Annotated in this window: 86 protein-coding genes, 1 tRNA gene and 1 other annotated feature (1 of these 88 only partly in view); of the genes, 34 read left to right on the top strand and 53 right to left on the bottom strand. The window is 60.0% G+C overall.

The window, feature by feature from the left end:
- Nucleotides 1–311 precede the first annotated feature (311 nt).
- The 3 genes from ABLV76_RS05830 to ABLV76_RS05820 form a co-directional block, all read right to left on the bottom strand.
- Complete coding sequence (locus ABLV76_RS05830; RefSeq protein WP_004205097.1) at nucleotides 312–1,034, bottom strand: SIS domain-containing protein; 723 nt, start codon at nucleotides 1,032–1,034, stop codon at nucleotides 312–314.
- Between the two features lie 158 nt (nucleotides 1,035–1,192).
- Nucleotides 1,193–3,511: an alpha-xylosidase gene (gene yicI / locus ABLV76_RS05825; RefSeq protein ID WP_348878222.1), complete on the bottom strand. Its 2,319-nt coding sequence runs from the start codon at nucleotides 3,509–3,511 to the stop codon at nucleotides 1,193–1,195.
- A 12-nt stretch (nucleotides 3,512–3,523) separates the two neighbouring features.
- On the bottom strand, nucleotides 3,524–4,918 hold the full coding sequence (locus ABLV76_RS05820; RefSeq protein WP_053809854.1) for a glycoside-pentoside-hexuronide family transporter: 1,395 nt from the start codon (nucleotides 4,916–4,918) through the stop codon (nucleotides 3,524–3,526).
- Nucleotides 4,919–5,210: 292 nt separating this feature from the next.
- On the opposite strand from ABLV76_RS05820, the gene ABLV76_RS05815 reads away from it, so the two are divergent.
- The 5 genes from ABLV76_RS05815 (at nucleotide 5,211) to ABLV76_RS05795 (ending at nucleotide 8,554) form a co-directional block, all read left to right on the top strand.
- Nucleotides 5,211–5,305: transfer RNA gene (locus tag ABLV76_RS05815), tRNA-Sec, on the top strand.
- 165 nt (nucleotides 5,306–5,470) lie between these two features.
- Nucleotides 5,471–5,938: a DUF3237 domain-containing protein gene (locus ABLV76_RS05810; RefSeq protein ID WP_004205101.1), complete on the top strand. Its 468-nt coding sequence runs from the start codon at nucleotides 5,471–5,473 to the stop codon at nucleotides 5,936–5,938.
- A gap of 112 nt (nucleotides 5,939–6,050) precedes the next feature.
- Nucleotides 6,051–7,058: a zinc-binding alcohol dehydrogenase family protein gene (locus tag ABLV76_RS05805; RefSeq protein ID WP_004205102.1), complete on the top strand. Its 1,008-nt coding sequence runs from the start codon at nucleotides 6,051–6,053 to the stop codon at nucleotides 7,056–7,058.
- 1 nt (nucleotide 7,059) lies between these two features.
- A complete protein-coding gene (locus ABLV76_RS05800) occupies nucleotides 7,060–7,350 on the top strand; it encodes a putative quinol monooxygenase (RefSeq protein WP_004205103.1) in 291 nt (96 codons plus the stop codon).
- A 154-nt stretch (nucleotides 7,351–7,504) separates the two neighbouring features.
- The gene (locus ABLV76_RS05795; protein WP_348878221.1) at nucleotides 7,505–8,554 is read left to right on the top strand and encodes an NAD(P)-dependent alcohol dehydrogenase; all 1,050 of its coding nucleotides are present in this window, start codon (nucleotides 7,505–7,507) and stop codon (nucleotides 8,552–8,554) included.
- On the opposite strand, the gene ABLV76_RS05790 is transcribed toward ABLV76_RS05795, so the two are convergent.
- On the bottom strand, nucleotides 8,551–9,504 hold the full coding sequence (locus ABLV76_RS05790; RefSeq protein WP_348878220.1) for a helix-turn-helix domain-containing protein: 954 nt from the start codon (nucleotides 9,502–9,504) through the stop codon (nucleotides 8,551–8,553). The two genes, ABLV76_RS05795 and ABLV76_RS05790, sit on opposite strands and share 4 nt — an antisense overlap.
- A gap of 21 nt (nucleotides 9,505–9,525) precedes the next feature.
- Nucleotides 9,526–10,305, bottom strand: coding sequence for an MBL fold metallo-hydrolase (locus ABLV76_RS05785; protein WP_004205106.1), 780 nt, complete (start codon nucleotides 10,303–10,305; stop codon nucleotides 9,526–9,528).
- A gap of 166 nt (nucleotides 10,306–10,471) precedes the next feature.
- On the opposite strand from ABLV76_RS05785, the gene ABLV76_RS05780 reads away from it, so the two are divergent.
- Nucleotides 10,472–11,032: an NUDIX hydrolase gene (locus ABLV76_RS05780; protein WP_048326072.1), complete on the top strand. Its 561-nt coding sequence runs from the start codon at nucleotides 10,472–10,474 to the stop codon at nucleotides 11,030–11,032.
- On the opposite strand, the gene ABLV76_RS05775 is transcribed toward ABLV76_RS05780, so the two are convergent.
- From ABLV76_RS05775 to ABLV76_RS05765, 3 genes are all read right to left on the bottom strand, one after another.
- Nucleotides 11,022–11,876, bottom strand: a complete 855-nt coding sequence (locus ABLV76_RS05775; RefSeq protein WP_004205109.1) for a DMT family transporter — start codon at nucleotides 11,874–11,876, stop codon at nucleotides 11,022–11,024. The genes ABLV76_RS05780 and ABLV76_RS05775 overlap by 11 nt on opposite strands.
- Nucleotides 11,877–11,900: 24 nt before the next feature.
- The gene (gene nlpA / locus ABLV76_RS05770; protein WP_048293920.1) at nucleotides 11,901–12,710 is read right to left on the bottom strand and encodes a lipoprotein NlpA; all 810 of its coding nucleotides are present in this window, start codon (nucleotides 12,708–12,710) and stop codon (nucleotides 11,901–11,903) included.
- Between the two features lie 126 nt (nucleotides 12,711–12,836).
- Complete coding sequence (locus ABLV76_RS05765; RefSeq protein WP_017900756.1) at nucleotides 12,837–13,742, bottom strand: AraC family transcriptional regulator; 906 nt, start codon at nucleotides 13,740–13,742, stop codon at nucleotides 12,837–12,839.
- A gap of 118 nt (nucleotides 13,743–13,860) precedes the next feature.
- On the opposite strand from ABLV76_RS05765, the gene ABLV76_RS05760 reads away from it, so the two are divergent.
- Entirely contained in the window at nucleotides 13,861–14,397 is a 537-nt protein-coding gene (locus tag ABLV76_RS05760) for a peroxidase-related enzyme (protein WP_004205112.1), read from the top strand.
- A 20-nt stretch (nucleotides 14,398–14,417) separates the two neighbouring features.
- Here the strand turns inward: ABLV76_RS05760 and ABLV76_RS05755 are convergent, their stop codons facing one another.
- Both ABLV76_RS05755 and ABLV76_RS05750 read right to left on the bottom strand, forming a co-directional pair.
- On the bottom strand, nucleotides 14,418–14,888 hold the full coding sequence (locus ABLV76_RS05755; protein ID WP_032456743.1) for a nuclear transport factor 2 family protein: 471 nt from the start codon (nucleotides 14,886–14,888) through the stop codon (nucleotides 14,418–14,420).
- Nucleotides 14,885–15,517, bottom strand: a complete 633-nt coding sequence (locus ABLV76_RS05750; RefSeq protein ID WP_023319359.1) for a pyridoxamine 5'-phosphate oxidase family protein — start codon at nucleotides 15,515–15,517, stop codon at nucleotides 14,885–14,887. Before ABLV76_RS05750 ends, ABLV76_RS05755 begins: the two co-directional genes overlap by 4 nt.
- Nucleotides 15,518–15,612: 95 nt before the next feature.
- Between ABLV76_RS05750 and ABLV76_RS05745 the strand changes: the two genes are divergently transcribed.
- The gene (locus tag ABLV76_RS05745; RefSeq protein ID WP_048326075.1) at nucleotides 15,613–16,527 is read left to right on the top strand and encodes a LysR substrate-binding domain-containing protein; all 915 of its coding nucleotides are present in this window, start codon (nucleotides 15,613–15,615) and stop codon (nucleotides 16,525–16,527) included.
- On the opposite strand, the gene ABLV76_RS05740 is transcribed toward ABLV76_RS05745, so the two are convergent.
- Nucleotides 16,524–18,017, bottom strand: a complete 1,494-nt coding sequence (locus ABLV76_RS05740) for an MDR family MFS transporter (RefSeq protein WP_023319361.1) — start codon at nucleotides 18,015–18,017, stop codon at nucleotides 16,524–16,526. The genes ABLV76_RS05745 and ABLV76_RS05740 overlap by 4 nt on opposite strands.
- An 80-nt stretch (nucleotides 18,018–18,097) precedes the next feature.
- Here ABLV76_RS05740 and ABLV76_RS05735 point away from each other — a divergent pair, with 80 nt between their 5' ends.
- Nucleotides 18,098–18,745 (top strand): TetR/AcrR family transcriptional regulator, encoded by a 648-nt coding sequence (locus ABLV76_RS05735; protein ID WP_017900760.1) that lies wholly within the window; start codon nucleotides 18,098–18,100, stop codon nucleotides 18,743–18,745.
- 443 nt (nucleotides 18,746–19,188) lie between these two features.
- Here the strand turns inward: ABLV76_RS05735 and ABLV76_RS05730 are convergent, their stop codons facing one another.
- Nucleotides 19,189–19,605, bottom strand: a complete 417-nt coding sequence (locus ABLV76_RS05730; RefSeq protein WP_004205120.1) for a GNAT family N-acetyltransferase — start codon at nucleotides 19,603–19,605, stop codon at nucleotides 19,189–19,191.
- Between ABLV76_RS05730 and ABLV76_RS05725 the strand changes: the two genes are divergently transcribed.
- Nucleotides 19,580–19,696 (top strand): hypothetical protein, encoded by a 117-nt coding sequence (locus ABLV76_RS05725; protein ID WP_032431163.1) that lies wholly within the window; start codon nucleotides 19,580–19,582, stop codon nucleotides 19,694–19,696. The genes ABLV76_RS05730 and ABLV76_RS05725 overlap by 26 nt on opposite strands.
- Here ABLV76_RS05725 and ABLV76_RS05720 read toward each other — a convergent pair.
- Nucleotides 19,656–19,778 carry a hypothetical protein gene (locus tag ABLV76_RS05720; RefSeq protein ID WP_032426094.1) on the bottom strand — a complete coding sequence of 41 codons (123 nt, stop codon included), beginning with the start codon at nucleotides 19,776–19,778 and terminating at the stop codon, nucleotides 19,656–19,658. The two genes, ABLV76_RS05725 and ABLV76_RS05720, sit on opposite strands and share 41 nt — an antisense overlap.
- Nucleotides 19,779–19,984: 206 nt before the next feature.
- Between ABLV76_RS05720 and eefA the strand changes: the two genes are divergently transcribed.
- The 8 genes from eefA (at nucleotide 19,985) to ABLV76_RS05680 (ending at nucleotide 30,764) form a co-directional block, all read left to right on the top strand.
- A complete protein-coding gene (gene eefA / locus ABLV76_RS05715; protein ID WP_043522786.1) occupies nucleotides 19,985–21,109 on the top strand; it encodes a multidrug efflux RND transporter periplasmic adaptor subunit EefA in 1,125 nt (374 codons plus the stop codon).
- Entirely contained in the window at nucleotides 21,109–24,216 is a 3,108-nt protein-coding gene (eefB, locus tag ABLV76_RS05710) for a multidrug efflux RND transporter permease subunit EefB (RefSeq protein WP_065878887.1), read from the top strand. Before eefA ends, eefB begins: the two co-directional genes overlap by 1 nt.
- A gap of 3 nt (nucleotides 24,217–24,219) precedes the next feature.
- Nucleotides 24,220–25,584 (top strand): multidrug efflux RND transporter outer membrane subunit EefC, encoded by a 1,365-nt coding sequence (gene eefC / locus ABLV76_RS05705; protein WP_004205125.1) that lies wholly within the window; start codon nucleotides 24,220–24,222, stop codon nucleotides 25,582–25,584.
- Nucleotides 25,585–25,629: 45 nt separating this feature from the next.
- Nucleotides 25,630–26,793, top strand: coding sequence for a multidrug effflux MFS transporter (locus ABLV76_RS05700; protein WP_043522790.1), 1,164 nt, complete (start codon nucleotides 25,630–25,632; stop codon nucleotides 26,791–26,793).
- A 162-nt stretch (nucleotides 26,794–26,955) separates the two neighbouring features.
- On the top strand, nucleotides 26,956–27,858 hold the full coding sequence (murQ, locus tag ABLV76_RS05695; RefSeq protein ID WP_109938744.1) for an N-acetylmuramic acid 6-phosphate etherase: 903 nt from the start codon (nucleotides 26,956–26,958) through the stop codon (nucleotides 27,856–27,858).
- 24 nt (nucleotides 27,859–27,882) lie between these two features.
- A complete protein-coding gene (gene murP, locus ABLV76_RS05690) occupies nucleotides 27,883–29,313 on the top strand; it encodes a PTS N-acetylmuramic acid transporter subunit IIBC (protein WP_057212651.1) in 1,431 nt (476 codons plus the stop codon).
- A gap of 151 nt (nucleotides 29,314–29,464) precedes the next feature.
- Nucleotides 29,465–30,367 carry a DMT family transporter gene (locus tag ABLV76_RS05685; protein WP_004205129.1) on the top strand — a complete coding sequence of 301 codons (903 nt, stop codon included), beginning with the start codon at nucleotides 29,465–29,467 and terminating at the stop codon, nucleotides 30,365–30,367.
- A gap of 106 nt (nucleotides 30,368–30,473) precedes the next feature.
- Nucleotides 30,474–30,764 carry a YicS family protein gene (locus ABLV76_RS05680; RefSeq protein ID WP_057212649.1) on the top strand — a complete coding sequence of 97 codons (291 nt, stop codon included), beginning with the start codon at nucleotides 30,474–30,476 and terminating at the stop codon, nucleotides 30,762–30,764.
- Nucleotides 30,765–30,767: 3 nt separating this feature from the next.
- Here the strand turns inward: ABLV76_RS05680 and ABLV76_RS05675 are convergent, their stop codons facing one another.
- From ABLV76_RS05675 to galB, 4 genes are read right to left on the bottom strand one after another with little or no spacing between them, the layout of a single operon-like run.
- On the bottom strand, nucleotides 30,768–31,634 hold the full coding sequence (locus ABLV76_RS05675; RefSeq protein ID WP_023319368.1) for an NAD(P)-dependent oxidoreductase: 867 nt from the start codon (nucleotides 31,632–31,634) through the stop codon (nucleotides 30,768–30,770).
- 2 nt (nucleotides 31,635–31,636) lie between these two features.
- Entirely contained in the window at nucleotides 31,637–32,722 is a 1,086-nt protein-coding gene (locus ABLV76_RS05670) for a 4-oxalomesaconate tautomerase (protein WP_004205131.1), read from the bottom strand.
- A gap of 1 nt (nucleotide 32,723) precedes the next feature.
- Nucleotides 32,724–33,437 (bottom strand): 4-carboxy-4-hydroxy-2-oxoadipate aldolase/oxaloacetate decarboxylase, encoded by a 714-nt coding sequence (locus ABLV76_RS05665; protein WP_017900182.1) that lies wholly within the window; start codon nucleotides 33,435–33,437, stop codon nucleotides 32,724–32,726.
- The gene (gene galB, locus ABLV76_RS05660) at nucleotides 33,434–34,174 is read right to left on the bottom strand and encodes a 4-oxalmesaconate hydratase (protein ID WP_004205133.1); all 741 of its coding nucleotides are present in this window, start codon (nucleotides 34,172–34,174) and stop codon (nucleotides 33,434–33,436) included. The genes ABLV76_RS05665 and galB overlap by 4 nt, the downstream gene beginning before the upstream one ends.
- A gap of 127 nt (nucleotides 34,175–34,301) precedes the next feature.
- Between galB and ABLV76_RS05655 the strand changes: the two genes are divergently transcribed.
- Nucleotides 34,302–35,528 carry a LysR family transcriptional regulator gene (locus ABLV76_RS05655; protein WP_017900183.1) on the top strand — a complete coding sequence of 409 codons (1,227 nt, stop codon included), beginning with the start codon at nucleotides 34,302–34,304 and terminating at the stop codon, nucleotides 35,526–35,528.
- Here the strand turns inward: ABLV76_RS05655 and ABLV76_RS05650 are convergent.
- The 4 genes from ABLV76_RS05650 to ABLV76_RS05635 form a co-directional block, all read right to left on the bottom strand.
- Complete coding sequence (locus ABLV76_RS05650; protein ID WP_004205139.1) at nucleotides 35,525–36,787, bottom strand: gallate dioxygenase; 1,263 nt, start codon at nucleotides 36,785–36,787, stop codon at nucleotides 35,525–35,527. The two genes, ABLV76_RS05655 and ABLV76_RS05650, sit on opposite strands and share 4 nt — an antisense overlap.
- A gap of 13 nt (nucleotides 36,788–36,800) precedes the next feature.
- Nucleotides 36,801–38,171, bottom strand: coding sequence for an aromatic acid/H+ symport family MFS transporter (locus ABLV76_RS05645; protein WP_094334428.1), 1,371 nt, complete (start codon nucleotides 38,169–38,171; stop codon nucleotides 36,801–36,803).
- Nucleotides 38,172–38,384: 213 nt separating this feature from the next.
- On the bottom strand, nucleotides 38,385–39,326 hold the full coding sequence (locus ABLV76_RS05640) for a LacI family DNA-binding transcriptional regulator (protein WP_004205142.1): 942 nt from the start codon (nucleotides 39,324–39,326) through the stop codon (nucleotides 38,385–38,387).
- Nucleotides 39,310–39,627: a hypothetical protein gene (locus tag ABLV76_RS05635; RefSeq protein WP_123811952.1), complete on the bottom strand. Its 318-nt coding sequence runs from the start codon at nucleotides 39,625–39,627 to the stop codon at nucleotides 39,310–39,312. The genes ABLV76_RS05640 and ABLV76_RS05635 overlap by 17 nt, the downstream gene beginning before the upstream one ends.
- Between ABLV76_RS05635 and ABLV76_RS05630 the strand changes: the two genes are divergently transcribed.
- The 4 genes from ABLV76_RS05630 to ABLV76_RS05615 all read left to right on the top strand — a co-directional run bounded on the left by ABLV76_RS05630 (nucleotide 39,620) and on the right by ABLV76_RS05615 (nucleotide 43,193).
- Complete coding sequence (locus tag ABLV76_RS05630; RefSeq protein WP_023319372.1) at nucleotides 39,620–39,934, top strand: PTS sugar transporter subunit IIB; 315 nt, start codon at nucleotides 39,620–39,622, stop codon at nucleotides 39,932–39,934. The two genes, ABLV76_RS05635 and ABLV76_RS05630, sit on opposite strands and share 8 nt — an antisense overlap.
- A gap of 11 nt (nucleotides 39,935–39,945) precedes the next feature.
- Nucleotides 39,946–41,268, top strand: a complete 1,323-nt coding sequence (locus ABLV76_RS05625; protein ID WP_004205144.1) for a PTS sugar transporter subunit IIC — start codon at nucleotides 39,946–39,948, stop codon at nucleotides 41,266–41,268.
- Between the two features lie 98 nt (nucleotides 41,269–41,366).
- On the top strand, nucleotides 41,367–41,669 hold the full coding sequence (locus ABLV76_RS05620) for a PTS lactose/cellobiose transporter subunit IIA (RefSeq protein WP_004205145.1): 303 nt from the start codon (nucleotides 41,367–41,369) through the stop codon (nucleotides 41,667–41,669).
- A 144-nt stretch (nucleotides 41,670–41,813) separates the two neighbouring features.
- Complete coding sequence (locus ABLV76_RS05615) at nucleotides 41,814–43,193, top strand: carbohydrate porin (RefSeq protein WP_122927715.1); 1,380 nt, start codon at nucleotides 41,814–41,816, stop codon at nucleotides 43,191–43,193.
- A gap of 150 nt (nucleotides 43,194–43,343) precedes the next feature.
- Here ABLV76_RS05615 and phnV read toward each other — a convergent pair whose 3' ends face one another.
- The 5 genes from phnV to phnR form a co-directional block, all read right to left on the bottom strand.
- A complete protein-coding gene (phnV, locus tag ABLV76_RS05610) occupies nucleotides 43,344–44,141 on the bottom strand; it encodes a 2-aminoethylphosphonate ABC transport system, membrane component PhnV (protein WP_017900800.1) in 798 nt (265 codons plus the stop codon).
- A 2-nt stretch (nucleotides 44,142–44,143) separates the two neighbouring features.
- Nucleotides 44,144–45,004, bottom strand: coding sequence for a 2-aminoethylphosphonate ABC transporter permease subunit (gene phnU, locus ABLV76_RS05605; protein WP_004202231.1), 861 nt, complete (start codon nucleotides 45,002–45,004; stop codon nucleotides 44,144–44,146).
- Nucleotides 45,004–46,116, bottom strand: a complete 1,113-nt coding sequence (gene phnT, locus ABLV76_RS05600; protein ID WP_023319376.1) for a 2-aminoethylphosphonate ABC transport system ATP-binding subunit PhnT — start codon at nucleotides 46,114–46,116, stop codon at nucleotides 45,004–45,006. The genes phnU and phnT overlap by 1 nt, the downstream gene beginning before the upstream one ends.
- 5 nt (nucleotides 46,117–46,121) lie before the next feature.
- A complete protein-coding gene (gene phnS, locus ABLV76_RS05595) occupies nucleotides 46,122–47,135 on the bottom strand; it encodes a 2-aminoethylphosphonate ABC transporter substrate-binding protein (RefSeq protein ID WP_048326099.1) in 1,014 nt (337 codons plus the stop codon).
- A 178-nt stretch (nucleotides 47,136–47,313) separates the two neighbouring features.
- A complete protein-coding gene (phnR, locus tag ABLV76_RS05590; protein WP_004202235.1) occupies nucleotides 47,314–48,033 on the bottom strand; it encodes a phosphonate utilization transcriptional regulator PhnR in 720 nt (239 codons plus the stop codon).
- 141 nt (nucleotides 48,034–48,174) lie between these two features.
- Here phnR and phnW point away from each other — a divergent pair, with 141 nt between their 5' ends.
- Both phnW and phnX read left to right on the top strand, forming a co-directional pair.
- Nucleotides 48,175–49,278, top strand: coding sequence for a 2-aminoethylphosphonate--pyruvate transaminase (gene phnW / locus ABLV76_RS05585; RefSeq protein WP_004202236.1), 1,104 nt, complete (start codon nucleotides 48,175–48,177; stop codon nucleotides 49,276–49,278).
- 9 nt (nucleotides 49,279–49,287) lie between these two features.
- Nucleotides 49,288–50,097, top strand: coding sequence for a phosphonoacetaldehyde hydrolase (gene phnX, locus ABLV76_RS05580; protein WP_004202238.1), 810 nt, complete (start codon nucleotides 49,288–49,290; stop codon nucleotides 50,095–50,097).
- Here the strand turns inward: phnX and nepI are convergent.
- From nepI to ivbL, 9 genes are all read right to left on the bottom strand, one after another.
- Entirely contained in the window at nucleotides 50,094–51,287 is a 1,194-nt protein-coding gene (gene nepI / locus ABLV76_RS05575) for a purine ribonucleoside efflux pump NepI (RefSeq protein WP_348878219.1), read from the bottom strand. The genes phnX and nepI overlap by 4 nt on opposite strands.
- 260 nt (nucleotides 51,288–51,547) lie before the next feature.
- On the bottom strand, nucleotides 51,548–52,000 hold the full coding sequence (locus tag ABLV76_RS05570; protein ID WP_004181583.1) for a DUF1198 domain-containing protein: 453 nt from the start codon (nucleotides 51,998–52,000) through the stop codon (nucleotides 51,548–51,550).
- Between the two features lie 136 nt (nucleotides 52,001–52,136).
- Nucleotides 52,137–53,528 (bottom strand): hexose-6-phosphate:phosphate antiporter, encoded by a 1,392-nt coding sequence (gene uhpT / locus ABLV76_RS05565; protein WP_004202242.1) that lies wholly within the window; start codon nucleotides 53,526–53,528, stop codon nucleotides 52,137–52,139.
- Nucleotides 53,529–53,673: 145 nt separating this feature from the next.
- A complete protein-coding gene (locus ABLV76_RS05560) occupies nucleotides 53,674–55,002 on the bottom strand; it encodes an MFS transporter (protein ID WP_017899678.1) in 1,329 nt (442 codons plus the stop codon).
- Nucleotides 55,003–55,013: 11 nt separating this feature from the next.
- Nucleotides 55,014–56,495, bottom strand: a complete 1,482-nt coding sequence (uhpB, locus tag ABLV76_RS05555) for a signal transduction histidine-protein kinase/phosphatase UhpB (RefSeq protein WP_348878225.1) — start codon at nucleotides 56,493–56,495, stop codon at nucleotides 55,014–55,016.
- A gap of 17 nt (nucleotides 56,496–56,512) precedes the next feature.
- On the bottom strand, nucleotides 56,513–57,106 hold the full coding sequence (gene uhpA / locus ABLV76_RS05550; protein WP_032456764.1) for a transcriptional regulator UhpA: 594 nt from the start codon (nucleotides 57,104–57,106) through the stop codon (nucleotides 56,513–56,515).
- Between the two features lie 121 nt (nucleotides 57,107–57,227).
- A complete protein-coding gene (gene ilvN / locus ABLV76_RS05545) occupies nucleotides 57,228–57,515 on the bottom strand; it encodes an acetolactate synthase small subunit (protein ID WP_023319383.1) in 288 nt (95 codons plus the stop codon).
- Nucleotides 57,516–57,518: 3 nt separating this feature from the next.
- Complete coding sequence (gene ilvB, locus ABLV76_RS05540; protein ID WP_017899674.1) at nucleotides 57,519–59,207, bottom strand: acetolactate synthase large subunit; 1,689 nt, start codon at nucleotides 59,205–59,207, stop codon at nucleotides 57,519–57,521.
- 104 nt (nucleotides 59,208–59,311) lie between these two features.
- Nucleotides 59,312–59,407 (bottom strand): ilvB operon leader peptide IvbL, encoded by a 96-nt coding sequence (gene ivbL, locus ABLV76_RS05535; protein ID WP_002923286.1) that lies wholly within the window; start codon nucleotides 59,405–59,407, stop codon nucleotides 59,312–59,314.
- 12 nt (nucleotides 59,408–59,419) lie between these two features.
- Between ivbL and ABLV76_RS05530 the strand changes: the two genes are divergently transcribed.
- The 5 genes from ABLV76_RS05530 to emrD all read left to right on the top strand — a co-directional run bounded on the left by ABLV76_RS05530 (nucleotide 59,420) and on the right by emrD (nucleotide 62,955).
- Entirely contained in the window at nucleotides 59,420–59,587 is a 168-nt protein-coding gene (locus tag ABLV76_RS05530; RefSeq protein ID WP_072096580.1) for a hypothetical protein, read from the top strand.
- A 450-nt stretch (nucleotides 59,588–60,037) separates the two neighbouring features.
- Nucleotides 60,038–60,157, top strand: coding sequence for a type I toxin-antitoxin system toxin TisB (gene tisB / locus ABLV76_RS05525; RefSeq protein WP_004145059.1), 120 nt, complete (start codon nucleotides 60,038–60,040; stop codon nucleotides 60,155–60,157).
- 90 nt (nucleotides 60,158–60,247) lie between these two features.
- Complete coding sequence (locus tag ABLV76_RS05520) at nucleotides 60,248–60,694, top strand: GNAT family N-acetyltransferase (protein WP_064190008.1); 447 nt, start codon at nucleotides 60,248–60,250, stop codon at nucleotides 60,692–60,694.
- A gap of 67 nt (nucleotides 60,695–60,761) precedes the next feature.
- Entirely contained in the window at nucleotides 60,762–61,595 is an 834-nt protein-coding gene (locus ABLV76_RS05515; protein ID WP_348878218.1) for a DMT family transporter, read from the top strand.
- 175 nt (nucleotides 61,596–61,770) lie between these two features.
- Nucleotides 61,771–62,955, top strand: coding sequence for a multidrug efflux MFS transporter EmrD (emrD, locus tag ABLV76_RS05510; protein WP_208527349.1), 1,185 nt, complete (start codon nucleotides 61,771–61,773; stop codon nucleotides 62,953–62,955).
- Between the two features lie 69 nt (nucleotides 62,956–63,024).
- Here emrD and dsdC read toward each other — a convergent pair whose 3' ends face one another.
- Entirely contained in the window at nucleotides 63,025–63,948 is a 924-nt protein-coding gene (gene dsdC / locus ABLV76_RS05505; protein WP_017899673.1) for a DNA-binding transcriptional regulator DsdC, read from the bottom strand.
- Nucleotides 63,948–64,082, bottom strand: coding sequence for a hypothetical protein (locus ABLV76_RS05500; protein ID WP_032425824.1), 135 nt, complete (start codon nucleotides 64,080–64,082; stop codon nucleotides 63,948–63,950). The genes dsdC and ABLV76_RS05500 overlap by 1 nt, the downstream gene beginning before the upstream one ends.
- Before the next feature lie 92 nt (nucleotides 64,083–64,174).
- Between ABLV76_RS05500 and dsdX the strand changes: the two genes are divergently transcribed.
- Together dsdX and dsdA are read left to right on the top strand one after the other, a co-directional pair.
- Nucleotides 64,175–65,512: a D-serine transporter DsdX gene (gene dsdX, locus ABLV76_RS05495; protein ID WP_348878217.1), complete on the top strand. Its 1,338-nt coding sequence runs from the start codon at nucleotides 64,175–64,177 to the stop codon at nucleotides 65,510–65,512.
- Nucleotides 65,513–65,529: 17 nt separating this feature from the next.
- Complete coding sequence (gene dsdA, locus ABLV76_RS05490; protein ID WP_348878224.1) at nucleotides 65,530–66,858, top strand: D-serine ammonia-lyase; 1,329 nt, start codon at nucleotides 65,530–65,532, stop codon at nucleotides 66,856–66,858.
- A gap of 3 nt (nucleotides 66,859–66,861) precedes the next feature.
- Here dsdA and ABLV76_RS05485 read toward each other — a convergent pair whose 3' ends face one another.
- The 5 genes from ABLV76_RS05485 to ABLV76_RS05465 all read right to left on the bottom strand — a co-directional run bounded on the left by ABLV76_RS05485 (nucleotide 66,862) and on the right by ABLV76_RS05465 (nucleotide 71,100).
- Entirely contained in the window at nucleotides 66,862–67,284 is a 423-nt protein-coding gene (locus ABLV76_RS05485) for a regulator (RefSeq protein WP_348878216.1), read from the bottom strand.
- Nucleotides 67,285–67,358: 74 nt separating this feature from the next.
- Nucleotides 67,359–67,721 (bottom strand): DUF202 domain-containing protein, encoded by a 363-nt coding sequence (locus ABLV76_RS05480; RefSeq protein ID WP_053809841.1) that lies wholly within the window; start codon nucleotides 67,719–67,721, stop codon nucleotides 67,359–67,361.
- Nucleotides 67,711–68,058 (bottom strand): DUF202 domain-containing protein, encoded by a 348-nt coding sequence (locus ABLV76_RS05475; protein WP_004202264.1) that lies wholly within the window; start codon nucleotides 68,056–68,058, stop codon nucleotides 67,711–67,713. Before ABLV76_RS05475 ends, ABLV76_RS05480 begins: the two co-directional genes overlap by 11 nt.
- 100 nt (nucleotides 68,059–68,158) lie before the next feature.
- Entirely contained in the window at nucleotides 68,159–69,481 is a 1,323-nt protein-coding gene (locus ABLV76_RS05470; protein ID WP_017899668.1) for a 6-phospho-alpha-glucosidase, read from the bottom strand.
- A complete protein-coding gene (locus ABLV76_RS05465; protein WP_053809840.1) occupies nucleotides 69,478–71,100 on the bottom strand; it encodes an alpha-glucoside-specific PTS transporter subunit IIBC in 1,623 nt (540 codons plus the stop codon). Before ABLV76_RS05465 ends, ABLV76_RS05470 begins: the two co-directional genes overlap by 4 nt.
- A 298-nt stretch (nucleotides 71,101–71,398) precedes the next feature.
- On the opposite strand from ABLV76_RS05465, the gene ABLV76_RS05460 reads away from it, so the two are divergent.
- Nucleotides 71,399–72,145 carry a GntR family transcriptional regulator gene (locus ABLV76_RS05460; protein ID WP_004202269.1) on the top strand — a complete coding sequence of 249 codons (747 nt, stop codon included), beginning with the start codon at nucleotides 71,399–71,401 and terminating at the stop codon, nucleotides 72,143–72,145.
- On the opposite strand, the gene ABLV76_RS05455 is transcribed toward ABLV76_RS05460, so the two are convergent.
- The 3 genes from ABLV76_RS05455 to ibpA form a co-directional block, all read right to left on the bottom strand.
- A complete protein-coding gene (locus ABLV76_RS05455) occupies nucleotides 72,113–73,774 on the bottom strand; it encodes a putative transporter (RefSeq protein WP_004202271.1) in 1,662 nt (553 codons plus the stop codon). The two genes, ABLV76_RS05460 and ABLV76_RS05455, sit on opposite strands and share 33 nt — an antisense overlap.
- Before the next feature lie 145 nt (nucleotides 73,775–73,919).
- A complete protein-coding gene (gene ibpB, locus ABLV76_RS05450; RefSeq protein WP_004145074.1) occupies nucleotides 73,920–74,348 on the bottom strand; it encodes a small heat shock chaperone IbpB in 429 nt (142 codons plus the stop codon).
- A gap of 116 nt (nucleotides 74,349–74,464) precedes the next feature.
- Complete coding sequence (gene ibpA / locus ABLV76_RS05445; protein WP_004151523.1) at nucleotides 74,465–74,878, bottom strand: small heat shock chaperone IbpA; 414 nt, start codon at nucleotides 74,876–74,878, stop codon at nucleotides 74,465–74,467.
- Nucleotides 74,872–74,947, bottom strand: a sequence feature (ROSE (Repression Of Heat Shock gene Expression) occurs in the 5'-region of heat shock genes and acts as an RNA thermometer to modulate expression.). It overlaps the preceding gene by 7 nt.
- Before the next feature lie 244 nt (nucleotides 74,948–75,191).
- Here ibpA and ABLV76_RS05440 point away from each other — a divergent pair.
- Nucleotides 75,192–75,524: a YceK/YidQ family lipoprotein gene (locus ABLV76_RS05440; RefSeq protein WP_004202272.1), complete on the top strand. Its 333-nt coding sequence runs from the start codon at nucleotides 75,192–75,194 to the stop codon at nucleotides 75,522–75,524.
- A 1-nt stretch (nucleotide 75,525) separates the two neighbouring features.
- Here ABLV76_RS05440 and ABLV76_RS05435 read toward each other — a convergent pair whose 3' ends face one another.
- From ABLV76_RS05435 to ABLV76_RS05400, 8 genes are all read right to left on the bottom strand, one after another.
- Complete coding sequence (locus ABLV76_RS05435; RefSeq protein WP_348878215.1) at nucleotides 75,526–76,752, bottom strand: DUF3748 domain-containing protein; 1,227 nt, start codon at nucleotides 76,750–76,752, stop codon at nucleotides 75,526–75,528.
- 51 nt (nucleotides 76,753–76,803) lie between these two features.
- On the bottom strand, nucleotides 76,804–78,141 hold the full coding sequence (locus ABLV76_RS05430) for an MFS transporter (RefSeq protein ID WP_032447014.1): 1,338 nt from the start codon (nucleotides 78,139–78,141) through the stop codon (nucleotides 76,804–76,806).
- A 177-nt stretch (nucleotides 78,142–78,318) separates the two neighbouring features.
- The gene (gene dgoD / locus ABLV76_RS05425; protein WP_348878214.1) at nucleotides 78,319–79,467 is read right to left on the bottom strand and encodes a galactonate dehydratase; all 1,149 of its coding nucleotides are present in this window, start codon (nucleotides 79,465–79,467) and stop codon (nucleotides 78,319–78,321) included.
- Entirely contained in the window at nucleotides 79,464–80,081 is a 618-nt protein-coding gene (locus ABLV76_RS05420; RefSeq protein ID WP_117132081.1) for a 2-dehydro-3-deoxy-6-phosphogalactonate aldolase, read from the bottom strand. Before ABLV76_RS05420 ends, dgoD begins: the two co-directional genes overlap by 4 nt.
- Nucleotides 80,065–80,943 (bottom strand): 2-dehydro-3-deoxygalactonokinase, encoded by an 879-nt coding sequence (locus tag ABLV76_RS05415; protein ID WP_348878213.1) that lies wholly within the window; start codon nucleotides 80,941–80,943, stop codon nucleotides 80,065–80,067. Before ABLV76_RS05415 ends, ABLV76_RS05420 begins: the two co-directional genes overlap by 17 nt.
- Nucleotides 80,940–81,629 carry a D-galactonate utilization transcriptional regulator DgoR gene (dgoR, locus tag ABLV76_RS05410; RefSeq protein ID WP_015369039.1) on the bottom strand — a complete coding sequence of 230 codons (690 nt, stop codon included), beginning with the start codon at nucleotides 81,627–81,629 and terminating at the stop codon, nucleotides 80,940–80,942. Before dgoR ends, ABLV76_RS05415 begins: the two co-directional genes overlap by 4 nt.
- A 233-nt stretch (nucleotides 81,630–81,862) precedes the next feature.
- The gene (locus ABLV76_RS05405; protein ID WP_232699259.1) at nucleotides 81,863–82,978 is read right to left on the bottom strand and encodes a BamA/TamA family outer membrane protein; all 1,116 of its coding nucleotides are present in this window, start codon (nucleotides 82,976–82,978) and stop codon (nucleotides 81,863–81,865) included.
- A gap of 20 nt (nucleotides 82,979–82,998) precedes the next feature.
- Nucleotides 82,999–83,486: the 3' portion of a hypothetical protein gene (locus ABLV76_RS05400; protein ID WP_126494022.1), read on the bottom strand. It continues 595 nt past the right edge of the window; only the last 488 of its 1,083 coding nucleotides appear in the window; its start codon lies off the right edge, out of view — the gene reads right to left on this strand; it ends in the stop codon at nucleotides 82,999–83,001.

The following is an 83,486-nucleotide window of genomic DNA, read 5'->3' as shown; positions in this document are numbered from 1 at the left end:
CCCCCGCTCGCACCGCGCTTAGCGGGGCTACGAACGGAGCGGTTATGATTTTATGTAGGTCGGGTCAGGCGTAAGCCGCCACCCGACAAATAGCTGCATCACCCGGTAGCCCGGATAAGGCGCCAGCCGCCATCCGGGAACTCCCCCGCTCGCACCGCGCTTAGCGGGGCTACGAACGGAGCGGTTATGATTTTATGTAGGTCGGTTCAAGCGTAAGCCGCCACCCGACAAATAGCCGCATCACCCGGTAGCCCGGATAAGGCGCCAGCCGCCATCCGGGAACTCCCCCGCTCGCACCGCGCTTAGCGGGTCTAGCTATTGCTCCGTACGCGGGTAAACCACATCTTCAGTAGCCGCTCAAAGCCTAAGATGCAGTAGCCGAAAAACGGGTTGCTCCAGTAAATATCATCGTCAAACTTCTGCGGGTCGTGAATAATAAACGCCGTATCTGCAGCCTGCGCCAGCGGGCTCTGATAATCACCGGTAAAGCAGACCAGATTAATCTCCTTCCCCTCCAGGGCCTTCACCCAGTTAAGCGCTGAGCTGCTGCGCCCGGATTTCGAAATGATCCAGATGGAGTCGAAGCGAGCGGCGTTTTTCTGTTCAAGAATTTCGTAATCCGGCCACAGCGCCAGGCTGGCATTCACCCCAGTGACGAGAAACTTGTTATAAATATACTGGGCGATCAGCTGCGAAAAGCCGCTGCCGTGGATCAGGACGCGCTGCTGCGCGAGGCTTGCCAGCAGTGGCGTCAGCGCCTCCGCCGGCTGAATGCTCATATAGTCGATATCGTTGGTGACATCGAGCTTCGGCATGGTGATATTGAACTTGATGAAATAGACCAGCTCCAGCCAGCCGCTGAACTTAAGCTTTTTCGCCAGCCGTACCAGCGAGGAGGGATTACTGTAGCACTGCTCCGCCACGGCGCGGACCCCCTGGCGGATACACTGCTCCGGGTCGTTCTGGATAAAGCGCAGCACGGTCATTTCCGTTTTGCTTAGCTTCACGTCACGAAAGATATTTTCTACGTCCATGGCGGGCTCCTCTCAGCGGCAGAATACGCTATCACCGTTCAGCAACGGCGTCTGCGGCCTGAGTCACCAGACTGAAATGAATATTACTTTTTGTACAAAAATGGAATAAAAAACCCTCTCCGCCAGGCGAAGAGGGTCTCTGCCGTTAACGCAGTCTTTTACAACGTAATCGTCAGCGTATTGCCCTGGGCGCTCACCACCACACCCCATTCGCTGCCGGTCTGCGTGCCGCCCTGAACGCCGGCTATCTGCTGGATATTGCGCAGGCACAGCGTCCAGCCGCGGGCTTCGCCTTCGCCGCTCACGGCGATGGTGTTGCCCTGGCGCTTCGCCTTCAGGGTGAAGATCGTGGAACCGTCCGCCGCCGGAACCTGACAGCGCGCCTCGCGCCCCTCTTCGAGGTGGAACAGCTGGAAGGCGGTGCCTTCATGCCAGGCATAATCGGGTTTCTGGTCATTGTTGCCCAGCGCCAGCAGAGTATTGTCGCGAATGTAGACCGGCAGACTCAGCGCATTATGATTCTGCTTATGCCAGCGGCTACCCGGCAATTCATCGTTATGCCACAGATGCGTCCAGCGCCCTTCCGGCAGATAAAACTGCACATCGCCCGCTTCGGAGAACACCGGCGCGACCAGCACTGAATCACCCAGCATATACTGGCGGTCGAGATAGTCGCAGGTCGGATCGTCCGGGAACTCGAGCATCATCGCGCGCAGCATCGGGGTGCCGTACTCATTGGCCAATGCCGCCTGACGATAGAGATAGGGCATCATGCGGCATTTCAGCTGCGTGAAGTGGCGCACCACGTCGCAGGACTCTTCGTCGTAGGCCCATGGCACACGATAGGATTTACTGCCGTGCAGGCGGCTGTGGCTGGAAAGCAGGCCGAAGGCGCACCAGCGCTTGTAGACGTGGGCCGGGGCGGTATTCTCGAAACCGCCGATATCGTGGCTCCAGAAACCGAAGCCAGACATGCCGATCGACAACCCGCCGCGCAGGCTTTCCGCCATCGATTCGTAATTGGCGTAGCAGTCGCCGCCCCAGTGCACCGGGAACTGCTGTGCGCCCACCGAGGCGGAGCGAGCGAACAGCACCGCTTCTTTCTCGCCGACGGTCTCTTTCAGCACGTTCCACACCAGTTCGTTATAGATGAAGGCGTAATGGTTGTGCATTTTCTGCGGGTCAGAACCATCAAACCACTGCACATCGGTCGGGATGCGTTCGCCGAAGTCGGTCTTGAAGCAGTCGACGCCCATCGCCACCAGGCCTTTGAGTTTGTCGGCGTACCACTGACAGGCTTCCGGGTTGGTGAAGTCATATATCGCCAGCCCAGGCTGCCACTTATCCCACTGCCACAGCGAACCGTCCGGGCGCTTCAGCAGATAGCCCTTCTCTCTCAGCTCCTTGAACACCGGCGAGCGCTGGCCGATATACGGATTGATCCACACGCAGATCTTCAGCCCTTTCGCCTTCAGGCGCTTGATCATCCCTTCCGGGTCCGGGAAAGTCAGCGGATCCCATTCGAAATCGCACCACTGGAAGGCCTTCATCCAGAAACAGTCGAAATGGAAGACGTGCAGCGGCAGCTGGCGCTCGGCCATGCCGTCGATAAAGCGGTTCACCGTCGCTTCGTCATAGTCGGTGGTGAACGAGGTGGTCAGCCACAGACCAAACGACCATGCCGGCGGCAGCGCCGGGCGACCGGTGAGCTGCGTATAGCGGTTGAGCACCGCTTTCGGCGTCGGGCCATCGATCACGAAGTACTCAAGGTATTCGCCTTCCACGCTAAACTGGACTTTCGAGACCTTCTCTGAGCCCACCTCGAAGGAGACGCGCTGCGGGTGATTGACCAGCACGCCGTAGCCGCGGTTGGTCAGGTAGAACGGAATGTTTTTATAGGATTGCTCGGTGCTGGTGCCGCCGTCTTCGTTCCAGGTTTCTACCGTCTGGCCGTTGCGCACCAGGGCGGTAAAGCGCTCGCCGAGACCGTAGACGGTTTCGCCGACACCGAGGTCGAGGCGCTCAAACAGATAATTGCGCTGGGTCTGACTATCCTGCACGTAGCCGTTGTTTTTCAGCTGACTACCGGTGATACGCACGCCGTCGCGCAGAAAATCCAGCGCCCAGAATTCGCCTTTAGTAACGCGCACGCTAAGGCTACCGCTTTTCAGCTCGGCGAATTCGGCCGTATCCTCTATGGTGACATTGACGTCGTTCTGCACGTTCAGCGGGTAGTGCGGACCGTTATCCAGCGCGCCCTGGAAGTGCTCCATACGCACCCCGATCACCCCTTCCAGCGGGGAGAAAAAGCGCAGGGTGAATAACGGCGTATCCAGCTGCCAGGCGCGTTCGCGGACATCGCGCGGCGCGGCATAGACCACCATTTCATTCCCCTGCTGCTCCACCTCATAAACCTGTACGGGTTGGATCAGGGTGAGCCCTGGTTGAATGAGCCAGTTTCCATCACTGATTTTCATTAAAACGTCCTCTTAGTTTTGCCATTCTTTGTCGATCGGGGCTGTTGCGAAATCTTGTTCATTACGACGCGCGCCCTCGGCCAGCTCGGCCATCATTTTTTTCAGGAACGGCGTTTTCAGCGTGTAGTAGCGTTTGGCGATCGCCGCGCTCAGCAGGTAGCACACCGCTGGAACGAGGGTGAACAAGGCGATAATAATGGTGAGAGTGGCGCCGTTCTGGGTTTTGGCTGCGGCGTCGTAACCGCCGCCGGCCAGCATCCAGCCGATGAGCGCGCCGCCCAGCGCCAGGCCCAGCTTGAGCACAAACAGGGTGCCGGCAAAGCTGATGCCGGTCAGGCGTTTGCCGTTGCACCATTCGCCGTAGTCGACGGTGTCGGACATCATCACCCACTGGATTGGCGTCACCAGCTGGTGCAGTACGCCAATGGCGAAGATAAAGACGAACATGGTGATTTCGGCATTCATCGGTACGAAAAACATCGCCACGCTGAGCACCGCCAGGAGGGCGTTGGTCCACCAGAAGACGCTGACTTTGCATTTCCAGTCGGTCAGCGGTTTCGCCAGCGCCGAGCCAATCAGGTTGCCGACGCAGTAGGTGGTGAGGAAGACGGTGAACAGCGCCGCCGAGCCCATGATCCAGGTGGTGTAGTACATCATCGCGCCGCCGCGAACGCAGACCGCGAGGATATTGAGGATGGTGAGCACGCCAACCACTCGCCACTGGTCATTGCGCCAGATATCGCGCAAATCTTCGCGCATCGAGGTGCTGCTCGGCGGCGCTTCGACACGCTCTTTGGTGGTAAAAAAGCAGAAGGCCAGCATCAGGAAGGCGATCGCCGACAGCACCGCGATGCCGCCCTGGAAGCCAAGCGCTTTGTCATCTCCGCCGATAACGTTGACCAGCGGCATCATCAGCACGGTGGAGAGCATGCCGCCTGCTGTTGCCAGCACAAAGCGCCAGGACTGCAGGGAGATGCGCTGTGTCGGGTTGTCGGTGATCACGCCGCCGAGCGCGCAGTAAGGGATATTCACCACGGTGTAGAGCAGGGTCAGTAGCGTGTAGGTTACCGCAGCGTAAATCAGCTTGCCGTGGTGGCTTAAGTCCGGCGAGCTGTAGGCCAGTACGCAGACGAGGCCGAACGGAATGGCGCCGAAGAGGATCCACGGGCGAAATTTACCCCAGCGGCTGCGGGTACGGTCGGCCAGCAGGCCCATGCACGGGTCGGAGATCGCATCCAGCGCGCGCGCCAGCAGGAACATGGTGCCGACAAAACCAGCGGGGATGCCGAAGATATCGGTGTAGAAAAACATCATATACAACATAACGTTATCAAAAATGATGTGGCTGGCGGCGTCACCCATGCCGTAGCCAATTTTCTCTTTGACGGACAAAATATGATCTTTCATATGGGCACAATTCCCTTAGCGGCGCCACGGATTGGTACCGGTTACATTTCTTGTAAACCTTTGCCGCAGGAAGATGAATTGCGATATCTCGTTATCAGATTACGTTTCTTGTTTTCTGTGATCGCGGTAGCCTGAAAGCGTATGAAAAAGTGTAACCCATGGATTTTGAACGGATTTGTTTCAGACTGTTCTGCAAAGTCCAGTTTTAACAGTAAAAAAGTGCGTTCAGGTATGTGGTAAACGGCTGAAAGTAGCTATAATGCGCCCCGCCTCCATGTAGCAATCGAGGCGCGGAAGATCGTCATCTCCGGTGAGGTGGCTGGACTTCAAATCCAGTTGGGGCCGCCAGCGGTCCCGGGCAGGTTCAACTCCTGTGATCTTCCGCCAGTTTGCCTCTCCTCCTCCACCGCCACGCCATACCAAACTGAGCCGCAAAACCCATCATCCCAGTCAATCATTTTCATCCAAACTCTGCGTTATTTTGTCTCCTGCGAACCCGTTACACTGGCGCAAAGGCCGCGTGCCGTTGCCAACCGAAACAGGAGAGCCATGATGACCCCCGAACTGAGACACTGTTTTTCCATTACCATCCAGGTTGATAAACCGATAATCGTTTCCCGCAGTCCGCAAACCGGCAAGCGTCAGCTGATCCCGATTCTCGGCGGCAGCGTTTCGGGTCAACTTCGCGGCCACGTGCTGCCCGGCGGCGTCGACAGCCAGATTATCGAGCCCGACGGCACGTGCAGGCTATCCGCCCGCTATGCCCTGCAGGTGGAGGAAGGAACGGTGTACGTGGAAAACAACGGTATTCGCCGGGTGCCGGCCCGCTATCATGACCAGCTGTTCGCCGACGATATGCGCTTTTTTAGCACTATTCCGCCGGAAGAAATCTATTTTCGCACCGTCCCCACCTTCGAGGTGGATACCCCCGCGCTCAGCTGGCTAACCACCTCGCTGTTTATCTGCGCGGGCGGACGTACTCAGGATGGGGTGATGCTCGATTTCTATCAGGTGGGCTGATTTTCACTTTCTGCATATAACTGTTATTGCCGTTAACCCGTTTTTCCCCTCCCGGCGCCGGTCTACTATCGCGTCATCGCTTTATTCACCCGATTCACAGACCGGAGCAGTTATGAAAGCTATCGCCATTACTCAAGCCGCCGCTGACGGCGACAATATCCCTTTTTTAACCGAGATCGACCTGCCGGTCCCTTCCGCCCACGGGCGTGATCTGCTGGTTGCCGTGAAGGCGGTCTCGGTCAATCCGGTGGACACCAAAGTGCGCGCCGGCTTCCAGGGCGACACGCCGCGGGTGCTGGGCTGGGACGCCGTTGGCGTGGTGCAGTCCGTCGGTGAGGAAGTGACGCTGTTCGCACCAGGCGATGAGGTCTGGTACGCCGGCGCCCTGGGCCGGGCCGGCAGCAACAGTGAATATCAGCTGGTGGATGAGCGCCTGGTGGCCCACAAACCGCGCACCCTCGATAACGCCTCCGCCGCCGCGCTGCCGCTGACGGCTATCACCGCCTGGGAGCTGCTGTTTCACCGTCTTGGCGTCACGGAAGGCGGCAACGCGGGCGACACGCTGCTGATCGTCGGCGCGGCGGGCGGCGTGGGGTCGATCCTGACCCAGCTGGCCAGCAAACTGACCGCCATGACGGTGATCGGCACCGCCTCGCGTCCGGAGAGCCAACGCTGGGTCCGCGAGGCGGGCGCGCACCATGTTATCGATCACAGCAAGCCGCTCTCCGACGAGCTGGCGCGCATCGGCATCAACGCGGTGACCCATGTCGCCAGCCTGACCAACACCGACCAGCACTTCAACGCGCTGATCGACGCCCTCGCCCCGCAGGGCAAGCTGGCGCTGATTGATGACCCGGAGACCCTGGACGTGGTGCCGCTGAAAGCCAAAAGCCTGTCCCTGCACTGGGAATTTATGTTCACCCGCTCAATGTTTGAGACGGATGACATGATCGCCCAGCATCAGTTGCTAACCCGCGTGGCGGCCCTGATCGACAACCACACGATCAAAACCACACTCGGCGAACACTACGGCGCTATCACCGCCGACAATCTGCAGAAAGCGCATCGCCAGCTGGAAACCGGACGCGCAGTGGGCAAGATTGTGCTGGAGGGATTTTAAGATGATAACCCTTCTCGCCGTGCTCAAGGCGAAACCAGGCCAAACAGACGCGCTGCGCAAGGTCCTGCAGGGTCTGCTCCTGCCGACGAGACAAGAGCCGGGCAATCTTGACTACGCGCTGTTCCAGCTGCGCGACGCGCCGGATACCTTCTACATGCGGGAGTCCTGGCGTGACCAGCAGGCGCTGGATGAGCATATCGACCAACCCTACTTTCAGGCCTTTATTGGCGAGATGGATTCCCTGCTCGCCGAGCCACTGCGCCTGGACTATCTGACGCCAGTCGCCCCCTGAAAAGTCTGCTCCTCACCCGGTGAGGAGCGGTTTTAACGCTTTGAGCTACCCGTCTCGCATCCCGGGCGCTCCAGGCTACGCTTATCCTTACCGCGCAAAAAACGCTCACCTCCGTCCGCCCGTTTTAACACCGATATAATCAAGAGGTTTCGCTATGCTGATCAACGCTATAGGTACCTACTCCGCCAGCCAACCGCTGGAATCAATGGCCATCACCCGCCGCGAACCGGGGCCGCAGGATGTGCAGATCGCCATCGCCTACTGCGGCGTCTGCCACTCCGATCTCCACCAGGCGCGATCGGAATGGGCCGGAACGCTCTACCCCTGCGTGCCGGGGCATGAAATTGTGGGCCGGGTCACCGCGGTCGGCGAGGCCGTCTCGCGCTACGCCGTCGGCGATCTGGTGGGCGTCGGCTGCATGGTCGATAGCTGTCAACAGTGCGAGGAGTGCGCTGAAGGGCTGGAGAACTACTGCGACCATATGGTGCTGACCTACAACGGACCGACCCAGGACGCGCCGGGCCACACCCTGGGCGGCTATTCACAGCAGATCGTGGTCAAAGAACACTACGTGCTGCGGATAACCCATCCCGAAGCGCAGCTGGCCGCCGTCGCGCCGCTGCTGTGCGCCGGGATCACAACCTACTCGCCGCTGCGCCACTGGCACGCCGGGCCGGGTAAAAAAGTCGGCGTGGTCGGCATCGGCGGCCTTGGGCATATGGGAATCAAGTTGGCCCACGCCATGGGGGCCCACGTGGTGGCCTTTACCACCTCCGAATCCAAGCGTAATGCGGCCAGAGCGCTAGGCGCTGATGAAGTGGTGGTGTCGCGTAACAAAGAGGAAATGGCGGCCCACGTCAAAAGCTTCGATTTCATCCTCAACACCGTGGCGGCGCCGCATAATCTCGATGCCTTCACCACGCTGCTGAAGCGCGATGGCACGATGACGCTGGTAGGCGCGCCGGCCACACCGCATCCGTCGCCGGAAGTGTTCAATCTGATCATCCGTCGCCGGTCGATTGCCGGGTCGATGATTGGCGGGATCGCGGAAACCCAGGAGATGCTCGACTTCTGCGCTGAACACGGCATCGTCGCCGATATCGAACTGATCCGCGGCGATGAGATCAACGAAGCCTGGGAAAGAATGGTCAAGGGTGACGTGAAATACCGCTTCGTGATCGACAGCGCGACCCTCGGCGGCTAAGCGCCGCGGCGAAAGGTACGCCGCCATTCGGTCGGACTGACGCCAAAGCGCGCCTTAAACTGCTGACGCCAGGTGACGGCAGAGAGATAACCCACCGCCTCCGCCACCTGCTCGACCGGCAGATCCCCCGCCTCAAGCAGGCTCTGGCTGCGGCGCAGGCGTTCGGCGGTCAGCCAGTCGGTGATGCTCATCCCGGTCGCCCGGGCGAAGTGGCGGGTCAGGCTGCGGCGGCTCATCGCCACCACCCGGGCCAGCGAATCGAGATTATGCGGCTCGGCAATATGCTGCTGCAGATAATCCAGCAGGCAGTTGATTCGCGCATCGCGGGTATTTTTCGGCACCGGCTGAGCGATGAACTGCGCCTGGCCGCCCTCGCGGTGCGGCGAAACAATCAGCCGCCGGGCGATCTGGTTGGCCGCGAGGCTGCCGTAACGCTGGCGGATGATGTAGAGGCAACAGTCGAGCGCCGCCGCGGTGCCCGCTGAAGTAATGATCCGCTGGTCATCGACGTACAGGGCGTTGATATCCAGCCGCACCTGCGGAAACCGGCGCTGAAAATCCTGCTCAAACTCCCAGTGGGTCGCCGCGCGTTTCCCGTCCAGCAGCCCGGCGTAGCCAAGGACGAACGCGCCCAGGCACAGACCGACGATTTCCGCGCCGTTATTCCGGGCCCGCACCAGGCTATCAAGCAGCGCCTGCGGCGGGCGCCGGTCGACCTCGCCCCAGTAAGGCGCCACCACGATATCCGCCTGTTCCAGCACGGCGTAATCGCCGCTGGCGTACAGCGCGAAGCCGTCGCGGGCGCGCAGCAGCCCCGGTCGCTCGGCGCAAATGTGCAGATTAAAGCGTTTGTTTTCAGAGACCGAATCGCCAAACAGCATGCAGGGAACGGCGTAATGAAACGGGCTAAAGCCCTCTACGGCAACAATCGCCACGTCGGTGAGCTTCATCGTTCCTTCCCCTTGCGCACGTTAATAAACCACGGTTTCCCCATCCTGCGGGATACACACGACCTCGGCAATCTGATTATCCAGCGCATACTGGCGCATCTCTTCCCGACTCACCAGGCAGTGGTTGACCGCCTCCAGGTGGATAGCCATGATTTTCGCTTCCGGCAGGGTGAAGTGTACGTTCAGGAGATCCTCTTTGCCCATGATAATCGGGCCAAAGCCGATGACGTGGGCGTAGCCGGCGTTGAGGACCACCACGTCCGGGCGCAGCTTCAGCAGGTCGGCCGCAATTTCATCACGCCAGATGGTATCCCCCACCAGCCACAGCGTCTTCTCCTGCGGATGGCGAAACAGCACGCCGCAGGCCTCGCCCAGGCGTTCGGCCATCGCCGGCACCGCGTAGGTGCGATCGCTGCCGTGCTGGCCGGAGGTGGTTTTCAGCAGGCGCACGCCGGCAAATTCGCTGTCTGCCGTCAGCAGGCGGATATCCTGGAATCCCTGGCTGCGCAGCAGCGCACCGTCGGCCTCGTGCTGGACGAACACCGGCAGGGTTTTCGGGATCGCGGCGATCGCCGCCTCGTCCCAGTGATCGTCATGGGTGTGGGTGACGATCACCGCGTCAACGTCGATAATGTTATCGCGGGAAAAAGGCAAGGCCACCAGCGGGTTGCGCAGCTCGCTGCGCGCGGTGCCCGGAAAACCCGGCCAGGCGCCTTTGTCCGCCAGCATCGGATCGATCAGAAACTTTTTCCCGGCGTAGTCAATAATCTGGGTCGCGTTACGGATATGGGTGATGTTCATGTCGGCGTTCCTCAGGGGGTGATTTGACGAACATCGTACTGAGTACCAGCCTGGCGCAATAGGGGCATTTGGGCAAGGATCGATGAAATCGGGCCAACCTGCGGCGATTGCTATCCGTCTCCGGCTATGTTGTTCTGAAGGCTCCATTTTTGACAGGAGTGGCAGGATGAAGAAAAAACTGACCGCCGCCGATATGCACGACCCGCAGGTCATCGCCGAGACGCCGTGGTTCAGCATGCGCAAGGTGGGTATTGATATCGCCCCCGGCGAGCGCCGCGACTTTTACGCCATTCACTATCCCCGCCCGGCGGTGGGGGTTGTGGCTATCCAGGAGGGCAAAGTGCTGCTGATTCGCCACTACCGCTACCTGATCGACAAGGTGGTGTGGGCCATTCCGTCTGGCGGCGTTGACGAAGGGGAAGATCCGGCGGTGGCCGCGCTGCGCGAGCTGCGGGAAGAGACCGGCTGGCAGGCGCAACGCGTCGAGGAGATCATTCGCTTCAACCCCTCCTACGGCAGCAGCGATCAGCTGTTTATCACCTGGCTGGCTACCGGTTTACGCTGGGTGGGGATGGATGCGGATCAGGATGAGGTAATGGAAACCGGCTGGTTTACCTTTGAGGAGATAAACCAGCTGATCGCCCGCGGCGAAATGCCGGACGGGCTGTCGCTGGTGCCGCTGCTGCAATTGATGGCGCAGCCGCGCACCGGGCAGGCTACGGCTTAAGCATTCGCCAGCGGAACCACAGCTGGGCCACGAGGATCAGCACGCCGCCGATAATTTTCTGCAGCGGCAGCTGTTCGCCGTACCACAGCGCGGCGGCAATGACCGTCAGCAGCGGTTCGAGCACCATAATGATCGCCGCGCTGGCCACCGCCGCGTACTTTTGCCCCTTCATCTGCAGACCGAAGCGCAGGCTGGTGGCGATGACAATGCTGGCCACCAGCCAGCCGAAGGTCGGCAGGGTCATCGGCTGGTCCCAGCGTTCAACGGCAGCGGAGATGGTCAACCCGACGATACCAGTGATCGCCAGCTGCACGGTGGTCAGGGGGATCAGCGGTACTTCACGCGCGCAGCGGCTGGTGTAACAGAACCAGATCGACTGCACCAGCGCCGTCAGCAAAAACCAGCCCTGGCTGGGGTGGAAGGCTATCGGCATGTGCAGGCTGAGCAGCCCCAGGCCCACCACCGCGATCGGCAGGCACTCCCACCAGGCCCGCGGCGGACGCACCTTCATCATCACCCACGCGGTCAGCGGGACGAACATCATCGACAGGCTCATAATAAACGCCCCTTCGCCGAGCGACGCCGTCGTGGAGACCGAGTAGATCCACAGGCAGAGGTTGAGCGCAAACCACAGCCCGCTGATGATGAGCTTTGGCCAGTGCTGCTTTTGCGGGCGAAACCCGCGGCAGAACGGCAGCAGCAGCAGCGCGGCGAAGAAGAAGCGCAGCCCAAGGAACGCGAATACCGGCATGCCGGCGATCGCCTCGCGGGAAAAAATCCAGCCGCAGGCGGCAATCACCGTCGCAGCAATCAGCAGCAGGTCAGCCTGCCGTTGGCGTACCATACGCGCCTCTCCCTGTGTGTTGGCTTACCAGCCCGGCACCGCGCCGCCGTTGAAGATAGTCTCAGCCGCCTTCGCCACCTCCGGCGACTGGTACGACTGCATAAACTCCTTCACGTTTTCCGCGTCTTTATTGTCTTCACGGGTCACGATGATGTTCACGTAGGGCGAGTTTTTATCTTCGATAAAGATGCCATCGCGAACCGGCGACAGCCCGGTTTGCTGCAGGTAGGTGGTGCTGATGATGGCCACGTCGACTTTAGGATCGTCGAGTACGCGCGGCAGCTGCGCCCCTTCCAGCTCCATAATTCTCAGGTGATGCGGGTTGTCGGTGATATCCACCGCCGTCGGCAGCAGGCCGGTGCCGGCTTTGAGGGTAATCAGCTTCTCTTTTTGCAACAGCAGCAGCGCCCGCCCGAGATTGGTCGGGTCGTTGGGGATGGCGATCGTCGCGCCGTCGTTCAGTTCGGCGACTGACTTGATCTTGCGCGAATAGCCGGCCATCGGGAAGACGAAGGTATTGCCGACCGCCACCAGATGGTAGTTATGCGCTTTGTTGTCCTGCTCAAGGAAAGGCCGATGCTGGAAGACGTTGGCGTCCAGATCCCCGGCGTTGGTCGATTCGTTAGGCAACAGCGAGCCGCTGAACCCCACCAGCTCTACCTCCAGACCATACTTCTCTTTGGCCACCTTCTTCGCCACTTCCGCCACATCCTGTTCAGCGCCATTAATCACGCCGACCTTAATGTGCTTCGCTTCATTACTCTTTTGGTCGCAGCCGACCAGCGCCAGACCCGCCAGCATTACCGCGGCGGCGGCACGTAAACGTAATCTCATCCTCTTCACCCTGTCCGTCCTGACTGTCATTGTTTTTTTCGTGCAAAACTATAGCGACTTTCGGGTGGGGTAATAAACAGCAAACCACGCAACCGGAAATAAAATCATCTTCCCCAGAGCGAAGCACTAGCCCCGTCGCCACTCGCCCGGCGTCACGCCATAGCGCATTTTGAAACGCTTCGAGAAGGACGCCAGCGACTGAAAGCCGCAGCGTTCGGCAATCACCTCGAGGTTGGTCTGACGCTCGAGGCGCAGCAGCCGGGCGGCCAGCGCCATTCGCAGCTGCGACAGCCACGCCTGCGGCGTCAGGTGATAAACGCGGGCAAAATGACGGGCAAAGGTGGCCCGCGACAGAAAGGCGCGGGCGGCCATGGTTTCCAGCGTCCACGGCTGCTCCGGGGTCGCCATCACCGCCAGCACCGCCGGCATCAGGCGTTCATCGCTCATCAGACGCAGCAGCCCGCCGGGCGGCTGCTGCTCGCCAAGCAGCATGCGCAGCAGCAGCACCAGCAGCGTATCGCCGAGGCTGCGCACGATAGCGCTGCCGCCGGGACGCTGCGCCAGGCTTTCGCGGACCAGTATGTTAAGCAACGGCTGCAGCTCCGGGCAGTCTTCGCGCGTATCGGTATGGAGATGGATCAGCGTCGATGCCTCAGTGAACAGCCAGCTAACGTGCGGACCAAAATAAAATTCGCCGCACAGCATCTCCAGCGCCCCCTCCGCCGGGCCGGCGCGCATTTCCGTCACCGTGCCGTTAAACCGGTGCGCTACCGGCAGCACCTGGCCCCACTCCACCAGGCTCTCCATCAGATGCGGCGAACCGTGCGGCAGGAGGACCACATCTCCCGCGCGCAGGTGATGAGTCTGGCCGCCGACGTTAAGCCGCCCCTCACCGCGCAGCACCACGTGCCACGGCACCACGCCGCTGCGCATTTGCTGGTGCCCGGCCTGCCAGCGGCCGCCGAAGCGACAGTGCAGGTTCACTTCGCAGCGCGGCGCCAGCAGCGCCAGCAGATGACTGAGACTGTCCATGCTTCTCCTGAGACGATAAGACAAAAAGGTGAGACGAAGACCGCCAGTCTAGCATGCGGCAACGGCCTAAGATGACCCCAATGCCAACACACACCCTCGATAACAACAGGAGTTAACCATGAGCCGTTTAGCTGATATCCGTGAACAAGACGCCACCGGCAAAGCCGCCGATATTTTCGCCGGGATCAAAAAAGCGATGGGCAAAGTGCCAAACGCCTACCTGACCATCGGCGGCCACTCGCCGGCGGCGTTGCAGCAGGCGCTGGCGCACAATGCGATGCTCCATAAAGGCAGCCTCAGCGCCCAACAGCTGGAGGCGATTAATCTGTCAGTCAGTGAAGCCACCGGCTGTGACTACTGCCTGGCCGCGCACACCCTGATGGCGAAAAAAGCCGGCTTCAGCAGCGAGCAGATCCACGCCCTGCGCCGCGGGGCGTATGCGGAAGAGACACAGCTTGATGCGCTGGTGAAATTTGCGCAGACTCTGGTCACCACCACCGGTACGCTGCCGGAAGCCGACGTCGCCGCGCTACGCAACGCCGGTTTTAGTGACCAGCAGGTGATTGAGATTATCAGCGCCATCAGCGCGATCCTGTTCACCAACATGGTGAACCGGGTTAACGACACGGTGGTCGACTTCCCGAAAGCCGATTAATCCGTCGCGCAGCGCCGGTTTTACAGCCCCAGATCGCTGAGCCCCGGATGATCGTCCGGGCGACGCCCCTGGGGCCAGTGGAACAGGCGCTCGCTTTCAGCGATCGGCAGATCGTTGATGCAGGCGTAGCGCGTCTGCATCAGCCCGTGCTGATCAAACTCCCAGTTTTCATTGCCGTACGAGCGAAACCAGTTGCCGCTGTCGTCGCACCACTCGTAGGCGAAGCGCACGGCGATACGATTTTCCTGCCATGCCCACAGCTCCTTAATCAGCCGATATTGCTGCTCTTTACGCCATTTTCGCTGCAGGAATTCGACAATTTCCCTCCTGCCATGAACAAACTCGCTGCGGTTGCGCCATTCGCTGTCCACGGTGTAGGCCAGAGCGACCTTTTCGGCATCGCGGCTGTTCCAGCCATCTTCCGCGGCGCGGACCTTCTGGATAGCGCTGTCGCGGGTAAACGGCGGTAACGGGGGACGTTGTTCGGTCATGCTGACTCTCCTCTGCGGGCTAATTGCTGCTGCAGGCGCTGATTCTCCTGCTCCAGGTCATGAATACGTTGCTGCAGGTTCTGGCTGTACTCCGCCACCTGCTGCGCGCTGTAGCGCGGCGTAATGTGCTGCGGGCAGTTCCAGTCAAACGCCTGCAGATGAAAGAGAAACAGGCGCTCGATGCGGGCGCGATAGTTGGCCGGCGCCACCTGCGCCAGCAGCTGCGGGTGGTCCTCTGCCGCCACGACCTCGACGGTGGCGTAGATTTTCAACCTGGCACGGCGTGGATAATCCATCAAAAACAGGCAGGCCCGGTCGCTGCCGCGCAGGTTGCCGGTGGTGATGTACTGACGGTTACCGCCGAAATCCGCCATCGCCAGGGTGGTGTCATCCAGCAGATGCAGAAACCCCGGCGGGCCGCCGCGGTGCTGGACATAGGGCCAGCCGCTCTGCGACACCGTCGCCAGATAGAAGCTGTCGCGGGTGGCGATCATCCCCGCTTCGCTGTCGCCGAAGCGGTCGGCCTGGCGGCGGCTATGCGGCGTTTGCCACAGCTGGTCGCTGCCCATTTCATGCTGCACATCCATCACGTCCGGGGTGATGGCGATATCGAGAAAGGTTGCTGCCATAGCGCCTCCTGTTGTCTGGCGCCATCATGGACTGTACTGCGAAAAATGATAATACTGGTTTAGTGGCAATCATCTTTCCAGAAACCGGGAGAATAATGGATCGATTAAGCGCGATGGCGCTGCTGGTGAAAGTGACCGAGCTGGGGAGTATGTCGGCGGCGGCGCGGGCGCTGAATATGCCGTTGACCACCGTCAGCCGCCATATCGGCGAGCTGGAGAACACGCTGGGGGTACGCCTGCTGGCGCGGACCACCCGCAAACTGACGCTCACCGACGCTGGGGTCGATTATGTCGCCGCCGCGCGGCGGATCCTCGAGGAGGTGGAAAACGCCGAACGCCAGGCGACGGGCGAGTATCAGGAGCCGAAAGGCGAGCTGGTGATCTCTGCGCCGACGATGTTTGGACGCCAGCACGTTCTCCCGGTGATCGCTGAATTTATCGCCCGTTACCCGCAAATTCGCGTCCGTTTGCTGCTCAGCGATCGTAACGCCGACCTGGTGGGCGACCATATCGATCTGGCGGTGCGGATTGGCGACCTGGCGGACAGCAGCATGGTGGCCACCCGCCTCGGCAGGATGCGCATTGTGGCCTGTGCCCATCCGGCGCTGCTGGCGAAATACGGCGAGCCGCAGCGGCCGCGCGATCTGGCGGCGCTGCCGATCATCCGTATTGAATCGCCGATGCCCTATCGCGGCTGGCGCTTTCGCGCCGCTGAGCGCGAGGACCAGCTAATTAATCTGCCGCCGGCGCTATCGGTCACCACGCCGGAGAGCGCTGCTGATGCCGCGCGGCTGGGGGTGGGCGTAGCTCGCTTACTGCACTATCAGGCGCTGGACGGCCTGCGACAGGGTGAGCTCCGTCTGCTGCTGGAACGCGTCGAGCCGGAACCGGCGCCGGTCCATTTGCTGTATACCGCGCGGGACCTGGCGCCGCTTAAGCTGCGCAAATTTATCGATTTTGCCGCGCCGGCGCTGCGTCAGGCGCTGCTGCGCATCGCCGGGGCCGCTTAGTGCGTCGCGGTCTTCAGCGGCGCCTCCTTTAACAGCCAGGAGAGGACAAACGCCACCGCCATAATGCCGGCCGCCATCAGGAACGCCGCATGGATCGCCGCGCCGAAGGCGTCGAGATAGTCGAGGCGGATATCCGCGGGCAGGTGCTGCACCGCCACCGGATTCATTCCCGGCGGCAGTACCGCGCCTTCCGGCAACAGCTTTTGCAGGTTGCTCTGCAGTACGTGTGTGAACACCGCGCCAAACAGCGCCACGCCGATGGAGCCGCCGATCGAGCGGAACAGGGTCACGCCGGAAGTGGCCACGCCGTACAGCTTCGCCGGCATCGCGTTCTGCACCGCCAGGACCAGCACCTGCATCACCAGCCCCAGACCCGCCCCCAGCACGCCGGTAAACAGGTACAGCTGCCACAGCGGCGAGTGAATGGTGATCCGGGTCAGCAGCACCATGCCGGTCACGCCAAGCAGGGTGCCGAGGATCGGAAACAGGCGATATTTACCGGTCCGGCTGATAATCCGCCCACTGATAACCGAGGTCAGCAGCAGGCCGCCCATCAGGGGGATCAGCTGCAGCCCGGCCTCGGTGGGGGTCGCCTCCTTCACCACCTGCAGATAGAGCGGCAGGAAGGTGACCGACCCGAACAGCGACATGCCGATGACGAAGCCGATCAGGCTGCACAGCAGGAAGCTGCGGTTGCGGAACAGCGACAGCGGAATAATCGGCTCGGCGGCCATCCGCTCTTCGTAGATAAAGCCGATGACACCCACGATGCCGAAGGCCAGAATGCACCACAGCTGCGGGTCATTCCAGGCATGGACGCTGCCCCCTTCCGAGGTAAACAGGATGATGCACAACAGCGCCATGCTGAGGTAAATCGCTCCCAGCCAGTCAATCTGATGCTGGCTGCGTTTATTGCTGCTGTGGAATACCGCGCCGATCACCAGCAGCGCGAAGAGGCCCAGCGGCAGATTGATGTAGAAGATCCAGCGCCAGGAGGCGTGTTGCACCAGAAAGCCGCCGATCAGCGGGCCGATCACCGTCGCCAGGCCAAAAACGCCGCCGAACAGACCCTGATAGCGGCCGCGGTTGGCGGGCGGGATGACGTCGGCCACCGCCGCCATGCTGATCACCATCAGGCCGCCGCCGCCGAGCCCCTGCAGGCCGCGCATCAGCACCAGCTGGGTCATGTTTTGCGCCAGCCCGCAGAGGGCGGAGCCGACGAGAAACAGCCCAATCGCCACCTGCAGCACGATTTTGCGACCGAACAGATCGCCGAATTTACCGTACAGCGGCACCGCGATGGTCGAGCTGAGGATATAGGCGGTGACCACCCAGGAAAGCTTGTCCAGCCCCCCCAGTTCGCCGACAATCGTCGGCAGCGCGGTGGAGACAATGGTCTGATCCAGCGCGGAGAGCAGCATCACCAGCAGTAAGGCGCTAAACAGCAGGCGTATCGACTGCACCGGTGGGTTCGCGACTTGAGTAGTCATCACAACGCTCGCTTGAAATTAATTAAATGCATAATTAATATTTAGTGAAAGAATGAGTCGGGTCAAGAGATCGCCATATCATGACAGCACAAAAGGATCAGAATGCCCCCCGCCGCCCGGGGCGACCGCGTGGAAAAAAATCGGGTACCGCCAACCGCGAACAGCTGATGGACATCGCCCTGACGCTGTTTGCCCGCGACGGTGCGGCCCGCGTGTCGTTGAACGCCATCGCCAAAGAGGCCGGGGTAACGCCGGCGATGCTGCATTACTATTTCAGTTCGCGGGATGCGCTGGTGACGCAGCTGATTGAGGAGCGCTTTATGCCGCTGCGCAACCACATCAGCCGCATCTTTGTCGACCATCCGCAGGACCCGGTGCTGGCGCTGACGATGATGGTCGAAACGCTGGCGCATATGGCGGAGAAGAACGCCTGGTTCGCGCCGCTGTGGATGCAGGAGATCATCGGCGAGATGCCGATCCTGCGTCAGCATATGGATGCCCGCTTCGGCGAGGAGCGTTTTCAGGTGATGCTGGAGGCAGTGCGCCGCTGGCAGCTGGAGGGCAAGATTAACCCGGCGCTGTCGCCGGAGCTGCTGTTTACCACGGTGATTAGCCTGGTGCTGGTGCCGTTTTCGCGCATCCACAGCGATCCGCGTTTACAGGCGGTCAACCGCCAGACCATCGTCAGCCACGCGCTGGCGTTGATGGGCCACGGCGTCGGGGGTTAAGCGTAGCCGCCGCCCGGCAAAAGCTTTTGTAGCCCGGATAAGGCGCCACGCGCCGCCATCCGGGATTTTCCCTGCTCGCGCTACGCTTAGCAGGGCTACCACTCCCGTGTTATATCCGGGCAGATTGCGCTCCCGGTTGATCTTCTGCGTTATGTCTCTTATGGAGCAGGGAGCGCACAGGGGGCGGCCAGCACCGGCAGTTTCAGTCGCACAAGTGGTTAAATTAACAACAGGTCGCACGACCCCCAGGACGGGTAAGGCGATAGCCGCCACCCGGCAAGAATACAGGTGACGTGCCTGATATCCTGCCCGGCGGCGCTACGCTTGCCGGTCCTGGGTGGGGCGAAACTACGGGAGAACGGTGTAGGCCGGATAAGGCATTTATGCCGCCATCCGGCACAATCACAGGTACGGTACCTGACCGCCCGGCGATATCAGGATCGTTACAGCGCTTTCGACAAATAGTGACGCTGCATCCCCGCGTGCGGGAAGTCGGGCAGCGACATCTGCAACTGATAGCCTAATTTCTGATAAAACGGTAACGCCTGGAAGCTAAAGGTATCCACCAGCAGATGGCTGCAGCCCAGCGCCTGCGCCTGCCGCTCCGCCTCCTGCATCAGCTCGCTTCCCAGCCCGCGTCCGCGGGTCGCCTCGCTGACCCACAGATACTCAATACACAGCCAGTTGCCTTTGCGTTTGGCAATCAGCCCGCCCTGCATCACCCCTTGCGCATCGCGGGAGTAAACCCCCAGATCGCCAAACTGCGCCGCATCAAGATACTGCTGATTATAGTGCCGCAGACCGGCAAACAATTCTTGTTGATCGTCGGGATTAATGCTTTTTGTAATGATTAACGCCATTAACTATCTCCAGTATCGCGATGCCGAATGGTTATTTTCCCTCTCCACTTTCACAAAAAATTCTTATTTTCTCCATGATTATTTGCCTTAATTTTTTGCGTTCTAAAAGTAAGCAAAAAAACCTTTCCATTATCGCGGCGGATCGTATAATGGCAAAAAATGAGAATGATCATTCTCACCACAAAACCAGAGGAGATGCGCTTTTCACCTCCTGAAGGCCGAAGAGGTTGGCTTCAGCGGAGACACAATAACAATCACGTTCAGGAACATCTGTGTTCCTTTTTTGTCATTTTCGCTTAGCCGAAAATGCCTCAGCGCCCAACCTATTCCCTCGTTTTTAAATAAACGGGGCGGACGTCTTATATCTTGAGAAAATATAATGAAATACATCATAGCTCCCATCGCGACAGCATTATTTCTCCTTAGCGGATGCGATAATGCGCAGACATCTGCCCCGCAGCATCCTACGCCGGAAGTGGGCGTGGTCACTCTGCAAAGCCAGCCGGTTCCGGTAGTCAGCCAGCTCACCGGCCGCACCACCGCCTCGCTCAGCGCCGAAGTACGCCCGCAGGTGGGCGGCATCATCCAGAAGCGCCTGTTTACCGAAGGCGATATGGTGAAGGCCGGGCAGGCCCTTTACCAGATCGATCCCTCCAGCTATCGCGCGACCTGGAACGAAGCGGCGGCGGCGCTGAAACAGGCCCAGGCGCTGGTAGTCTCCGACTGCCAGAAGGCTCAGCGCTACGCGTCGCTGGTCCGGGATAACGGCGTCTCCCGCCAGGATGCCGACGACGCCGCCTCCACCTGCGCCCAGGACAAGGCCAGCGTGGAATCGAAGAAAGCGGCGCTGGAGAGCGCGCGCATCAACCTGAACTGGACCACCGTCACCGCGCCGATTGCCGGGCGTATCGGCATCTCGTCGGTCACGCCGGGGGCGCTGGTCTCCGCCGATCAGGATACCGCACTGGCGACGATCCGCGGGCTCGACACCATGTATGTCGATCTGACGCGATCCAGCGTCGATCTCCTGCGCTTACGCAAACAAAGCCTGGCCAGCAACAGCGACACCCTCAGCGTGACGCTAACCCTGGAAGATGGCAGTACCTACCAGGAAAAAGGGCGTCTGGCGCTCACCGAAGTCGCCGTCGATGAATCCACCGGCTCGGTGACCCTGCGCGCTATCTTCCCCAACCCGCAGCACGTCCTGCTGCCGGGGATGTTCGTCCGCGCGCGCATCGATGAAGGCATCATGAACGACGCGATCCTCGCCCCGCAGCAGGGGATTACCCGCGATGCCAAAGGCAACGCCACGGCGCTGGTGGTCGATGCCGACAACAAAGTTGCGCAGCGCGCCGTGGAAACCGGCGACACCTACGGCGATAAATGGCTGGTGCTGAGCGGCCTGAAAGCGGGCGACAAGCTGATCGTCGAAGGCACCGGTAAAGTGGCCCCTGGCCAGACGGTGAAGGCCGTTGCCGTCAACAATAACGGAGGCAACGCCTGATGTTCTCCCGTTTCTTCGTGCGTCGCCCGGTCTTTGCCTGGGTGATCGCCATTCTGATTATGCTCGCCGGCGTGCTGGCGATCCGCACCCTACCGGTGGGCCAGTATCCGGACGTCGCCCCGCCGGCGGTGAAAATCTCCGCCACCTATACCGGCGCCTCTGCCGAAACCCTGGAGAACAGCGTCACCCAGGTCATCGAGCAGCAGCTTACCGGCCTCGACCATCTGCTCTACTTCAGCTCTACCAGCAGCTCCGACGGCTCGGTCAGCATCACCGTCACCTTTGAGCAGGGGACCGACCCGGACACCGCCCAGGTGCAGGTGCAGAACAAAGTCCAGCAGGCGGAATCGCGGCTGCCGAGCGAAGTCCAGCAGTCCGGTGTGACGGTGGAAAAATCGCAGAGCAGCTTCCTGCTGATCCTCGCGGTGTATGACAAAACCGACCGCGCCACCAGCTCCGATATCTCCGACTGGCTGGTCAGCAACCTGCAGGACCCGCTGGCGCGCGTGGAGGGCGTCGGCAGCCTGCAGGTGTTCGGCGCCGAATACGCGATGCGCGTCTGGATGGACCCGACCAAACTCGCCTCCTACTCGCTGATGCCTTCCGACGTCCAGTCGGCGATTGAGGCGCAGAACGTGCAGGTCTCCGCCGGTAAAATCGGCGCCCTGCCGTCGTCCAGCGCCCAGCAGCTGACCGCCACCGTACGCGCGCAGTCGCGGCTGCAAACCCCCGATCAGTTCAAAGCGATCATCGTGAAAAGCCAGGCCGACGGCTCGGTGGTGCGCCTGAGCGATGTCGCGCGGGTGGAGATGGGCAGCGAGGATTATACCGCTACCGCCAATCTGAACGGCCATCCGGCCGCCGGGATCGCGGTGATGATGGCCCCCGGCGCCAACGCGCTGGATACCGCGACCCTGGTGAAAAGCAAGATCGCCGAATTCCAGCGTCAGATGCCGCAGGGATACGATATCGCCTATCCGAAGGACAGCACCGAGTTTATTAAAATTTCGGTCGAGGACGTGATTCAGACCCTGTTCGAAGCGATCGTTCTCGTGGTCTGTGTGATGTATCTGTTCCTGCAGAATTTCCGCGCGACGCTCATTCCGGCGGTGGCGGTGCCGGTGGTGCTGCTCGGCACCTTCGGGGTGCTGGCGCTGTTCGGCTACTCGATTAACACCCTGACTCTGTTCGCTATGGTGCTGGCGATCGGCCTGCTGGTGGATGACGCCATCGTGGTGGTGGAGAACGTTGAGCGCATTATGCGCGACGAAGGGCTGCCCGCCCGCGAAGCCACCGAAAAATCGATGGGCGAAATCTCCGGCGCGCTGGTGGCAATCGCCCTGGTGCTGTCGGCGGTGTTCCTGCCGATGGCCTTCTTCGGCGGCTCGACCGGGGTCATTTATCGCCAGTTCTCGGTGACCATTATCTCAGCGATGATGCTGTCGGTGGTGGTGGCCCTGACCCTCACCCCGGCGCTGTGCGGCGCGCTGCTCAGCCACTCCAGGCCTCATACCAAAGGGTTCTTCGGCGCGTTTAACCGCCTGTGGGGGCGCACGGAAGCGGGCTACCAGCGCCGCGTGCTCGGCGGCCTGCGCCGGGGCGCGGTGATGATGGGCGCTTACGTCCTGATTTGCGGGGCGATGGCGCTGGCGATGTGGAAACTGCCGGGCAGCTTCCTGCCAGTGGAGGACCAGGGCGAGATCATGGTCCAGTACACCCTGCCCGCCGGGGCCACCGCGGTGCGCACCGCCGAGGTGCGCCGCCAGGTCACCGACTGGTTCCTGACGAAAGAGAAAGCCAATACCAACGTCATTTTCACCGTCGACGGCTTCAGCTTTAGCGGCAGCGGTCAGAACGCCGGGATGGCCTTCGTGTCGCTGAACAACTGGTCGCAGCGCAAAGGCGACGACAATACCGCCCAGGCCATCGCCCTGCGCGCCAACAAAGAACTTGGGGCGATCCGCGACGCCACCCTGTTCGCCATGACCCCGCCGTCGGTGGACGGTCTCGGACAGAGCAACGGCTTTACCTTCGAGCTGATGGCCAGCGGCGGTACCGACCGCGACAGCCTGATGAAGCTGCGCAGTCAGCTACTGGCGGCGGCCAACCAGAGCGGCGAGCTGCAGTCGGTGCGCGCCAACGACCTGCCGCAGATGCCGCAGCTGCAGGTGGATATCGATAACAACAAAGCGGTCTCGCTGGGGCTGTCGCTGAGCGACGTGACCGATACGCTCTCCAGCGCCTGGGGCGGCACCTACGTGAATGACTTTATCGATCGCGGCCGGGTGAAGAAGGTCTATATCCAGGGCGAGAGCGACGCGCGCGCGGTGCCCTCCGACCTTGGCAAATGGTTCGTTCGCGGCAGCGATAACAGCATGACGCCGTTCTCCGCCTTCGCCACCACCCACTGGCAATACGGCCCGGAAAGCCTGGTGCGCTACAACGGCTCCGCCGCCTTTGAGATCCAGGGCGAAAACGCCGCCGGCTTCAGCTCCGGCGCGGCGATGGACAAGATGGAAAAGCTGGCCGACAGCCTGCCGGCGGGCTCCACCTGGGCGTGGAGCGGCATTTCGCTGCAGGAAAAGCTGGCCAGCGGCCAGGCGATGAGCCTGTACGCCATTTCGATTCTGGTGGTGTTCCTGTGCCTGGCGGCGCTGTATGAGAGCTGGTCGGTGCCGTTCTCGGTGATCATGGTCATCCCGCTCGGCCTGCTCGGCGCGGCGCTGGCGGCGACGCTGCGCGGCTTAAGCAACGACGTTTACTTCCAGGTGGCGCTGCTGACCACCATCGGCCTGTCGTCGAAGAACGCCATCCTGATCGTCGAGTTCGCTGAATCCGCCGTGGATGAGGGATATTCGCTCTCCCGGGCGGCGATCCGCGCCGCGCAGACCCGTCTGCGCCCCATTGTCATGACCTCGCTGGCGTTTATTGCCGGGGTGCTGCCGCTGGCCGTCGCCACCGGAGCCGGGGCCAACAGCCGCGTGGCGATCGGCACCGGCATCATCGGCGGCACCCTGACGGCCACCCTGCTGGCGGTGTTCTTTGTGCCGCTGTTCTTCGTGCTGGTGAAACGCTTCTTCACCCGCCAACGTCCTTCTCAGGAGTAAAGTATGTTTCGTTTGAGTTTTATGTTTATCGCACTCCTGACCGCGGGCTGCGTCTCGCTTGACCCGCATTATGATCGCCCGGCCGCGCCGGTGCCGGCCACCCTGCCCGGGGCGCACGGCGAATCGACGGCGGTGGTCGGCGACTGGCAGAAAGTGGTCAATGACGCGCGGCTGAAAAAAGTGGTCAGTATCGCGCTGAACAGCAACCGCGATGTGCAAAAGGCGCTGGCCGATATCGAGGCCGCGCGCGCCCAGTATGGCGAGACGCGGGCGTCGCTGTTTCCCACTGTCGATGCCGAGCTGAGCCATACCCGCAGCAAAACGGTGGCCAGCGGCCTGAGCTCAACTTCGCAGGCCGACGGCGCGGTCTCCAGCTTCGAGCTGGATCTGTTTGGCAAGAACCAGAGCCTGTCGCGCGCGGCGCGCGAAACCTGGCTTGCCAGCGAATTCACCGCGCAGAATACCCGACTGACGATGATTGCCGATTTGACCACCGCCTGGGTGACGCTGGCGACGGATAACAGCAATCTGGCGCTGGCGCAGCAGACCATGGACAGCGCAGCAAACTCGCGCAACATCGTCGCCCGCCAGATGGCGGTGGGCACCGCCTCCGCCGGCGATTTAAGCTCGGCGGAAAGCGTCTATCAGCAGGCGCGCGCCAGCGTCGCCAGCTACCGCACGCTGGTGGCGCAGGATAAAAACGCCATTAACCTGCTGGCGGGGGAAACCGTGCCGGAGAGCCTGCTGCCCGGCACCCTCGAAAGTCTGGGGGATAACAGCATCGCCCTGGTGCCGGCGGGGGTGTCGTCGTCGGTGCTGCTGCGCCGGCCGGATATACAGGAAGCGGAGCACAACCTGAAGAGCGCCAATGCCGATATCGGCGCGGCGCGGGCGAATTTCTTCCCGTCGATTTCCCTGACCGCCAGCGCCGGGGTCGGCAGCGACTCGCTGTCGTCGCTGTTCAGCCACGGGATGCAGGTGTGGTCGTTCGCCCCCTCCATCAGCCTGCCGCTGTTCACCGGCGGCAGCAACCTGGCGCAGTTGCGCTATGCGGAAGCGGAGAAAAAGGGGCTGATCGCCACCTACGAGAAATCGATTCAGAGCGCCTTTAAGGACGTTGCCGATGCGCTGGCCCGCCGGGAAACGCTGAGCGAAGAGCTCGATGCCCAGCGGCAGTACGTCGCCGCCGAGCAGACCTCGCTGGATATCGCCATGAAGAGCTATCAGGCCGGGGTCGGCGATTATCTGTCGGTGCTTACGGCCCAGCGCACGCTGTGGTCGGCGAAGACGACGCTGCTGTCCCTGCAGCAGACCGACCTCAATAACCGGATCACCCTCTGGCAGTCGCTGGGCGGCGGCGCCAGTTAATTTCACCCGCCGGGCGGCCGCGCCCGGCTTCTGTAAGGAATCGTTATGCCACGTGTTTCCCTCTCCTGGGCGCTGATCCTCGGCCTGCTGTCGGGCATCGGCCCGCTGTGCACTGATTTTTATCTGCCGGCGCTGCCGGAGATCACTCAGCAACTGCAGGCCACCAGCACCCAAACCCAGCTGTCGCTGACCGCCGCGCTGATTGGCCTCGGCCTGGGTCAGCTGTTTTTCGGCCCGCTGAGCGACCGCATTGGCCGCCTGAAACCGCTGGCGCTGTCCCTGCTGCTGTTTATCTTCTCTTCGGCGATGTGCGCCCTGACAAGGGATATCAACATGCTGATTGTCTGGCGTTTTTTACAGGGCTTCGCTGGCGCCGGCGGTTCGGTGCTGTCGCGCTCCATCGCCCGCGATAAATACCAGGGCACCCTGCTGACCCAGTTTTTCGCCCTGCTGATGACGGTGAACGGTATTGCGCCGGTTCTGTCACCGGTGCTGGGCGGCTACGTGATCACCGCCTTCGACTGGCGAATTCTCTTCTGGACGATGGCCGCCATTGGCGGCGCGCTGCTGGTGATGAGCCTGACTATCCTGCGGGAAACGCGCCCGGCCGCGGCAACCAATGCGACCCGCCAGCGGCCCGACCAGCCGGTGCTGAAGAATCGTCGTTTTCTACGCTTCTGCCTGATTCAGGCCTTTATGATGGCCGGTCTGTTCTCCTACATCGGCTCCTCTTCCTTCGTGATGCAGAGCGAATACGGCATGAGCGCCATGCAGTTCAGCCTGCTGTTCGGTCTGAACGGTATCGGGCTGATTATCGCGGCGATGATCTTTTCCCGTCTGGCGCGCCGCTTCAGCGCCGAAAGCCTGCTGCGCGGCGGCCTGACGCTGGCGGTGAGCTGCGCGGCGATCATGCTGCTGTTTGCCTGGCTGCAGCTGCCGGTGCTGGCGCTGGTCGGCCTGTTCTTTACCGTGTCGCTGATGAGCGGCATCAGCACCGTCGCCGGCGCGGAGGCGATGAGCGCCGTTGACGCCGCCCAGTCCGGGACCGCGTCCGCGCTGATGGGCACCCTGATGTTTGTCTTCGGCGGCATCGCCGCGCCGCTGGCGGGCCTCGGCGGCGAAACGATGCTGAAAATGAGCCTCGCGATGGCGATCTGCTACCTGCTGGCGCTGCTAATGGGCCTCAGCCAGCCGCGCAGCGCGCGCTAAACGCCAGATGCGGTAATAAAATATTCCATCTTTATTACCGCACCATTTCCCGCCATCTCTACCATTCTCGTATTATTCTCCGCGTACTAATCGTGATACTCTTCACAGGCAAGGAATAAATAATTCCTTATACTGCGCACGACTGAGAATAACGAGGTTTCTATGAGTATCGACCTGAGCAAACTGCTGACCGAGCGACGCAACGCCAACAGCGCCAACATTGACACCCTTTCCACCCTCGAGATGCTGACGGTGATAAACCAGGAAGACCAGCAGGTGGCCCAGGCGATTACGCCCTATCTGCCGCAGATTGCCAAGGTGGTGGATAAGGTCGCGACGGCGCTGCAGGCCGGTGGCCGCTTGATTTATATCGGCGCTGGCACCTCAGGGCGTCTGGGGATCCTCGATGCCAGCGAATGCCCACCGACCTTCGGCACCCGCCCGGAGCAGGTGGTGGGGATCATCGCCGGCGGACATAAAGCGATTCTCAGCGCCGTGGAAAACGTGGAAGACAACAAAGCGCAGGGGGCGATGGATCTGCAGAACCTGAACTTCAGCCACCGCGATGTGCTGGTGGGGCTGGCGGCCAGCGGACGCACGCCGTACGTCATTGGCGCCATGGAGTATGCCCATCGCCAGAATGCCTTTGTCGCCATCGTCAGCTGTAACCCGCATGGCGAAATGGCCCATCTGGCGGACGTCGCCATTACTCCGGTGGTCGGCCCGGAGGTGGTGACCGGCTCAACCCGCCTGAAAGCCGGCACTGCGCAAAAGCTGGTGCTGAACATGATCTCCACCGGGGCAATGATCCGCGTCGGCAAGGTCTACAGCAATCTGATGGTCGACGTCGAAGCGACCAACGCCAAGCTGATTGAGCGCCAGGTTTCCATCGTGATGGAGGCGACCGACTGCGATCGCCCCACCGCCCAGAAGGCGCTGGAGGCCTGCGGCCGCCACTGTAAAACGGCGATCGTGATGGTGCTCGCAGACTTAAGCGCCGAAGAGGCGCAGTCGCTGCTGGCGAAAAACAACGGCTACATCCGCAAGGCGCTCAGCAACGCCTGAGCGCCGACAGACAGGTAACGGGCAATGGCAAAAATAACGAAAGAGATGATAGCGCGGATCCTCAGCCACGTGGGCGGCGCCGCAAACGTCGCGCAGGCGGGCAACTGCATGACGCGCCTGCGCTTGACCCTGCGCGATGAAGGGCTGGCCGACACCACCGCCATCCGCCAGATTGACGGCGTGATGGGGGTGATCGTCAGCGACGAGCAGTTCCAGGTAGTGCTCGGCCCCGGCAAAGCGCAAACCGCCGCCGAGATGATGAACGTCCTGCTGGAGGAGGCGCCCGCCGCGCCGTCGCTGGCCGATGTCGCGGCGGAGAGAAAACAGGCGCTGAAGGGCAAGCAGACCAGCGCGGTGCAGAAGTTTCTCGCCAAATTCGCCACCATCTTTACGCCGCTAATCCCCGGCTTTATCGCCGTCGGGCTGCTGCTGGGCTTCGCCACCCTGGCGGAACAGGCTTTCGTGCTGGAGAACGCCCATCCGAACGCCAGCCTGGTGGCGCTGATTGGCTATATGAAGGTCTTCAGCAAAGGGATGTTCACCTTCCTGAGCATCCTGATTGGCTATAACGCGCAGAAGGCGTTCGGCGGCTCCGGGGTAAACGGCGCGATTATCGCCTCGCTGTTCGTGCTGGGCTACAACCCGGAGGCGACCAGCGGCGTCTACGCCGGGATCTCCACCTTCTTCGGCCACGGCATCGATCCGCGCGGCAATATCATCGGCGTACTGATCGCCGCCATCCTTGGCGCGTGGGTTGAACGCCAGGTGCGGCGGGTAATGCCGGCCAACCTCGATATGATCCTCACCTCGGCGGTGACGCTGCTGATCATGGGCGCGGTGACCTTTACGGTGATCATGCCGATTGGCGGCTGGTTGTTTACCGGCATGTCGTGGTTGTTCCTGCATCTTAATGGCAATCCGTTTGGCTCGGCGGTGCTGGCCGGTCTGTTCCTGCTGGCGGTGATGTTCGGCGTCCATCAGGGGTTTGTCCCGGTCTATTTTGCGCTGGTGGATGCCCAGGGCTTTAACTCGCTGTTCCCGATCCTGGCGATGGCCGGGGCCGGGCAGGTGGGGGCGGCGCTGGCGCTGTTCTGGCGGGCGAAGCGCGATTCGCTGCTGCGAACCCAGATTAAGGGGGCGATTATTCCGGGCTTCCTCGGGATTGGCGAGCCGCTAATCTACGGCGTCACCTTGCCGCGGATGAAGCCGTTTGTTACCGCCTGCCTCGGCGGCGCCTGCGGCGGCTTCTTCGTCGGGCTGATCGCCTGGCTGGGGCTGCCGGTCGGCCTGAACACCGTGTTCGGTCCGTCCGGGCTGGTGGCGCTGCCGCTGATGACCTCCGGCAGCGGGATTTACGCCGGGATGGCGGTTTACGCCGGCGGACTGGCGGTCTCCTACCTGTGCGGCTTTGTGCTCACCTGGCTGTTCGGCAGTAAAAATGTCGATTTAAGCTAGAACGCGATTGTCGGGTCATGCCCGGCGGCGACTTCGCCTTCCCGGGCCTGCAAAATCGTTACCCCGGCGCGGCCAACTACCATTTCCTGCCCCGCCGCCCGGGCGGGCGCATGCTATGATTCCCCTTTGTCACATTTCACCAGAGGAAAAGATGGGCTCCAGCAAAAAAGGGATGCTGAACGTACTGATTGCCGCCGTGCTGTGGGGCAGTTCCGGGGTATGCGCGCAGTTTATTATGCAGGAAAGCCAGATGTCGTCGCCGTTTCTGACCATGACGCGTCTGCTGTTCGCCGGGCTGATCCTGCTGATGCTCGGCTTTGTTCACGGCGACCGCATTTTCCGCGTGCTGCAAAACCGCCGCGACGCCGTCAGCCTGCTGTTTTTCTCGCTGTTTGGCGCGTTAACCGTGCAATTCACCTTTTTGATGACCATTGAAAAATCGAATGCCGCCACGGCCACGGTGCTGCAGTTCCTGTCCCCGACGATCATCGTCGCCTGGTTCGCCCTCGCCCGCAAAGCGCGCCCCACTCCGTTGGTGCTGGGGGCTATCTGCACCTCGCTGGCGGGCACCTTTCTGCTGGTAACCCACGGCAACCCGACGACGCTGTCGATTTCGCCGGCGGCGCTGTTCTGGGGGATCGCCTCGGCGTTTGCCGCCGCGTTTTATACCACCTATCCCTCGACGCTAATTGCCCGCTACGGGACGCTGCCGATCGTCGGCTGGAGTATGTTGTTCGGCGGTGCGATGCTGCTGCCGTTTTACGGCGGCCAGGGCACCGATTTTGTGGTGAACGGCAGCCTGCTGTTAGCTTTTTTCTACCTGGTGGTGATCGGTACTTCGCTGACATTCAGCCTTTATCTTAACGGCGCGCAGAAGATTGGCGGCGCCAAAGCCGGGATCCTCAGCTGCGCCGAACCGCTGAGCAGCGCCCTGCTGTCGCTCCTGCTGCTGGGGATCACCTTCACGCTGCCGGACTGGCTGGGCACTCTGCTGATCCTGGCGTCGGTGGTGCTGATCGCTATCGACTCGCGGCGGCGGGTGAGAGCCGCCTGAGGCGATGATAACAAACGCCTTTTCAATAAGTTAAATTAACCGCTATTTGCGTGTTTTCCCGCCTGCGCATATAGTTGACGGAAGCGATTACGGAAGGAGAAGCCTGATGAAAGCATATTGGATGGTATGCCTGGTCACCGCCCTGAGCGCCACGTCGGCGTGGGCCGAATCACCGCTGCAAAGCCTGCAGTTCGAGCAGCAAAAGCAGCAGGTGCTCAAAGCGGTGAAGGAAAAATGCGCGCCAGCAAGCCACCTCAGCGACAACGATTTTGCCAATAAAGTACTGGCGACCGACGGCAACAAGAACGCGGTCCGCGAAGCAACGCTGGCGAAAGAGCGCAATAACCAGAAAAGCTACCAGGCCGCAATCGACAAAATCGTCTGTCCGGCCAAATAGCGGTTATTTCAGCCTGGCGACCAGCGTTTTCCAGTCAAACGGCGTCAGCTGCCTGTAGCTCAGGCTACGGGCGGCCATCTGCTCCGGAAGCTGGCGCTGGCTTTTCGCGATCGCCTCGCTCATTATCCCGGCGCTCCCCACATCACGCAGGGTTTTCACCACCTCTTCCATCTCTTCGCTGCGCCGAACGCCATGTTCCGCCACCCGGCTGATCAGATAGTCGGGAAACGCGCCTGTCCAGCCCAGAGACGGGAAACTATGATGCAAGGAGCTAAGCACCTCCTCCTCGACGCCATATTCACGGGCCGCGAACAGGCATTCTGTGGTGAGCGCTTCAAGACCTTTGATCATCACGCTACGGCACATTTTTATCGCCGACACCTGGCCCACCGTACTGGCGCCATAGCGGGCATTCAGCCCCAGCCCCTGCAGACGCGGCGCGATCGCCTCCGCCTGCGGCCCGCCGATCAATAACGGTGTCTGCAATCGGGCCGGCGGCACCGGCGCCATCACCGCGACATCAATGTAGGCGCCGGGCAGAAAATGTTCAGCTGCCTGCCGTTTCGTTTCCGGCGCCACGGAGTTGAGATCGAGGAAATATTGCCCCGGCTGCAGCAGCGCGGCGGCCTGCTGCGCGACCTTTAGCGCCTCACCGGCGGTCACAGTAGAAAAAATCAGCGCGGCGCTCTCCAGCGCCTGCGCCAGCGAACTCCCCGCCTGAACGCGCGAATCACCGGCTTTCCTGACCATTGCCTCTCGCTCCGGGCCATTGAGCTTGCAATCCCATATGGTCACCGCATGCTCACGGGCCAGATCTGCCGCCAGAATGCCACCCGCCTCGCCAAAACCAATAAACGCGATTGTCGTCATCATTACTCCTCACGCGGCCAGACGCGGGCCGGAATAAAAACTTCGCCAGCAAACAGCAGTCGCGCCGTGCGTAACAGGCCGCAGCCTGTCAGGGCGCCGTCTGCGTCAAGCTGAAGCGTCACGCTAAATTCGCCTGTCGGATGCTCAACGCTGAGCAGCGGCGTAGCGCCTGGCGCGACCTGCGCCATGCCCTGCGCGACGGATCCAGGAAGCAGACAGGCGCTGGCCACGCTCACCGCGCCAAATACGCCGATCGACGCGTGGCAGCGGTGCGGGATAAAGGTGCGGCTGCTGATGGCGCCGCCGTGTCGCGGCTCGGCGATCAGGGTCATCTTGGGCACCGTGCGCTGGCTGACGTCGCCAAGCTGCATCAGCGGCCCGGCCTGCAGGCGAATCGACTCCAGGCGACGTTTAAGCGCGTCGTCATTATCCAGCTGTTCGCGCGTCTCATAGCCGGTGCAACCGAGGTCGCACGCGCGCAGCAGGATCACCGGCATTCCGTTATCGATGCAGGTCACCTCGACGCCGTCAAAACGATCACGAACCCGGCCGGTCGGCAGCAGGGCCCCGCAGCTGGAGCCGGCGACATCAAGAAAATGGAGCAGGATCGGGCTGGCGCTGCCCGGCACGCCATCGATACGACTCTCGCCGACGTAGTCGACCCCGTCGGCATCGCAGGGGATCTCTGCCACCGCCAGTTGCCCCGTGTTCTCCATATAAATACGCACCCGAGTGAGCGGCGCATCGTGGCGAATCAGCCCACGCTCGATGGCGAAAGGGCCAACGGCGGCAAGAATATTGCCGCAGTTTTGGCCGTAGTCCACAGAGGCCCCCGTCACGTTCACCTGGGCAAACAGATAGTCCACATCGGCGTCAGGCCGTGCGGAGCGGCGGATAATCGCCACTTTACTGGTCAGCGGATCGGCGCCGCCGATCCCGTCAATTTGCCGGGGATCAGGCGAGCCCATCACCGCCAGCAGCACCGCATCACGTTGCACCGGATCGGCAGGCAGATCGTCAGCCAGAAAACAGGCCGCCTTCGAGGTGCCGCCGCGCATCCATAGACAGGGAATTCCGCGTTGCGCCATCTTACTCCTCCACCTCATCTGCGCTGTCGTAATACCGCAGCCCCTTTTCCGCCAGACGCTGGCGCATCGCGTAAATATCCAGCCCCAGCTCGCCATGGCGCATCCGCTCACGCTTCGCAAGCTCATTGCTCATGCGTGCTTCCGCTTTATCGAGCACATCACGCACCTGGGCGTGAGGCAGCACCACGACGCCATCGTCGTCGGCCACCACGACATCGCCCGGCTGCACAAGCTGGCCTGCGCAAATCACCGGGACGTTAACCGAGCCGAGGCTCTCTTTCACCGTTCCCTGGGCATAAACCTGACGGGACCAGACGGCGAATCCCATCTCCCGCAACGTTTGCGAATCGCGAATGCCGATATCGCCCACCAGACCGACCACACCGCGCGATTGGAGAGACGTCGCCAGCAGATCGCCGAAGAAGCCATCGCCGCACGGCGACGTCGGGGCCACCACCAGAATATCGCCGGCGCGGCACTGCTCGACCGCGACATGAAACATCCAGTTGTCGCCTGGCGTCACCAGTACCGTGACCGCGTTGCCCGCCCGGCTGACGCCCTGCTGAATCGGACGGATTGCCGGTCCCATCAGCCCCTGGCGTGCCCAGGCTTCATGGAGCGTCGCCACCCCAGCCGCCTCACAGCGGCGCAAAACCGCCTCGTCATGGCGCGGCAGATGGCGGATCACAAGGCCTTTTTTATTTAACAGCTTCATGCCAGGTTCTCCGTTACGCGGGGGAAGATGCTCTGGAAGGCTTCGCCGTGAACGATATCGCGCGCGGCCGTGATGCCGATGTTGCGTTTGGCCTGCACTCCGCGCTGCAGCGCCACGCGAGTGTAGTACTCCCACAAATGCTCCTGGCCCTGCATACACTGAATGGCCTGATACTTTTTCTCCCAGACAGTGGTGATGTCCAGCAGCACATCAGGCTTCCAGTTGCACTGCTCCGGCTGGTGCGGTTCGAAACAGTAAACCGGGGGAGCAGCGACAATTTTCTCGCCGGGGCGATAGCCTTCTGCCTGAGCGATAATCCGAGCCTCCTGAGCCAGGTGGGAGGCCAGCGGGTGATCGTAGTTATAGGGATCCTGCAGCGAGTGCGTCAGAACAAAGTGGGGCTGGATACGGCGATACACATCCGCCAGACGAAACAGCGTCTCTTTATCGGCGCGCAGCGGATAGTCGCCGATATCAAAGAATTCGACGCTGGCGCCCAGGATCTCGGCGGCGGCCTGCGCCTCTTCGCGACGGACTTGCTTCACCGCCTCCTCGGTCATGTTGCCTTTACGCCACAGTTTGGCGGACTCGCCGCGCTCGCCAAAGGACAAACAGACCACATGGACCTGATAGCCCTGCAGGGCATGCAGGGCTATCGCACCGCCCGCGCGCCAGACGAAATCGGCCGAGTGGGCGCTGACGACAAGGGCACTTTTTTCGCTAACCGGATGAGACATGATGGCTTCCTCTGTTGTTTTTTTCAGCTTGTCATGTCCCGCCGTTGGAAGGTAATTCGTTAACTTGCGAAGGCTATGATTTTTATTTATGTTGTCGACTCACTCACTATTTCAGGCCTGACGAATAATGCTGAAGAGAAAGCACGATAAAATCATAAATATCATGCAGCTGCGCTTTTTTTGTCAGGTCGCGCTGCGCGGAAGCGTCTCGCGTGCTGCCGATGACTTATTCCGCACGCAGTCAGCGATAACCCGGGCTATCCGCGACCTTGAAGCCGCGTTGAACGTCACGCTGTTCGAACGCCATTACAGCGGCATGGTGCCCACCGAGTATGGCAAGTGCATCCTGCCGCGCGCCCGGCGGGCGATTGACGACCTGCAGGCCATCCCGGCGCTGTTGCAGAAGCACCATACCCGCACCAGCGGCCCGCTGGCGGACGCCGGTTGGCTGTTCAATACCCGCCGGTTAGCCATTTTTATTCAGCTCTATCACGTCAACCATACCCAAACCGTCGCGCAACAGTTGGGGATCACCCAGCCGGCGGTCAGCGCCGCGCTGAAGGTCCTGGAGAAAGGGGCGGATTCGGCGCTGTTTCGCCGAACGCCAGAAGGGGTGCGTCCCACGCCTGCCGCAGAACTGCTCTATCCCCCGGTGAGCAGAGCGCTCAACGAGCTGGAAAACATCTGGAGCGATCTCGCCGCCCGTCGCGGGGTGCTGGAGGGCACCGTGCGCATTGGCGCCCTGCCGCTGAGTCGCACCCGGCTACTGCCCTCCGCCATCGCCGCCTTTCTGGCCCAGCACCCGGGTATTACCCTCATGACCAATGAAAGTCCGTATGAGTCGCTGGTCGCCGATATGCGCGCAGGTAATATCGATTTTATTATCGGCGCCCTGCGTCAGGATGAAGATCTCCCGGACCTCTGTAGCGAGGCGTTATTCGAAGAGGATATGCTGATTTTACTGCGTAATAACCACCCGCTGCTGCGCCATCCGGATCCGCGCAGCCAGCTGGCGACAGCGCAATGGGTGCTGCCGCGCGCCAACGCGCCGGCGCGCCATTTGCTGGATAAGGCGTTTGTCACCCTGGGGCTGCCGCTGCCCCAGCCGACGGTGGAGACCGGGGATGCGGCGATGGTGCGAGGATTGCTGCAGGACTCCGACATGCTGGCGGCGGTTTCCGCCAGCCAGATGCGTTTTGAAACTGACAATGGGTTGCTCAGCGTGTTGCCGGTCCCCCTGCCCGATACCACCCGGCGTATCGGGCTGACGTTTCGCGCCGGCAGCCTACCCTCCCCGGCGACGCAGGCGCTGTTGCGTTTTATTTATCAGCAGGTTCAGGACGGGACTGTTTAACGTTTACCCGCCACCGAATAGGTTACCTGTTGGTTGCGCGTTTGCTGAAACGCCTCCAGCGTCTGCCCGCGCATCGCGGCGTAAATATGCAGGTTGGATACGCCGACCACCGCGCCCATTTTCTCCAGCAGGAAGAAACTGGCGCCATACTGAATCAATCCCCGCCAGTCGCGTGCGTTGAGCAACTGCTGTTCCTCCTCACTCAGTCCGGCTTCGGCATAAAGCGACTGAGGCGACTGCAGAAAACGTTCGCGCCAGGCAGGCTCAATCAGCCGATGCAGGAAACGGTTAAGCCGCAAGCCATTCAGGCTGCGCTCGTGGGTAAAAGGATAGGTTCCCGGCAGTTTCTCCACCCCGGCCAGCTGCTGCGCCATATGCTGGCGATGGCGCGTCAGGGTATCGACGGGGGGCAGGCGCGCATTGTTCTCAAGGATCAGCGTAGCGATACCGGTCATCGACGGCAGGTAATAGTCGCGCCAGGTTTCGGTGACATTGGCTGATAGCGCGCCGCGCATCACCAGCCACATGATCACCTCAGACCCTTCCATTCCCCCCAGCTCGGCATATTCGCCAAGGGTCATTTCGGTAAGCTTTTCCGGGTCATTAACCAGCATGTCAACAAACTGGGCATCCCAGTCGGGATTATTAAATCCGCAGCGCTCGCCATGAACCTGATGCGAGAGCCCGCCGGTCGCGACAATCGCCACATTGATATCTTCCGGGAAGCTTTCAATTGCCCGGCGCAGCGCCTGGCCGAGTCGGTAACAACGGCGCGCGCTCGGTACCGGAAATTGCAGCACGCCGATCTGTAACGGGATCACCGCCGTCGGCCACCCCTGCGCTTCATCCCAGGGCAACAGCGCCGAAAGCGGCGAGAAAAGGCCGTGGTCGAGCTTTTTATCCATAAAGAACGACATATCAAACTCATCGGCCATCAGGCTGGCGCCAATGTGCCTTGAGAGCGCCGCATTGCCCTGGACCGGCGGCAGACAGCGTGGTCCGCCGCCTTCATCGGCAACGTCATATTGACTATCGATTCCCAGCGTAAATGTCGAATAGTGATCGAAGAAAAAGGCGGTCACATGGTCATTAAAGATGTACACCAGCGCATCCGGTTTTTTCTCCTCCAGCCAGCGCTGCAGCGGTTCGAAGCTCTGGAAGATCGGCGACCATGCCGGGTCCTGCTGTTTATGATGATCGACCGCGAAGCCGATAGTCGGGGTATGAGAGACGGCGATACCGCCGAGAATGTTAGCCATCAGATAACTCCACTTATCGGTGTTCCAGGGGGGATGACAAAGCGTCCAGTTCTGCCTCTGTGAGTCGAGGCTTAGCGTGATTCATACGGTGCAACAAAATACAGGTCCCCGCCAGGCAGGCCGGCAGCGCAAGCACCAAAAAGATCGACGAGTGTCCCGGCACGACCAGCATCAGCATCCCGCCCAGCGTGGAGCTGAGAATAGCCCCGGTACGGCCGATACCATGCATCCAGCTGACGCCGGTAGCACGGATCTCGGTTTGATAATAGGCTGGCGAATAGGCCTGCAGACCGTTCTGCGCGCCGTTAATGCACATCCCGCTGATAAAAATCAGCACCGACAGCGCCGCCGATCCGAAGTCCATCAACCCCTGGGACAACAGGCACAGGCAGCCGAGGAAATAGGTTGCCGCAATCACCGCTTTCGCCGAAGCACGATCCATCAGCATACCGACAAGGATCCCGCCCAGCGGGCCGCCGAGCTGGAACAAGCCGGTCATCATCGCCGCCTGCTGCAGCGACAGCCCGCCGGAGCGGAGAATGGTTGGCAGCCAGCCGTTCAGCAGATATATCACGAACAGCCCCATAAAATAGGTTAGCCACAGCGCTATCGTGCCGCGGGCATAGCCATGCCGAAACAGCTGTGCCACTTTACTGCTCCGCGTGATGGGCGGCGCATTCAGCTGGAAGACGGTGTCAGCCGTAAACTGGCCTCCAAGCCGGTTAAGCGCCCTGGCGATCTGCTCGCCCGGTAGTCGGCGCGCCACCATGCTCATCGCCGACTCCGGCAACATCACGATCATAAAGGGAAGCACCACGAGCGGCAGCACGCCGCCAAAAATCAGCGCCGAGTGCCAGCTGTAATGCGATAACAACCCGGCAGCGATAAAGCCGCCGAGGCCGGAACCCACGTTGAATCCGCTGTACATCAGGGTGATCATCACCCCTTTACGCCGCTCCGGCATATATTCCGCCACCAGCGTGACGCAATTGGGCATCACGGCGCCAAGTCCGAGGCCGGTGAGAAAGCGCAGCAGCGCCAGCTGCGACGGGCTTTGCGCCACGGCGCCGGCCAGGCTGAACAGCGCAAACAGCGCCACCGACCAGAGTAAAATGCGTTTTCGGCCGTAGCGGTCAGAAAGCGGGCCCGCCACCAGCGCGCCAATGGCGACGCCGAACATAGCCGCCCCAAGAATCGGCCCCATTTCAGCCCGGCTGATGCCCCAGTCCTCGATGAGCGCCGGGGCGACAAAGCCCATCACCGCAGCGTCATACCCATCCAGCATAATGATGATGAAACAGAGCAGCAGCACGTTCCATTGAAAGCGCGAGACCGGGCGGGCATCTATCCACGCTTTCACATCGACAACGTTCATGTGATTCATAGGGTGACTTCCTCAAGCAGGCGGTACGAATGTTCTGGTTAGTGTTTTTTTTGAGTGGAACTTTCGTACTCAACTTAAGGCAGGTCACGCAGGCTGTCCGGTTCGAAAACCCGGCGACAGATATGAGTTTTATTTATAATGTGAGGGATACGACAAAAAACAGCCAATAAAAAACCCGCAGCCAACGGCGGCGGGTCAGGGCAAGAGCGACGATCAGTGCTTTGGAATAATTAAATCGCCGCGCAGCGGGCTGCCGCCCGGGTTGTCCGTTTTCTCGGTCAGCCAGTTGACGATCCGCGACGCCATCGCGTCCATGGAATATTCAATCGCCGGGATAGTCGGGATTCCGGGCAGCTGTAACGATCCGGCGAGGCTAAACACCATCACATTTTGCGGAACGGCGCGGTTAAACGCCTGCAGCTGCGGCACCACGCGCTGCGCCTGCAGCTCATCGCTCACCAGCAGCGCGTTAAAGTTCAGCGTCGTGGCGTTATTGACCAGCTCCTGCACCGCCACCGACGGCGAGGTGTTATCCAGAAACACCAGATTGCGATTAAACGGCAAAAAGTTTTTTTCCAGCGCGTGCTTGTAGCCCAGCAGCACCTGATCGGCAAAGCCGCTGCTCTGCGGATGGATCAGCGCAATCTGCCTTCTGCCCTGGCTTATCAGATAGTGGCAGGCGGTTTCGGCGGCGAAGGCGTGATCGAACTGAATGCTGTTTTCGCCCTCGCTGTCGAGGCAGTCCACCAACACCACGTCCGGGCGGTTAATATTCAGAGGAAAACGCGCGCCGATGATCAGCACGTTATCGCACAGCCCGCAGGTTAACTCCTCCAGCGAGTTCATCACGCCGCTGCTGGTGTTGGCGAAGCGCAGCAGCAGGTGCTTCTGGTGCTGGCTGAGCTGTTTTTCCAGGGCGTAGAGATAGCTGGTGGTTTGATTGATATTGTCCTGGGCGCAGATGACGCCGATGCAGCCGGTGGACTGGCTAAGCAACGACTGGGCTATCATGTTTGGCCGGTAATTGAGCGCTTCCGCCGCCTGCAGCACCGCCTGACGACTGGCTTCCTTCACGCCACGTGAGCCGCTCAACACTCGCGACACCGTGGCTTTGGAAACCCCGGCAAGTCGTGAAACATCATTGATTGTCGACATCATTTTCCCCTGCGCGGGCGCCACGTCCCGCCAAAATCCTGTAAACCTGAATCGCTTCAATTATGACCAGCGCAGTATAGCCATTTCGCCATTTGTTTGGAAACCGATTTTCCATTTCAGCGCAAAACATCGCCAAATCGACAGAATAATGTGAGCCAAATCCAATAAATCCGCCCCATAAGCAGGAGATCTTGACCACTATCACAGTTCTGCTTTTTATAAATGGAAACCGGTTTCCGTCTGATATCAAATCATCCACGCAATAACTTTTTACATTTTGAGGATGGTCGTCGATGTACAAGATTATGCTGTGCTGCTCTGCCGGAATGTCCACCAGTCTGCTGGTCAGAAAGATGGTGGAGGCGGCGAATGAACGTGATCTGCCGGTGCAGATTGACGCCTATGGCGTTTCCGAATTTGACATCCAGTTTCCGCAGTATCAGGTGGTGTTGCTAGGCCCCCAGGTGAAATACATGTTGAAAACCCTGTCTGACAAAGCGGCTCCCCTGAACATTCCCGTTCAGCCCATCGATACGATGGACTACGGTATGCAGCGGGGAGACAACGTCCTGAATTATGCTCTGTCGCTGATCCCAGCGGCGCACTGAGAGGTGTTGAAATGAGTTCTCTGTATCAGTCCATGATTGCCGTGATCGAGCAATCTATTACTCCGCTGGCAGGACGCCTTGGGCAGCAGAAATATGTTATCGCTATCCGCGATGGCTTCACTGCCGCATTGCCGTTTATGATCATCGGCTCTTTCATGCTGGTATTTATCTTTCCGCCGTTTTCACCCGAGACCACCAACGGCTTTGCCCGCGGCTGGCTCGATTTCTCCCAGCACTACCGCGAACAGCTGATGCTGCCGTTTAACCTCAGCATGGGCGTAATGACCTTCTTTATCTCGGTCGGCATTGGCGCCAGCCTCGGTCGTCAGTTTCAGCTGGATCCGGTGATGTCCGGTCTGCTGGCGTTTATGGCCTTCCTGCTGGTTGCCGCGCCCTATGCCGATGGAAAAATTTCCACTCAGTATCTGTCCGGCCAGGGCATTTTTACCGCCCTCATCACCGCCATCTACTCCACCCGCGTCTACGCGTGGCTGAAGCAAAACAACATCACCATTCGACTGCCGAAAGAGGTACCGACCGGCGTCGCTCGTTCGTTTGAAATCCTTATCCCGGTGCTGGTGGTGATTGGTACTTTGCATCCGCTGAACCTGTTTATCGAAGCGCAGACCGGGATGATCCTGCCGCAGGCGATCATGCATCTGCTGGAGCCGCTGGTTTCCGCCTCCGACTCGCTGCCGGCGATTTTGCTCTCCGTCCTGATGTGCCAGATTTTCTGGTTCGCTGGGATCCACGGCTCGCTGATTGTCACCGGCATTATGAACCCGTTCTGGATGGCTAACCTCTCGGCAAACCAGGCGGCGCTGGCGGCCGGCACGGTGTTGCCGCACGTCTATCTGCAGGGCTTCTGGGATCACTATCTGCTGATTGGCGGCGTCGGTTCGACCCTACCGCTGGCCTTCCTGCTGCTGCGTAGTCGGGCCACGCATCTGCGCACCATCGGCAAGATGGGTATCGTGCCGAGCTTCTTTAATATCAACGAGCCGATCCTGTTCGGGGCGCCGATCATCATGAACCCGATGATGTTTATCCCCTTCGTCTGCGTACCGATGGTCAACGCGGTGCTAGCTTACGGCGCGACGCGTCTTGGCTGGCTGAGCCAGGTGGTGTCCCTCACTCCGTGGACCACGCCGGCACCGATTGGCGCCTCGTGGGCGGCCAACTGGACGCTGAGCCCGGTAGTGATGTGCCTTATCTGCATGGTGATGTCGGCGGTCATTTACCTGCCGTTCCTGCGCGCCTATGAACGTTCCTTAATGAAAACCGAAGTTGAGAAAACCAAAAATAGCGTTCCGGTGGCAGAAACCGTTAGCTAATTCCTCTCCGCCCCGGAGAGATAATATGATGGCAGCGTAATAATGCAGAAAAAGGACTTTCACTGCATTATTAAATAATAAAGACCTCAGGAATACACATGATTGAATTAGAAGATGCGGTAATGGAAATTATCGTTAATGCGGGACAGTCACGCTCATTATGTTTTGAAGCGCTACATGCGGCCCGAACCGGAAATATCGACGAAGCGCGTTTACTGTTAAATGAAGCCGACGGTTACGCCCGTCGGGCGCATCAGATGCAGACCCAGCTCATCGAGCAGGATGCCGGTGAAGCGCGTCAGCCTATGACGCTGATTATGGTACATGCCCAGGATCATCTGATGAATTCGCTGCTGGCCCGCGAGTTCTCAGAAGAATTAATCCATCTGTACCAGCGTTAATTAATATGGAATAACGCCTGCGAGAATATTACTCTCCGGCGTCGCTGTACCCTAAAAAACAAATCAGCTTATTTTGACTATATATTTTAGCCAGAATGGGATGGTTATTATCTGAAATATATTAATTATTAAAGCGAGATAACCATGAATACTGTGAAAAAACTGCCTTTAGCCATGGCGGTTGTCGCCGCGCTGTGCCCAATTTCCGTAATGGCGCAAGAATTTACTCAGGAACAGATCGACGCCATCGTCGCCAAAGCCGTTGATAAAGCGCTGGCCGACCGCCAGGCGAAAATCGACGCCGCGGCCGACAAAAAGGTCGACGTGATCACCAACCCGCAGACCACCGCCGCCTCGCCGGATATGGCCATTCCGTTCGGCCTCAAGTTCAGCGGCTACGCCCGCTATGGCGCCCACTTCCAGACCGGCGACCAGAAATATGTCGGCGTCGACGGCTCCTATAACGGCGCCTCGGCGATCGGCCGCCTGGGCAACGAAAGCAACGGCGGCGAATTCCAGATCAGCAAGGCCTTCAAAAGCGCGCAGGGGGCTATCTGGGATCTTAACGTGATGTTCGACCACTGGAGCGACGAGGTTAACCTGAAGAAGGCCTACGTCGGCGTCACCAACGTGCTGGAATCCAACCCCAACGCCTATATCTGGGCCGGCCGCGACTTCCACCAGCGTCCGCAACAGGGGATCAACGACTACTTCTGGATGAACCACGACGGCCAGGGCGCCGGGGTGAAGAACTTTGATATCGGCGGCGTACAGTTCGACGTGGCGGCGGTGTCGCAGGTGAAATCCTGTAGCCCCGAAGTGATGGCCGACGAGACCAACCCGTCGCGCATCACCTGTACCGGCAGCTCCGATACCGGCGACAACGGCCACTACGCGCTGACCACCAAAACCCACAACATCAAGGCCGGGCCGATCGACGTCGAGGTGTACGCCAACTACGGCTTTGACTCGAAGGCGGTGGACAGCGACGCGCGCCTCGAAGCCTGGCAGGGCGGCCTGGTGCTGAGCCACACCAACGACAGCGGGGTGAACAAGGTGATCCTGCGCTACTCCGACAACTCGGATAACAGCGTCTACAACAAAACCGACGACCTGACCACGGTCTACGCCAGCTTCGAGGGCAGCCATAAGTTCACTCAGCAGGCGCAGGTGGAATATCTGCTGGCCTTCCACGACTACGACAACGGCAGGGACAACACCGACAACCGCAAGAACTACGGCGCCATCGTGCGGCCGATGTATTTCTGGAACGACGTGCACTCCACCTGGCTGGAAGCGGGCTACCAGCGCGTGGACTACGACCAGGGCGGGGATAACCATGGCTGGAAGCTGACGCTGTCGCAGAACATCGCCATCGGCATGGGGCCGGAGTTCCGCCCGATGCTGCGCTTCTACGTCACCGGCGGCCAGGTGGACAATGAGCATACCGCGAAGGTGAACGGCACCCAGGACCAGCAGCTGGATTCGCTGAACGTCGGCGGGATGTTTGAGGCGTGGTTCTGATGCGATAGCGTTGCCGAAGGAGCGTTCCCGGCTGGCGCTACGCTTAGCCGGGCTACGACTGAGGAGGCCTGCCGGATCCCACCCCCAGGACCGGCAAGCAACAGCTCCGCCGGGCAGTCAGCCCCGTGCCCTGGTGGCGTCATCAATTCTTTATCTCTGGCTTAATCGGCGGGCGATACGCTCCAGCTTCATCATCAACAGCAGCGTGACGCCCACCAGCACGATGGTCAGCGCCGAGCCATCGGCGATATTACCGCGATCGGTCAGGCTGAAAATGGTCACCGGCAGCGTCGTCCAGCCCGGCGGATAGATCATCACCGTCGCCCCCAACTCCCCCATCGACAGCGATAAACTCAGCGCCAGCGCCGAGATCATCCACGGCGTCATCAGCGGCAGCGTCACATGGCGCAGGCGGTACCACGGTGAAGCGCCCAGGCTGGAGGCGACGTTTTCAATATCAGCGGAAATCCGCGCCAGGCCGGTCGTGACGTTACTGAAGGTAAAGGCCGAGATCAGCACGAAATGCGCCGCCAGGACGATAAAGAAGGTGCCGTTCATCTGCAGCGGCCCCTGGCTGAAGGCCACCAGAATGCCCAGTCCCACGGAAACCGAGGGGATGGCGCTGGGCAGATAAAACATCAGCCCAAGATATTTCTGCAGCTTCGCGCCAGTCTGGCGCAGCGCCAGCGCCGCCCACATCCCGCACAGCAGCGCCAGCAGGCTGGCGCAGAAGCCCACCACCAGGCTGGAAAACAGCGAATCCCACGCCGCCCCGCGAAACGCGTTAACAAAGTGGGCAAAGGTAAAGCCGGTGGGCAGCAGGCCGTTCCATTGTTTACTCAGGCTGGAGAGTAAAATCACCGCCAGCGGCAGCAGGAAAACGCCGGCAAAAAGCGTCACCGCCAGCGCGCCCGCCGCCGCGCGGCCTTTACGCGACCAAATCAACATCGTTAACTCCTTACGCCAGTGCGCACCGCCGCCAGCCGATAGAGCATAAACAGCCCCAGCGACAGCAAAATATTGATCAGCGCAATCATGCAGGCCACGCTGTAATCCGACTCCAGAATCGCCTTGCTGTAGACCATCATCGGCAGGGTATTGACCCCTTTGGCGCCAATAAACAGCACGATCCCGAACTCGTTAGTGGTCAATAGCAGGCACAGGCTGCCGCCCGCCATCAGCGCCGGGAGTGCCGCCGGGAAGATAACCTGGGTAATCACCCGTAACGGATGAGCGCCGAGAATACTCGCCGCTTCCAGCTGGCTCTTATCTATCTGCCGCAGTCCCGCCATCAGCGGGCGCATCACCAGCGGCGTAAACACGGTAATCTCCGCCAGAATCACGCCGTTAATCGAATAGAGGAAGTCTACCGGCGGCAGTTCAAAAGCAAACAGCGCCATCAGGGTGCCGTTGAGCAGCCCCGCCGAGCCGTAAATAAAGGTGAACGCGAGAGTGATAAGAAAGGTCGGCAGCGCAATAAAAGTATCAATGACCCGGCCCACCAGTTGGCTGCCGGGGAACGGAATAAACACCAGAATCAGCGCCAGGACGCTGCCGAGCACCAGGCAGCCAAGGGTAGCGAACACCGCAATCTGTAAGGTATTGAGCAGCGCGCCAATAAAGCGCTTAGAGTCGATCACCTGCCAGAAGGTCTCGAGGCTCAGGTTGCCGCTGGCGTCGCGAAGCGCCTGTTCGGCGATCAGCAGCAGCGGATAGAAAAACAGCGTCGCCAGCACCAGCAGCGGCAACGCCAGCCACAGGTAAGGGCGCAGGTTTCGCGCCGGACGCGCAAGCGTGAGGGTTTGCGCCATCATTGCACCTCGATCAGAACCGCATCGCCAGGTTCGAAGTAGAGCGCCAGCTTGTCCCCCGCGCGCGGCAGTGGGTTGACCTGAGTCATGACGATCCGCACCGCTTCGCCCGCGACGTCGCACAGCAGATGCGTCAGATCGCCCTGCCAGTGCACCGACGTCAGGGTGGCGTTGAGGCGATTACTGGTTGCCGATCGCGGCGCCAGGCTCATGTGCTGCGGGCGAATGCATAACAGCTTATTGTTGCCATGCAGGCCGCCCCGGCTGAAGGCGTTAATCAGGCCGCCGCCGCAGCTTACGCTAACCAGCCCCGGCTCGGGGCTGTCTTTCAGCGCCGTCGCCTGCAGGATATTGGCGCGGCCGAGGAATTCGGCGCTAAAGCGGTTCGGCGGATAGTGGTACAGCTCGTGCGTTTCACCGTGGGCGATCAGCGACCCGTCTTTCATAATGCCGATTTTGTCCGCCAGAGTGAGCGCTTCGGTCTGATCGTGGGTAACGTAGAGGATGGTCAGCTCCGGTAGTTCGCGATGCAGGCGGGCAATCTCTTCCACCATGTTATGGCGAATTTGTGCGTCCAGCGCCGACAGTGGTTCATCAAGCAACAGCACCCGAGGACGCACGGCAATCGCGCGGGCTATCGCGACGCGCTGCTGCTGGCCGCCGGAAAGCTGATGCGGATAGCGGGTGGCGTAGTCCGCCATACCGACGATTTTTAAGGCTTCGGTCACCCGCTCGGCGATCAGCGCCCTGGGCTGCTTTTGCGCCCGCAGGCCGAAGGCGACGTTGTCTTCCACCTTCATATGGGGAAACAGCGCGTAGTTCTGCACCACCATCGCCAGCCCGCGCTGGTAAGGCGGCAGGTGGGTGACGTCCGTGTCGCCGATCAGGATCCGCCCGCCAGCCGGTTGCACAAAACCGGCAATCGCCCGCAGCACGGTGGTTTTCCCGGAACCGGAAGGGCCAATCAGCGCCAGCACTTCACCGGGCTCAATGGTCAATGACAGCGGTTTTAAGACCACGTTGCCGTGGTAGGAAACGCGCAGCGAGTCCAGGGTGATCCCGGAGGTCCCCGCCAGCGACGGGGAAGAGATGACGGTCGTTTTCATTAACATCAGGCTTACTCGCTATCGGTCACTTTATGCCAGCGGGCGATATCCGCCGAGAGAGAAACCGCGACGTCGTCCCAGTTGGGTTCCCAGCGCTTCACGCCGTCGAGCGCCGCCTGCGCTGCCTTAAAGTTAGCGTCATCCGGCGCCACGTCGCTGCGCACCGGTAAGCCCCAGGAGCGCGCGCTGACGCTGGATTGCGCCGGTTTATCCAGCAGGAAATTAATCAGCTTCTTGCCGTTTTCGCTGTTCGGTCCGTTCTGCACCAGCCCGATGGCGTAGGGCAGCGCCAGCGCGCTGCGCTCGCCTTTGTCGTCCGCCGGCCAGAAGATTTTGACGTTCGGATTACGCGCCATCTGCGACAGGTTCATCTGCAGATCGCCGTTGGCGACGTACAGCTCGCCTTTGTTGACCAGCGCCGTCAGCTTGCCGGTGGAGGCCGATGGGCCGACGTTATTGGCCTGCAGCTTGCCCAGATACTCGAAGCCGGCATCTTTGCCGCCAAGGCTGTGGAAGGCCTGCAGCATCACCGCGGTGCCGTCCCCCGCCTGGCCCGGCGTGGAGTACTGCAGCTTATTCTTAAAGCGGCTATCCAGCAGATCCTGCCAGCTGGCCGGCGCGGTTTTCAGCAACTGGCCGTTATAGATGAAGGTCAGATAGTTGTTCACCAGCGGCGAATAGCGGTCATTGGCGCCGGGGATCTGCGCGCTGCCCTGTGGGGTAAAGGTGGCCAGCAGCTGCTCTTTCGCGGCGCGCTGGATAAACGGCGGCACCGTGACCAGCACATCGGCCTGCGGATTGGTGCGCTCCTTCGCCAGACGCTCGACGATCGCGCCAGAGCCGCCTTCCACATACTGCACTTTGATACCCGTCGCTTTGGTGAAGGCGTCGAACTGGCTCTGATACCAGCTATTATCGCCGTCATGCAGGCCGTCGGCGGAGTAAACCGTGACGACGCCGTCCGCCCAAACCGGGGAGCTGGTCAGCGCGAACAGGGACAGCAGAGCAAGTCGGGAGAGTTTCATCGTGTTAGCCTCATCGCAGTTAGTTGTTCTGGTGTAGACCAGATTTGCGTTCACGCTACCGAGGGTTTATGACAAAACGATGAAAGAAGTGTGTCGAAAGAGTTAAAGCGAAGGGGATACGTCGCCCCCGGTTAACGCTGACGCCACCGGGGATACGGGAAGGGTTAATACAATAAAATCAATGGGTATCGACTTCGATCCGCAGGCTGTCATGCCGCCAGTATTCGATATCGTAATCAAGAATACGCCCGTGCTGATCGTAATTCAGCCTGCGCAGCAGCAGCGCCGGGCGCCCCTCCATCACCCCCAACGCCTCTGCGGCTTGCGGCGGCATGGAGGTGGGATAAAACGACAGATGCATACTGGTATAGATCAGGTCGTAGTGACTCTGATAAATCTCGGTCAGACTGCCATTGAGATCGTGGCGCAGCAGCTCCGGCACCCGGGCCGGCAGGCAGTGGTTTTCGCAATAGCACACCGGACGCCCGTCGGCATAGCGCAGGCGGGTCAGCAGGTAGACCTGATCGAAGGGCTGCAGCGCCAGCGGCGCCATCACATCCAGCGGCACGGCGGTTAAGCGGCCATCAAGCAGCACCGTTTTCGGCTCACGTCCCTGTTCGAGACACAGCTTGTGGAAGTTGGTGTTCTGCGTCGGATCCAGCCACAGACGCTCCGGCGTCACAAACCAGCCGCGGCGGTCGGCGCGGTAGATCACGCCGCTGGCCTCCAGCTGCGCCAGGCTCTCGCGCACGGTGATACGGGTTGTGTTGAACAGTGCGCACAGCTCGCGCTCGGAAGGCAATTTATCGCCGCTTTTGAGGGCGCCGTTTTGAATACGCGCCTGCAGCTGCGCCTTAATCATCAGGTATTGCGGCATCTCGCCAGAGGGTGATTTCATGTTTACTCGCTGCCACGTTTGGTGCGCTCATTATACATAGCCAGATGAATTTTTTGTTGCAGCACCACATTTCCTTTGACCCTGCCCCGGCTTTGTCTCCATGATAAACACCAATCTGGTATAGACCAAATGGTGAGACAAATGACTTCACGGAATTACCTGCTGCTGACTCCCGGCCCGCTAACCACCTCCCGCACGGTGAAAGAGGCAATGTTGTTCGATAGCTGCACCTGGGATGATGATTACAATCTCGGCGTGGTACAGACCATTCGCCAGCAGCTGGTGCAGCTGGCCACCCCGGCCGACGGTTATACGGCGGTGCTGCTGCAGGGCAGCGGCAGTTACGCGGTCGAAGCGGTGCTCGGCAGCGTCATCGGCGAACAGGGCAAAGTGCTGATCGTCAGCAATGGCGCCTATGGCGCGCGTATGATTGAGATGGCGCAGCTGATGGGCATCGCCTTTCATCCTTACGATTGCGGCGAAGTCGCCCGTCCGGACGCGGCGGCGATCGCGCGGATCCTGCAGGATGACCCGATGATCACCCATATCGCGATGGTGCATAGCGAAACCACCACCGGCATGCTCAACCCGATCGAAGAGGTAGCCGCGCTGGCGAAGGAGTATGGCAAACGCTATATCGTCGATGCGATGAGCAGCTTCGGCGGCATTCCGCTGGATATCGCCGCGCTGAATATTGACTATCTGATAAGCTCCGCCAACAAATGCATTCAGGGCGTGCCGGGCTTCGCTTTCGTCATCGCCCGCGAATCGGAGCTGGCCACCTGCAAAGGCCGCTCGCGCTCGCTGTCGCTGGATCTTTACGCCCAGTGGCGCTGTATGGAGGATAACCACGGCAAGTGGCGCTTCACCTCACCGACCCATACCGTGCTGGCCTTCGCTCAGGCGCTGAAAGAACTGGCCCAGGAGGGCGGCGTCAGCGCCCGCCATCAGCGCTACAGCCACAATCAGCGCCGACTGGTCGCCGGAATGCGCGCGCTCGGCTTCCGGACGCTACTTGATGACAGCCTGCACTCGCCGATCATTACCGCCTTTTATTCACCGGACGCGCCGCAGTATCGCTTTCACACCTTCTACCAGAAGCTGAAAGATCAGGGCTTCGTTATCTATCCGGGCAAAGTGTCGCAAAGCGATTGCTTCCGCATCGGCAACATAGGCGAAGTCTACGACGCCGACATCACCGCCCTGCTGGCGGCCATCGACAACGCCATGTACTGGAAACAATAAGGAACCGCCATGAACCGTATCACCGCACTCATCCTCGACTGGGCCGGCACCACCGTGGACTTCGGCTCCTTCGCGCCGACGCAAATTTTCGTCGAGGCCTTCCGCCAGGCCTTCGATATTGAGCTCACCCTTGAAGAGGCCCGCGTGCCGATGGGGCTTGGCAAATGGCAGCACATTGAGGCGCTGGGCAAACTGCCGTCGGTCGATAGCCGCTGGCAGGCGAAATTTGGTCGGCCAATGACGGCTGCTGATATTGATGCGATCTACGCCGCGTTTATGCCGCTGCAAATCGCTAAGGTTGTCGATTTTTCCGCTCCGATCGCCGGCGTGGTCGACACCCTCGCCGCGCTGCGCGCCGACGGACTGAAGATCGGCTCCTGCTCGGGCTATCCGCGTCCGGTGATGGAAAAGCTGGTTCCAGCCGCCGCCGCGCAGGGCTATGCCCCGGACCACTGGGTCGCCACCGATGACCTTGCCGCCGGCGGGCGTCCCGGGCCGTGGATGGCGCTGCAGAACGTAATTGCCCTTGGCATAGACGATGTGGCCCACTGCGTGAAGGTCGATGACGCCGCACCGGGCATCAGCGAAGGGTTACATGCCGGGATGTGGAGCGTCGGCCTGGCGGTGTCCGGTAACGAATTCGGCGCTACCTGGGAGGCGTACCAGGCGATGTCGAAAGAGGAAATCGCCACCCGTCGCGAGCGGGCGGCAGGCAAGCTGTATGCCGCCGGGGCGCATTATGTGGTTGATACCCTGGCGGACCTGCCGGAAGTGATTGCCGACATTAACGCCCGGCTGGCAAAAGGCGAACGGCCTTAAGCGGGTGAATTCACCTGCACTTTGGCCGCCACCAACAGGCCGGTAAACAGCATTAATACCCCTGACAACACCAGCGGCGACAGCAGCCCGAAGTGGTCAAGCGCAATGCCGCCGACCGCGGCGCCGCAGGTGTTGGCCAGCTGGATCACCGCCACCTGAATCGACCCGGCTTTTTCCGCCTGATCGGAGAGTGAACGGGTGATCCACGTTGACCACCCCACCGGGATCAAGGCGAACGCGAAGCCCCAGATAATTGCCACCGTCGAGGCGACGATTTTGCTTTCTCCCCACAGCACCAGCGCCGCCGCGCAGGCGGTCAACACCAGCGGCGCAATCGCCAGCGCCGCTTTCACCGAGCGTTTGAGCAGCACCGAGGAGAGCGACGTGCCGATGAAGCTGGCGATACCAAAGCTCAGCAGCACCAGCGTCAGGCCATCGACATCAAACCCGGCGAGGGTCATGTAGACCGGGCGAATATAGGTAAAAAAGGCGAACTGTCCGGCAAAGGCCATGAAAATGGCGCACATGCCGGCCATCACCCCCGGCCGCTTCAGCAGGCCAAACATATTTTGCTGCTGAGCCGCCGATTCACCAGGCAGCGACGGCAGCGCTTTCAGCACCCAGAGCGTACACAGTACACCCATCACCGCCGCGCCGTTAAACACGTTGCGCCAGCCGATAAGCCCGCCAAGGAAACTGCCCAACGGGGCGGCGATCACCAGCGCGATGGATACCGCGCCGAAGATAATCGACAACGCTTTCGGCACCACGCGCATCGGCACCAGCCGCATGGTCAGCGAGGCTGACATCGCCCAGAAACCGCCGAGCGCCAGCCCCAGACAGGCGCGTCCCAGCAGCAGCAGGGTGAAGCTATCGGCAAAGGACACCAACAGGCAGGAAAGGGTCAGCAGCAGCGAAAAGAGGATCACCACGTAGCGGCGATCGGTTTTGCCAATGACGGAAGTGATAAACAGGCTGGAAAACATCGCGACGAATGCCGTCGTCGTCACCGACTGCCCGGCCATCCCTTCGGAGATACCTAAATCCAGCGCCATCGGCGTCAGCAGACTGACCGGTAGAAATTCGACGGTAATCAGGCAGGCGACGCAGAAAGCAACCGCGAAGACCGCCGACCAGTTTGGTCGCGCGAGTTCGCGTGCATGGGGTTTGGCTTCATTTGAATAACTCATGAGTGACCTGCGAAGAAAGTGGCGGAAAGCTGCGCAGTGTAACATTTTGTTTGTGACGCATTTAACGTTTTCGCAACTCTTCTCGCTTTTCATGAAGTAATACAAAAGCGTAGTCTGTGAATATCGGCCTCGTCATTCTGCCGGATGGCGCTTACGCTTATCCGGCCTACAAGTGACGAGTGCGGAAACCGTAGGCCGGATAAGGCGCAGCCGCCATCCGGCACAAAAAGCGATGAACCCCAGGCCGAATAACTATGAGATCAGTGCAGCCAGTGCACGCCGTCTTCCGGGAGAAACAGGTCGTTATAGCGCTGCTGAAGGTTATGCAAATCGCTCATATCCGGATCCAGCTCGCGCAGAAACCCTTGCGCCAGGCGGATCTGCGCCTCGGTGATCGGCGCCGCTAAACGCGCTTTTTGCATCAGGCGATACCAGTAATGCAGGTTTTTTTCGCTAGCGTCGACAATTGCAACCTGCCAGATCAGCAGCACCTGGGCGGCGTTCTGCAGATGCGCTTCATTCGGCCGTTCAAGGTAACGCAAATACTCATTGCCGGCGGTTTTACCCAGCTGATCGATCATCGATTCCAGCGGGACGGGCGTGATGCCCAGGCGTTCGCTCAGGCGGCGGATCGCGCGGCGTGAATCAGAGGTAAGCACCCGAAATCCCACAACAAATACCACTACCAGGGTGGCCAGTCCTATCCAGATCATGCATCCTCTCATCCAATCGCAGCCTGACTATCATAATGGGAATTTGCCTGCTGTCGACTGTCGGACCTGGCATATTACGTAAGAAATAAAAAAGCCCGGCGCAATGGCCGGGCAAGGTTACCAAATACCTGGTGAATCAGGCAGTCTGCAAAATACGGTTCTTTTTCTCGCGGCGAATTTTACGCTCTTCGAAGATAGCCACGATGGCCATCAGGCAGATACAGCCGATGGCGGCGGCGTCCAGCGCCGCAAAGGTGCCGGCCCAGCCGGTGAGGCCAAAGACCGGGGTGCCGTCGGCGATCATCCCGAGGCCCAGCTTGGCGAAGCTATCGCCGATCAGATAGGCGAAAGTGCCCTTGATCCCATCGGCGGCGCCGATCGCTTTTTTCGGTACGAAGCCAACGGCGGCGACGCCAATCAGCAGCTGCGGGCCAAACACCAGGAAGCCCAGCGCAAACAGCGAAGCCAGATAGACGTACTGATTGCTGGCATGTTGATAAACACCGAGAGTGGCGATAATCAGCGCCAGCGCGATGCAGGCCACCAGCGCGCGGCGGCCGTTGGCCAGGTCCGACAGCCAGCCCCACAGCAGCGTGCCGACCAGGGCACCGACCTCAAACAGGGTAAACCCCTGAATCGCCACCTCTTTCGACAGCTTCAGCTCCTGGAAGGCATACACGGTGGACCATTGATCGATACCGATACGCACCACGTAGAGGAAGATGTTGGAGAAGCACAGCAGCCAGATCACTTTGTTTTTCAGCACGTACTCAACAAAGATCTGCCACTTGGTCATCGCGTTTTCTTCGGTCTCTTTATCCTCTTCGCTGATCGCTTCGCCAAACAGCTCCTCCGCCGTGCCGAGGCCGTAGGATTCCGGCGAGTCGCTACCGTAGCGCAGGCCAATAAAGCCGACGATCAGCGCAATAATCGACGGGAAGATAAACATGCCGATCACGTGGCCGTCGAACAGATAGTTGGCGCCAAACAGCGCCACGCCCGCCGCGCCGGCGCCGCCGAGGTTGTGAGAGATATTCCAGAAGCCGAGGAAGGTGCCGCGTTTACGTCGTGGCGTCCATTTGGTGATGGTGGAATAGCTGCACGAGCCGCCGGTGCTCTGGAAGAAGCCGCTTAGCGCATAGAAGGCGATCATCAAGAACAGGCTGGTGGAACCCGCACCCATACTGGCGCTAAAGCCCAGCATGCAGATGGCGGAGAGGATCAGCATAAACGGCAGGAACTGCTTGGTGTTTTTGCCATCGGCATAGTAGGAAACCAGGGTTTTCCCTACGCCGTAGGTAATGGAGAAGCCCAGGCCAATCATCCCCAGCTGGGTCATGCTCAACCCGTAGGTGGAGATCATGTCGTTCTGCGCAATATTAAAGTTCTTGCGGATCAGGTACATGGTCAGGTAGCCAATGAAGACCACCAGATAGGACTGCATGAAAGGTTTGAACCACATTTTGCGCCGCACGTCGAGCGGCAGATCCAGGGTCGGCTTACGAACCTGATTCAGAAAGGCCAGCATGGGTATCTCCTGAGCTGATTTTTTATGCCTGCGTCATAGCCAGGCATTGTAAAAATCAGCGCGCCGTCTGGCCTGAGACGGCGTCCAGGTGAAACCGGGAAAATTTCTTAGTTTTGCCCCATTCGCGGCGAAAGAGTGAGATGCATCACGCTTCACTGGCGGCGCGCGGCGCCTGCGCGTTTAAGAACGGCAGCAGCAGCAGCGCGGAAATGCCGGCGGCAATCGCGATCGCCACGAAGAATCCGGTCCAGTGCCAGATATCCATTACCTGCGCCAGCGGCCAGCCGGAAAGCGACGCGCCAAGATATGCGAACAGGCCGACAAACCCGGTAGCCGCCCCGGCGGCCTCTTTATGCGAACACTCCGCCGCCGCCATGCCGATCAGCATCTGCGGGCCGAAGACAAAGAAACCGGTGGTGAAGAAGCAGGCCGCCTGCATCACGTAGCTGGCGAACGGCATCAGCCACAGGCCGCCAACCGACAGCAAAATGCCGGCGGCGAAGATCAGATTCATCGGTCCGCGATTGCCGTTAAACAGCTTATCCGAGCCCCACCCCGCCACCAGCGCGCCGATAAATCCGCCCAGCTCGAACATGGTCACCGCCGAGTTAGCGGTCACCAGATCGACGCCAAGCGTCTCCGACATATACAGATTGCCCCAGTCGTTAATCGCCGCCCGCACCACGTACACCAGCACATAGCACAGCGACAGCAGCCAGATATAGGGGTTTGCCAGCACGTATCGGGTGAGGATCTCTTTGCGCGTCAGCCCGGCGCCCTCCTGCTGCTGGGCAATCTCCAGCGCATCGTGACGCCAGTCGCCCACGGCGGGTAGCCCCACCGCCTGCGGACGATCGCGCAGCCGCCAGCACAGATATAATCCGGCGAGGATCGCCAGGCCGCCGGCGATGGTCATCCCCGCGCGCCAGCCGTAATGTAGCGCCGCCGCTCCCACCACCATCGGGATCAGCGCGCCGCCAACGTTATGCGCCGTATTCCACAGCGCCCACCAGCCGCCGCGTTCGGTGCGTGAATACCAGGCCGTCAGCAGCCGGGCGCAGACCGGCGAGCCCCACCCCTGAAAGAAGGCGTTCAGTGCCCACAGCAGGGCGAAGGCCCACAGTGAGGAAGAAAAACCGAACAGAATATTCACCACCCCGGTGGCGATAAGCCCCAACCCCATAAAATAGCGAGCATCGGAGCGGTCGCTGACGATACCGGAGAAAAATTTCGACAGTCCGTAGGTGATGTAAAACAGCGTGGCCAGCAGACCGATATCGCTGCGGGTCAGCACGTTGCTGGCGAGAATGTCAGGCACCGCGGCGTTAAAGCTTTTGCGGGTGAAATAGAACAGCGCGTAGCCCAGCCAGATGGTCAACAGGATATGGCGGCGCCAGTAGCGATAACGCGCATCAAGCTCGCGTTTATCGCTAATCGGCGCAGCGTCAGGCGGGGCTTTTAAAAAGGCGAACATCAGCGATCCTCTCAGGCGTAACGCAGCGGTAGATTGACGCACACCCGGGTACCGTGGGTGCAGGAGATCGTCAGCGTGCCCCCCAGGGCGGTCACGCGCTCACGCATGCCGGTCAGACCGAATCCCTGCGCGCTGGATCCCGGCGGCAGGCCGCAGCCGTCATCCTCCAGCACCAGCATCAGACGCTCCTCCTGCTGCCAGCCCTGCAGGGTGACGGCGCTGGCGCTGGCGTGCTTGACGATATTGTTCAGTCCCTCCTGGCAGACGCGGAACAGGGTCACGCGCTGGTTTTCGCTCAGCCCCGCCTCGTTAATCCGCCAGTCGAGATGGCTGACAATGCCGCGGTCCTCCAGCTCCATCTCGCGCATCAGAGAACGTACCGCCTGCTCCAGCGGCAGGTCGTCAAGCTGGCGCGGACGCAGGCGGCCCAGCAGGCGACGCACCGAGTCGTAAACCCCCAGCGAGAGGTGTTCAATCAGCTGGCCGCTCTGGCGAACGCTGGCGTTGTCCGGCGCCAGCCGCTGGACGATCCCCGCCTGGGTGCGTATTGCGGTGATGGTCTGGCCGATATCATCATGGAGCTCGCGCGCGACGTCGCGGCGCACGCTCTCTTCGGTCTCCAGCAGGCGATCCGCCAGACGACGATTACGCGCCAGCTCGTTCTGTAGCGACTGGTTAAGCTCGCGCAATCGCTGGATCCCCGCCCCCAGCAGCAGTCCGGTGAGGCTCTGCGCCAGCAGCGAAAGCAGGAGATCGACGGGGTGATCGTGCCAGGTCTGGCTGGCAATCAGGGCGATAGCGTTCATCAATGTGGCGATCAGCGCGCCCTGCCAGCCGTAGTGCCAGGCGAGGGCGATAATCGGCAGCGCAAGGCAAAACGGGGTAAAGCGGGAGAGCTCAGCGGGCAGCCCAAGCTGCAGCCACAGGCTAATGGTGAATAACAACAGATACCAGATCAGATGCCGCCCGCGCCAGTTTACCGGCTGCGCCACCAGCGACGGCCCCAGGGGCCGCCAGACGGTGCTGGTGAGGTAGTGCCAGAACACCAGACAGGTCGGCGCCAGAGTCAGGCCGCCGGTGAGCGTCAACAGCAGGGCGTTAAGACCCTCCTCCCCCTCCGCCAGCCAGGGCAGCGATTGCAGCAGCGCGGCGGCCATTAACGCCCCGCCCTGACGCAGAAGCGTCAGCCAGTCGCGCTGCTGGCGATATCGCGAGATCAGCGCCACCGGCAGGAGGGTCAGCAGGCTTCCGATCATCAATATTATCGGGTGCGCCAGCGCCACTTCCTGCGCCAGCCAGAAGATCAGCAGCCACTCGGTTCCCAGCAGCACCGGCCAGTAGCCGCGCGGGCACTGCAGCATCAGCCCCAAACGCAGGCCGAAGGGGAACAGCAGCACCGCCAGATCGGCGCGCTCCACCAGATGCAGGCTGATGCTCCACAGACAAAACCAGGCGGCGGCGAAGATAAAGGCGCAGCCGATCACCGACAGCAGGCGCGGGAGTATGGTCTTCATTGCCAGCTGTCAAACATACGGCGCGCCAGCTCGACGTCATTGTTGACGCCCAGCTTTTCCAGCAGGTTAGCGCGGTGAACGTGGACGGTTTTCGGCGACAGTCCGAGCTCAGCGGCGATCTCTTTCACCGCCATGCCCTCCGCCAGCTTTTCCGCCACCTGGCGTTCGCGTTTGGTGAGCGGATCCTGGCGCCCGGCGGCCAGCTTCATGGCGATATCCGGTGTGAGATAGCAGCCGCCCGCCGCCACCGTGCGCACCGCGGCGATAAGTTCGTCCGGGCTGCAGCGTTTCGACAGAAAGCCCCGCGCGCCGGCGTTAAGCGCCTGCTCGACCAGCGCCGGGCTGTCGTGCACCGACAGCATGATGGTCGCCATCCCCTTCGGCAGCTGGCTGAGCAGCGCCAGCCCGGAAATATCCGGCATTGAGATATCGCAGATACAGACCTGAACGCCGCGCCCCGGCAACCCCGCCAGCGCCTCGCGGCCGCTGCCGAATTCGGCGACAACCTGAAAATCAGTTTCCAGCCCCAGCAGCTGAGCAAAGCCGGAGCGGACAATCAAATGATCGTCAATAAGGGCGATGGTGGTCATGATAGGGTCCTGGTGCCTGAGGCGACAAAGCGCTGTGTCCGTAGGCCGGATAAGCGCAGCGCCATCCGGCAAAGGCGCTTACCTTAACCATAAGCACCTTACCGTTCAAGCCTTGCGCGGTTTACTCGAAGAACACCGCAATTTTGTTAAACATGGTGGGATCGGACTGGTTACGCGCCACTTTGGTGACATCTTCCAGCTTTTCAATCTGGCTAATCATCTGCCCGAGACGCTGATCGTCGTTCACCAGCAGCCAGATGCGGCTGTGTTCGCTGCCCTGAATCGGTAGACAAAGAATACCTTCGACGTTAAAGGCACGGCGGGCAAAAAGCCCGCAGACGTGGGTCATGACGCCGGGGTGGTTGCGGACGGTGAGTTCCAGAATGACGTTTTCACAGTGTTTTTGCATGGCTTATTCCCCCACCATTTCAGTATTGGCCGCACCCGGCGGTACCATCGGATACACTTTCTGCTGCGCGTCGATGCGCACGTGGATCAGCGCCGGCCCCGGACGAGCGATGATCGCCTGCAGCGCCGCCTGCGGATCGGCTTCGTTATTTAAATCACAGGTTTGCAGGCCAAAACCGGCGGCAATCTGCATAAAGTTAATCATCCCCGGATAAGTGGCGGCAAAAACGCCCTGCTGATAAAACAGGCTCTGCTGCTGATGCACCAGCCCCAGCGCTTCGTTGTTCAGCAGAATAATTTTTACATCCAGCTGATTTTCAGCGGCGGTAGCCATCTCCTGAATATTCATCATCAGGCTGCCGTCGCCGGAGAAGCAGATAACCTTGCGCTGCGGATTCGCCAGCGCCGCGCCAATCGCCGCCGGCAGGCCGAAGCCCATGGTACCGAGGCCGCCGGAGGTCAGCCACTGGCGCGGACGGTTGAGCGGGTAGGCCTGCGCCGTCCACATCTGGTGCTGGCCAACGTCGGTAGTGATGATCGCTTCATCATCCACGCAGGCGGCCACGGCGTTAATCAGGCCGTAATGGGAAAGCGGGTCGCTTTCCTGCGGGATGGCGCAAGGGAATTCGCGCTGCAAGTCGGCCACCAGCTGGCGCCATTCCTCGCGCGGCTGCGCCTCAATCTGCGGGTTCAGCTGGGCTAAGACTTCCGCCACATCGCCCTGAATCGCCACGTGCGGTTGCTTGATTTTGCCCAGCTCGGCGCGGTCGATATCGACGTGGATAATCTTCGCGTTCGGGCAGAACTGCTCGGTCTTGCCAATCGCCCGGTCATCAAAACGCGCGCCTAAAACAATCAGTAAATCCGCTTCCTGCAGAATGAAGTTGGTGCTGCGCGCGCCGTGCATCCCTAGCATCCCCAGCGACAGCGGGTGCGCCTTCGGCAGCATGCCCAGCGCCATCAGGGTCATGGTGGTCGGCAGATTGGCTTTTTCCGCCAGCTCACGGATCTCCTGCGGCGCGTTAATCACCCCGCCGCCCAGATAGAGCACCGGACGCTTCGCCGCATTGATCATCGCCGCCGCTTCGCGCACGCTTTCGGGGGCGAATGCCGGCGGAGCGGCGCGCTCGCCCGGTTCCGGCAACGTTTCCAGCTCAATGGTCGCCGACTGTACGTCCTTAGGAATGTCTATCCACACCGGCCCGGGACGCCCGGACTGAGCAATACGGAAGGCGTCGCTGATCACCTGCGGCAGCTCGGCGATGTCGCGCACCAGATAGTTATGTTTGGTGATGGGGATAGAGATGCCGTAGGTGTCCACTTCCTGGAAGGCGTCGGTGCCAATCATCGATGCCGGCACCTGGCCGGTGATGCAGACCAGTGGAATCGAATCCAGGCGGGCATCGGCGATCGCCGTCACCAGGTTCGTCGCCCCCGGGCCGCTGCAGGCCATACAGACCGCTGGTTTGCCTTCGGTACGCGCCATCCCCTGGGCGATAAAGCCCGCGCCCTGCTCGTGGCGCGCCAGGATGTGGCGGATCTGCGTGCTCTGGCTTAAGGCATCGTAAATAGGCAGGATGGAGCCGCCCGGAATGCCGCTAACCATAGTGATACCCTGGCGTTCCAGTAAATGAACAACCAGCTGCGCGCCGGTAAAGCGCATTGTGTTTGATGTGGTGCCCGAACTTGCCATGCTCCAGTCCTTTTCTTCTGGGCCGACTTTACCGGGGGGCTCGCCAACAAAAAACCCCGCTCGGTTTGCGCCGGCGGGGTTTGGAATTCGTGTTGTTCCGGACCCTACGGCGCATTGCCGACGACGACCACCACAGACACGACGACCACCGCGGCTGGCGCGGTTTTTAGTAGGGTCGAAGCGATCAGGGTTGCGTTCATTAGGGACCTGTTGTGTCGAAAAATAAGCTGAATTTATACAAACACAGGTTTTACGTTTTCACAATGGATTTATTTTCATCCACGAAAATTTGCGCGAAAGATCACAGTTCGGCGCAAAAGGGCAGAAAACAAAAAACCCCGCCGGAGCGAGGTTTTTATCAGTATGGTTACAGGTGGTAGCCGCAAGCACACTGTATTACGTCAACGCCAAAAGTATACGCGATCGCTGCAGTTCGCGCAATTTAAGGTCGCTTTTTCTCTGTCATAGAGTATGGGCGAGAGCGGCGGATTTGTCCAAAAAATACTGTTCATCCATACAGTATTTATCTATACTGGGTGTGTTCATGGTGTGCCATTCGGGGGCCGCAAGTTTGACCGGCGCAACGAAGTCCTGGCTGAAACGGGTGGTGCCGTCAGTGCCTTAACCCCGAGAGAGCACACTGTGTTACGTCAACAACGTGCAGTCACTGGTCCGCGCGGCAACGCGTGGTTCAGCGCTGCGCACCCCTGTCGTTGCTGGCGGCGGGCCGGGAAGCCGTCCACGGAAGGAGCAATCATTGGCCAGGGCGACGCCGCCGGCGACAGGCAGGGATAAGCTGGCAACAGGCAGCGGAAAGGTACGTCAGCTTATTGTGCTCCTTAACCACAGGAGACGCGCGTATGGGCGGAATGGATATTATTATTTTAATCCTGAAACTCATGGTTGCTGTGTTGCAACTACTTGATGCAGTCCTGAAACAGTTCCGCTGATTCAGGTTCAAGTCGCACCTGAGGGGGGCGGGAAACCGCCCCCCTGCAGGCGCCCGCCGGGCGTCCCGGGATGACTTGATGGAGGAAGCTATGCCACCCCTGTTAATTGCCGCCACGACGCCGGATGCCCCGGGGTTCGCGGCGCTGCGCACCGAAAGCCTTGAACAGCATTTCAATATGCTGCGCCGCCTGGCGGAAAACTGGCAGAGCGGCAAAAACCGCTTTACCGCGCCGGGCGAAACGCTGCTGGGCGCCTTTGTGAACCACCAGCTGGTTGGGGTATGCGGCATCAATAGCGATCCCTTCAGCCCGCAGCCGCGGGCCGGGCGTATTCGCCATCTCTACATCAGCGAGCGCTACCGCCGCCGGGGGATCGGCCAGCAGCTGCTGGTCTCGGTTATCACCCACTCCAGCGCCTGGTTTGATTTTCTGAACACCCACGCCCCGGCGCAGGCCTGGCACTTTTATGAAAGACTTGGCTTTCGCCCGGTGTACGATGAACCGCGGGTGACGCATCGCCTGTTTTGTTCGCTGTAGCCCCCGCTGGCTGGCAGCGCGGGCGCGTGTTACAGTCCGGTGACCTTCACTGTTGAACCTGTCTGCGATGACCATCACCGTATTCTGCATTTTGCTGTTCGCCGCCCTGCTGCACGCCAGCTGGAACGCTATTGTCAAAGCCAGCGGCGATAAAATGTACGCGGCGATCGGCGTCAGCGGCTCGGCCGCGCTGATCGCGTTGGTGATGCTGCCCTTTGCCCCGCAGCCAACGCTTGCCAGCGCCCCCTATCTGCTGGCGTCGTGCGCGTTACAGGTGGTGTATACGGTGCTGGTGGCGAAGACCTATCAGGTGTCGGATATGAGCCAGACCTATCCGCTGATGCGGGGAACTGCCCCATTGCTGGTGGCGGCGATAAGTGTGCTGTTTCTCGGCGATCGTTTGTCGCCGCTGGCCTGGCTGGGCATCGGCGTCATCTGCCTGGCTATTCTGGCGATGGCCTTTAACGGCCGCGCCAGCTCGCGCAAAGGCATCGTGCTGGCGCTGATCAACGCCTGCTTCATCGCCGGCTATACGCTGGTGGACGGCACCGGCGTCCGGCTGGCGGGCTCGGCGCTGGGCTACACCCTGTGGACCTTTTTTATGAACGGCTTCTGCCTGCTAAGCTGGGCAATGATGACCCGCAGCGCTGAAGCCAGCCGCTATCTGCGCCTGCACTGGCGAAAAGGTATCCTCGGCGGTATCGGCACCATGGGCTCCTACGGCCTGGCGCTGTGGGCGATGACCCAGGCGCCGCTGGCGGTGGTCGCCGCGCTGCGTGAAACCTCCATTTTGTTCGGCGCGCTAATCGCTTTTATCGTCCTGAAAGAGCAACTGATGCCGCTGCGCATCTTCGCCGCCTGCGGGATTGCCGCCGGGGCGATCCTCCTGCGCCTTGCGTAGCCTGCAATGGCAACATTAGTTGCCGTTCCTGTTTACATAATCTGCCTGGAACTCCCTCAATAATCGGCACTTTGCAGTTGTTCTGTCATTTTTATATGGTAGATTCCTCCATCGATTACGGGATGTGCCAGTCACATATTCTTCATTTCTCTTTACTCACAAAGTATTCATCGACATGAAACGGCATAAAAACTTCAATTTGTTGTTGATGCTGGTACTGCTGGTGGCCGTTGGCCAGATGGCGCAGACCATATATATTCCGGCCATCGCCGACATGGCGGTCGCGCTGAACGTTCGCGAAGGGGCGGTTCAAAGCGTGATGGCGGCCTACCTGCTGACCTACGGTATTTCACAGCTGTTTTACGGCCCGCTCTCCGACCGCATCGGTCGCCGCCCGGTGATCCTCGTCGGGATGTCGATTTTTATGCTGGCGACGCTGGTCGCCATGACCACCCATAGCCTGCCGGTGCTGATCGCCGCCAGCGCCATGCAAGGGATGGGCACCGGCGTCGGCGGCGTGATGGCGCGCACCCTGCCCCGCGATCTGTACGAAGGCGCCCAGCTGCGTCATGCCAATAGCCTGTTAAATATGGGTATTCTGGTCAGCCCGCTGATTGCCCCGTTGCTCGGCGGCATCCTCGACACCCTGTGGAGCTGGCACGCCTGTTACGCTTTCCTGCTGGTGCTGTGCGCCGGGGTGACCTTCAGCATGGCGAAATGGATGCCGGAAACGCGCCCGGAGGGCGCGCCGCGCACCAAACTTCTGGCCAGCTACAAAACGCTGTTCGGCACTGGCGCGTTTAACTGCTATCTGCTGATGCTGATCGGCGGCCTGGCGGGGATTGCGGTATTCGAAGCCTGTTCCGGCGTACTGATGGGCGCGGTGCTCGGCCTGAGCAGCATGGCGGTGAGTATTCTGTTTATTCTGCCGATCCCGGCGGCCTTCTTCGGCGCCTGGTTTGCCGGCCGCCCCAACAAGCGTTTCCCGACCCTGATGTGGCAATCGGTTATCTGCTGCCTGCTGGCGGGTCTGATGATGTGGATCCCGGGGCTGCTGGGCGTCATGACCGTCTGGACCCTGCTGGTGCCGGCGGCGCTGTTCTTCTTCGGCGCCGGCATGCTGTTCCCGCTGGCCACCAGCGGCGCGATGGAGCCATTCCCGTTCCTCGCCGGTACCGCCGGGGCGCTGGTTGGCGGCTTGCAGAATATCGGCTCCGGCGTACTGGCCTGGCTGTCGGCGATGATGCCGCAAAACGGTCAGGGCAGTCTCGGTCTGCTGATGATGCTGATGGGTCTGTTGATTCTGCTGTGCTGGCTGCCGCTGGCCTCGCGCTTTACCCATCATCAGCAGCCGGTATAAGCGCGGCGGCCGTGCCCCGGATAGCGGCTGACGCCTTATCCGGGCTACCTCCCGGTGGCTGCTTTTGTCTTATGTCAGGCTGTGCAGCCACTCGATAAAGGCGTCGATTTTCGGCCACTGGCGACCCGGCAGGGTGGTTACATAGTAGTGCTGGTGGCATTTCAGCGTCATATCGCCAAACGGGGCGATCAACTCCCCACTCTCCAGCCGCTTCTGCACCAGCCGCTTACGCCCCATCGCCACCCCGACATGATTCATCGCCGCAATCGTCGCTAAATCGGAACGATCGAAGCCAATCCCCGACGATGGCGGCAGTTCCACCGCAAACTGCTGCGCCCAGCTATACCACTCGTCGGTGCCGGAATCGTTACTCCATGCCTGGCGGTCGTGGAGCAACGTACAGTGGCACAGATTGCCCGGATTCGACATTAACTGCCGCTGTTGCGCGTAATTCGGCGTACATACCGGCACGATCGCCTCATCCATCAGAAAATGGTGACTCAGCTGCGACGACGGCGCATCATCAAAATAGATCGCCAGATCGATGCCCGTCCGCTGCAGGTTAACGTTTTCATTGCCGGTCAGCACGGTGAGGGAGATGGCCGGGTAACGGCGGGTAAAGTCACCCAGGGCCGGCACCAGCCAGCACTGGGCGATAGAGGGCCGCGAGTAGACCGTCAGACTGCCGGAGAGCTCCTGGTTTTTGATATCGAGGATCTCCTGATTGAGACCATCCAGCGACGACTTCAGCGCCCAGTAGACCCGCTTACCTTCACGCGTCAGCTCAACTTTGCGATGCGAGCGGACAAAGAGCAGGATCCCCAGCTCCTCTTCAAGTTGATTAATCCGGTGGCTGACGGCGCCAGGCGTGAGCGCCAGCTCGTCGGCGGCCAGGGCAAACGACTCGTGCCGCGCCGCCACCTCAAAGGTCGACAGCCTGGAGAGCTGCCAGCCGTTCAGCAACCGGGTACCTAAGGTTTTTAGCACATCCATCACGCGCTCCTGGCAAATACAGTGGCTGTTGATGATAAAAAAATCACGCCGGTTTTGCCGCAAAAGGGTGAGTTAATTTGACCCATAGCATATTTAATGGTCTGTTTTTGAGCTAAATCACCCATTTGATTCAATTCTCCTCACCCTAAAGCCCATTTTTATCGTTTGTCAGCCCATGACGATTCTCGCTTCAATAAGGCCAGATTATTCACAGGCGAGGTGGAATATGGGTTCGCAAGTCTGGGTTGTGAGCACGCTGCTGATCAGCATCGTGTTAATCGTCTTAACGATCGTCAAACTGAAGTTTCATCCATTTCTGGCGCTGCTGCTGGCGAGCTTTTTCGTCGGCGCGATGATGGGAATGGGCCCGCTGGAGATGGTCAACGCCATCGAGAGCGGGATCGGCGGCACGCTGGGCTTCCTGGCGGCGGTAATCGGTCTCGGCACCATTCTCGGCAAGATGATGGAGGTCTCCGGCGCGGCGGAGCGCATCGGCCTGGCGCTGCAGCGCTGCCGCTGGCTGTCGGCGGACGTGATTATGGTGCTGGTCGGCCTGATCTGCGGCATCACGCTGTTTGTCGAAGTCGGCGTGGTCCTGCTGATCCCCCTGGCCTTCTCCATCGCCAAAAAAACCCATACCTCGCTGCTGAAGCTGGCTATTCCGCTGTGTACCGCGCTGATGGCGGTGCACTGCGTGGTCCCCCCGCATCCGGCGGCCCTGTTTGTCGCTAACAAACTGGGCGCCGATATCGGCACAGTGATTGTTTATGGCCTGCTGGTCGGTCTGATCGCCTCGCTGGTTGGCGGTCCGCTGTTTCTCAGAGCGTTAGGCAACCGCCTGCCGTACAAACCGGTTCCGGCCGAATTTGCCAACCTTGAGGTCCGCGAGGCGTCGACGCTGCCGTCGCTCGGCGCCACGCTGTTTACCGTACTGCTGCCGATTGGCCTGATGCTGGTGAAAACCGTCGCCGAACTGAACATGGCGAAAGGCGGCACGCTGTATACGGTGCTGGAATTTATCGGCAACCCCATCACCGCGATGTTTATCGCCGTCTTTGTCGCCTATTACATGCTCGGCATTCGTCGGCAGATGGGGATGGGCGTCCTGCTGACCCATACGGAAAACGGCTTTGGGTCTATCGCCAACATCCTGCTGATTATCAGCGCAGGCGGCGCATTCAACGCGATTTTAAAATCCAGCGGCCTGGCCGATAGCCTGGCGGTGATCCTATCGAACCTTGATATGCACCCGATTTTGCTGGCCTGGCTGGTGGCGCTTATCCTGCACGCCGCCGTTGGCTCCGCCACCGTGGCGATGATGGGCGCTACCGCCATCGTTGCCCCGATGCTGCCGCTTTATCCCGGCGTCAGCCCGGAGATCATCGCCATTGCCATCGGTTCCGGCGCCATTGGCTGCACGATCGTCACCGATTCCCTGTTCTGGCTGGTAAAACAGTACTGCGGCGCCAGCCTCAGTGAAACGTTCAAGTACTACACGACGGCGACTTTTATCGCGTCGCTACTTGCACTGGCCGCCACCTTCCTGCTTTCTTTCATTATCTGAGCGCAAAGAGACGTATGATGAAACACGCTGAATTGACCAACTTAACCGCGACCTTCCCGCTTGTGCAGGATCTGATCGCCCTGAAAGAAACCACCTGGTTTAACCCCGCCACCACCACCCCGGCGGAGGGATTGCCTTACGTCGGCCTGAACGCCGACGACGTGCAGGGCGCCCATGCCCGCCTTCAGCGCTTCGCGCCCTATCTGGCGGAAGCCTTCCCGGAAACGGCCGCCAGCGGCGGGATTATCGAATCGGAAGTAGTCGCCATTCCGGCAATGAAGCACCGCCTTGAGCAAAAATTCGGCCAGCCGATTGGCGGCGAACTGCTGCTGAAAAAAGACAGCCATCTGCCGATCTCCGGCTCGATCAAAGCGCGCGGCGGCATTTATGAAGTGCTGACCCATGCGGAAAAGCTGGCGCTGGAAGCCGGTCTGCTGACTACCGCAGACGATTATCGCAAATTGCTGACGCCGGAGTTTAAACAGTTCTTCAGCCAGTACAGCATCGCCGTCGGCTCCACCGGCAACCTCGGGATGTCGATCGGCATCATGAGCGCCCGCATCGGCTTTAAGGTTACCGTGCATATGTCCGCAGACGCCCGGGCGTGGAAAAAGGCCAAACTGCGCAGCCACGGCGTGACGGTGGTGGAGTATGAAGAGGACTACGGCGTGGCGGTCGAACAGGGGCGCAAGGCGGCGGAATCCGACCCGAACTGCTTTTTCATCGACGATGAAAATTCGCGCACGCTGTTCCTCGGCTATGCCGTGGCCGGCGAGCGCCTGAAGGCGCAGTTCGCCAAAGCCGGACGGGTGGTCGATACCGACCATCCGCTGTTCGTCTACCTACCGTGCGGCGTCGGCGGCGGCCCTGGCGGCGTGGCGTTTGGCCTCAAGCTGGCCTTTGGCGACCACGTTCACTGCCTGTTCGCCGAACCGACCCACTCCCCCTGCATGCTGCTCGGCGTCTATACCGGGCTTCATGACCAGATAGCGGTACAGGATTTAGGCATTGATAATCTGACCGCCGCCGACGGTCTGGCGGTCGGCCGGGCGTCCGGCTTCGTTGGCCGGGCAATGGAGCGCCTGCTCGACGGGTTCTATACCCTTGATGACCAGACGATGTATGACATGCTGGGCTGGCTGGCGACAGCGGAAAATATCCGCCTTGAACCCTCCGCGCTGGCCGGAATGGCCGGGCCGCAGCGCGTCTGCGCCAGCAAAGCGTACCATCAGCTGCAGGGGCTGAGTGAGCAACAGCTGCAGCAGGCGACCCACCTGGTGTGGGCCACCGGCGGCGGAATGGTGCCGGAAGAGGAGATGGCGCAGTATCTGGCGAAGGGGCGCTAATCTTCAGCGCAGCAGCGGCATCAACGCCTCTGGCGGCCGCTGCTGTCGGCGCAGGTCCCGCATCACCCGCATATAGGGCCCGCTGAGATCGTAAAACTGTCGGTAACCCGCACACAGCGGGTCTTCCTGTTCGCCGCAGCGGCACAGGCGCAGCCACGGACAGCCGTAGCAGGCGCTGTTGGCCGCCGGCGCTCCCGCCTGCGTTATCAACTCGCCGCACCAGGCGCTCAGCGTCTCGCTAAACAGCAAAATATTGATACGGCCAATATCTTCCTGCACCCAGCGGTGAAAGACTGCGCAGAGAAACTCACCCCACAGCGCGGCGTCGCCGGCCGCCAGCTGCGGAATAAAATGGATAGCCGTGAGTCCCTGTTGACGCAGCTGCGCATAGAACGCCTGCGGTTGATGGCAATGATGCGCCTCCACAACGACAGCCTGAAAGGGAGTGTCATGGTGCTGGCCGGGGGCATGAGTAAGAGGCAAATTCGCCGGACATCCTGTCATGACATATCCCTAATGAATAAAACGATCTGTTGAAGGTGAGTAACAGCAAACAGGAATGCCAAAGAAAGTACTGCGAGTGCGATCAAAAATTTGTCACGAACCGCCCGCGGCTGTAAAAAATCGCTGTCGTCGACGTCCATCAGATGACGACGGCGGGTATAGCCCCAGAGTATCACCGCCACTATCGTCAGCACGCCGATCGATAGCCAGAAAGGCAGTCCGGCGCGGTGCCAGCTGTGCTTAATCGCCAGCGCCATCAGCGCGCCATAGCCCAACAGGGTGCGAAACCAGGCCAGCGAGGTACGCTCTGGCTGTAGTCCCGGGTCGCTTTCCCGCCGCGCCCGGCGTTTATCCGCCATACAGCACCAGCAGCATCACCGCGACCACCACCGCCAGCAGCAGGATGCTAATCACCAGCAGCGTCCGGGTATAGGGGAGATCCTGCTTCAGGCGCATCGCCTTCTCGTTATTCAGCCAGCGCAGATAGCCATAGATGGCCATGCCGCCGGCAAACAGGCACAGCAGCAGGGCGAGAATTTCACGGATCAGCGGCGTGGCAAAGTCTGGCGCCAGCTGGTCAAGACCGACGCCAGCGGCGAGAAAACCGAGCGCCGTGCGGATCCATGCCAGAAAGGTACGTTCGTTAGCCAGCGAAAAGCGGTAATCCGGCGCTTCGCCGAGGCGGGAGATTTTCATGACGGTTCCTTGTTCATCGCGCAGCAGGCTTCAGCATAGCGTAAATCAGGAACCGGGGAGAAGAACCGGCGCCCCGCAGGGCGCCGGTCAACGGCGGGGATTAATGCAGCTCCGGCCAGTAATCTTTGTTGGCGGCAATCAGGTCGTCGAGGATCGCTTTTGCCACCGAGGCACTCGGCACGGTTTTCGACAGGGTAATCGCCTGCCACAGCTTGTGGTAAGAGCGCTGTTCCCAGGCATCGACCACCAGTTTTTCCACCGCCACCTGCTGGCTCATCATCCCTTTCTGGAAGTGCGGGATGTCGCCGACCGTCAGCGGCTCCGGCCCGTTGTGACCCACCAGGCAAGGAATTTCCACCATCGCGTCAGCGTCAAAGTTATGGATCGCGCCGTTGTTCGGCACAATCAGCAGCATCCTTTCCTGGGTGTTAAAGGCGATGGCCGTCGCCAGATCGACGATATACGACGCGTGTTCGTCAATTTCCAAATCGCCAGCGGAGGATTTCCCGGCGGCAATAATCGCCCGGCAGGCGCTGAAGACGTTTTTCTCGCGATGATCCATCACCTCATTGGCGCGGGTGCGTTCCGGGTTGGAGTGGGCCACCACGTAGTCCGGGAACAGGTAATATTTCAGATAGGTATTCGGCATGGTCTGCGGATCCAGCGCCTGCACATCTTTCGCTTTGGCAAAAGTGTCGTTCCAGCTGGCCTCGGTGTGCGGGTCGTTAGAAGGCGGCACATAGCCGTATTTCGCCACATATTCGCGCAGTTTCGGCATCAAATCATTGCCGTCGAGGTCCTCAATCGAGGTCCACCAGCCGAAGTGGTTGAGGCCGTAGTAGCGCACGCGCATCTGTTTACGGTCTTTGAGGCCAACAATCTGCGCCATCCGCCCTTCGATACCGATTGGCATATCGCAGATGTTGAGGATTTTGGCGTTTGGCCGCAGACGGCGGGTGGCTTCCGCCACAATCGCCGCCGGGTTGGAGTAGTTGAGCATCCAGGCATTCGGCGAATATTTTTCCATATAATCCACCAGCTCCAGCACGCCGCCGATAGAGCGCATACCGTAGGCGATCCCGCCCGGTCCGCAGGTCTCCTGGCCCAGCACGCCGTGGCGCAGCGGGATTTTCTCATCCTGTTCACGCATCGGATATTTCCCGACGCGGATATGCGCCATGACGAAATCAACATCGGTAAACGCCGCCTGCGGATCGGTGGTATAGCTGAATTCAATCTCCGGCGCCTGCTCTTTGAGGATCACTTTGCACGCCTCGGCGATGGTCTCCTGGCGCGCACCGTCGTTGTCGTAAAATTTCAGCGACCGCAGCGGAAAACGATCCTGGTTTGCCAGCAGCATCAGGACAATGCCCGGAGTGAAGGTGCTGCCGCCGCCTGCGATAACAACTGAGAATTTTTTCATGATACTGCCTCCGTCATGGTGGTATGTTCGGTCGAAAGAGAATCTTTCATCAGGTTTTCCAGCTGGTCGCGCACCTGGGGAACGTGCAGGCCGACGATGACCTGAATCCCGTTGCCGCGGCGAACTACCCCGTGGGCGCCCAGCGCTTTAAAGACGTCGTCACTTTGCGTTTTCGTCATATCGACCAGCGCGATGCGCAGTCGGGTGGCGCAGTTGTTGATGCTTTCAATGTTGCCGGCGCCGCCGAGGGCCTGCAGGAAGCCAGCGGCCTGACCCAGCCGGGTCTCTGGCGCGGCGGCGGCCGTGGTTTTACCTCGTGCCGCCTGGTAATCGGCCTTGCTGTAGAGCTTGATTTCGCTCTCTTCCCGGCCAGGCGTCTTCAGGTTCAGACGCAGGATCAGGGTGCGGAAGACCACGAAGTAGAGGGCGGTGAAACAGAGGCCGATGCCTATCTGAATGAACATCATCGAAGCGTGGTGATGGAACATTGGGATCCAGTTTTGCGGCAAGAATTGATCGAGCAGGCCGCCGCCGAAATTGCCCACCACCCCGCAGATGTACATTACCGTCGCCATGGACGCCGCCAGCACCGCGTGGACGGCGAACAGCAGCGGCGAGATGAACAGGAAGGTGAACTCCAGCGGCTCGGTGATCCCGACCAGCATCGCGGTCAACGTGGCGGGGATCAGCAGGCCGGCAACCTTGACGCGATTTTCCGGCGCGGCGGTGAAGTAGAGCGCCAGCGCAATGCCCACCGAACCAAACACTTTCGAGTTACCGTGCAGGGCAAAGCCGCCCTCCGGGAACAGCGTCTTCAGCGGTTCCGTACTCTGACTGAACGCCTGCAGATGCTCTGCCCAGTAGACCTGTAGTCCCCCCTCCACCACCGCCGGGCCAAAGATGAACGGGCCATAGACGAAGTGGTGCAGGCCGGTGGGGATCAGAATGCGCTCAAGGAAGATGTAAACCCACACCCCAAGCGCGCCGGCAGAGCGCAGGAAGGCCTGTAGCGATTCAATACCCAGCTGGACTTTTGGCCAGCCGAGCAGCGTCAGCCAGGCGCAGGGGATCATCGCGAGGAAGGCGACAATGACCACAAACGATGAGCCCTGGAAGATGCCGAGGAACACCGGCAGGGGTTTATCGAAATAGCGATTATGCAGGGCCGTCACCAGGCCGGAGATGACGATCGCCCCGATAATGCTGGTGTCGAGGGTTTTAATCCCCGCAATCATCGTCAGGCCGCTGCCGGCCGTGGGTTCAACGGAAAAGTCGACGCCGAAGAAGTGGCCCCAGGTCATCCCCATGGCATTGATAAAGTAGTTCCAGGTGAGAAAGCTCACCAGTACCGCCAGACAGGCCCGGCCCTGGGCCTGCTTCGCCAGGCCAATCGGCAGGCCGACGGCGAAAATCAGCGGCATATTACGAAAGACGGTCCAACCGCCCTCTTCGATGATGTGAACGATTTGTGCAAACAGGCTGTCGGGTGCGGTCAGCGCTTCGCCGACGAACATCGGGTTGCGCAACATAATGGCGATACCGACCACGATCCCGGCGAAAGGAAACAATAAAACCGGGGTAAACATGGCGCCGCCAAAGCGTTGTATTTGACTGAGCATTGGGAAATCCTCATATAACAACTCGTAGGGTGAATGGCCTTCTTTTTCTTGGTTACCGGCCTCACTCGAGAATAGGAATTTGCCCGTCCGACAACATGCCGCGCCGTTGCGATTCGTGATCGCTTTCATGGTTTTAATTTGGCCAAAGTTGTCTACTTCGCTAACAAAAGTTAGACATCGATAAGCTAAAGGATGTAATCGATCTAATGAATGGATAATAACTATCTGTCTTAAAACCTATTTTTTGCTAACAGGTGAAGAAAATAACCTCGCCCTTTCCTGTACAAGAGGACTACTGGTGATCTACAAATCCATTGCTGACCGCCTGCGGCTACGGCTGAATTCTGCCGACTTCGCCATCGGCAGCCCGCTGCCGGGAGAGAAAAAACTGGCCGAGGAGTTCGGGGTGGCGCGCATGACCATCCGCAAAGCCATCGACCTGCTGGTGGACTGGGGGCTGGTGGTCCGTCGTCACGGCTCGGGGACCTACGTGGCGCGCAAAGACGTCCATCATGAAACCAGCAATCTCACCGGCCTGGCGGAAGTGCTGCGCAAACAGGGTAAAGAGGTGGTGAGTCAGGTGCTGGCCTTCGAGGTGATGCCCGCCCCGCCGGCCATCGCCAGTCTGCTGCGGATTAAAATTGATGAACGGATCTACTTCTCACGGCGGGTGCGCTTCGTCGACGGCAAGCCGCTGATGCTGGAGGATAGCTATATGCCGGTGAAGCTGTTCCGCAACCTGTCGCTGAGTCATCTGGAAGGGTCGAAATTTGATTATATTGAGAAGGAGTGCGGGATCATCATCAGCGGGAACTATGAAACGCTGACGCCGGTGCTGGCGGACAAGCAGCTGGCGCGCTCAATGAACGTCCCGGAGCAGACGCCGCTGCTGCGTATTACCTCCCTTTCCTACAGCGACAGCGGCGAGTTTCTTAACTATTCGGTCATGTTCCGCAACGCCAGCGAGTATCAGGTGGACTACCATCTGCGCCGCGTCCAGACGCACAGCCCGCTAGCTCAGCCCCCAGAACAGCACGGCGAGTAGCTGCGGGGTGATAATCCGCAGAAACATCACCAGCGGATAGACGGTAGCGTAAGAGAGCGCCGCCGCGCCGCTGGTGGCGTGCAGATTGTTGGCGAAGGCCAGCGCCGGCGGGTCGGTCATCGAGCCGGCCAGCATGCCGCACAGCGTCAGATAGTTCATGTTCGCCAGCATGCGCGCGAGAATGCCTACCGTCAGCAGCGGGATGGCGGTGATGAAAATGCCGTAAGCGATCCAGCTCAGGCCATCGCCCTGGGTCAGGGTCGCCACAAAGTCGCCCCCCGATTTTAGCCCGACCACCGCCAGAAACAGCACGATCCCCAGCTCGCGCAGCGCCAGGTTGGCGCTCGGCGGCATAAACCAGTACAGCTTGCCGATGCTACCGATACGCCCGAGGATCAGCGCCATAATCAGCGGCCCTCCGGCCAGCCCCAGCTTCAGGGCGGCGGGGAAGCCGGGAATAAACAACGGGATAGAACCCAGCAGTACCCCGAGGCCGATGCCGATAAATACCGGCAGCATCTGAACCTGCTGCAGCTTCTGCTGGGCGTTACCCAGCTCGGCGGCCACGGCGTCAATCGCCTCCGGACGGCCGACCAGGTTGAGGATATCGCCAAACTGCAGGCTGGCGCTGCTGCTGGCCACCAGTTCGACGCCTGCGCGATTAAGCCGGGAGATCACCACGTCATAGCGCTGTTTGACGTGCAGATCGCGTATTTTCTTCCCCAGCACTTTCTCGTTAGTCACCACCACCCGCTCCACCTTCAGATCGGTGCCGCGCGTTGACAGCGAGGTGGCCACCTCCTGGCCGATCACCAGTTGCGCATTGTGCAGATCCTCCGGCCGCCCCACCAGGTGCAGCAGATCGCCGGCCTGGATAAGGGTTCCCGGCGCAGGCACCATCAGCAGCTCACCGCGCTTCAGCCGCGAACAGACGATATTGTCGCTGTTGAGCATCGGCACATCCTGAATCGCCATCTGGTGGAGGTTGGGGTTCTCCACCCGCACGTTGATGGTGTGCAAATGGGCATGGCCGTTGCCGCTGCTCTCCTCAAACTGCTGGGCCTCTTTCTCGACATTGATGCGAAAGAACAGGCGCACCAGCCACATGGTCAGCAGAATGCCGCAGATGCCGAACGGATACGCCATCGCGTAGCTCATCCCCATCTGATCGACCACCTCGAACGGCACCCCGAGATCGCGCAGGATTTGCTGCCCGGCCCCCAGCGCCGGCGTGTTGGTCACCGCGCCGGAGAAGATGCCAAGCACCACCGGGAGAGGAATATTGAACAGCTTATGCAGCACCGCGGTGACCAGGCCGCCGAGAATCACGATCAGGATAGCGAACAGATTGAGCCGCAGGCCTGAGACCCGCAGCGAGGCGAAAAAGCCCGGTCCCACCTGGATACCGATGGTGTAGACAAACAGGATCAAGCCGAATTCCTGAATAAAATGCAGCATCGGGCTGCTGAGGGCGACGCCCGCCTGATCGACAAAGTGACCGACGATAATGCCGCCAAATAACACGCCGCCAATACCAAAGCCAACGCCGCGGATTTTGACATTGCCGATCCACAACCCAACCACCGCCACCAGCGCCAGTACGCTGACCGTCAATGCTATCTCACTCATGGTACCGTCCCTGTGAATAACATTATTATTAACAGGGATTATGACCGCGGCCAGGCGGGTTGTATGCTGCCTGGCGCACAATACCAGCAAACAGACAGGCACAAAAAAGCCCCGAAAATCGGGGCTTTATAAGTTTTTCGCTTAATTAACTATTTAACGCCGGTCGTTCGCTGATGGCGATACGCTGCGGGGCGATCTGCTCAGGCTCATTGCGGGTCAGATCGATATGCAGCAGACCGTTGGTGAAGGTCGCGCCAGAGACCTCCATGTTGTCAGCGAGGGTGAAGCTCAGGCTGAAGGCCTGGCTCACCAGCCCCTGGTGTAGCCAGGTGGTCTCTTTTTCCGGCTGCTGCGGTGTGCCTTTTACCACCAGGCGGGTGCCTTCCAGTTGAATATCCAGATCTTCCTGACGGAAACCGGCCAGCGCAAGGGTGATGCGGTAGTGGTTATCGTCGCTTTTTTCGATGTTATAGGGCGGGAAGCTCTGGCTTTCACCGGCGGTTTGCAGGGCGCTGGCCAGTTTGTCAAAACCGATCCATTGACGCAGCAGGGGGGATAAATCGTAGTTACGCATACTGTTTTCTCCTTCTAAGAAGCGAGTGAATGTCTGCGAATTGCGTGAATTCGCATCTGCTCCCTGACGGCGAGCAGGTTGTTACATCAGGCCGCCTTGCGGCCTGAGAGAGACAATTAGTTGATTTCGATACGGCGCGGCTTGTTCGCTTCCGGGATCACCCGTTCCAGATCGATATACAGCAAACCGTTTACCAGGTTGGCGCCGCGGACATGAATGTTTTCCGCTAGCTGGAATTTGCGCTCGAAGTTGCGCTCGGCGATCCCCTGATACAGGTAGGTCCGCTCTTTCTGCTCGGCAGCGTGGGCGCCTTTGACGATCAGCAGATTGTCCTGGGCGGTGATCTCCAGTTCGCTTTCAGCAAAGCCGGCCACCGCGATGGCGATGCGATAGTGGTTTTCGTCTACCAGCTCGACGTTATACGGAGGGTAGCCGCCATTGCTCTGGCTTTGATTGTTTTCCAGCAGGTTAAACAGGCGGTCGAAACCAATGGCTGAACGATAAAGCGGGGAGAGATCGAAGTTACGCATAATAAATAGCTCCTGAAAATCAGCGAGAATCAAATGACCTTCCATCGTGGACAGGCCGCGGTAATCCGGAATACCCCTCAGGCGTATTCTCAGCGGGTTACACCTATAAAATGGGTTTCTCCCCGTCCTTTTCAAGGGATTCGGGGCGTTTTTTTTTGCAGTTTGCCGATGATTGCTTAGACTGGGGGGAGGAGCACAAAAAGCAAAGTGCGATGCCCGCCACAGTGCGGCGCAATAACGCTATGCATTCACGGGATGGCCCGATATAACCCAACAAGGTTATCTCAACGCCCGAAACGACGATGGAAGAACAATGAAAAGCAGACGACTGTTAAAGCTGGTCCTGTTCAGCGGGATAATAAGCCTGAGCGGTTGCTCCAGCGTAATGTCACATACCGGTGGCAAAGAGGGAACCTATCCGGGCACGCGATCCAGTGCGCAAACGCTGGGGGACAGCAATACCAACTGGGGTGTGAAATCGCTGGTGGCGCTGGACATGCCGTTCACCGCCGTCATGGATACCCTGCTGCTGCCGTGGGATATGTTCCGCACCGACAGCTCAATCAAATCTCGGGTCGAAAAGAGCGAGAAGGCCACGCTGGCGACCAACTCGGTGATCCCGCCAGCGCCGATGCCTGCCCAGTAAGTTATCGCCCGGTCTGCGTAACCCACAGCTGACGATAACCGTCCACCTCCTCCATCCAGGCAATCTGTTTACCGTCTGGCGAAAAGACGATCGCGTCCGCCGAGGGCGCATGAGCATGCGCCTCGGTTAAAAAGGTGATATCGCCTGTGCCGGCATGACAGCAGGCAATCCGCCCCTCCAGTACAAAGCCCAGCCACTCTCCCGACGGATGCCAGTTAAACGCCGACTGGATACCCGACGCGTGATGCGTCAACTGCCGCGGCTCGCCCCCCCGCGGGGAAATAAGCCATAGCTGCACTACGCCGGCGTCGTCGCGCATCAGAAAGGCTATCGCCGTCGCCTGCGTATTGGCGCGCACCCAGTGGCGCGGAACGTTCACCAGCCCCGGGTAGCGGCGATGGTGGGTGAAGGTCAAACGACGCTGACTGACGCCCGCCGGCGGCGCCGGCATCGTGCTTGCGGTGCCCGCCAGCGGCGCCCCGCCGGGCTGCTTCCAGCCGGCTTCATCCTGCGGCAGCTCGACAATAAACAGCTCCGGGACTTTGTCGCCGTTTTCCGCCAGCGTATCGCCAATAAACGCCAGCGCATGGTTCCCGACCCAGCCCTCTTCATAGGCGCGATTAATCTCATCGCTGCCCGGCGCGGGAGTCGGCGTCGTGCGGCTCACCAGCACGCACCAGTGGCTGCCGCCGTATTCGCGCGGATGGTGGCCCGGCGGCGTCACCGGCCCATACGGCGCCGCCACGCCGACGTTACGCAGATCCAACGCCGGGTCGCGCTCGTGCAGCACATGATCGTTGTAGGTAAAACTGACCAGTTGGCCGTTGGGGCTATAGACATGGACGTGGCTGCCGCCGCGCAGCGCCCCGGGGGTGTAAGGGGCGGTAATGTCCATGGCGTCCAGATTCTCGACGGTATCCTGAAAGGCCACCACCCCGCGACGGTGATGAAAATCATACTGCCACTGTGCATCCGGCCGCTCGGGGCCGTGAATGAACACGTAGCGCTCCTGGGTTGGATGCACGGTCACCACGCCGACGTGCGCGCCTTGCGTGGCACGATAAATGGTCTCCACCGCGCCGCTGTTTACGTTCACTCGCTCTATGGTCTCGCCGGTGAACGACGCGCCGGACGGGCGGACGTCGTACACCAGCCACTGGCTGTCGGGGGTCCAGGTATTAATATTGGTGAGCTGATGATGATGGGGAGCAAAAGTGATTTGTTTCATGACGATACCCTGATGCGAGACTTACGCATCAGGGTAGCGTATCGCAAAAATTTAACCTACACGTTTCACATCACCGACCAGCAGGATATAAGACAGCGCGCCAATCAGGGCCACTACTGAGATATAAACCAGCGCCGGGCCAAAGCCGTAATCCTGCGCCAAATAGCCAATCACTAGCGGGACGGTGATGCCCCCCAGGCCGCCAACAAAGTTAAACACGCCACCGGTTAGACCGATCAGGCGCATCGGCGCCAGGGATGAGACTAGCGACCAGGTAATGGAGGCAAAACCGTTACCGAAGAACGCTAGCGCCATCAGCGCCATAATCCATACCGGGTCGTTGGTGTAATTCGCTCCCATGATGCAGGTGGAGATCAGCAGCCCGCAGATGATCGGCGTTTTACGCGCCACGCCCAGCGAGTAGCCTTTTTTCACCAATTTATCCGCCAGCCAACCAGAGAGCAGGACGCCAAAAAATGCGGCGAGAAAGGGCACCGTGGTCATAAAACCGGCCTTCAGCGCGGTAATGCCTTTTTCCTGGGTTAAATAGTTCGGGAACCAGGTCAGGAAGAACCACAGCGTCGAGGTTACCGCGAACTGCCCAAGGTAAACACCGACCAGCTTGCGGTGAAAGACCAGCTTCCAGTCCGCTTTCGATAACGGTTGACGCGCCTCTTTCTTCACCGGCGCATCGCCATCCACCAGGCCGCCGCCGTCGCGAATATAGTCGAGTTCGGCTTTGCTGATGCTTTTGGTCAGGCGCGGCGGTTGATAAACCTTGAACCAGATCAGCGACCAGATAATGCCGATACCGCCGGTAACAATAAACACCCAGTGCCAGCTCAATAGCTCCTGGATCCAAATCAGCAGCGGCGTTAAGAAAGCCAGACCAACAAATTGCCCGGAGGTATAAAACCCGACAGCGGAAGCGCGCTCGTGCTCCGGGAACCAGCTGGTCACCATGCGGTTATTGGTTGGAAAGGCAGGTGCCTCGAAGATCCCGGTGATAGCGCGCAGGCCAATGAGCGACATTAATCCGGTGGCGAAGCCTTGTAGCAACGTGGCTACAGACCAGCCAAAGATGGCGATAAAGTAGGTAAGCCGGGATCCCACGCGGTCAAGGAACCAACCGCCCGGTATCTGGCAGAGGGTATACAGCCAGGCAAAGGCGGAAAATACGTAGCCCATTTCCGCTTTGCTAATACCAAACTCCTCCTGAATATGCGCCGAGGCGACGGCGAGGTTGGCGCGGTCAACATAACAAATAACCACGGTAATAAAGATCATGATTAGCGTCAAATAACGGCGACGCCCGGTTTTTACAGCGGTAACTGAAATATCCATCGCAATCTGTCTCCAGATTTTGGGCATAGCGAAGCCGCTCACCATGCCCGGTAATTTACAGAGGGTGTTTTTGTTTTTTATTAATAACTATGTTGCGATGCGCTAAATAATTCGTGCTGGGGAAAGGCGGCAAATTTTCGCATCCCTGGGAGCATACAATAGTATGTGACCAGGGTAAGAAAATGCAGCCAACGCATCACCAGTGCGAAGTATGACGCGCATTTACCATTCGGCGACAGAGCCATCCTCATACCGCCACAACGGATTTCGCCAGTCCGGCGCGTTTTTACTTAACTCAATCACGCGGGTCTCATCAATTTCCACGCCCAGCCCCGGCTTCATCAATGGTTTAAAGAAGCCGCCTTCCATATTGAAATCTTCTTTATTTTTCACAAAATCAAGCAGTTCGGCGCCTTTGTTGTAGTGGATCCCCATGCTCTGTTCCTGGAAGACCGCATTATGTGAAACGAAATCAACGTGCAGACAAGCCGCCAGCGCGATCGGCCCCAGCGGGCAGTGCGGCGCCAGCCCAACGTCATAGGCTTCCGCCATTCCGGCAATTTTATAGCATTCGGTAATACCGCCTGCGTGCGACAAATCAGGCTGTAAAATAGCCACCCCGCCCGCTTCCAGTACCCGTTTAAATTCAAAGCGCGAGAACATACGTTCGCCGGCGGCAATGGGAATATGGGTTTGCGCCGCCAGCCGCGAATAATATTCCGCCTGCTCGGCTAATACCGGTTCCTCTATAAATAATGGGCGATATGGCTCCAGCTCTTTAATTAACACCTTAGCCATCGGCGCGCTAACGCGGCCATGAAAATCGAGACCAAACTCAATTTCATTGCCAAACGCTTCGCGGATTTGCGCCACGATATTCACCGCTGCATCAACCGCACGGGAATTATCGATGAGCCCCATCTCTTCGCAGCCGTTTAATTTAAAGGTGTCGAAACCAATGCCGCGCAGCTTCTTAATCCCGTCAATTACCTCGGCGGGGCGGTCGCCGCCCACCCAGCTGTAGGCTTTAATTTTGTCACGCACCAGCCCGCCCATCAGTTGCCAGACCGGGGCATTCAGCACCTTACCTTTAATATCCCATAGCGCCTGGTCAATACCGGCGATGGCGCTCATCATAATCGGGCCGCCCCGGTAAAAGCCGCCGCGGTACATCACCTGCCACAGGTCGTTAATCCGCGCCGGATCCTGGCCAATCAGGTAGTCGCCAAATTCATGCACGGCCGCCTCCACCGTGCGGGCGCGCCCTTCAATCACCGGTTCGCCCCAGCCGACAATACCTTCATCGGTTTCAATCTTCAGGAACATCCAACGCGGAGGTAAACGGTACGTGGTGATATTGGTTATTTTCATTTCACTGCCTCTCGATACGCTTTTACGAATGCGGCTGCCTGCTGCGCGGTACGTTCAACCGGCTGGCCGGCGCGATAGAGATCGCTACCCAGCCCAGCCCCCACACAACCGGCATTAATCCACTGCGCCAGGTTTTCCGGCGTCACGCCACCGACGGCAAAGACCGGAACCTCGGGCGGCAGCACGGCTTTCAACGCTTTGATGTAATCCGGGCCAAAAGCCGATGACGGGAAAATTTTCAGCGCCTGCGCGCCGGCATCCAAGGCGCTGAAGGCTTCGCTGGCGGTGGCGCAGCCTGGACACACGGTCATGCCGTAACCCACCGCTCTCCGGATCACTTCCGGTTGAATGTTTGGCGTCACAATCAGCCGACAGCCCATGGCCGCCAGCCTGTCGACCTGCTCCGGTTGTAGCACGGTGCCCGCGCCGATAAGCGCCTGCTCGCCGTAAGCGTCGACGACCAGCGGAATACTCTTCTCCCACTGCGGCGAGTTCAGCGGGATTTCGACCGCGTCGAAACCGGCGTCGATAACGGCGCCAACGTGAGCCAGCGCCTCGTCTGGCGTAATACCGCGCAGGATAGCGATAAGCGGAAGGTTAGTTTGCCACTGCATAAGCGATGCTCCTTATTCCTGTCTGAAATGCCGTATCGCCTGCAACCGCAGTGACTTCGCGGCCAATGGCGCGGAATGCCTGCTGATAGCGGGACGTTAACGATGATCCGGCGACGAGGCCGATCGCCTGCTGTCCGGCGAATGTGTCGCTGAGGGTGGCAACTTCAGCGCCAATCAGCAGGCCGGAAAGAAATTCGCTAGCCTGCTCGCGAGGCAGCGCGCCCAGCACGTGCGAAGCGCGCACTTCAAAGAGCTGCGGCAGGACGGCGGGGTTGTTGATACCGCGCTGCAGACCGGCCGCGAATGCGGCAGCGGACGTTTCCTGCGGCGGTAAGCCGGCGCCCACCAGCGAGTGCTGAAGCAACAGATGATGCAACTCACCGGTCAAAACGGTACGAAAATCGTGAATTTGCAGGCGATCGGCCAGTACCCATTTGCAGTGGGTTCCCGGCATCACATAGACAGATGAAGGGGCTAAGATGCGTGCGCCCAGCAGTTGCGTTTCTTCCCCACGCATGACGTTATGGTTATCGTCTCGGGAAACGCAAAGGCCGGGAATTATCCAGATATTGTCGCCAACGGCAGTTAACTGCTGGCCAATATCCGAGAAAGCGGCAGGCAGCGGTAAATAAGGGGCGATTTTCCAGCCCACGTTGCTGCCGACCATCCCTGCCATCACCACCGGTGTGGCGTCATCGCGCCAGTGCTGTGTGATTTCCGCTAACACCGCAGCGGGAGAGCGACCGTTCAGGCGCGTTACGCCTGCTTCAGATTGCCTGCTTTCCAGACATTCTTCGCCCTGATAAAGCCAGGCGCGTAAATTCGTCGATCCCCAATCTATTGCGATGTAGCGAGCCGTCATGTGATTTCCTTGAGCCTTCGTGTCGAGCTGGCGATCATCGTCAACGCCGCCTGCTCCGCCGCGTCGCTATCCTGATGCCGAATGGCGTCAAATAGCGCTTTATGTTCCTGGAGGGTTTTCGGCATGTTGCCTTCATCGCCCATCCAGGTCCGTTCAAATACCGCCCGCTGCAGCGAACTGATCGCCACGCTAAGCTGCTGCAAAACCGGGTTATGTACTGACTGCAGCACCGCTTCGTGGTAACGAATATCGGCCTCGTTAAAGGCATCCCGGTTTTGGTTGTTGGCGATCATGTCATTGAGCGCCGACTCGATTTCCGCCAGATCGCTCGAGGTGGCGCGCTCCGCCGCCCAACGCGCGATAGCGGGTTCAACCAAGTTGCGCACTTCACTCATCGCGCTGATAAGACGCGGGTCATAATCATTTTCCAGTACCCACTGCAGTACCTCGGTATCGAGGTAGTTCCACTGGTTTCGCGGAGCGACAAATGCGCCTCGGTAACGCTTCATTTCGATCAGCCGCTTCGCCATTAGCGACCGAAATACTTCGCGGATGATGTTGCGCGAAGTTTCAAACTCTTCACACAGTTCCGCTTCGGCCGGTAGTGCCGAACCCGGTACGTACTTACCGCTGACAATCTGTTTGCCCAGCGTGATCACGATGCGATCGGTCTTATTGAGAGTCATGGAGAGTCCTTATGCTCTATGTGTACTGCTCTACTTTACCGTCGCTGCTGAATTTCGCCTCACTTTTGTACTACTAGCGTGATGTCAGACATCATCGCCATGAGCCCAATGTAGTACAACATGATTATGTTGTACTACAATTTAGATCACAAAAAGAACAATCCATAAAAATAAAAGTGCCTGTGGCCACGACAGTTGGCGCCGTCAAAGCTGGAAAGGAGGATAAAAAAGAGTTAGAACGCTTCGCCGACCTGGAAGTAAAAGCCGCTGCTGCCCTTGCCGACACCGTAGTCGAGGCGAATATTAACGCGAGGTTTGAATTCAAAGCGGTAGCCGACGCCTGCCGAAGGTAGCCAGCGTCCGTCGTTCAGGGAATCAATGGATGGCCCCATGGTGCCCGCGCCGACCCAGGCAACAACGCCGTGTCGCCAGGTCAACTGACGACGGTATTCCAGCTGAGAGCTGACCACGTTTTTATCCCGGTAGCGCCCCTGGTAGTAGCCGCGCATCCGTTCATCGCTGCCCAGTAGCGGCATCATGCTCCACGGTACCTCGCCCTGGGTGAAGGCGCCATCGGCCTCCCAGGCGAGGACGCTCTTCTCGCTGAGGGCATGATAATGGCTGTAGTGCAGCTGAAATTCTTCAAAGCGGGTATCGCTGCCTAAGCCGGGCGCATAGTGGGTGTAACGGAAGTTGGCATACTGACCCCGGCGCGGATTGGGGACGAAGTCGCGATCGTCCCAGTTGAGCGCGACGCTGGCACCCGAGCTGAATACCGACGGTCCCTGCGGGGTATTTTCAATTTTCGGCAGATCGTTATGGTCCATCTTATCGGCATTCTGCGCCGCCAGCGACCATCCAGCGCCGAGATAAACATTGTCGATAAGCTGCCGGTAGACCGTCGGGCGCAGGGTCAGCACCTGGGCGGTATATTTCTCTTTTTCGTTGTCTTTATCGCCGGCATGAAAGCCTTGTCCCCAGAAGTACGTCGGGGTGTTGGCCATTGAACCATCAACAAAAATTCGCCATCGGTCGTGGTCAAAAAAAGCGTAGTTTTTCACGCTAAGGCCAAAGGCGCCGGTGGAGCTGGCGTAGCCGCTGAGCGTCAGCGTGGAATTCTGGCTGGTGGTATCCTGCGGATCGGGACGGTAGAGACCGACGACGGCAGTGCCGATGCCCAGCCCCAGCTCCGGCGTATAAAACGGACCGGGCATCATGCCCCAGTCAATGCCTTTGCTGGCGTCGAACTTATCGCTGGCGCCGAGATGCTGCAGCCAGCCGTCGATTTGCTCGCGGCTGATGGCCTTGGCCTGGACCGGCGCGCATAGCGCGCATGTCAGAAGCAACAGAACAGGGTTAAGCGGTCGGCTCAAAAGCGATACTCACCGGAGATAAAGAAGCTGTTACGTTCGGCAAAACCAAACTCCGTGGTGATGTTAAAATTCTGCGTCAGCTCATACTGTGCGCCCACCAGCACGTTCCACGGCGACTGCAGATGCTGCTTCACATCGAAGCGACCGTTATTGTCCTGGTTGGCCAGGTTGACCATGTTTTGCAGCAGCGGCGACGGCATCGAGAGATCGTTAAGGCTGCCCTTAAACTCCTGCTGCACGTCCTGATACATGCTGCCGACCCACAGGTTCAGCTTACCGGCGGGGAGATGTAGCGCATCGACCGAAGGCGTAATGAAACGATAGCCTACGCGCGGCGAAAAGGTAAACGCATCAATGCTGCCGTCGAGGATATCAAAGCGGGTCTGGGTGTAGTTAGCGTCCAGCACCGTAAACCAGTTGCCGACGCCGCCCACCAGCGTGGTGCCCATCCCATAGGTGGTACCTTTAAAATCGAGGCGAAAGT

It is taken from the genome of Klebsiella sp. GB_Kp047 (assembly GCF_040065235.1).
GTDB lineage: Bacteria > Pseudomonadota > Gammaproteobacteria > Enterobacterales > Enterobacteriaceae > Klebsiella > Klebsiella quasipneumoniae.
The sequence above is the reverse complement of the archived record's forward strand: the minus strand, read 5'-3'. Positions and strand labels throughout refer to the sequence as shown.

Excerpts from the sequence above, each read along its gene's own strand:
- ABLV76_RS05830 (WP_004205097.1), bottom strand. The coding sequence starts at position 1,034 with ATGGACGTAGAAAATATCTTTCGTGACGTGAAGCTAAGCAAAACGGAA.
- yicI (WP_348878222.1), bottom strand. The coding sequence starts at position 3,511 with ATGAAAATCAGTGATGGAAACTGGCTCATTCAACCAGGGCTCACCCTG.
- ABLV76_RS05820 (WP_053809854.1), bottom strand. The coding sequence starts at position 4,918 with ATGAAAGATCATATTTTGTCCGTCAAAGAGAAAATTGGCTACGGCATG.
- ABLV76_RS05810 (WP_004205101.1), top strand. The coding sequence starts at position 5,471 with ATGACCCCCGAACTGAGACACTGTTTTTCCATTACCATCCAGGTTGAT.
- ABLV76_RS05805 (WP_004205102.1), top strand. The coding sequence starts at position 6,051 with ATGAAAGCTATCGCCATTACTCAAGCCGCCGCTGACGGCGACAATATC.
- ABLV76_RS05800 (WP_004205103.1), top strand. The coding sequence starts at position 7,060 with ATGATAACCCTTCTCGCCGTGCTCAAGGCGAAACCAGGCCAAACAGAC.
- ABLV76_RS05795 (WP_348878221.1), top strand. The coding sequence starts at position 7,505 with ATGCTGATCAACGCTATAGGTACCTACTCCGCCAGCCAACCGCTGGAA.
- ABLV76_RS05790 (WP_348878220.1), bottom strand. The coding sequence starts at position 9,504 with ATGAAGCTCACCGACGTGGCGATTGTTGCCGTAGAGGGCTTTAGCCCG.
- ABLV76_RS05785 (WP_004205106.1), bottom strand. The coding sequence starts at position 10,305 with ATGAACATCACCCATATCCGTAACGCGACCCAGATTATTGACTACGCC.
- ABLV76_RS05780 (WP_048326072.1), top strand. The coding sequence starts at position 10,472 with ATGAAGAAAAAACTGACCGCCGCCGATATGCACGACCCGCAGGTCATC.
- ABLV76_RS05775 (WP_004205109.1), bottom strand. The coding sequence starts at position 11,876 with ATGGTACGCCAACGGCAGGCTGACCTGCTGCTGATTGCTGCGACGGTG.
- nlpA (WP_048293920.1), bottom strand. The coding sequence starts at position 12,710 with ATGAGATTACGTTTACGTGCCGCCGCCGCGGTAATGCTGGCGGGTCTG.
- ABLV76_RS05765 (WP_017900756.1), bottom strand. The coding sequence starts at position 13,742 with ATGGACAGTCTCAGTCATCTGCTGGCGCTGCTGGCGCCGCGCTGCGAA.
- ABLV76_RS05760 (WP_004205112.1), top strand. The coding sequence starts at position 13,861 with ATGAGCCGTTTAGCTGATATCCGTGAACAAGACGCCACCGGCAAAGCC.
- ABLV76_RS05755 (WP_032456743.1), bottom strand. The coding sequence starts at position 14,888 with ATGACCGAACAACGTCCCCCGTTACCGCCGTTTACCCGCGACAGCGCT.
- ABLV76_RS05750 (WP_023319359.1), bottom strand. The coding sequence starts at position 15,517 with ATGGCAGCAACCTTTCTCGATATCGCCATCACCCCGGACGTGATGGAT.
- ABLV76_RS05745 (WP_048326075.1), top strand. The coding sequence starts at position 15,613 with ATGGATCGATTAAGCGCGATGGCGCTGCTGGTGAAAGTGACCGAGCTG.
- ABLV76_RS05740 (WP_023319361.1), bottom strand. The coding sequence starts at position 18,017 with ATGACTACTCAAGTCGCGAACCCACCGGTGCAGTCGATACGCCTGCTG.
- ABLV76_RS05735 (WP_017900760.1), top strand. The coding sequence starts at position 18,098 with ATGACAGCACAAAAGGATCAGAATGCCCCCCGCCGCCCGGGGCGACCG.
- ABLV76_RS05725 (WP_032431163.1), top strand. The coding sequence starts at position 19,580 with ATGCTTTTTGTAATGATTAACGCCATTAACTATCTCCAGTATCGCGAT.
- ABLV76_RS05730 (WP_004205120.1), bottom strand. The coding sequence starts at position 19,605 with ATGGCGTTAATCATTACAAAAAGCATTAATCCCGACGATCAACAAGAA.
- ABLV76_RS05720 (WP_032426094.1), bottom strand. The coding sequence starts at position 19,778 with ATGATCATTCTCATTTTTTGCCATTATACGATCCGCCGCGATAATGGA.
- eefA (WP_043522786.1), top strand. The coding sequence starts at position 19,985 with ATGAAATACATCATAGCTCCCATCGCGACAGCATTATTTCTCCTTAGC.
- eefB (WP_065878887.1), top strand. The coding sequence starts at position 21,109 with ATGTTCTCCCGTTTCTTCGTGCGTCGCCCGGTCTTTGCCTGGGTGATC.
- eefC (WP_004205125.1), top strand. The coding sequence starts at position 24,220 with ATGTTTCGTTTGAGTTTTATGTTTATCGCACTCCTGACCGCGGGCTGC.
- ABLV76_RS05700 (WP_043522790.1), top strand. The coding sequence starts at position 25,630 with ATGCCACGTGTTTCCCTCTCCTGGGCGCTGATCCTCGGCCTGCTGTCG.
- murQ (WP_109938744.1), top strand. The coding sequence starts at position 26,956 with ATGAGTATCGACCTGAGCAAACTGCTGACCGAGCGACGCAACGCCAAC.
- murP (WP_057212651.1), top strand. The coding sequence starts at position 27,883 with ATGGCAAAAATAACGAAAGAGATGATAGCGCGGATCCTCAGCCACGTG.
- ABLV76_RS05685 (WP_004205129.1), top strand. The coding sequence starts at position 29,465 with ATGGGCTCCAGCAAAAAAGGGATGCTGAACGTACTGATTGCCGCCGTG.
- ABLV76_RS05680 (WP_057212649.1), top strand. The coding sequence starts at position 30,474 with ATGAAAGCATATTGGATGGTATGCCTGGTCACCGCCCTGAGCGCCACG.
- ABLV76_RS05675 (WP_023319368.1), bottom strand. The coding sequence starts at position 31,634 with ATGACGACAATCGCGTTTATTGGTTTTGGCGAGGCGGGTGGCATTCTG.
- ABLV76_RS05670 (WP_004205131.1), bottom strand. The coding sequence starts at position 32,722 with ATGGCGCAACGCGGAATTCCCTGTCTATGGATGCGCGGCGGCACCTCG.
- ABLV76_RS05665 (WP_017900182.1), bottom strand. The coding sequence starts at position 33,437 with ATGAAGCTGTTAAATAAAAAAGGCCTTGTGATCCGCCATCTGCCGCGC.
- galB (WP_004205133.1), bottom strand. The coding sequence starts at position 34,174 with ATGTCTCATCCGGTTAGCGAAAAAAGTGCCCTTGTCGTCAGCGCCCAC.
- ABLV76_RS05655 (WP_017900183.1), top strand. The coding sequence starts at position 34,302 with ATGCTGAAGAGAAAGCACGATAAAATCATAAATATCATGCAGCTGCGC.
- ABLV76_RS05650 (WP_004205139.1), bottom strand. The coding sequence starts at position 36,787 with ATGGCTAACATTCTCGGCGGTATCGCCGTCTCTCATACCCCGACTATC.
- ABLV76_RS05645 (WP_094334428.1), bottom strand. The coding sequence starts at position 38,171 with ATGAATCACATGAACGTTGTCGATGTGAAAGCGTGGATAGATGCCCGC.
- ABLV76_RS05640 (WP_004205142.1), bottom strand. The coding sequence starts at position 39,326 with ATGTCGACAATCAATGATGTTTCACGACTTGCCGGGGTTTCCAAAGCC.
- ABLV76_RS05630 (WP_023319372.1), top strand. The coding sequence starts at position 39,620 with ATGTACAAGATTATGCTGTGCTGCTCTGCCGGAATGTCCACCAGTCTG.
- ABLV76_RS05625 (WP_004205144.1), top strand. The coding sequence starts at position 39,946 with ATGAGTTCTCTGTATCAGTCCATGATTGCCGTGATCGAGCAATCTATT.
- ABLV76_RS05620 (WP_004205145.1), top strand. The coding sequence starts at position 41,367 with ATGATTGAATTAGAAGATGCGGTAATGGAAATTATCGTTAATGCGGGA.
- ABLV76_RS05615 (WP_122927715.1), top strand. The coding sequence starts at position 41,814 with ATGAATACTGTGAAAAAACTGCCTTTAGCCATGGCGGTTGTCGCCGCG.
- phnV (WP_017900800.1), bottom strand. The coding sequence starts at position 44,141 with ATGTTGATTTGGTCGCGTAAAGGCCGCGCGGCGGCGGGCGCGCTGGCG.
- phnU (WP_004202231.1), bottom strand. The coding sequence starts at position 45,004 with ATGGCGCAAACCCTCACGCTTGCGCGTCCGGCGCGAAACCTGCGCCCT.
- phnT (WP_023319376.1), bottom strand. The coding sequence starts at position 46,116 with ATGTTAATGAAAACGACCGTCATCTCTTCCCCGTCGCTGGCGGGGACC.
- phnS (WP_048326099.1), bottom strand. The coding sequence starts at position 47,135 with ATGAAACTCTCCCGACTTGCTCTGCTGTCCCTGTTCGCGCTGACCAGC.
- phnR (WP_004202235.1), bottom strand. The coding sequence starts at position 48,033 with ATGAAATCACCCTCTGGCGAGATGCCGCAATACCTGATGATTAAGGCG.
- phnW (WP_004202236.1), top strand. The coding sequence starts at position 48,175 with ATGACTTCACGGAATTACCTGCTGCTGACTCCCGGCCCGCTAACCACC.
- phnX (WP_004202238.1), top strand. The coding sequence starts at position 49,288 with ATGAACCGTATCACCGCACTCATCCTCGACTGGGCCGGCACCACCGTG.
- nepI (WP_348878219.1), bottom strand. The coding sequence starts at position 51,287 with ATGAGTTATTCAAATGAAGCCAAACCCCATGCACGCGAACTCGCGCGA.
- ABLV76_RS05570 (WP_004181583.1), bottom strand. The coding sequence starts at position 52,000 with ATGATCTGGATAGGACTGGCCACCCTGGTAGTGGTATTTGTTGTGGGA.
- uhpT (WP_004202242.1), bottom strand. The coding sequence starts at position 53,528 with ATGCTGGCCTTTCTGAATCAGGTTCGTAAGCCGACCCTGGATCTGCCG.
- ABLV76_RS05560 (WP_017899678.1), bottom strand. The coding sequence starts at position 55,002 with ATGTTCGCCTTTTTAAAAGCCCCGCCTGACGCTGCGCCGATTAGCGAT.
- uhpA (WP_032456764.1), bottom strand. The coding sequence starts at position 57,106 with ATGACCACCATCGCCCTTATTGACGATCATTTGATTGTCCGCTCCGGC.
- ilvN (WP_023319383.1), bottom strand. The coding sequence starts at position 57,515 with ATGCAAAAACACTGTGAAAACGTCATTCTGGAACTCACCGTCCGCAAC.
- ilvB (WP_017899674.1), bottom strand. The coding sequence starts at position 59,207 with ATGGCAAGTTCGGGCACCACATCAAACACAATGCGCTTTACCGGCGCG.
- ivbL (WP_002923286.1), bottom strand. The coding sequence starts at position 59,407 with ATGAACGCAACCCTGATCGCTTCGACCCTACTAAAAACCGCGCCAGCC.
- ABLV76_RS05520 (WP_064190008.1), top strand. The coding sequence starts at position 60,248 with ATGCCACCCCTGTTAATTGCCGCCACGACGCCGGATGCCCCGGGGTTC.
- ABLV76_RS05515 (WP_348878218.1), top strand. The coding sequence starts at position 60,762 with ATGACCATCACCGTATTCTGCATTTTGCTGTTCGCCGCCCTGCTGCAC.
- emrD (WP_208527349.1), top strand. The coding sequence starts at position 61,771 with ATGAAACGGCATAAAAACTTCAATTTGTTGTTGATGCTGGTACTGCTG.
- dsdC (WP_017899673.1), bottom strand. The coding sequence starts at position 63,948 with ATGGATGTGCTAAAAACCTTAGGTACCCGGTTGCTGAACGGCTGGCAG.
- dsdX (WP_348878217.1), top strand. The coding sequence starts at position 64,175 with ATGGGTTCGCAAGTCTGGGTTGTGAGCACGCTGCTGATCAGCATCGTG.
- dsdA (WP_348878224.1), top strand. The coding sequence starts at position 65,530 with ATGAAACACGCTGAATTGACCAACTTAACCGCGACCTTCCCGCTTGTG.
- ABLV76_RS05480 (WP_053809841.1), bottom strand. The coding sequence starts at position 67,721 with ATGGCGGATAAACGCCGGGCGCGGCGGGAAAGCGACCCGGGACTACAG.
- ABLV76_RS05475 (WP_004202264.1), bottom strand. The coding sequence starts at position 68,058 with ATGAAAATCTCCCGCCTCGGCGAAGCGCCGGATTACCGCTTTTCGCTG.
- ABLV76_RS05470 (WP_017899668.1), bottom strand. The coding sequence starts at position 69,481 with ATGAAAAAATTCTCAGTTGTTATCGCAGGCGGCGGCAGCACCTTCACT.
- ABLV76_RS05465 (WP_053809840.1), bottom strand. The coding sequence starts at position 71,100 with ATGCTCAGTCAAATACAACGCTTTGGCGGCGCCATGTTTACCCCGGTT.
- ABLV76_RS05455 (WP_004202271.1), bottom strand. The coding sequence starts at position 73,774 with ATGAGTGAGATAGCATTGACGGTCAGCGTACTGGCGCTGGTGGCGGTG.
- ibpB (WP_004145074.1), bottom strand. The coding sequence starts at position 74,348 with ATGCGTAACTACGATTTATCCCCCCTGCTGCGTCAATGGATCGGTTTT.
- ibpA (WP_004151523.1), bottom strand. The coding sequence starts at position 74,878 with ATGCGTAACTTCGATCTCTCCCCGCTTTATCGTTCAGCCATTGGTTTC.
- ABLV76_RS05440 (WP_004202272.1), top strand. The coding sequence starts at position 75,192 with ATGAAAAGCAGACGACTGTTAAAGCTGGTCCTGTTCAGCGGGATAATA.
- ABLV76_RS05435 (WP_348878215.1), bottom strand. The coding sequence starts at position 76,752 with ATGAAACAAATCACTTTTGCTCCCCATCATCATCAGCTCACCAATATT.
- ABLV76_RS05430 (WP_032447014.1), bottom strand. The coding sequence starts at position 78,141 with ATGGTGAGCGGCTTCGCTATGCCCAAAATCTGGAGACAGATTGCGATG.
- dgoD (WP_348878214.1), bottom strand. The coding sequence starts at position 79,467 with ATGAAAATAACCAATATCACCACGTACCGTTTACCTCCGCGTTGGATG.
- ABLV76_RS05420 (WP_117132081.1), bottom strand. The coding sequence starts at position 80,081 with ATGCAGTGGCAAACTAACCTTCCGCTTATCGCTATCCTGCGCGGTATT.
- ABLV76_RS05415 (WP_348878213.1), bottom strand. The coding sequence starts at position 80,943 with ATGACGGCTCGCTACATCGCAATAGATTGGGGATCGACGAATTTACGC.
- dgoR (WP_015369039.1), bottom strand. The coding sequence starts at position 81,629 with ATGACTCTCAATAAGACCGATCGCATCGTGATCACGCTGGGCAAACAG.